Here is a 115,343-nt window from a genome sequence, read left to right as displayed (position 1 = left end):
AGTTGGTTTTTTGACGGATTGGCCGCCGCACGAACCGGTGTCAATTCGCAGGAATTCACCTTTAGTTTGAGCGGGTGTTATATATTTGAACAATTAAACAATACGCAGTTACAACTCGACTACTCATTTTCTCTGCCGTTTTATATTCAGAAGACGTTTGGTTCTCACAGGCTGTCTTTGACCGCCAGCTGGGAGAAGCTGGGCAGCGGCAAGGAAAAAGCCGATCGGGCTGAAAAGGAATTGCTCAAAGCCCTGGCCGATGAAGATGTGGAAAATCTGGCAAAAATGCGTGATGAGCAATTGAAACAATCTCGTGCCCAGGATGAAGCCAAGGTGCGGGAAATGGAAAGAAAATTACGGAGTGAAATTATTGCGGCGCGCGAGGCCTTGGCACGGATTGAGGATGATATTAAATCCAACGCTTTGCCGGCAATTAAATTTAAAGACAGGAAGAGTGTTTTAAAAGGAAATATAGCAAAGACGCTTGATCAAATCGGCGCTGTTATGAAGAAGCATTCGCTGGTAAAATTTCGGTTGTTCGGACATTCAGGATCTTTGGGTAAACCGGCAGAGGATATTCGGTTATCCCAGGCGCGTGTTAGGACTGTGCGGGAATACTTGGTGGCGAAGTTTGGTCTCAATCCCAAAAATATTATTATGGTAGGATATGGCAGTACACATCCACTGGTAGGCAATGATACCCCTGCGGGACGGGAAATAAATCAACGGATTGAAGTCCGGGCTTTAATACCGGCGGGAATGGTGTTTGCGCAACCTGATTTGGATATGCGGAAATTTGAGGGCGAGATAACTGAAAAAGAACCCATCAAACCTGAGGATATTGTTCAATATGAAGAATTGGATGAATTGAAGGAAAAACTGGAAGTCTATGAAATGCAGATGGATCAGGATGAGGTGGAGGAGCTGTTCAAACAACAACATCAAGAAAGAAGATGATCAACAATTTTTTCGATGTGACTTTTTACAGTGGTTGCTTCCTGGTTGCAGCATAAAGTTAGTGATAAAAAACATGCCTATTTAGACAATTTATGGTAAATAGGATGGGTTTAAAATGAATGTTTTAAAGAAATAAATCCATAGTATGGAAATAGGAGCGGTTAAAAGTAGTGATGTTGCGGAATGTTTGGAAAAAAATAATTAAAATTGTTGTGGGATTCTGTTGCGTGATGGGAATTTTCGGAAATGTATTTGCATCATCGGTTACCGAAATTTGGCAATCGGCTGTTCAGGCACATTTGTCCAAAAATTATGCCAAAAGTATCCGCGTTTTGGAAACTTATTTAATCCGGGTGGACGACCCGGCAAAAATAGAGGCTGCGCGGTTTTTTTTAGCTGAAAATTATCGTTTTCAGGGACAGGGTGCACAAGCATTGTTGCTTTATCAAAAGTTAGCAGATAAGGCGGCCAAGGGGCCGTTGAAAATCAGCGCCCAATATCGAATCGCCGAGTTGGCGTATAACCGCGGTCACTATAAAGAGGCGGTGGATATATTCAACCGTTTGGCCAATGATGCGCGGGCAGAGTTTCTTTTTCCTCAGATCCCGCTTGCACAGGTGAAAACCAATCTGAAATTGCAGCGTAGAAATCAGGCGCAAAAGGTTTTTGATGAATTGGTCGGAAAATTTCCGCGTTCCTTACTTGATCCCGAAATAAAGTTTCTTTATGGCATCATGAAAGAATACCAGAGGAAACATATTGATGCTTTGAAAATTTATGAAGAACTGGGTGAAAATCCTTTGGCACGTCTTTTTACCGGTTCGATTTATGAATCTCAGGGACGTTTTTTAGAGGCGGTGGAATCTTACAATAAGGTTTTAGATATTGCGGAAATTAAGTCGCATCGTGAAATGGCCAATTACTTTAAAATTCGTGCTTTTTATAAATCAGGTGATTTTTTGTCTGCAGAAAGTCTTTGCTCTAATTTTTTAACTATTTATCCGAAAAGCGAATTTCGTTCCAAAGCGGTTTTGCTGCATCTTTTGATTTCATTGGCGCAAGCCCAATTTGAAGATGTTATGAAAAATTACTCCCGTTATACAACCGCATTGGCGTCGCTTAATCCGAAAGATCAATCTTTGTTGAAATATGTTTTGGCGGAAGCGGCGTTGAATCTCGATCGTTTTTCCGAAGCGATTGACCGCTATTTGGAAGCGTTGCCGCAATCGGATGCGAATCGTGCGGAGATTTTGCTGAAAATTGCGTATGCTTATCTGGCGGTTTCAAATGGAGAAGATGCTTACAAACAGATCAACGCTTACTTCAGAACCGCAAAAAAAATTGAACCTTTTGCTTATTTGGTGCTAATGCGCGCCAATTTAGAAACCCGACGAGAGCAGGGAGCTTTTCGGGCGGTACAAACGTTGGCGCGTACCAAAAGTCCGCAGATTCAACTGGGTCTATACTATTTGGCTGAATATTATATGGTGAAAGGCAAATCGCGGAAATTGGTCACACAATGGCCCTTGCTGGAAAATATTTTACAAAAGGAAAACGTCCAGGTTGAGTACCGTGAAGTGGCAGCTTGGGCACGCCTGTTGGTGGCGGATGCTTATTATCAGGAAAAAAAATATTCGCTGTCGCGCGACTATTATCAACAAGCCTTGATAATTCATCCGCGAGGGCGTATCGAAATGTTTGTTTACGCCGGATTGACCTGGTGCAACTTTGAATTGCAAAATTATAAGGGCGTTCGGAAGAGAAGTGAAAAATTATTTGTAATGAAAAATTTACCGCAGGATTTGATTATGGAAATATCACTCTTGCAGGCTCACGCATATTTTAATCTGCAAGAGTATGACCGGTCCATTCAGGCATACCGGAAATGGATCGACACGGCGCCCAAACATCCCGATATTCCGCGTGTGCAATTTCAAATTGGCTGGGCGTATTATTTGAACAAGGCTTACCTGGATGCAGTCGAGACATGGATGGCTATGGCGGATGAATTTTCTGATGCGCCGGAAACACAAGAAGCGCTTTTTTGGGTGGCGGACACCTATTTTCAGGCCGGAGAGAATAGACGGGCACGGAAAATTTATCAGTCGCTTTTAAAAAAATATCCTGAATCACCCGAATGCAAGTCATTTGCTCTGCGTATTGCCCAGACGTATTACAATGAGCAAAAGGATAAGGAATCCATCCGCCGTTTTACTGCAGTGATGGTGGATTATCCGGATACGACCGAGGCGAAAGAGGCGGGAAACGGCATCGAGGCGGCTTCTTACCGTATCACGGATATGATGGACACCATTCCGGCATTTCGTGAGTTTATTTCTAAATTTTCGGAAAGCAATTTGGCGGAAGATATTCAATATCGTATTGGTGAGGCATACTATTTAAAAGAAAAATATAAATTGAGTTTGTCGGAATTTCTCCAGTTTGTCCTGATATACACCAAAAGCCCGCGAACACCCAATGCACAATATTATATTTCGGTTTGTCAGGAGCAATTAGGGAATGTCCGGGAAAGTGTGTTGCAGGCGGAAGCGTTTGTGAAAAATTACCCCCAACATGAACTGGCGCCTGAAATGATGTTTAGGTTGGCGTCCGGGGAATTCCAGTTGGAAAAATTTTCCGAGGCGGCACAACATTTTGTGGAATGCGCTGAAAATTATGCGTTGAAAGAATATCAACCGCGTGCTTGGTATAATGCCGCGGTTACGTATGAAAAAATTGAAATGCCGGATCAAGCACTGACGTATTACGAAAAGCTGGTCAAGCACTATCCGGATGATCCCAATGCAACGGTTGGTTTTTCCAGAATGGTCATGATGAATGCATTGCAGCGAAACTACGAGGGTGTCGAGGCAACGCTGGTGTTGATGGAAGCGAAGAAAGATAAAGCCTTGCTGCAAAAAACCTGGCTGGGACTGGCCGTGTTGTATAAGGAACAGGATGAGCCGGGACGGTATGAGGAAATTCTTCTGCGCATTATGCGGGAGGGACTGCCTAAGACCAGAGAATATTCCATGGCGCTGGTAGAACTGGCTTCGATGTACGAAGGTGAAAAAAAATGGCAAGCTGCACTTGAAGTCTATCAACGGTTGGCCAAAAACACCCTGGAACCTAAATGGCGGGATGCAGCCGGCAAGCGGATCAAACTATTGAGCCGGATTATCAAAAGTGAACAGAGGTAAGGTGTGAAAAAAAGTATTGTTTTTCTTTTTATGCTGGTAAGCATGCTGGGTGGGTTTCGCACACTTGTTTTTGCTCAAGTGACGTCTACGGCCAAAGAATTTTTGGCGGAAGGAAAAAATCGCGCCAAAGTCGAGGTTGAGCGGCGGGTCTATGCGGATAAACTTGAGGCAGCTTTTTTGATGAATACCCTGGCTAAAAAGGGGCGCGATTTAAAACTACCGACAGAACCAAACTATCTTTATCAAAAAATTGATCCTGTTCCATTGCAATCGTATAAAGTTTATACCCCCTGGCTCAATTATTTTAAGCACTCCATTGTATTTGTTATTGGTCATTTGGATCCCAAGCGCCTCAAGATCGCACGGTGGTCGGTTAGTTTGTTTGATCAGACAGGCAAAGAAGTAAAGACATTTGCCGGTGTGGGGCATCCGCCTTCTGCATTTAACTGGAACGGTCGCGGGAAAAATTTTGAGCCGGTTGCTGTGGGCAAGGGATATGTCCCGGAAATCACCCTGGTTGATTATTATGGTGCCCAAGTGAGTCTGCCCCAGAAAATTCTTTATCTTGATCAATTTATATGGGAAACATCCCGGCTGATGCGGGCGGGAGCCTTGCAGGCAAGTGTGTTTCAACCGCGTCGATCCAGGTTTTCAAAAAAAGGCGAGGTCATTATGCAGGAACTCTCAAATCTGGTAAACCAGCATGATACGGTTATTCTCGATATTGAATGCTGTGGGAGGGAAATTGATCTTGCCACGGAACGGGCCAATGCGCTGAAAAAATATTTTTCCAAGGAAAATTTGCGGCTTAAAAAAATTCGTATTAAAAGTGTATCGTTGTCCGGGGAAAATATTTTTTATATTTCGGCCATAAAACTTGGTGCGCAATAGAAATACTCTAGGATCTCGCTGAGCGTGTTTCTGTTGCGGAAAATTTATTCTGTTATGGGCAACAATGCGGAATGCCGCACTGGGGAGTTAGCGTTGGCCGTCTAAGTTCTTTGCCTTCAAACAGTGATGGAAGAAACCCATCACTGCAGCACTCGCGCGATAAAAGCTGTGAATGCCGGTGGAAAAATGACGGTTTCGATGGTAGGATAATTAAAAATAATCGGGAATATCATGGTATATACAGGATATAGCCTTTTTATATCTGAAAAATTTATCAAGGAGAAGAAATTATGAATGATGTACAATGGTTTGAATTATTAAAGTCCAGCCCGACGTTAATTGTGCTTTTAATTTGTTCGATTATTTCGGTTATTTTTATTCTCGAACGGGGGATTTATTACCTGCTTAATCTTCCCAATACGGATAAATTCAACAAGGCGCTTAAACCGATTATTGAGAAAAAGGATATTCCTGCTGCATTGGCATACTGTAAAAAGCATCGCGGCCCGATGCCCCGGGTATTATATGCGACCATTGAACATTCCAAGGAATCATTGGAAAGTTTGACCAGCCTTCTTTCCAGTTTGATTAAGAAAGAAGAAGTGCTATTGGAGCGTTTTTTGGGTATTTTGGGAACCTTGGGTAATACTGCGCCATTTATCGGTCTGCTGGGGACTGTTATTGGTATTATTAAAGCATTTCAATCTCTTTCCGCTGCGGGTTCCGGCGGTCCCAATGTGGTTGCGGCGGGGATTGCAGAGGCGTTGATTGCCACGGCTGCGGGCTTAATTGTGGCGATTCCGGCGGTCATTTTCTTTAACTACTATGTTTCCCGTGTACGGCAAACCATAACAGATATTGAAGCATCTGTAGAACAGGTTCTGTTTTATATAAAGAAATAGGCGGATACCCATTATGATGCAGAACACTAAAAAACCGATTGTTACCATCAATTTAACACCTTTGGTGGATGTTAGTTTGGTTTTGGTCGTTATTTTTATGGCGACAGCTCCGATGTTTTTACAGAGTGGTATTATTGTGACTTCAAGTGAAAAAAAAATGACAACGGAAATTAAGCAAAAGAAAAAGAGTGAAAAAAGTAAAAATATTGTTATTAAATTAGCCGCAGACAAACTCTGGTTGAATCAGCATCAAGTAACGGAAGAAGAATTGCCTGCGTTGCTGAAACGGATGTTGGTGGAATCGGAAAATAGACGCGTGGTTGTCAATCCCGACCGGGATGTCAAACATGGCATGGTAATCCGGATTATGGATTTGGCCAAACAATCCGGAGCAGGGAATTTAATTATTTTGGGGAAATCAAAAAAGAAAACCGGTGAGCGGAAGTAATCCGGAAAAGCACCTTGGAGGACGAGGCAGCATGCTTAAAAGCAAAATGCGCAGCGAAAATTCTCAAACAATTATAGCTGAAATTAATGTGGCGCCACTGGTGGACGTTTGTTTGGTTTTGGTCATTATTTTTATGGTGACCACAACGGCTTTTTTAGAACCTCCCTTTGATATCGCATTACCTGAAGCGCATACTGCCGAGCAGACAAAGGAAGAAAATATTTTTGTGGCAGTAAGCCCGGAAGGTTTTTTGGCGGTGAATGAGAGTCAGATTGAAAAAAAGGATTTTCCTGATTTTATTCGGAAAAAAATACAAAAAAGCAGGCATAAGTTGATAATTATCCGTGCGGATGAGAATGCGGATAGTGGTGCTGTTATTGATGTAATGACCGTTGTTAAAAAAGCCGGGGCCAGACGTATTACCTTTGGTACCGAAGAAATCGTGGAGTAGACGCATGTTTTTAGACCGTATTAGCCCCCGTATTCAGGTCACAGTGTTTGTCTCCTTCGGTGTTCATCTTGTCCTGTTTAGCATGTTTGGCTCCAAAAAATTCAGTGAAGCTCCCAAGCGCCTCAAGTTAACTGAAGTGGAATTTCAGGAAGAAATTGAAAAACCGACACAGATGCAAAAATTGATGAGTAAAATTGCCGCACCGCCGAAGCCGCCGGTGAAAGAGGAAGTATTTTCGATTGATGAAGCATTGGAAGAATTGGAAAAGTCATCTTTTCAAAAAGTTGTAGGAATAAAAGAACGCAGTCCGAAAGAAGATGTTTCTGAGATGGATTTAACCAGCTTGGCGGCGTTGCCGAAATTTGATTTGGCCGGTCAACCACCGGCACCCGCCATCAAGAGGATACAACCCAAGCATATTGCATTGGTGCGTTCGAGACCTTCGGCGATACAAGCATTGGAATCAAAGGTCGTGCCATTAGATGAATTGCCACCGGCGGATTTTGGTCCTGCGATCAGCAAACGGAATTTTCAGCAGCCGGAAATGATTATCAAGCAAGTTAAGGCGGAACGTCGCCGGAAAACAAAAATTGACAGAGGGAAACAATTAAGTATGGGACGTCGTACTTATATTACCGGCGCGGCTGCCAAACGCCAAATAATACACGAAGAACAACCGCGCGTACCGCGTTGGTTGGAAGAAAAGGGGATTGAGGCCAAAGTTGTCATTCGATTTGTCGTTAACCCGGATGGAGAGGTAGGAGATAAAATATTTGTGGAAAAGACTTCGGGTTACGCTGAATTGGATCGGTTGGCGATTAATGCGTTGAAGAAATATATATTCGTTCCTTTGCCGCTGACTGCCAAGCAGGCAGAACAGTCCGGGACGATTGTGATAAGGTTCACATTGCGTTGAGTATTGTTTTTTTGAGATAGAATGAAATATTTTCGGGGGTTTCGGTGTCCAATAATGTAGACAATCGGATCATCAAATTTGAGAAAAGAAAAGGGTTTTAATAGCATCAGGCAACGGAAAAGGAGGTATTTTTATTGACTTATCAGTTTGTATCAGCTAAAATTTAATTTTCCGGTTTTACTTATAGAAGAGGGTTTACCTCTTAAAAAAATAGAAAAGGAGTGATCAAAAGATGAAAGTACTCAAAATTTTACTTGTAGCGACATTTGCCATTAGTCTTTCGGCATTAGTCCAAGCCAAAGTTCTTTGGAGCAATGATTTTTCAGGCTGGCGTGATCAATCAACCAATCCGGGTTTCGATGCAAATATGAAAGTAGACACTGAAAAAAAAATTGGTACCATTACAACCCCTGAAGATACAAGTTATGGAAAAATTATGTCTGCTGAAGAAGGGATTGAAATTGAAGTCACTGAGGATACGATATTTGAAATAGACATCAAAGAGGATATCCCGGAAGGTGCACTTAAAATCAACCTTATGTCAAACACAGAACCTTATGACACACATGAGATTATACCTGCAACTGATAAAAAAGGTATTCAACGCGTGAAGATTGCCGAGAAAACGCCTTGGAGGGGAAAACATGGGTTTTGGATATCCATTTGGCTTGAAGGATTTGGAAGGACTGCCATGGTGTCGGATATCAAAATTACCGATGGCAAGCTGGCAGAAAAGAAAGTCGTGAAAAAGAAAAAGACCGCTAAAAAGAAAAGAGTATACCGTAAGAAAAAGAAAAAATAATTTTTTATAACCTGAATGTTGCAGGGAGCCTCTTCCGGGACCAGGAAGAGACTCCCTGTTTTTTCAAGAATATTTTTTAACCGTTTGGACATTTTTTGACATGGGCTTTTTAGTAAGGCCTTTTTCATTACGGTTTGTGAATTTACATATCAGAAAATTACTTTTTTTAGTGCGATTCCTCCCTGTCAATAGCAGTCATAAGCTTAAAAAAAGATGAAGTGTTTTAAAAAAGGGGAATGCTGTATGGCTTCAAAAAAAATAATTTATATTATTCTCCCGGTGATTATTATTGCTTTATTGATAATTTTTTCTTCTGCATTATTTCCGCTCACTTTTTTTTCAGGTAAGGTCACAAAAAAAATCGATATTCCAGGCAGTATTTATAGCGATTCTTTCGAAGGTTGGCGGGACAATACAACTGATCCGGGATTCAATACCTGGATTCAATTGAAACGTTGCCGCTTGAAAGTATCGACACGTCATCAGGATTACGGGAAAACCATGTCCAAATCAGAACCCATACCCCTTGATATTTCTCCTAAAACTGAGATGGTGGTTGATGTTGTAAGTATTGATCCCGGTGCGATTGCCACCATCCGAATTATGAATGCCTACGAACCTTATGATTCCTATCAGGTGGCGCGTGTGCTTAATAAAAACGGTAAATATAAAGTCAATCTACATAAACGGACAGGCTGGACAGGAGCGTATAATATTTGGCTGGAAGTCTGGCTCGAGGGCAAACGAAAAACAGTGACATTTAATGATATTTATTTTATGGACGAAAATGCTGTTGCCAAACAAAAAAAACAGGCAGCGTTAAAAAAATATGTGACCAAGAAATTCACGCCTGTTCCACAAAATTCTCTGTTTTTTGAAGATTTTCGGAAAGGTGTGCAAGGGTGGCGGACCGGGGAAACGGATCCCGGGTTTAATAGTGAGATTAGCTTTGAAAATGGTAAGCCGCGTCTTAAATTGAAAATGAGTACGAGTAGCGGGAAGATCATGTCAGCAGCGAAAGGAATTCGGGCGCAGATCACTCCTTCGACGGAATTTGAAATAGTCGTGGGTGATATGGGAACGGCCCGTATCAAAGTTGATTTGATGACAGCCAATGCACCTTTTGATAGTCATTCCATCATGCAGTGGATATCCCAACCAGGTCATTATCGATCCAATATTTTTGAGATGACCCAATGGCAGGGCAATAAAGTTTTTTGGATTCAAATTTGGATCGAAACAACCACCAATCCTCAGACTGAGCAGGGGATTGTTATAAAAAAGATTGTAATAAGAGATGGGAGTTTAGTATCTAATAATAAAGAGGATGTAAAAATTATTAATTAATTTTTGGGGGAATCATGAAACGTGCACTGGTGTTTTTAACATTCATCACGGTTTTATTAATTACAAGCACAACTTCTGCAGTCGCAATTCAGGATTTTTACCAATCCAATTTCAAAGGTTGGCGGGATGATTCGACGGACTCGGGGTTTAATTGCACGTTTAAGCGTTCCGGCAAAGCTGCTGTTATCACAGTGAAGTCAGGGGCACAGTTCGGGAAGGTATTGAGTCCTCAAACACCCATCATTATGAATGTAACCCCCGGCCTGATCCTTCAGGTTGTGGTGGATGAAATTGATGAGTCAAGTGCTTTGAGTGTTGAAGTTGTCAGCGCAGGTCCGCCCTACGATGGCCATAAAATACTAAGCGGTATTACCGAACCGGGAAGATACAATGCCAGTATTGGAACAGGTGCGAAGTGGAGTGGGGAAAAAAGTTTTTGGATAGCGTTTTGGGCGGAAGGCAGCGGGAAAAAAGTAGTGGTTGGGAAATTACGTATTGGTGAAAATATTGCCAAAGTCGGCAGTTCGAAGACAAAATCTGAGGGAAAGACCAAAACACTAAAAACCATATCTGCTTCTGTGAAACAAAGTGGGAAAACTGCTGCGACTGATACAGAAGTGGATGCCAGGAAATATCAGGTGGACTTCCGGAATATGGATAATTATAAATATTTTGAGGATTGGTCAAAAGGACGGAATGGATGGCGGGATGGAACGACGCATAAAGGAATGAATACAATTGCAACTGTGAAAAAAGGCGGGCGTGTTCATTTGTCATTGCAAAAGAAAACCAATTATGGGAAATTTTCATCTCCGGAAAAACCCATTATGGTTGATTTTCGAAAACATCCGTTTTTAGAAATTGAGCTGGAGCGGGAGCTGGAAGTCGGGCGCGTCAAGGTGCAATTGGTCCAAGCTAGAAATCAGGATAATTTCCGCGTGGTTATTCCCAAATTTACCCGCCGTGGTGTTTATATTGCCAATATTCCAGAGGTTGCCGGTTGGCGGAAAAAAGAGGCGTTTTTCATTGATATCTGGCTGGAAGGTGCCGGGACTGAAATTCATTTGAGGTCAATAGGGTTTTCTAAGAAAATGAGCGTTTTGCAGGGAATTATGACGCCGATTCAATCGGTGGATGCAGCGGAATTAGCGCCTTCGAAATCGAGCGATATTCTGAAAGTATCGGGTGTGGCGGATCAGATTTATCGTGGTCAGTGGTTGGAAGGTGTTGCGGCAAAGCCAAACTGGGGTGAACTTGACCGGTATGGAAAAAAGTTAATTGATATTGGGTTTTCTGAAATTACGCAAAAGCTTTATATTATGGCTGCCATTCATCCAGCGGAAGGTCTCGATATCTATAGTAATCTTGGATATGATTTTGTGAATGAATACGATGGTGTTGTCTGGGAGGATATTTATGGTGGGACAGTTAAAGCAAAAATGAGCTTTTTGTTGGTTAAATATTTTGATTTTTATGCAGGCGATGTTTCTCAGATCGGGTCTGTGTATGATCCTCTATTTACAGATCTGACCTTTAAAAAATCCTCGCCCTTCCGGGGTTTTCTGTGGAAACCTCAAGTGGGTGATTTTAATTTTAAATTATTTGGGACACGCATGTATACAGACACTTCGCAATTTAAAGAAAATGTCTTCATGACGGGAATTCGTGCAAGTAATTATTTTTCAATTGCACCTGGCAGTATTCGTGTTGGATTGAATGCGGTTAATCTTTCCCGGAGTAATGGCGAAATTGATAAAAATATTTTTCAAGGAAAAATTGATGCCAGCGAATATCAGACTTTTGCACCATCTATTTATATCAAAATTCAGAATAATAGTGAACATCATATGTTCTATAGTGGGATTCATACGAACACCTTGGCGATTTCTGCTGATGAAAATATTGCTGTGAATTTAGATCCGAACGCGGGCGGGACTAATTATATTTATGATAAGAATAAAACTTTTTTCAACGACAATGATCCTACAAATTTAGTCCAGGTTATTTACTCCGGGGGGTATATCATTTATAGGATTCCATTGACTCACAACGGGGAGTTGGTTGATCCTAATAGTCTGGGTTCGATTGTTGTTGATGTTGAAGGTGGTGCCTATGAAGCGGAAACGGGTGTTTATCGGGGAACGCTTGATATCAGTATTTCATCCAATACTTCTGATTGGATTTCGCTTACACAAGAGCCTTGGGTTGCTCGTCTGCCTGAAGATGACCATACTTATGCTGATTATTCCAGTTCGGTTGTTCTGGGAGATGGTTCGGAAGAATTGAGCGCGTTGCGAGATGGCGAATTTGATTCTACAGAAGAAACAATTGCTCGTTCTGTACTGAGTGTTGACCTCAGTGGTCAGTTATTTGGCGTGAATATTGATGCCGAATATGCGGCTTCTTTGGCACACAATCAGACGTTCCGCAGTGAACATACAACGCGCCAAGCGAATGCTTTTTTTGTCAAAATGTCCAAGGGGTTTTCGGGGGCATTGATAAAGGCTGCGTATTTTCAAGTTATGCCGGAGTATGACACATCATTACTCACCTACAATACTGTTGATGATAATGATAATCAGGCAGTCTTGAACGATAGTCATGCTGACAAATCGGGTGTGGTGTTTAATGATTATTCCAATCGCGGGTATCCGGATAAAGAATATGTCACAGGGCTTTATGTGCCGGAAGATTATCTTTTGCATGAAAAAGATGACCGTAATCATAATGGTATTTTAGATAGCAGGGAAAATGATCATGAACCGGATTATACCTACCGTCGCGATCAAAGGGGGTATGATCTTTCCGCAACATTACCACTAGGACTTTTTGATGGGTTTATTATATCGGATTTGGAATTGGAGCTGCGCGCTACAAATATTGAACGGATTTCCAATGGTGATGTCAATACGACCATTGACGGTGTTATCAATTATATCAACGATGATATTGAGAATTTGAGAATTAAATTTGGGATTTATGCAGGTGCGATTAAGGATCGGATTTCGGACCAGTATAAATTGTATACATCAGCAGATGAAGAAATTCCAATAGTTGTACAATATACGAATGATGTTATTGTGTCACCTGAATTGCTGGTGACCTATGACGCACCGTGGGGTCTGAAAGCGAGCGTACAAAACCGGTACCGGTACAACCAATCATACGGCACAGCGCTTACGGAACATAAAGGGCATGAAGCTTCGGTGGATTTACGCTATAAACACTATGTGATGGGTGGGTTTTCCATGACACCGATTTATAAAGGGCGTTTTAATGCGGTTCAGGCTAATCCGGATTCACCAATTCATAATACTTACTATGTTGCCAATGAAGTCGTGAGCTTTAACGAAATTCGGGATATTCCCATTTTTCATGGTTTTTATTTAAAAAACAGTTATCCGATTATGGATGAATACGTACTGGCAGTGGATATAGGGCGTGAATTGGATTTTCATGCAGAGCGGGGTATGCCGGATAAAATTTATGACCGTCTGGCAGTCGGGCTTTTACGCGATCTGCCGCGAGGATTTTTGCGTATCCATTGGGAATTGAATAAGGCATATTTTCCATATGCCAATGGTGAAAATTGGGGACAGAGTGCTTTCTGGGCCCAATTCACCATAACATTTTAGGGGGCGGCATCCATGATATTCAAGACCAGGGATGTCCGGGTAAAATATTTTGGTGTTGTTTTTATCGTTTTTGGCATGGTCGTCCTTTTTAGTGCAGGAAAAAGTTGGGCAGCTGACTTCTGGAATGAATCTTTTTCGGGAACACCGCTTACACAACCAGGGGGATGGAGCGATGAGACTCAAGACGGTGCCTTCAATGCGGACATCGCTTATTCATATACCAGCTCCTGGGCTGCTGTCACACGTACGGCGGAAGGTACCTACGGTAAGGTGCTCTCGCCAAATCAGACGGTAGATGTTGACACCTATCCATGGGTGGAAATTGTGGTAACCGGAATCTCGGCCAGTACCAGTTGGAAATTGGGTATCCAGGAGCAAGAGGGAAGCTATTTACATTGGGACCTGTCCGGCTCGCAGACCGGTACTGGGACGTTTCAGTATGACTATGCGTCCGGGACTGGTTGGACTGGCACCCACACGTTTGGTGTGGAGATGATTGTGGAAGGTAATGCGGGTACTTATATTGAGGCTGATTCGGTTAGGATTTACAACATTCCTACACCAACCCCTTCTCCGGTTTGTTCACCCACGGTAACATCAACTCCATCACCAGTTTATTCGCCAACGACAACATCAACCATCACGCCAACACCAACGGTGGAGATTTTTATATATCAAGAAGAATTTGTCGGCATGGCCGGTGAGCTACCAGCGGGCTGGGTGGTTGACAATGGAGCCAATAGTTTTAATGCTATTATCGCGTATTCTTATACCGATTCTTATGCAGCGGTTACAAGAACAGCGAATGATACTTGGGGGAAGGTTCTTTCTGAAATATTAAACATTGATGTTGGAAAATATCCAATTATAAATGTGGTAGTGCAAGATGTTTCGCAGGATGCACAGTGGCGCATAGGAATGCAGGAACAAAGCGGAAGTTATTTTCAGAAGTATTTAAATGATTATACAACTGAAACCGGATCGTTTTATTTTAATTTTGCAGAGATAATGGGTTGGGAAACAGGGACGTATGATTTTAGTGTTGAATTAGCAGTTGTGGGTAGTGGTGGAGAATATTTTGAAATTGATTCTATTCGCATTGGAGTATTGAGCAGTATGCCCCCGACACCCACGGTGACGATAACACCGGTTGTAGAAAATATATTTCGGCCTTCGCTGAATCTTTTCAGACCCAAGCAAGCTCCCTTGGAGCTGTATTATAAAATTAAGAGTGTCGAAAGCGTTACGATTAAAATTTATAATTTAGCGGGACGCAAGGTCCGGACATTGCTGGATACCTCCTATTCAGGCCAGATTGCATCTCAAATGGACTGGGATGGAAAAAATGATGCTGGAGACTGGGTGGGGAGCGGCGTTTACATCCTGAGAATTGAAGCGAAAAATACAAATAACGGCAGTCGGTTTTCAAAGAATATTCGCGTGGTGGTTGTGAAATGATGATAAAACCTTCTTTTTTTATAAAAATTAGCTCGATTTTTTTAGCTTTTGCGTGTATTTTATATGCACCTGAAAGTCAGGCAGCTTCGGCCGGAACCAGCAGCGGCATGTTACTACTCACTGCGGATACTGCCAGAATGAATGCAATGAACCAAGCCGGCGGCACCATGACCGGCGATCCGGGAGTCGTTTTTTACAATCCGGCCGGATTGCATGATTTAAAACAAATAAGCAGTTTGTTTACACATCAAACCGGATTGGCTTTGGACCATACCGAAATTTTAAATATTGTTTTTCCTGTTCAGGGGATAGGTGGTTTTGGCGCCTCTTTTGTCTACCACGGCATGGAAATGCTGGATGATGCCGGTGCGGGTGTTGCAGGTATTAATGTAAGCGGAAAATTAGCAATACTGTCATTTGGCCGGCTTGAACCGGAATTGCTGCCCGGTTTTGCTTATGGGATTAACTTAAAATTACTCAATTCAGTACTTGGCGAATATTCAGCCAATTCTTTTAGCGCTGATGTAGGATTTCAATATCAACCGCTTCCTGAAGTAATGACCGGCCTGAGTATAAAAAACATGGGCACAGGTTTGAAATATATAGATGAAGAAGATTCATTGCCCCTGCGGGCCATTTTGTCAGGGAAGTATCATTTACTTCAGCAGGATCAGAAAAATTTGTATATTGCGCTGGACATTGAACAGACACTGGAAATGGACACGTATATCCATGTGGGCAGTGAATTTTCATATGCGCAGACATTGTTTCTGCGGGCAGGATACACATTTGCGCCGGAAGGTACCAATGGTATTTCATTTGGCCTGGGTGTTCAGACGAAAGTTGCAGGGTACGTTTGGCATCTCGATTATGCTTACAGAATGAATGCCTGGAGCGATGAAAATTACGATGGGACGCAATTGGTGTCATTGGGGATTGATATTTAGAAGGGAGTTTGTGGATGTCTGATTTTAGTGCTTTGTGGCGGCAGACCAAGAAAAATTGGGGTGCCTATTTTTTTGTTTTACCGGCGTTGACGGTTTTTTTTATTTTTGGATTGTATCCTTTCATTGAAACGTTTAAAATCAGTTTTTTCGAATGGGACGGCATTGCGCCATCCATGAGTTTTGTAGGGCTTGACAATTATATCGATATTTTTTTTAAAAATAATGTCTGGTGGACCTCGGTCGGGCATGCCGTTTTTATTGCCGCCTTTGCAATGATCGTTCAGAATGCAATCGCTTTATTTTTGGCGGTTCTGGTTTATCGGGATATTCGCGCGAAACGGTTTTATCGTATGGTTTTCTATATTCCTCCGGTTTTATCCTTGATTGTTGTTGGTTTGATTTGGCGGTTTATTTATAATCATGAATATGGGATTTTAAATTATTGGCTCCGCATGGTGGGCTTGGGTAATCTGGCTCGTCCCTGGTTGGCTGATCCAAACACAGCCCTTATCAGTGTGGCGATTGTTCAGAGTTGGCAGGGTTTGGGGAATGCATTTCTGCTCTTTTTTGCCGGGCTGCAAGTGATACCTGAAGAACTTTTTGAGGCGGCGCATGTTGATGGTGCCAATGCCTGGAGGCGGTTTGTTCATATTACGATTCCTTCGCTGATACCGGTTGCCACCATGGTATCGATTTTAACACTTTTGGGAACCATGCAAACATTTCCTTTGGTGATCGCCATGACTAATGGAGGGCCGGGCTTTCATACTGAAGTTCCTGTAACACGAATTTATAAAATGGCATTTGAATCGTATCACTTTGGATATGCGACTGCCGAAGCAGTGGTGCTGGGGATTATGTTATTGATTCTTTCTCTGGTTCAATTGCGGGTTAGTAAGGCAATGGATTATCGGTAATTATTCCAAAGTAAGGGAATTCCACAGATAAGTGATTCCGTTTCATCTGATTTTGCAAAGCTGAAATGGATAAGGTATTAAATGACTAGAGAAGTCGGAAAGGTAAAGTCGTGCAAATGAAAATTCGTCGCAAAACCTTGGCCAATATTCCAGTTCATATGGTGTTGATATTTTGGACATTGGTCAGTATATTTCCTTTGGTGTGGATGTTCGCTTCTTCGCTGAAAGAACAAAACGAGGTTTTTTCCAATATTTCTATTATACCCCATGCCTGGAAATTTATAAATTATGTGACTGCCTGGAAAGTCGGGTCTTTTGGAATTTATTTTTTTAACAGCGTTTTTTATACAGCAGTTACATTGATATTTGCACTGTTTTTAGCGTCCATGGCGGCTTATGTTTTTGCCCGGTACAAATTTCTTGGCCGCAATGTGCTTTATTTTATGTTTATCGGATCCCTCATGATTCCCATTCCGGGAGCATTTATTCCATTGTATATTTTGCTTATTAAAATGGGTCTTGCAGATACGCGTCTGGGATTGATTTTGCCGTATACCAATGCAGCATTGGCTTTGGCTATTTTTATTTTAAAAACTTTTTTTGAAAATATTCCTAAAGAAATTGAGGAAGCGGCGGTTATTGACGGCTGCAACAAATTTGATTTATATTGGCGGATATTTTTGCCTCTGGCCAAACCGGCCATGGCAACTGTTTCGATTTTTACGGTTCTGGCTGTGTGGAATGAATTTTTGTTGGCTTTGATTGTCATTAATAACCGTGCACTGATGCCGATTCAGCGCGGTATTATGGTGTTTCAGGGCGAGCATCTGACGGATTATCCATTGCTCATGGCCGGACTTACCATCGCGACTATTCCACTATTAATTATCTACTTTTTCTTGTCCAAATACATTTTGAAAGGCATTACAGCCGGGGCGGTAAAAGGCTAGACCGGGGTTTGCGCGTTAGATCGGGAGGTTGGTTTAAATAATGAGGAAATCTTTACCCTTTGCGTTATTTTTTTTATTAATTTTGTTGGGCAACCTGACGTTTTTGCAGGAAGGTGAAGCACGTTCGTTAGCTATTTTTGATGTGCAACATACTTCGACTGAAAAATGGCGTGATACTTGGGACAATGGTGTACCGAGTGGGGCTAAATTTGAGATCAAAGACGGGATTGCCCATATCGTTGGTACTGAGCGGGAAAAAAATTACGGCGTTGTCTATCGTTATGTTGATTGGAATCTTGATAAATATCCCTTTTTAGAAATTAATGTCACAGGTTGTACACCGAATGCCGATTGGTTTTTATTGATTGAAAACCATGATTTGACAAATGGTTACCTTAAACTTCAGGAAGACAATCATCAAATTGGAAAATTTGCCTATAATGTACGTGAAGCCACCGGTTTGAAGGGTGTCCGGCGTGTTCGGATTGAGATCGGGATTACGACAGGAGAGCGTCCGGGGAATATTGATTTATCCATGAAAATGTCAGGTCTTAAATTTGTTTCTTCATCTCGCGGTAAAATTATTGAAATTGATTCACAAATAGAAATGGATAGTGATGTTACACTTCAGACTGAACTGTTGGGATGGGAAAATCGCTGGAAAAGCGGCCAGAGCTCCGGAGCATTTCTTTCAAAACAATCAGGTGGAAAACTGCGGATAACCGGAGAAAATAAAACTAAAGAATATGGTAGTGTGTTTAAAGAACTGGAAATTGATTTTTCGCAATACTCGAAATTGGAAGTGGTCGTTTTTGAATTAAATGCAAGTTTGTATATGGTTTTGGAAGGCAAACAATTTCGCGGGGGATATTATCGTATCAAGCCGGAGATCAATAAACCGGGAAGTTATATTTTTGATTTTTCGGAAGATTTGGGATATTTAAAAGGTGAGCAGAAATTTATTTTCACGCTGGGTGTTACTACCGGGAATCCCGCCATCCCCGTTAAAGATTACCGGGCTGATTTTTATTCGGTTAAATTCATAGGGAAAAAAAATATTAAACTGGTCGCAGGGATTATTCCTTCGCAATTGATTCAACCACCACCTCCTTTGGTGATGCCTCAGGCAATCAGTAAAACAAATCTTGCGGCCTGTTTTACCGGCAGCAAAGGTTATTTGGATCAAGGTGGAATTATTAAGCTTTTTGGACAAAAATATCGCGTATCCAAATTGCGAGAGGATAAGAGTTCCCCGGAAATCAAGGAAGATGATAAAATGATTACCATCGAGAACAACTGTTATCAGGTTGTTTTAGATCGGGCGACGGGCACATTTCAATCCATTCAAGACAAAACAAATAAATCTGAAGTTTCCATGGGCAGCGAGCATTCCTATCTTTGGCGTGTGATGTTCAAAAAAGGTGACTTTCAAAATGCCAAGGAATTTTTATCTTCCCGGAATTCAGGATTTTCCTATAAATGGCTTGATGAAAAAAACACCTTAAAAATGGTTTATCGTTCCGGAAAATCAATTATGACATTTTTTTTGGTTTTTAGTGATCATAATTATTTTGATCTCACGGCAACATTTCAGAATAATGGAAGAAAAATTGTGACGGCAGTGGATATTCCCCGTATTTGTCTGGATTATCGAAAATTGGAATATTTGTATCTTCCGTATGCCATGGGTGTAAGATTTAATCAGAAGTTTTTTAAAGGAAAACGGCAATGGAAAACCACCTATCCACTATTGTTTTCTGATTTTGTGAATTGGTCCTTGGATGATGGCGGTAAATTTTCTTCATATTTGTTATGGCGGGATCAACCCATTAAACCTACCAGGATTAACATTGGATATTCCCCGGCCAAAGGGGAGTGTGGTATTTATGAACACGGTTGGGCAACGTATATCAAACCGGGGGATGCTTGGGCGAGTCAGCCGCTGCGCATGGTTGTGGGTGAAAAAATTGAGCAGGCACTCAAACGGTATCGACATGAAAATGGTTTGGATCAAACATCGCGCTTGGTTGACAAATTAGGTAAAAGTCTTTTTGACAAAGTGCGTAAGGGTGTTTTATTGAAGATATCACTTGATATGAATCGTGATTTTGACCATGTTGCTTCCTATTTTAAGGAATTACCCTACGGCACTATCGTACATTATGTGACATGGTGGCTGGAGGGATTTGACAAGCATATGCCGGATTTTTGGCCGGTGAATCCCACCTTCGGGACTAATCAGGATTTTAAAAAAAACATTGCCTTGGCAAAAAAACATGACCTTGTTTTAATGCCATATACCAATAATACTTTTTGGAATGTCAGCCCCACCTTATCGCGTTCGGGAGGACCCAAAGCGGTTGCCAGTAAAAATTTTAAAAATGAAGCGGTTTTTGAGGTTTACGCTTCGGGTGGCAAAGGGTGGGCAACGTCACCGCGACATCCTGCTGTACGACGGGCCGGAGATCGCATTGCTGAAAAGTTTTTTAATGAGTATAAAATTGATATGCTGTTCTTAGATCAGATTGGCGCCCGTTTCATTGATTATGATATGAATTCGAGTTTGAGGCATCCCAACGATTATGCGCAGGGCTGGTACGAAAATTGTTTTGAAAATGTTAAGTCAGGACCCCTGCTGACGGAACAGGGCTATGACCGGATCGTCCCTTTGATGAGCGCATTTTGCGGCATGGCATCTTACACCTTTCCCAAAAGTCTGGATTACAATATTTGGTGGGGTGAGGGTTCGTGGGAGTATTTTCCCATAGCGCAATATCTTAGTCATGAAAACGTATTGTATTATCACCATAATCTTGCGCATGAAGTGTTCTGCGATAGTCATGAAAAAATCACGTTTTATTTGGCCCATGGATACAATATGTTTAATGGACGCTGGGTATCAGAATGGCATGATCAAAAAAAATGGTTTCAACTGGCGGATCAATTACAAAAACACGTGGTTTCGAAATATGTAGGAAAACCATTGCTGAATTACGAGCAGATTCGATCCCATCATTTGATATGGTCGGCATATCCTGATCTGGGGATTTTAGCCAATCTTTCTGAACTTGATGAATACCCGGTACTAAATCATACGGTCGCTAGAAATGGATTTATTGCGACTGACAGAAAAGGCACTTTTTTAGCAGGACGTTTCACCCGTCTGTACGGGTTTGATCTTGGAGAACCTCAATACATTGTGGTTCAACGAAAGCGGAATAAAGTGATTGTCACGCAATTGGAACATCACAATACGCTTATTACGATTCCTCGGCCTGCAAAATGGAAAATAGCCGAGGCGATTTCCGTGCGGCAAGGACGGCATGAAATTCCATTGGTTGCGCTCACACCACATGCGATTGCTTTTCATACGGATACCAACATGGCCAGTACGGGCGCGGTAAAGTATGTTGTTGAATACAATCCGAACCGGCATTTTGAGTATGCTTTGAAAATTCTTTCTAATGTTGATAAGGTTGCAGCCAATACGCAGGTGATGGTGGGGGTGGAGGGGAAAAATTTAAGGAAAATAAAAATGGATAATGTACAACTCGTTCTCTCGGCCTGGATGGTTAAAAGAAATTCTCCGGTGATAAAGCCCAAAGATGGTTTTATTACTTTGTCCCCTACGCAATATATGAAAACCGAATCAGTTGAGGTATTGAAGCGGGGAGAGACCATTTCAGGGGAGTTTCCTTTGCGGATTCCTTCGACAGCTGAAGCGGGTGATGTTGTGTGGTTGAAAGGTGAGTTGGTAAGTCAACAAGGAAAAAAAGTAACGACGCATGCAACACAGAGTGTTTTACAGGTTGATTCGCCTTTTGCAGTCGCGGTAAAAACCGAGAGTAAGAGCATTGACAGCGGTGAGTGGACAACTGTCTTGGTCAGCATCAAAAACAACTTTACTGAAAAAATCAAGGGACAGCTTCACTTAAACATACCTGATAATTGGAAGGGCAAAAAAAGAAAAGTGGTGAAATTAAAACCGCGTGAAGAGAAAAAAATTGCTTTGGAGGTTAAGCCGCCGCAGATTCAAGCAGTTGAAAAGCATAAAATCTCGGCATCGTTTCAAGTGCGGAAAAATGTTACCCGTACCAAGGTGGAAAAAATCGAAGTTTCGCCGGTCTGGCGTGTCATTTCATTTGAAGGACCTCGGGTTTTAGTGCGCGGGAAAAAGAATACCGGACAATTGCGGCTGATTACTTTCAGTAAAAAAAATGCATTTGGGACAATAGAGTTAAAACCCTCGGCAGGACTTTTGCTTAGTCAGACCAGGTTTCCTTTGAAAGTGGCTGACGGCGGCGAACAAATTATTCGATTTGATGTTACCGCCACCCAGAAGGGCGAGCAGGAGATTAAGGTTGTTTTTGAATATGGCAAGAAAAAGCATACGGAAATAATGAAATATCCAGTGATTGTACCCGGCGAAGCACTTGTTTTGCGTGGTGATTGGATGAATTGCGGCGATGACAATATTATTATGTCCAACGAAGAGGTGGAGGTGCAATTACAAAGTGATCTTGGCGGCAGGATCATGGCGTTTTATCACCGTGATTCCAACGCCAATATGCTTTATCAGAATTATCCGACAGTGAAAAAAATACCCGAATCAAAAGATTGGATAGAATATGGCGGAGTAAATGATTGGTTCCCCAGTGGATGGCCTGGTTTTGTATGGAATGATGACTGGGAAGTGGAGGTTGTGAAGGAAAAAGGTGAAAAAATTATTGTGGCGATGAAGACTCGGACGCAGAATGGACTGGAGTTGGAAAGGCGGATGATATTACCTTCCGCCGGGCGTCAATTACAACTGGATTATTCAGTTAGAAATTTAACGGATGTCAATCGGAAATATTTGTGGTTTAATCATCCGGATCTTGCGCCGGGACCCTACAATTTTGCCGGTGACGATCATCGGATTATTATTCCAGTAGCTGATCCTGAAAATGATGAGCGTACATTGATCCTTGAGGAGAAATTTAATGCTAAAATCGGTAAGGATGATTATGAACCGAATGAGGGTTGGGTCGTGGCGTTGGATACCCGGAGCAAGGGCTATTTTATGCAGAAATTTAACGTATCTCAGATGAACCGGATCGGTGTCTGGCAGGATGCGATATTCTATACGATGGAGCTTTTAAGCAAGGAAGAAAAAGTAAAGGCCGGCGAGAGTAAAACATTCACGATTTTCTATATTGTCGGCAATAAAAACTGGGAGGAAGATTTATGAAGAACATTTTAAAGTTTTTCGTAATTGGGTTGTTTATAACAAGTATTGCAGGTGGGTTCGTTGGGTGCGCGCCCAAGGAAGGCCAGGTAGAGCAAATGACTGTTACGGTCTGGCACTGGTGGGGAGACCAACAGCCCATGCTAAAAAAAATGGCTGCCGACTATGAAGAAGAAAGCGGCGTCAAAGTCAAAATGATGTTAATCGGGTCGGATTATTTCAAGAAACTGCAAGCTTCAGCAGCAGCCAAGACATTGCCGGATATTATTGGTTTGGCAGGCGGTGGCGATCTCTTGGCGCGTTACATCAACGCAGACCGTATTTATGAGCTTACCGAAGAGTTGAACAAGAACAATGGTGAATGGCGTAAGACTTTTTTTCCTCGGGCATTGGAAGCTTTTTTCTATGAGGCGGGAAATGCATACAAAGTCAAGGATGATTCTTTTTGGGGCATTCCGCTCACTGTAATGAATATTCAGATATACTATCACAAAGATATGTTTGTAAAAGCCGGCTTGGATCCTGAGAAGCCTCCCAAGACATGGGGTGAGTTTTTAGAAATCAGTGAGAAACTTAATGCAGCCGGTATTTCACCGTTTGTCGCCGGTTTGAGCGAACCCTGGATTGATTATACCTTTTTTAATGCGTATTGCTGGACCTATTTAGGGAAAGAGAACATGAAAAAATTATATACCGGTGAATTGCCGTATACCAATGACGGCTGCCTCAAGGCAATGCAGCGGGTGGTTGACATGCGTGTGCATAAAATTCTTTATCCGGGAACGATTAACATGAATAACAAGACTGCTGAAATTAATTTTGCCAACAAAAAAGCGGCCATGATGCTCAATGGGTCATGGGCGGTCAATGTATACCAGGGAATTGCATCGGATGAATTGGAGCTGGGTGTTTTTCCCTTTCCAAAACCCGTCGATGCCGAGTATCCCATGTATTTATTCGGCGGTGTCGGCAAAGGCGTTGCCGTTACTACAAGTTCTGAGTATCCGGAAGAAGCAATTGCATTCTTGAAATGGTTTGTGGACAAGGATCGCCAATCACAACTGGCGAAAGAATCCAAGCAGATTCCGGCCAATTCAGACTCGCTTAGTCAGATTGATCCTTTGCTCAAAGGGTTTGCCCAGGGGATGACACGTCTGAATCCGGATATCAAGCTTGAAGAGAAAAATGAAGTGCGGGAAATTTTATCCAAAGGGCTGCAAAGTATTATTTTGGGAGAAGTCATTCCTCAGAATGTTTTGCAAAAAGCCAGAGAAGAAAAAGAAAAAATAATGAAGAAAAAATAATTACCGGTATTATTGAGTGCAGGAGTGATGTAGTCTCGCTCCTGCACTTTTCTTTATTGGGAATAATAGTTGTGTAGTGGTTTTGCAAGGTTTGGACAGCCTGAAAGCGTAAAAATTGTATTCTTATTTTAGCGGAGGCATTGGAAATGGGTACAACTATTTTAAAAAAAATTGCTTGGTTTGGAACGATAGTAATTATTTTATCAGGTTTTGTTGGTGGTATGCTGCCACAGTCGACCTTTGCAAAAGAAAAACCGGCAAAAAAAATAACATTTTGGCACTATTGGTCTGATTATCAAAATTTTCTTGAAGAAATGGCCAGTCGCTATCAACTGGAGACCGGGGTTGAAGTTGAATTTCAACTTTTTTCATCGCGCGGCCGCGACTATTGGAACAAAGTTCAGGCAGCAGCGCAGGCCAATCGTTTGCCGGATTTGTTGGGGTTGGCGGATGATCCGGAGCTTTTAGCGCGTTATATTAAAGCGGGGAAAATACTCGATATTTCAAAAGCAATGCAGGGCAGTAACCACGAATGGGAATACTCCTTTTTCCCCCGCACAGTCAATGCACTTTATTTTCCTGAATATAATATTTACAACGTAAAAGGCGGACGACACTGGGGTGTGCCGTTATCAGCAATGAATATTCAAATATTTTATAATCGGACATTATTTGAGAAGGCGGGGTTGGATCCCGACAATCCACCAAAAACTTGGGATGAATTCATTCAGGCCGGGCATCAACTTCGGAAAATAGGGATTGCTCCCATGGTCTGTGGTTTTGGAGATCTTTGGGTAAACCAGACATTTTTTAGGATTTATGCATGGCCGATTTTGGGGAAGGATAAAATTCGCAGTTTGTATGTCGGCGAGGCACCTTATACAACACCGGAATGCCGTCAGATTTTAGATTATTTTGTCGAATTGCGCGATAAAGGATTTTTTTATCCAGGCGTGGCAGCTTTATCCAATAAGGATGCTGAAGTTATTTTCGCCCATGATCGTGCCGGGATGATGATGAACGGATCGTGGGCAGTGAATGTTTTCAAGCAAATGAACCCTAAATTGGATTTTGGTGTGATGAGTTTTCCTGTTCCCAAAACAGCCCAGTATCCTATGTATACAATCGGTGGATTAGGAAGGGCTGCCGCGATTACGACAAATTCAAACCGCTCTAAAGAGGCATTGGCATTTTTACAATGGTTGACCGCCCAACCGCAACAGGAACGTTGGGCGAGAGTTCCCAGCGGTTTTCCGGCACTCATCAAGGCGCAGGATTCAGTCAATCCTCTTTTGCAACCCTTTGTTGTTAAAATGAAGGATTTAGCACCGAATTTGTATCTTGAGGAACGGCGTGAAGTTCTGGAAGTTCTCAGCAAGGGGATGCAATTGATTTTGATTGCTGATAGCGATCCGGAAAGTGTGCTGCAAGCTGTGCAAAAGATGAAGAAAAAATTGAAATAATTTAAAAAACATGAAAAAATAGGAATTCAATAGTGAGTGGATGCATGCAGCAGTCAACTGCATTAAAAAGGCAGTCTACAAAATAGATGAAAATGGGATTTCTATGATCCGGATTGTTTTTTCAAACAATATACTTAAGATAACAGCAACGATGCTATTGTTGCTGGTGGCTGTCCTGCCCGGGACAGCAGCGGCGGAAGAATATTTCAGAGCGCATATCAGTAATCCATCACCCAATTTGGGTGATGCTCTTCAATATACAATTGAAGTCATGACAGCTGGAGAAAAACAATATTCGCCGGATATTACCCCGCCTGATTTAAAGCGGTATTTTCAAGTCGGGGAAATAATTGGACGTTCTTCCGTCAGCATTTTAAATGGAAAAACCCATATTGTGAATTTTAAGGAAGTCAATCTGGTCGCCAATCGCAAAGGGGAATTCAGCATTCCGCCTGCACAAATTGAATTGATTGATTCGGGCACCAATCAAAGGATTATTCGGAAAACAAATTCAATTACCATGCTTGTCAATGAAGCGACCGGTGAAACAGCGTTGCCGACGCCAACACCTGAAATTGATGTTCTCAAGCCTGTAAAAAAATCTGCACACATATCATTGAGTCAGTGGCTTCCGTTTGCGATTGGCATTGCGTTGATTATTCTTAATTTTATCATTATGTATTACCTTAAACATCGGCCCGAACCCAAACTCGCGGACCCGGAACCGGTTGATCCGCGCACACCTGAGCAACGTGCGTATGATGAGTTGGAAGATGCGTTGAAGCTCAAAGCAGCGGGGAAAATCGATGAGTTTTACACATCTTTATCCATGATTTTGCGCCGTTATATGGCAGGGACGTTTGGTTTTAAAGCGGAAGAGGCGACCACCCGGGAAATGATTTCTGAAATGGAAAAACTCGAGTTCAAACCGGATTTTCTTGAGCAGTATCGTGGCTATTTCATGGAATGTGATAAAGTGAAATTTGCCAATGTGGCACCCACGCCGGACAACGTTGAAGCAGCGGCCCCCAAAGTGAAGGAACTTATTAAACATCCTGAAAAACGGGCCGAACCTGAACCGGTCATTGATGAAGAAATTTCCGGCGAGGAGCAAACATTCGAAAATGAAAAAGAAACCGAGAAAGTTGAATGATGAACAATGATGCTGACCGGGGAATTTCGCTGGGCCTATCCTATTGCATTTTTTCTTTTGTTTCTTATTCCCGGCATATTTTTGCTGGTTCGATATTTTAACCGAAAAAAACGCGGGATTAAATTCCCGGCATTTTCGATTGTTCATCAACTTACCAAAGATCCCCACCAATATTATCGTCATATTCCGATTATTTTACGCATTCTGGTGGTTTTGTTGATGATTGTTGTTCTTGCCAGACCGCAGAGTGAAACGAGGTCTGTTAATCGGGAGATTAAGAGTCTGGATATTATGCTGGTGCTGGATCTTTCAGAAAGTATGCGCGCATACGATATCCGACCCAACCGTCTAAGTGTCGCCAAAAAAGTTTTAGAACAATTTATAAGTAAACGTCCTGATGATCGTTTCGGGCTGATTGTTTTTTCCGGAACACCGCTCACCCTTTCGCCGTTGACCATGGATCACGGCAGCATTTTAAGTCAGCTCAATGCGGTGCATACCAACACCATTGGAGTGGAGGGGACGGCCATGGGGGAAGCGTTGTTGATGGCGGTGAATCGACTGCTTGATTATCGTGCTAGCGCGAACACGATGGACAGCCTGCCCGGCGTATGCCGGGTAAGTCCATCGATGAAGCGAGTGAAAATATCGCCAGAGGCGATCATCTCCCGACAAAAATACCACGGGCAGCCTGCCCGGCGTATGCCGGGTGAGCCCGTGGATTTTTATCGGGGACCGGAAGTCAAGCGGGACCAAGAACGTACACCTGCTGAACCGCACCGGCAGGTTATTATTTTGGCAACGGATGGCGTGAATAATAGAGGTGTTCAACCTGCGCTTGCTGCAAAAATTATTTCCGAGAAAAAAATGAAATTATATACCATCGGGTTGGGAGGGGAAAAACTGGTTTTGCGATATGAACGGGATTTTGACGGAAAACGTGTTCCTCTTTATGACGTTTATGGCAGGGCGCAATATTGGGATAAACCGGATGAACTGATCTTGGAAAAATTGGCGGTTTTGGGAAGTGGTAAATATTTTCATGCACATAGCAAGGCAGCGTTTGAGCGCGTTATGAACGCCATTGACGGGCTGGAAAAAAATATTGTGTCGCTGAAACGGAACAGTGTTTTTTCCGAGATGTATTTTTGGGTGCTGTGTGCAGCTCTTTTGTTGTTGGTCACGGAGGCGGTTTTGAGAACAACTCGTTTTTATTCGGCGATGTTTTGATGAAAGTTGAGGACGGATAAATAATGCGATTTGCGAATCCTGAACTGTTGTTCTTGCTTGGATTGGTTCCGGTTTTTGTTGCGCTCGAGCATTGGCAGTATAAGCGCAACAAAAAAAAACTCAGACAATTTTCTGAGGCGATTTTTTGGCAATATTGGGTTCCGCAATGGTCGCCTTGGCGAAAGCAGTATAAAGTGGTGCTGGTATCGCTGGCAATGGCTCTCATGATTGTTGCTTTGGCCAGACCACAAGGTAAACCCATTCAAAAAGAAGTCCTTAGAAAAAAAACGGCAATTTATTTTGTTTTAGATTGTTCGGCCAGCATGCGCGCACAGGATGTTACTCCAAATCGTTTTCTGGCCGCCAAAACGGCAATTCGGGAAATAGTTTCGCAATTTCCCGGAAAACAAGTGGGTTTGGTTGCCTTTACCGGGCAAGCCAATGTGATGTGTCCGGCAACATATGATCATAAGTCTTTTCTTATTGCGCTTAAACAAATACGTATTAATGCGCTGCCGCAACCAGGCTCGAATCCGGCAGCAGGATTGGTATTGGCCCTTAAAAAATTAGGAGAAATTGATGGTACAGCCAAAGCAGTCGTGTTTTTTTCAGATGGGGAAGATAATCATGGAAAATACTTGGTGCCGTTGGCACAGTCCGAGAAAAATCAGGGCATAAAAATATTCTGTGTTGGTCTTGGCACATTGAAAGGTGCCCGGATACCTTTGGGAAAAGACTTTTGGGGAAAAACGCAATATAGAAAATATGCCGGTAGCTATGTTAAAACACGTCTTCAAGCACTCGAAATGCGAAAAATCGCGAAAATAAGCGGCGGCAGCTATAGTCGCTGGACTGAAGGAAAGTCTGATTTTCGTAAATTAATCGTTACAATCCGAAAGGATTCAAAAACAATTCCGGGAACTGGGAAAATATGGGCCTATTTTGAATATTTTCCATGGCTGGTATTCATGGCGTTTTTGCTGCTGCTGGTAGAGCCGACAATTTCTTTGACTGGGAGACGGCGCTATGAATGAATGGGTTGTGTTTTATTTAATTTGGAAAATAATTTTGGTGATTGTGGGGATTCCTCAGGAAAATTATTATAATTTCGGGAATCAGCTTTATAGTCTTGGGGACTATGCCCAGGCGGAAAAATTTTATAATCAATCTGCGTCTGAATTAAAGCTTGCCCACAGAGCTTATTATAATGCCGGTAATGCAGCGTTTTTGCAGGGGAATTATTTGGATGCCATAGAGTACTATGAAGCATCCTTGGATGTTGTTTCGGATGATGAAGATGCGTGGTTTAACTTGGAGCTGGCGCGGCGTAAGGCGTTGAAGAACAAAAAAAAACCAAATTTAGAATTAAAGAAGTCTACTCCCCGGCGACCACCGAATAAAAAGCAGCAATCCGGAGCAGCAGCATTGAAACCGAATAAAGGAAAGCAACCTGAAACAATAGCTGATCAAGTACTGGCCCGGGCCCGCCGCAGAGAAGAGGTTCTTTATCGGTTTCAAAATACAAATGTTTATCAAAGACATACACCAAAGCAGACAAAAGATATTTTCACACAAACACCGGAAGAAATACTAAAAACCATGAGGGAAATGACCAAGGCCGGATATCCTTTTCGGCCCGGGGCATCCTTGAGAAAGCCCAAATTAATAACGGATGAGATTGATTGGTAATTGCATAAAAAAGGATAAAATTTATTCATTTTTTTTTATGTTTTCCGATACTTAACGGTATAGTGTTTGATGCTGGGAGAAGTAGGGAATTATCATCACTATTTAATTATTGGAATTTATAAAAAGTTGTTAAACAGACGACTTTGTTATTAACGTAAAAATTGACAAATTTTGGCTGGTTTTTTATAATGCAATCGTCGTGGGAAAATTCAATTGAGAAAGGAATGGGACAATGGGACTAAAAATGGCAACGGCAATTGGAAGTGAAACAGATGCAGGTATATTAGGCAGCAAGCTGGCAAAAGAGGCGAAGGCCGGTTTGGAAGGTCAGGATGCCGGGTTTGTTATGGTTTTATCTTCAATTAAATATGATTATAAAACGCTTGTGCAAGCCATTCGCGCTGAATTAAAAGATGTCCCGCTGATTGGATGTACAACAGCCGGTGAGTTTACAGAAAAAGCGGTTGTGAAAGAATCAGTCACACTTGTGCTTTTCTCGAAATGTGAAGAGTACGCCTACCATGTCGGCATGGCAACCGGATTGCATGATGATACAGAAAGCTGTGTAAAAAAAGTAATTGATGCAGTGCCGGGAAAAAACAGTGATCTACCGAATCGTTCGGCAATTATGCTTATAGATGGGCTGGCAGGTCGCGGTGAAGAGGCGGTTATGGCAGCCATGTCAATTTTGGGTTCCAATGTAAGTTTGGCCGGCGGTGCAGCAGGGGACGATCTGGGATTTAAACAAACTTTTGTTTTCTGCAACGATGATATTACCAGCGACTCCGTGGTTATGTGTGTTATTGATTCCAAGAGTCCGGCGGGGATCGGATCAAAGCATGGACACTCACCGGTGACCGACCAATTGACCGTTACCAAAGCGACTGAAAATGTTCTTTTTGAAGTTGACGGCAAACCAGCTTGGGATGTCTGGAAAGACCGGATTCGCGAAGAAGCCAAGATAGAGGGGATTGATGTGGATAATTTGGAGAAAGCTTCGGAAATCGGGAGTGTTCTGATCCGGTATGAGATGGGTTTGGCGACTGCCGCTGAATATAAAGTCCGTGTACCGCTTTCTAAAAATGATGACGGATCGCTGAATTTTGCATGTACTATTCCCGAAGGCGCCAAATTTAAAATCATGAAAAGTCCCAAGCAGGATCAAATTGATTCTGCCAAGCAAGCAGCCAAGAATGCTTTTGAACAAATGCAGGGTAAGAAACTGGCCGGCGCCTTGATTTTTGACTGTGTTTGCCGTGGGATTATTTTAGGAGACGATTTCGAAAAAGGTATCAAGGAAATGGTAGGTATTCTTGGCGATATTCCATTAATCGGTTTTGAAACCTACGGTGAGATATGTCGCCGCAGCGGCCAGTTTAGTGGTTTTCACAATACTACCAGTGTTGTGATGTTATTACCCGAAGTTTAGTCGCAGAAAAAAAAGGAGTGGGGTGAGAAGGATGGGAGACACGCTGGCCAAAAGCGAGATTATTGATAAATTTTCTGAGACAGTGGGTATTGAAAAAGCCACTGATTTGATTGAAGAAACGATTCGGTCATTGGATTTGGGAACAAAGTCTGGATTTAATAAAATGGAAGCTTTGAAAATTTTGGAAATATTGCGTCAAAAAGGCGGTATGATCGGCATTATTGCCGGATTTATGGCTTCTGAGGTACATTTAATGAGTGGATAGAGAATAGTGATTTTAAATAAAAAAACAACAAGCTGCCTGCCCGGCGAATGCCGGGTAAGTCTGTGGGTTTTTATTTAAAAAATTATCGTGTTAGCGCGAACACGATGGGCAGCTTGCCCGGTGTACTGCGTCCGGCGTAACTTGTCCGGCGTATGCTGGATGCTGGATGCAGTACGTGGTATTTTTATAATTTTTTGAAAAATTGGGTTAGGTGAATCAGACGTTTTTTTAATTCATCACTGGCGGCACTGAGTTCTTCCGTGGTGGCTGAAAATTCTTCAGAGATGGAACTCATATCCTGCATTTTAACCTTGATGGTATCAACGCTACCCAGCTGGGTTTTAATTAATTTTCTGATTTCGTCAAACTGACCGGCAAATTCATGCATGGTGCTATCGAGGGAACCAAGTGCCTTTTGAGAGGCATCGGCCACGCTTTGTACATGCGCGATGGTATCTTCATTGGCGGTGGAAATTTCCATGGCCTTTTGCGTCTGTTGGACAACTGTTTTGATAATGATCGTAACATCTTTGGCTGAATTGGAACTCTGTTCCGCCAGTTTTCTTACTTCATCGGCAACCACGGCAAATCCCCGGCCATGTTCACCGGCGCGTGCAGCCTCAATGGCGGCATTGAGCGCCAATAAATTGGTTTGTGAAGCAATGCCTTTAATGATTTCTACGAATTTACCGATTTCATGACTGGAACCGCCCATGGCCTCAATCAGTGCGACGTAGGAATTAAGTGTGTATTTGATTTTAAGCATTAAATCCACTGATTTTGTAGCGGCCTTGCTGTTTTCCGTCGTTGTTTCCAGAGCGGCATTGTTTTTTTTCACTGCGGCAGAGAGGAATTCATCGATACTGGCAAACGATGCGTGGATGCTATCCGCCAATGAGGATGTTTCAATAATACCTTCGCTTTGATGAGCGGCCGCAGTTGTGATTTGTTCAATTGAGGTTACCAGTTGTGAAACCATGTCAAAAGCTTCGGTTACTTCATGACGATAGTCTTGGAGTTTTTCAGCACTGCCGGCAGACAATTCAAGCTGTTGTTGGAGGTTGATCAGGGTTCCGCGAATTTTTTCAGAAGCAAGTAATAATGCATCGTCTGTCTGCTCCAACAGGGGACCAGGATCTTCACCGACCCCCAATCTTTCAAGACGTAATTTTAAAAAATCTTGGTTGCCGTTTTTTGCTTGGTTGGTATCGGGCCGGCTGAAAAAAAATCCCAGTCCACTTCCACCCAAAAGGGATAAAAGTAAGCTTAAGCCCGCAAAACCCAAACTTAGCAGTCCAAGTAATAATCCGGTAAGGATAAAAAGTACCCAGATGATTATCGCGGCCGTTGCCATCCGGACGATACTTTGGGAAGTTATACCAGGGACGAGTAAGTGATTGCTATCTGATGACATGGTTTCTCCTAAGGCAATATTATGGTATGGTAAGACAACAAAAGTTTAAGGCTGCTTCAATAATAGCATAATCGTTGAAATAAACAATAGTTTTCAAAGTGAGTCTTTTTTCTATGCACTTATTTTCGTCACGAATATCACTGGACTTAATAGCGATGGTTCGCAAAGAAAAAACCTTGGAATTTAAGAAAAGATTCGATTTTATACGGAAATTTATATAAAATAGAATGCCGTGGTATGGATAATGTCCGGCATCGGTTTGCAGGTAACACTCACCGGTTGTTTGAATCCGGTTCCTGTTTACCATCCGGCAAAGTTTATTGTGGAATCGTGTGCTATAAATTGAATGATCTTTGGAGGAAGAATGATTTTTCGGAAAGTAGTGGAGATTGTTGTTTTTTTAGCGTTGGCCGTTTCTGTCGCGACAGCGGTCTTTGCCCTGGATGAAGTTAATTACCGGGCATTGATTGAAAAAGACAAAGTGAAATTTGGAGAAAAAGTCCAGTTTTTAATTATTATTAATTTCGGGACGGAAACCATGGCGCCGGCCTTGACCCCGCCATCTTTTGCCCAGTTCAGAGTCCTCAATGAAAATCAGCGCACACGTGAAAAAGGCGAAGGGCGGGAAAGGTATAAAGAAATGAAACGCGTCTGGCTTTTGGAACCGATTGAGACCGGCCGCCTTTCCATTGCTTCAGCGATTATTACTTACCAGGATCCGACATCCAATCTCCTGAAAAACGGCAAAACAGATGTGGTTTTTTTAGAGGTGGAACCAACGGAGGAATACGAAAGATTCAAAAGGGAAAATGTTGAAGCTGGTTCAAATACGATGGTTGCCAATGCCGGCGGACTCCCCCTGACAGTGATTGTTCCGCTGGCCGTCGGCGTACTGGTGGGTGTGATTGCTTTGGTGGTGATGCGTAAACCAACCAGCCCCCGGATAAATCATGAAGATACGGGGCTACAAGCGCTGCAAACCGCAATTACACATGCTGAGGCGGATAACCTGGAAGAATATTATGCCGCACTCAGCCGGTCTTTGCTGGATTATCTGCAAAATAAGTTTAGTTTAGATGTTCATGTTCTCAACACAACGATGCTGTTGGAAAAATTGACGGAATTTCATATCCCGCAAAAAAACATGCTGGCACTGCAAGAATTTTTTGAAGTTGCTGATAAGGCGAAATTTGCCGGGTATGTTCCGGATGAAGAAAAAATGATTGAATTGCACGGTACGGTAAATGATTTTATTGAGGCCGGCCGGAAAATAAAAATTAAGCAGCGCAAGGCAGAGAAAAAGAAACAAGCGGACGACGAGGATTGATTCTCCGGCGTGACCGGAGCGTGACGACCCATAGGAAATAATAAATCACGGGAGTGAAAGGGGATTGTACCATGCCGGAAGTTCATGAACTCGACAGCAAGGGAAAAGAGATGAGCATTGCGATGGAGAAAATTATCTCTGAAACGCAAAAAGTTATTGTTGGGCAGCCGATTATGATTCGTGGATTGTTGATGGGACTGCTGACGCAGGGACATATTTTACTGGAAGGGGTTCCCGGACTGGCAAAGACATTGGCGGTGATGACACTCGCAACATGTATTCAAGCCAACTTTTCCCGCATCCAGTTTACACCTGATTTATTACCCTCGGATATTATTGGAACCAATATTTATAATGCAAAAACGGCTGAATTTTCCATTAAAAAGGGACCGATATTTGCCAATATTGTTCTTGCTGACGAAATTAACCGTGCTGCTGCCAAGGTTCAAGCGGCGCTTTTAGAAGCCATGCAGGAGAAACAGGTGACCATTGGCGGTAAGACTTTCAAACTGGATAAACCGTTTCTGGTTTTAGCCACCCAAAATCCGATTGAGTCGGAAGGAACCTATGCCTTGCCTGATGCGCAGGTGGATCGTTTTATGTTCAAAGTTGTTATCGGGTATCCCACACCGGACGATGAATTTGAGATTATCAACCGTTTTACCAAAAGTATCCATCCCAAAGCCAGTCCGGTTTGCACACCGGAAGACATTGTTGCTACCAGAGATTCGATTAACGGTATTTTTATTGATGATAAAATTAAACGTTATATTGTGGATATTGTTTTTGCCTCCCGCTATCCCGAACGGTACGGATTGAAAATTAAAAATTTAATTCAGTACGGCGGGGGGCCGCGTGCCTCGATTTATTTGACCGTCGGCTGCAAGGGAAACGCATTTATGGAAAGGCGCGGCTATGTAACACCCGATGATGTCAAAGCAGTTGCGCATGATGTTCTTCGGCATAGAATTTCGGTCAGCTACGAAGCGGAAGCGGAAGAAATCAGTTCGGAAAATATTATTGATGAAATTTTAAAAACAGTGAAAGTTCCTTAAAGGTGCCCGGCAGGTTAGCGAAAGTATCGGACACGGAGGGGATACATGAAATTAGATATTAAAGATGTTTTAAAGCAAGTCCGGAAAATAGAGATCGTTAATCGAATTTTGGTGAATAGCACCTTGGCGGGCGCTTATCGCTCCAGCTTCAAGGGGCAGGGAATGGAATTCGCAGATGTTCGCGAGTATGTCGAAGGCGATGATGTGCGTAATATTGACTGGAATATTACTGCGCGGCTAAATGTTCCCCACGTTAAGCAGTTTGAAGAAGAACGGGAAATGACGGTGCTTTTATTGATTGATGTTTCCAATTCGACGGATTTTGGAACGATCAATCGAATTAAGCGGCAGATGGCAGTGGAATTTTGCGCCTCCATGGCATTTTCCGCCAGCAAAAATAGTGATCGCGTCGGTTTGGTGCTTTTCAGTGACCGGGTTGAACACTTCATTCCTGCCAACAAGGGAAGTTCGCATGTTATGCGCGTGATTCGGGATATGATTGCGTTTGAACCGCAGTCGAACAAAACCGATGTCAATTGTGCGCTGGAGTTTTTAACCCATCTGGTTAAAAAGAAAAGCACGGTTTTTTTAGTTTCGGATTTTTTTACAGAGATTGATTTTGAGGAAAATCTGCGGCGCGCCAATTTCCGGCATGACGTCAATGCGCTTTTTTTGACCGATAGACGGGAACGTGAAATCCCTAATATGGGTATTGTTGAGCTGGAAGATCCTGAAACCGGGAAGCGGGTTGTTTTTGATACCGGGAGTAAAAAAGCCCGTCGACGTTTCAAAGAATTGGCTCAGACCCATAAGGAATCATTGGAAGCGGTGATGAAACGGTGCATGGTTGATTTTACGGACCTTGATACCGGCCAGTCCTATGTAGATTCGATTGTAAACTTTTTTCAAAGACGACAGGGGAGAAAGTGGTGAAGTGGAATAATATTCATCTAATCTGGGTTGTTCTACCGGTGCTGTTAATTGTTTTCATGGCAATCCGTGACCGTATGAAAAGCAAGGGTATCTTTTTTAGCAAAGCATTTGCTTTAGCGGATTACCGTCCTTCGCTGTCTGTTTATTTAAGATATCTCCCGCTATTCTTAAGAATTTTAGCCATCACCGCATTGGTTGTCGCTGTGCTGCGTCCCCAGGCTCTGAAAGGGGAAAGCGAGGTCAAACTCAAGGGCATTAACATTATGCTGGTCGTTGACCTTTCCGGCTCCATGGTAGCCGAGGATTTAAAACCGGACCGGATTACCGCTGAGAAAAAAGTTTTATCGGATTTTGTGGACAAGATTAAAAATGATAAAGTTGGTGTGGTGGTTTTTGGGGCGAAGAGTTTTACCCAGTCTCCCCTCACCATGGATTATGAGATTTTGAAAACATCGATCAACGAAATTGACCTTAATACAGTCGATGCGGACGGTACTGCGATTGGCGATGGAATTCTCTCGGCAGTCAACCGGTTGTCCGAATTTGACGGCCAGACCAACGTGGTTATTCTGGCGACTGATGGAACCAATAATCGCGGCGAGGAACCTTTGAAAGCAGCGGAGATTGCAGAAGCTAAAAAGATCCGCATATTTACAGTAGGTATTGGTGCCGAAGGCGGCGCGCCGGTTTATACGACGGATCAATTTGGCGTCAAGAGCCAGTTCGTTGTGGATGGAAAACCCATGCGCTGGGATGAACCCAATGATGATGTTTTAGGACAGGTGGCGGAAAAAACCAATGGTGAATATTTTCGCGCTGTTGACGAAAAATCACTTAATGAAATTTATGCCAAAATTGACAAGTTAATCAAAGATGAAAAGAAACGCAAGGACCCGCATTATAAAGAGTTGTTTATGCTGTTTTTGATGATCGCTTTGGGGAGTCTGGTGTTGGAGGCGCTTTTGTCTGCTACCTGGTTGAGGTCGTTTTCATGAGTGAAATAATTTTTATTGAGCCAAAAATGTTGTACTTGCTGGGTGTTGTGCCGGTTTTCTTTTTACTGCGTTGGTGGGAGAGCAAACGTCAAAAGCATGCCATGATTCGTTTTAGCGATGCAGCTATTTTTAAAATGTTGAATCCAACATTGCAAGTTGTAGGTCGAAATGGATTTATTCGAGTTGGGTTGCTGCTCAGTGCAGTTTTTTTAGTAGCGCTTTCGATCGCCCGACCCGGCGGTAATCCTATTTTTATTGAACAAGAACTCACCAAAAAAGGCGTGGATATCATGCTTTTGGTGGACCTTTCTTCATCCATGCGGGCGACTGATCTTACACCTGATCGTATGGAAGCCACCAAGTTGGCCGTTAAATCATTTATTGAACAAATCACCGATGATCGGATCGGGCTGGTGGTTTTTGCCGGATCGGTTTCGCTGCAGTCGCCGCTCACCCAGGATTACCGTACTGCGAAAATGATGGTAGACATTGTCAGCACCAATTTTTTACCTGTGCAGGGAACCGCGATCGGTGATGCCATTAAATTCGCCCTCGATCGTATTGGCAAGGAAAGTCAGAGTAAAGCTGTGATGATTTTATTGACGGATGGCGAGAACACCAAAGGGATGTTGCCGGTGGATGCGATGAAAGCGGCGAAGAAGGCGGGAACCCGGATTTATACCATTGGTGTTGGAACTTCTGAAGGCGCCAAAATTCCTGATGGTGAGGATGAAAGCGGCGTACTTAAGTATAAAATGTACATGGGGCAACCGGTCATTACAAAGCTGGACGAAGCACTCTTGGAACAAATTGCCGAGGAAACCGGCGGAAAATTTTATGCAGCGGCAACCAATGAGAGCTTACTGAAAGCTTACGCTGAAATCGGACGTCTGACCAAGACTGAACATACCGAGAAAAAGAAGAAGGCTGTTTATCAGGAGTGGTATTTGTGGCCGGCACTGCTGGCATTGCTTCTGATTATGCTGGAGATATTTTTTGGTAGAAGAACGACTTGGTTCCCGACCGGGAAGAAGGCGAATTAGGATGATGGCCGGACGTGTACTTATTGTTATCGTATTGGTGGCACTCGCGGGTGGCGGTTCCGGTTGTGCGCAGCGGCAGTTTGTTGAAGGCAATAAGGCCATGAAAGATTATGATTATGAAGAGGCCATCAAGATGTACGATCGTGCATTGCAGGCGGACCCGGATATGTATGAAGCCCACTATAATATGGGAAATGCTTTAATGCGATTACAACGGTATAAACAGGCAGTTACAGCGTATGAAAGTGCGAAAGAAATCGCGCCTCGTGATGCTGATGTTGAACACAATCTCCAGATAGCCAAAAAACGTCAAAAAGACAGTGATTCTTCCGGTGGCGGCGGCGGTGGCGGCGGTGGCGGCGGCGGTGGCGGCGGTGGGGGTAGTAGTAGTAACTCATCAAATCAACAGCAACAGCAGCAGCAACAGCAACAGCAACAGCAACAGCAGCAACAACAGCAGCAGCAGCAGCAGCAACAACAACAGCAGCAGCAGCAGCAACAGCAACAGCAACAGCAACAGCCACCAGAGCAGAAGCCGCAGGACCAACCGCCGCCAGAACAGAAGCCGCAGGACCAACCGCCGCCGGAGCAGAAGCCGCAGGACCAACCGCCGCCAGAGCAGAAGCCGCAGGACCAACCGCCGCCGGAGCAGAAGCCGCAGGATCAACCGCCGCCGCAGCAGCCACCACCGCCGTTGCCGCAGGAAATGCAAGATAAGCTGGACAATGCTGAGCAGCAGGATCGTGACCAGCAACGCCAGAAACAGAAGCGCCAGGATAATAAAAAGCAAGAGTTTGGTGATAGCTGGGGACAGGAAGAAAAAGATTGGTGAGTCAAAAAATTAAAATACTGGGAGTAGATCCTGGATATGGACGCTGCGGCTGGGGTGTTATCACGTTGGCTGGGAATCATTTGGAAGCAAATGATTATGGTGTCATTGAAACATCCGCTAAAATGCGTTTTTCCGAACGCCTGTTGGCTGTTCATCAAGCACTTTGTGACATTTTAAAGAGTCATCAACCGCAGGAGGTTGCGGTTGAACAACTTTTTTTTGCGAAGAATGTTAAAACAGCGATCGATGTCGGGCAAGCGCGCGGTGTTATTGTGCTTACCTGTATTCAGGCGGGTTTGGAAGTGGAAGAATATAAACCCGCGGAAATAAAAATTGCCGTATCCGGATATGGTGCCGCACCCAAACTTCAAATTCAACGCATGGTGAAAATGCTGTTGGGTTTAACAAAGGTTCCCAAACCGGATGATGCGGCGGATGCTTTGGCAATTGCAATATGCCATGCCCATTCGCGTCGTTATTCTCATATTTTAAAGCGCTGATACGATAAAATGCTTTTCAAAAAAGAATAATCCCTGTAATATCCAAAAAGAAAACTGAAAGGTTGAAAGTGATGATCGCATTTGTAAAGGGGATATTAGAGTCCAAAAGCATGACGACCTGTAGTATTGATGTAAATGGTATTGGTTATGAAATAAGTATGCCGGCATCGGATATTTCCCGTTTGCCCAATAGCGGAGATCCTGTGGTGGTGCATACATGGCATGTTCAACGCGAGGACTCGCAGCAGCTTTTTGGTTTTTTACAACCCTCGGACCGCTGGTTGTTTAAAATACTTCTGGGTGTCGCCAAAGTCGGACCTAAATTAGCTTTGGCGGTATTATCCGGATTGACCCAGGCGCAATTGGAAGATATTGTGATGCGGCAGGATGCTGCCATGTTATCCAAAATACCAGGTGTCGGCCTCAAAACAGCAGAACGCCTTGTTTTGGAATTGAAAGATAAGCTGGAAATTTCTCAGGACACAGCTCGGGCAGCACGACCGGCGGACCGGGATGCTTTTGCCGAAGCGCTGGAAGCATTGCTGACACTGGGATATTCCGCTGCACAGGCACGTAACGCCCTGCAAAAGGTTGCAGGACAGGATTTGCCTGCCGTACAGGCAGGGCAGGATCGGGTTGCTGAGTTTGTGAAAAAAGCTTTAAAAACGTTGTAGGTATATGTTGGATTGTCCAGGGAGGCAATGATTTGGAGCCGGAAGCGCAGGAACATTTAAAAACACAGAAAATAACTGATCGGGATTTAATTCAATCCGAGCAGGAAGCAGAGCTTAGCTTAAGGCCTGGAAGTCTCGATCAATTTGTAGGTCAAAAAAAAATAATAAGGGCTTTGCAGATATTTATTCAAGCTGCGCGTGAACGCTTGGAGCCGCTTGATCATGTTTTGTTTTTAGGACCTCCCGGGTTGGGAAAGACAACACTGAGTATGATTATGGCCCATGAAATGGGTGTACATATCAAGGTGACTTCCGGTCCGGCCATTGAACGCCCTGGGGATCTGGCGGCTATTCTTACCAATTTGCAACCCAATGATATTTTGTTTATTGATGAAATTCATCGTCTGAACCGTTCGGTGGAGGAAATATTGTATCCGGCTTTGGAGGATTTTGCCCTGGATATTATTATTGGCAAAGGACCCAGTGCGCGTTCCATTCGTTTGGATTTACCCAAATTCACGCTCATTGGCGCGACCACCCGGGCCGGGCTGATCACCGGGCCGCTGCGGGACCGCTTTGGAGTTTCGCACCGGCTGGATTTTTACCAACCCGAGGAATTGCAGCAAATCATCGAGAGATCAGCATCGGTTTATTCACTCGTCTTGCATAAGGATGGCGCCCTGGAGATTGCGCGTCGTTCGCGAGGGACGCCGCGTATTGCCAACCGGTTGCTAAAAAGAGTCAGGGATTATGCGCAAGTAAAAAACGCCGGCAAGATGGATAAACAGATTGCATCTGAAGCATTGGGGATGATGGAAATTGATGCGAGGGGATTGGATATGATGGACCGCCGGCTGCTGAAGATCATTATTGAACATTATAACGGCGGACCGGTAGGGATTGAAACCATTGCGGTTGCCCTGGGGGAAGAAACCGGGACGCTGGAAGATGTTTATGAACCGTTTTTAATTCAAACCGGGTTTTTACAAAGAACCTCGATGGGGCGCAAGGTAACGTTGGCAGCCTATACACATCTGGGGATAAGCCTGCCGCCAAGAGAACAGGGGAGCTTATTGTGAGTACTGCCCAAGAGCGGTTACCCCGTATTCGTTTGGGCGGTGTGGTGGTACAAAAGGGTAAGTTGCTGGTGGTTAAACATCACCGTGCGGGCAAGGAATATTTTTTACTTCCCGGAGGCGGACTTGAGTGGGGTGAGACCTGTGAGGCTGGTTTGGCGCGTGAATTTATGGAGGAACTCTCTTTGGAAATAAAGGTGGGTTCCTTGCTTTTTATTAATGAATCCATTGCACCACGGGGAAAACGGCATATTTTAAATTTGACGTTTTATGCCCGCTTGCAAGGTGGCCGGCTTCATTTGAATCCCGACCGCAGACTGAAAGGTGTTTGCTGGGTTACACCGGCAGAGCTAAAGCAGTTGACGTTTTATCCCGAAATTCGAGAGCCGATTTTGAGTGCGTGGAAAAAGCGATTCAAACCGGTTATCAAGTTGGTGGACACACCCTGGTTTTAAGTGAGAGGCGGCTTGATGTCTGTTCAATTTTATAATCCGACGCGACTGTTTTTTGGCAATCATTGTGTGACAGCGCAAACCAAGGAATGGACGCGGTTTGGAAAAAAAGCACTGGTGGTAACCGGTAAAACTTCGGCAGCGAAAAACGGTTCCCTGGATGATTTGAAAAAAAGTCTGGCAAAGGCCGATTTAGGTTATGAATTGTTTTGCGGCGTTGAACCGGATCCTTCCTTTGAAACCGTGGAAAACGGTGCGGCCTGTGGACGCGCAGCAGCGGTAAGCGTGGTTGTCGGGGTAGGCGGTGGTTCTGCCATTGATGCGGCCAAGGCCATGGCCGTCCTGATGGCAAATCCCGGTATGGCACCGGAACAATTGTATACGATGGACTATTTGACACCGGCGTTGCCCATTGTGGCAATACCCACTACGGCGGGGACCGGAACCGAAGTAACACCGTATGGCGTGTTGACAGATCAAAGGAAAGGGTCCAAAAGGGCATTTGCCGGCTATTATACATTTCCCCAGCTGGCGTTGGTTGATGCGGTCTATACACTGGATCTCCCGTGGGCCATTACCCTGGATACCGCAATTGATGCGCTCTCGCATCTTTTGGAAGGGTACATTTCAAAAAAAGCCAATGTTTTAACCGATACCCTGGCTGAAAAAGGACTTCAAATTTTTCGCGAATGTATGCTCAATCTGGAGCACGAGGATATCAACCGAGGGGTACGGGAAAAGCTCATGCTGGCATCCACACTGGGGGGGATGGTGATCGCAACCGCCGGAACCGCAACCGTGCATGCCTTGGGATATCCCTTGACGTATCATAAAAAGATACCCCATGGACGGGCCAATGGGTATCTTTTAACCAGCCAGATGAAGCGATGCGCAAGCGTGAGCAGCAAGGCCAACCGGGTTTTGAGTCTTTTGCGCCTGGAACACTGGGGAGCATTTCAGGTTTTTTTGGGAAAAATTTTTCCAAAAAAAATAGTCCTGACCCAAGAAGAACAAAAATGCTATGCTGCCAAGGCAATTCATTCACACAATCATATGAATAATCCCTATACGGTGACAGAGGCGCTGCTTTTTGAAATGCTTTCTGAAAATTTTTCTAAGAAGAAATAAAAATCCACGGGCTTACCCGGCACCCGGCATTCGCCACCGCATACGCGGGGCAAGCTGGGCAAGTTCGCGGGGCAGGCTGTCCATCGTGTTCGCGCTGGCACGATAAATAGCACGGCGGGGTTCCTCACCTATGCTACAATGCCAAGCAATTGATCAACCTGGAGGAAGTGATGAAAGTTAATGGGAAAGCGACGAAGACCATCTGGCTCAATGACCGGAAAAAAGATACGGTATTTATTATTGATCAAACACGTCTACCGCATGCGTTTGTAATTGAGGAATTAAAACAGGTCGATGATTTTGTGCGTGCTATCGGGGAGATGCATGTTCGCGGTGCGATTTTGATTGGTGTGGCAGCGGCGTATGGGATGTATATTGCCACATTGGAAGCGCCGGCCGACCGGTTTGATGCTTTTGTGATGGAATCCGCTGAAAAACTGAAAGCATCACGTCCTACTGCAGTGAATTTGGCCTGGGCGGTTGATTTACAGTTTTCCAAAATAGCCAAAGGCAATGACCTGGGTGAGAAAAAATCGCTTGCGATGAGCAATGCCATTGCCATTGCACTTAAGGAAGAGGACGCATGCCGGAAGATTGGCGGGTATGGTATGGATATTATCAGGAAAATCAGCGAATCCAAGGACGGGAAGCCGGTCAACATTCTTACGCATTGCAATGCCGGTTGGTTGGCATGTGTTGATTATGGAACAGCAACCGCACCGATTTATGCTGCGTTCGATGCCGGCATCCCGGTGCATGTCTGGGTGGATGAGACACGCCCCTGGAACCAAGGTGCGCGTCTCACCGCTTGGGAAATGGGACAGCATCATGTTCCGCACACCGTGATTGTGGACAATGCCGGCGGTCACCTGATGCAGCACGGGATGGTTGACATGGTGATCGTGGGGAGTGACCGCACGACCCGGACAGGTGACGTGGCCAATAAAATCGGGACCTACCTAAAAGCACTGGCTGCCAAAGATAATACGGTTCCTTTTTATGTCGCGCTGCCGTCTTCCACATTTGACTGGACCATGCGCAATGGGTTGCAGGAAATTCCCATTGAAGAACGGGGCGGGGAAGAAGTCAGGAAGATTCAGGGCGTATGCGACGGGGAAATCAAACAGGTATTGTTGACCCCGAAGGGTAGTCCGGTCGCTAATTACGGATTTGATGTGACCCCGGCACATCTTGTGACCGGATTGATTACGGAGCGGGGAGTCTGTGAGGCGGAAGAAAGAAGTATCCTGAGTCTTTATCCCGACCACCGATGAGTTCGATGCCGGAACCCAGAGAAGGTGTTTTAAAATTTAATTGCCACTGGACCAAAACCAGGGCAGATACTGCCTGGCCGTGGAAAGCCATGGATGCCATCCGCAGCCGGTTGCTTGCCAAAGGTTTGGTGGGTGTGGATTCAGCCGGGATCGGGTACGGCAATGTCAGTCTGCGGATTGACAAAACAGATGACTTCATTGTTACCGGAACCCAGACGGGTCATCTGGTATCTATTGCATCCGAACATGTAACCCGGGTGGTTGGATTTGATCTGGAAGAAAACCGGCTTGACTGTCAGGGACCCATCCAGGCTTCCTCTGAGTCCATGACGCATGCATACATTTACCGTCAGTTTCAAAGTATTTCCAACGTGATTCACATACATCATCAAGGGATGTGGGAAAAATACCGGAATGTACTGCCCACCACGTCTTCCCAGGCAACCTATGGAACACCGGAAATGGCACGCGCGATTGCCGCCTTGATAAGTGATCGTAATGTTCTCAAAGGCGGGACGGTTATTATGGGCGGCCATGAAAAAGGACTGCTTTTTTTTGGGACAGGCCATGAAGACGCAATCCGAACAATACTGAAGCATTTTTCTTCCTGGAATTGACCGGAATGTCCCTGAAAAACATTTAAAATCAATTGTTTTTTTAAAAAAAAGTGTTCTATATAAGTCGTTGACAGCCTTGGTTAACTTTGCTAAACTTTTTTTCATTTTACAGAATTTTTTTTTCGTGTTTTGGGGGTTTATGTTCCTCGTGAATTCCTGAAAAGTGTTTGATTAAAAAGGTTTTATCGTGCCAGTGCGAACACGATGGGCTGCGATAGCATCCCAAAGAAATAGTATTTATCAGGTCGGGGCAGCCTGCCCGGTGTACTTGCCCAGCTTGCCCCGCGTATGCGGGGGCGAATGCCGGATGCCGGGTAAGACCGTGGATATTTATCGAAAAACACCCTTTTGGGAAAACAGATAGCGCAAGGATATTAAAGTGGGGTTTTTATGGGTTCTCAATTAGTAATGCAAATAATCATTTTCGCTCCCGGGTTGCTGCTGGCAATTGTCATCCATGAATATTCCCATGGCTGGATGGCCAATCGCCTCGGTGATGCTACTGCCAAAATGATGGGTAGATTGACATTGAATCCCATGCGGCATGTCGATCTTTGGGGAACAGTGTTGCTTCCCTTATTTCTCATTATGATGTCGCGCGGAACCATGGTTTTTGGATATGCCAAACCGGTACCAGTCTCACCGGACAATTTTAAAAATCCCAAACGTGATATGTTGTTGGTTTCTCTGGCCGGTCCGGCAGCAAATATCCTAATGGCAATCGCGATATTACTGGTTGGTTGGCTGGCAAGATACATGGGGTTGATGGAAAATAATGGAATACGCAATGTTTTATATGCAGCATTGAATATTAATATTATCCTGGCGGCTTTCAATTTGATCCCACTGCCGCCATTGGATGGCGCTGAAATTCTCACAACGATTCTGCCGGGTCCGTGGGCATATCAATTTCAGAAAATCGGGAGATATTCTTTTTTGATTTTAATGGCGCTTTTTGCCACGGGTTTATTAGGGGTTATTATGGTTCCGATTTCGTTTTTTATAAAATTGTTATTGGCGCCGTTTGGCAATCCTTTTATTTGAATGATGCGATCGAAGGTGCAGCACAGGCGGTTTAGGGAAAGGATGGACGATGGCTGAGCAGGAAAAAATTATCTTAAGCGGCATGCGGCCCACCGGCCGTCTTCATTTAGGTCATTTGGAAGGCGCCCTGAAAAATTATTTTAAAATGCAGGAGAGTGGCGCGCAGTGTTATTTTATGGTGGCGGATATTCATGCCTTGAGCACAGAATATAAAGGTCCCGGCAACATAGTGCAAAATTCCATGGAATTACTCCTGGATTGGCTGGCAGTGGGTCTTGATCCGGAAAAAACAACCATGTTTGTTCAATCGGAAGTCCGGGAACACTCAGAATTGTACGTTATTTTAGGAATGCTGACACCCTTGGCTTGGGCAGAGCGCTGTCCGACTTATAAAGAGCAGCAGCAGGAATTGCAGGATCGTGATCTTTCTACCCTGGGATTTTTGGGGTATCCGGTTTTACAGGCCGCTGATATTTTACTCTATCGGGCAACCCATGTTCCAGTGGGCCAGGATCAGCTGCCGCATCTGGAAATTACCCGGGAAATCGGTCGGCGATTCAATCATTTATACGGTGAGACCCTGCCGGAACCGCAATCCATGCTAACCGAGAGTCCTAAAGTTCCGGGAACAGACGGTAGAAAGATGAGTAAAAGCTATGGGAATTCAATCCATCTTTCAGACACGACAGAAGTCGTGGAGAAAAAAATTAAACAGATGTATACTGATCCTCAGAAAATCCACGTGAATACACCGGGTAATCCCAAGGGATGCGTTGTTCTGGCTTTATTTAAAATGTATGCGTCCAAAGATGCGGTTTTGATTGAGACGGAATGCCGGGAAGGCAAGCGTGGTTGTATGGTTTGTAAAAAAGCGTTGATGCCTATTTTAGACGGGATACTCTCTCCGATTCGTGAAAAGCGCGCGTTGTATGCTGATGATCGGGAACGGTTGAAAGCCATCCTGGCCCAGGGCGCGCAACGGGCGAGGCAAAGAGCGCAGGAAACCATGCAGGCTGTCCGGAAAGCCATGCAGTGGTCTTCATTGACATCGGGAAGGAGCTGAGCATGACCTACCGTCTGAATTTGGATGTGTTTGACGGGCCGTTTGATCTGCTGTTGTATTTAATTAAAAAAAACGAGATTGATATCTATGATATTCCGATCGCAAAAATTCTGGAAGAATTCATGGAGTACGTTTCTTTGATCAAAGAAATGGATCTTGAAGTGGCAGGTGATTTCATTCTTATGGCCTCAACACTGATGCATATCAAATCGCGCATGCTTTTGCCCAAAGAATCACTGGCATTGGAAGACGGCGAGGAGCTTGATCCGCGCGCCGACTTGATTCGTCGGCTTTTGGAATACAAACGGTACAAAGAGGTTGCCGGTGGTTTGGACCACAATGAGATCGAGCAGCGCCGGGTTTTTTGGCGGCGGGCCGCCCACCCCAGTGATGAGGACCTGGAAAAACACGTCAAGGATGAACCGGCGGTACAATTTAAGGAAGTGAACATGTTTGATCTGTTGACCGCGTTCAAACGCGTGGTTGCCTATGCCACGCCGGAAACATTCAAACAAATTCAGCGTGAGGAGATCAAGACCAGTCAGAAAATCAATGAGATTTTAGATGCGCTGGAAGAAACGGCACGGATTCAGTTTGTGGATTTTATGCGTCGCCAAGGGAGCAAGGTTGCCATGGTGGCCGCCTTTTTGGCATTGCTGGAATTAGCCCGCCTCAAGGCGGTCATTATTGTCCAGGGTGCTTTATTTGATGAAATAGAAATTCATCGTATGGATGAATTTACCAGTACAGCGCGTGAAATCGCGACAAGTGGTACGGAGGAAGACTAAATGGAACAAAAAGAGATTAAAGCGATTATTGAGTGTTTGTTGTTTGTGGGTGACAAACCCATGTCCTTGGGTGTTATGCAGGGACTGCTGGAAGATGTGGACCGCCGAACGGTTCTGGCGTGCCTGGATGAATTGAAGGCTGAATATGATATGCAGGGAAGAGCGTTTCACTTGGTGGAAATCGCGGAAGGCTATCAATTGGCGACCCGTGTACAGTATGCTCCCTGGATTCGAAAAATGTTCAAGACACGCACGAGTAATAAACTCTCGCGCGCGGCTTTGGAAACACTCGCGATTATTGCCTACCGTCAGCCCATCACCAAGGCTGAGATTGAGGATATCCGGGGTGTTTCAGCTGACGGAGTTGTCAATGCGCTGCTGGACAGAAAATTTATACGTATTGTCGGACGTAAGGAAGTTATAGGTCGGCCAATTCTTTATGGCACCACCAAAGAATTTTTGCACTATTTCGGGCTTAAGGACCTCACGGATATGCCCATGCTCAAAGATTTACAGGATATTTTAGAGTCGGATGATGCCGGCCAGGCCTGGGAAATGAATCAACAGGGAGAATTAATTGCCAAAGTCAAAGTTGGCGAAGAAGGCGAAGCGGACGAGGAGCAGACCATGGCTGCGGAGTCTGAACAGCAACCGGAAGTATCCCAGTCAGATGTGGGAGCATCTGCGGAAGAAAATGAAATCGTTGCCGATGACAGCGGTAATGGCAAGCCGGATATAGAGTTAGATCCATCTAAAGAGAATGACGAAGCTGATGAAGATGAAACGGATGAAGACGAAGCTGATGAAGATGAAACGGATGAAGATGAAACGGATGAAGATGAAACGGATGAAGATGAAGCTGATGAAGATGACAACGTCAATTTATCAGAGCTGGAAGAAGAACCACATCCGGAAGACGGCAATGGGCACAATGATGATCACGCGCATGCTGAGGAAATCGTGACTGCCGAGATACAGGCTGGGGAATTGGAACAAGAAAAAAAAACATCCGGTCAACAAAGTGAAATGGAAAAAGATGATCCTGCAGGAGAGTAATGATGGAAACCCATGAGACGTCCGATGCTCAGGTGCGCATTAACCGGTTTTTAGCAGATGCCGGCGTGTGTTCCAGACGTGATGCGGACGAAGTGATATCAGCAGGCCGGGTAACGGTCAATGGAGAAACAGTTAAGGATTCTTTTGTCAGAATTAACGTTGAAAAAGATGCCGTAAAAGTTTCCGGCAAGCGCATTTTCCCGCAGCGTCTGGTTTATATTTTGATGAATAAACCTGAAGGTGTTATTTCGACGGTGGAAGATCCGGAAAAGCGGACCACGGTGGTGGACTTGCTCAAAGGTGTTAAGTACCGGGTTTATCCGGTCGGGAGACTGGATTTTAATACATCAGGTGCTCTCATGTTGACCAATGACGGGGATCTGGCGCAAAAGCTTATGCATCCCCGCTATGGATTTTCCAAAACATATCATGCGACCGTAAAAGGTGTTCCCACCCCAACTGCAATTCAAAGGCTTGCCGCCGGTGTGCGTATCCCGGCCTGGTCGGGTCGTTATGAGAAAACCCTGCCTGCCAAAGCACGGCTGGTCAGGAAGGTAGGCAAGAATGCGGTGGTGGAATTAGTGCTGCGCGAGGGCCGGCAGCATCAGGTGAAGAAAATGTGCGCGGCCATCGGGCATCCGGTTGACCGGCTCGTAAGAATTAAATTTGGATTTTTAACCTCTGCCGGGCTGTTGGCCGGGCGATGGCGCTATTTATCAGATGCGGAGGTTGGCAGGATTCGTCAGTTTAGGCCGGAGAAAAGCAGTTCTTTGTCCCGGCCGGTTCGGAAGACAAGTGGGCGACCGGTCGGTCGCACAAAAAAACACACACGTAGCAAGAGGTAGACTATGGATTTTTCCGCAGGATTGGCGCTGGCCAAAGGGGACTACTTTATTTGGTTTTTAGTTTTGGTTATCATGACGATCGGCATCTGCTGGCAGCATTCCCAGCGAGTATTGCAGGATATTGTTTGTGAAGAACAGTCAAAGAAAACAGAAACAGACTCGGAGATCTAGGTATGGCGGGCTGGATTGAAACACCCTATCAAAAATTCCGAAAATTGTCTCCTGCGGTCCGCTTTTTTATTCAAGGTGGGGCGGTTCTTTTTTTTGTTTTATTTATTCCGCCGGGGGACCGGCTTTTAGCACCACTGGTCATGTTGTTTTTTTGGACGATGCTGAGTGCGGAGAACCGGACCGTGACCGTCTCGTCCATTGTTGTCGCGTTGGGAACCGGGATGATCTTCCTTATTCCCGCTGCCATGGTGATTGAGGTTCCTTTAATTTTAATTCTGGGTAAGGACTCGATTTTAGCATCAGCGTTGAGCGCGACGCTTGAAGCGGCCTTGATAACATCCCTGTTGGTCGGGCTCTGTTTGTGGCCTAAAAGCCGTTTGCGCTACACCGGGAGTATCATGGATTTTTCCATTCTCGGACTTGGTTTGGGTGTGGGGCTGGAAATTGGAATTAGCGTGATCCATCCCGGGGCGGGCAGCTTTCAAGGAATCAGCTTGGGGATTTTTCCCCAATTGCCGGGAATGATCGGCCATACACAGCTCGCGGTGGCATGTTCCAGTCCGGCTGTTTGGGGGTTGCTTTTTGGAACCATCATTGGCATTGTCCGTTTTCTTATTGGACCCGATTTGAACGGCTATTGGGCCCGGGGGATTGTCATCAGCCTGGGTATTTTCTTTTTAGGTTGGATATTTTTTGAACGGCTTGCTTATAATGACGGGACGCCTATCGGCTGGTTGGGTAAGTTTTTTTGGTTTGATCTTAAAGGACGCCTCTTAGCCTATTTGACCGGGTTGACGGCCATGGTAACGATTTTGGTGGAATGGCTGCTTTTGCAGGAGCGTCCGCAGGCGGCTGAATTGAAAAATGGTTTAAAAGCTTATGAAACCGCCTGGAGCGAAGGGAACAAAGAGACACTGTATAGCCGGATGATGCACGTTATCGTTCTGTATGAAAAACGCTGTCTTATTCGGGAAATTATTATGGCCGAAGAAATCAAACCGGTTTTGTGCCGCGAAGATCACGAGCACTTACAAAATAGGATACGGCAAGTTGAAGCAATGCTTACTATCAGGGGGGGCTAAGTCAAGTGAAACTTGAAAAAGTTCGGCGTGGAATAGATCATATAGATCAACAAATTGTTAAATTACTCAATGACCGTGCCGGACTGGCAGTGGAAATATCCCATCAAAAAAGGCGGACCAATAAACCCGTTTTTGCGCCTGATCGCGAAAGCCAGCTCTTGCAGCGATTAAAGGCATTGGCAAAAAATGGTCCGTTGCCGCCTCAGGCCATTCAGGCGATTTATCGTGAAATTATTTCAGCATCCATTGCATTGCAGGGCAGCCAAAAAATTGCGTTTTTTGGTCCGGCCGGAACGTTTACTCATGAAGCAGCTAAAAAACAATTCGGTTCTTCTGCAGATTATTTGGCAGTGAAAAGTATTGCAGATGTTTTTCGCGAGGTGGAACGCGGCCGGGCCGACTATGGTGTGGCGCCAATTGAAAATTCCACCGAGGGTGTTGTTAATCATACGCTGGATATGTTTGTCAACAGCACGGTTAAGATATGCGCGGAAGTTTCCTTGCGTGTGGTTCACAACCTGCTTTCGATGGAGACGGTACGCTCGGAAATTAAAAAAATCTTTATTCATCCTCAGACATTGGGACAATGCCGGCTATGGTTGGACGGTAATATGCCGGAGGTTGAAATTGTGGAAGTCTCTTCCAATGCCAAGGCTGCTCAGATGGCGGTCAAGACCAAGGCCTCGGCTGCCATTGCCTCGAAATTGGCGGCAAACCTCTATAATTTGCGGATATTGGAAAAAAGTATTGAGGACAATCCGGAAAACCAGACCCGTTTTTTGGTGCTGGGCCGCCAGATTACAGGTGCGACGCGCAAAGATAAAACTTCGCTTATGTTGGCGATCAAAGACAGTGTCGGTGCATTGCATCGTATCTTGAGGCCCTTTGCACACAATAAAATTAATTTAACCAATATCGAATCGCGTCCTGCCCGGACCGGTGTTTGGAGTTATCTTTTTTTTATTGATTGCCAGGGACATGTCAGCGATGCACCCATGAAAAAAACGCTGGCAGCCCTAAAACCGCTTACATCGGAATTACGCGTTTTGGGATCCTATCCCAGGAGTGCGGATTGATGGGGATCAACCGGCTCACGTCCCGTACGCAGATTGAAGGCATGCAGCCATATCAACCGGGAAAACCGATTGAAGAGGTGGAACGCGAGCTGGGAATTACAGCGGTCATCAAATTGGCGAGCAATGAAAATACCCTGGGGCCGTCAGTGCGCGTGAAAAATGCCGTGAAAAATGCGGTCGATAAAATGCAGCTTTATCCGGATGGCGCCTGTTTCTATTTACGTCAGGCGTTGGCCAAACAACTCAAATGCCGGCCGGATACTCTGATGATTGGCAACGGTTCGAATGAATTGTTGGTACTGCTTGGTCTGGCTTATTTAAATCCGGGGGATGAAGTGTTAACGTCCCAAATGAGTTTTGTGGTATACAAAACGGTAGCGCAAATCATGGGGGCGGAATTTATCGCGGTGCCGATGCGGGATTTTGCTTATGATTTGGAAGCCATGGCAAAAAAGTTTACTCCGAAAACCAAAATGATTTTTATTGCCAATCCCAATAATCCAACCGGAACCCTGGTGGATGCAAAAGTGCTGAGGAATTTTATCAATCGTATTCCCGGCAGTTGTTTGATTGTGTTGGATGAAGCTTATTTTGAATATGTTGACCCGCAGTGGGCAGTCAATACAATCGACTGGGTCCGGGAACGAAAAAACCTGGTGGTCTTGCGGACGTTTTCCAAGGCCTATGGATTGGCCGGGTTGCGTATTGGTTATGGCGTGGCGGCACCTGAGGTGACGCAAACAATTGAACGCGTTCGTGATCCGTTCAATGTCAATAGTCTGGCCCAAGTTGCGGCGATTGCAGCTTTGGGAGATCAGGCCTATATGAAAAAATGTGTTGCTTTGGCCAAAAGTGAACGGAAGCGGGTTGCCAAAGAGCTCCGTCAAATGGGGTTCAAGGTTGTTGCCGGTCAGACCAATTTTTTATTTACGAAGTTGAATCCAACAGACAGCAAGGATTTGGTGGATACGCTTATGCAGCGCGGTATTATTGTCCGGCCTTTTCCGGAAGGGTATGCCCGCATCACGCTGGGGAAAGTGGCGGAGAATAATAAAATGTTAAGGGCATTAAAAAAGAGTGTGGGATGATTGCAGTGGCTTGGTAAAGCACATAAGTAGTGTTATGCCCGCTTACAACATGCGGAGATGACACTAAACAACAACGCTTGTTTTAAATATACGGAGGATGAATTATGGTTATTGTAATGCGTAAAGATGCAACCGATGCACAGATTGAACATCTGGTCGAAAAACTCAAAGCAAAGGGACTCGCGGCACATGTTTCCAAGGGTACCGAGCGAACCATTGTAGGTGCGATTGGAGATGAGCGGGTTTTGCAGGCAGTGCCGTTGGAAGCCTTTCCCGGCGTCGAGCAATCAGTGCAAATTTTGCAACCCTTTAAACTGGTCTCGCGTGAATTCAAACAGGAAGCTACCGTGGTTCAAGTGGGTTCGGTTAAGATTGGAGGCGGGCATTTTGGGTTGATTGCCGGGCCCTGCTCTGTAGAAAATTGGGAGACCCTCATTGAGGCGGCACAAAAAGTGAAAGCTTCCGGAGCGAATATCCTGCGCGGAGGAGCATTTAAACCACGTACCAGTCCCTATGCCTTTCAGGGGATGGGAGAGGAAGGATTGAAACTCCTGGCCAAAGCGCGTGTGGAAACCGGCTTGCCAGTTGTGACCGAGGTCATGAATGTCAATCACGTTGAGCTGATCGCCCAGTATGCGGATATGCTCCAGATTGGTGCACGGAATATGCAGAACTTTGATCTGCTCAAAGCAGTGGGGGACATAAAAAAACCGGTCCTGCTCAAGCGCGGACTCTCCGCCACGATTAAAGAATGGCTTATGTCGGCGGAATATATTCTGTCACGCGGGAATTATGATGTTGTGCTGTGTGAGCGGGGTATCCGGACATTTGAGACCTACACGCGCAATACGCTTGATTTGGCAGCTGTCGCAGCAGCCAAGGAATTGTCCCATCTTCCGGTGGTGGTGGATCCTTCTCACGCAACCGGCCGCCGCAGCTTGATCGGTGTGATGGCCCGGGCAGGGATGGTTGCCGGTGCGGATGGGCTGACCATTGAGGTGCACCCGCATCCGGAGGATGCGCTTTCGGACGGCGATCAATCGTTACTGCCGGAAGACTTTGATGCAGTGGTGAAATCGATCAAAGAGCTGGCACCCCTGTGTAAGGTAAGCTGGTAAACCAGCTAAAATAAAGGATGGATAGAATGAAGCAAAAACCGCAGTTTAATAAAATGGTGATTGCCGGTGTTGGGCTTATGGGCGGCTCGCTCGGAAGGGCAGTTAAGCGGTCCGGGATTGCCCGGACCATTGTCGGATTGGCCCGTCGTCAACAGACATTGCGTCAGGCAAAGAAAATGGGCTGCATTGACGAAGGGACGCTCTTGATTTCCAAAGCAGTGGCAGGCGCGGATGTTGTTGTCCTGGCAGGTCCGGTCAGTTCGACGGCATCATTGCTGCGCAGCATGCTTCCGTATCTGGAACCCGGATGTCTGGTGACGGACGTTGGCAGCACCAAGACGGGGTTGTTGCGGCAAATAAATCATACCCTGGATTCCTATTTTAAAAATAAAACATCGGTCAAGCGCCCGGTGTTTATTGGGTCCCATCCCATGGCAGGGTCGGAAAAATCAGGTGTCGCGGCGGCGGATAAGGATTTGTACAAAGGTTCTTTGTGCATGCTCATGCCGGTGTCAACCAAGCATGCTCCGGCACTGAGACGGTTGAAACACATTTGGCGCACGGCCGGATGCTCGCGGATTATGGTGATCAAACCTCGTGAGCACGATGCTTTTGTCGCCATGGTGTCCCACTTGCCGCATATGGTGGCCGTAGGCTTGGTCAATCAATTACAGACACTTGCCGGAAAAGACCGGCGGATTTTGGAGTCAGCTGCGACCGGTTTTTGCGATACCACCCGTATTGCCGGAGGATTGCCGAAAATGTGGCTGGATATCCTCATGACCAACCATGATCAGGTTTCTTTGGCCATAGAACAGTTTATAAAAAAAATGCGCAGCATGCAAACCATGCTGAAAAAACAGCAAAAAGTCCAGCTCCTGCGCGAATTGGAACAGGCAAGTCATTTTAGAATGAAAATGGAGAAATGATCGAGTGTCTGAAAAAAATATCCAGCCGGTCTCGACGTTTAAAGGAACCCTTCACATTCCAGGCGATAAATCCATCTCGCATCGTGCCGCCATTTTAGGTCTTTTGGCTGAAGGCGAGACCGTGGTAACCGGTTTTTTACAAGCCGACGATTGCATGAATACGCTGCATGCTTGTGAATCACTTGGCGCCAAGGTAGTTTGGGAAGATGATGTATTGCATATCACTGGTGTGGGATTACACGGGCTTCAGAAACCCGCGCAAGTAATCGATTGCGGCAATTCCGGGACAGGTGTCCGTTTGCTTTCCGGTGTTTTGGCAGGTCAGGATTTTGAATCCGAGATTACCGGTGATGAACAGATTCAGCGTCGTCCCATGAATCGTATTATCAAACCCCTGGAAATGATGGGTGCCGGCATTGAGAGTCAACCCGGCGGGAAATGTCCTTTAAAAATTAAAGGTGGGAATTTAAAAGGAATTGAATATCAATCTCCGGTTGCAAGTGCGCAGGTGAAGTCTTGTATCTTGCTGGCGGGGTTGTTCGCTGCGGGAGAAACGTCGGTAACCTCACCCTCGGTCTCGCGGGACCATTCCGAGCGCATGCTCAAAGGATTTGGTGTGCAGCTCACGCGGTCCGTACTGGGAGAACAGTCCGAAATGGTCAGCTTGAGAGACGGGCAAAAATTGACGGGACAACCGGTCAACGTGCCGGTGGATATTTCTTCGGCAGCGTTTTTTATGATTGCGGCGCTATTGATTACCGGGTCTGAACTGGTAATTCCTTCAGTCGGTATCAATCCTACCCGGACCGGGGTACTCAGTGTGCTGGAACAAATGGGTGCGGAAATCGAGATAGAAAATGAGCGGATTTCAGGCGGGGAAGCCATGGGTGATATCATCATCCGCAACCGGCAGCTTCTGGTCGGTCAGCGTATTGAAACAGTGGGGACATTGGCCACTTTTATTGATGAAGTCCCGATTTTGACGGTGGCAGCGGCGATGGCCCAGGGGGATACGGAGGTCCGCAATGCAGAAGAGTTGCGGGTGAAAGAGACCGATCGGATTCATGTGTTGGTTGAAGAAATGAAAAAAATCGGGGTCGCGATTGAGGAACTTGAGGATGGTATGATTATTCACGGGACCGGCGGCAAACCGCTTTTGGGCGGGAAGGCTGATTCGCATGGCGACCATCGCTTGGCTATGAGTCTGGCCATTGCCGGGCTGGTCTCGGAAAAAGGCGTGACCATTGAAAATTCCGATTGTGTCAAGACATCCTTTCCTGGATTCTGGGAGTTGTTGGCGGGGGCATGTGTATGAAACTGCGCAGCAAACCGATTATAGCGATTGACGGCCCGGCCGGTGCCGGGAAAAGCACTGTGGCCAAAGCTGTGGCACAGAAGCTGAATTATCTTTATATTGATACCGGCGCGATGTACCGTGCGGTTACCTTGAAGTCCATGGAAAGCGGAATCGAGCTTGCCGATCAAAAGGCAGTGGAACAGATTGCGGAAATGATTTCACTGCAATTTATCCCCGGTAAGATTGGAACGATTCTAATGGATGGCCGGGATGTCTCAGAAGCGATTCGGACACCCGATGTGACGCGGAGTGTTTCTGCGTATGTGGCCAATTATGCCGGGGTGCGCCGGGTGATGGTTGCCCAACAGCAACAGATGGGGCAGGATGGTGGTGTGGTGATGGAAGGCCGGGATATTACCACCGTGGTTTTTCCGGATGCAGAGATGAGGATTTATCTGGATGCGGACCAGACCGAGCGCGCCCGTCGCCGGTTTGAGGAATTGAAGCACAAAGGAAAAGAACAGCCCTTTGAAGAATTACTGGCTGATCTGAAAAAACGGGACCAAGAGGATTTAAACCGGCCCGGCGGCGCCTTGCAGTGTGTCAAAGACGCCGTGGTCATTAATTCGACTGGTTTGACAATTGATCAGGTGATTGATTCGATTATTCAAGCGGTCAGAAAGAATGAGAAAAAAGTATTATGAATTTTCTTTATTGGTTTGGGCGTACAATGTCTTCGCTGTTACTCCACCTGTTTCACGGCATTAAGGTTTACGGGCGTGATCGGGTGCCCAAAAAAGGCGGGATTATTCTGGCGTGTAATCATGCCAGCCATATGGACCCGCCGACAGTCGGCGTGGCAGTGAAAAAACGCAACCTTCATTTTATGGCACGTTCCACGTTGTTTAAGCCGGCCTGGTTTGGGAAAGTTATTGAAGCGGTCAATTCCCATCCTATTATTCGCGGCAAAGGCCGCGAGCAAAACTGGGATGCGTTTGTTAATCTGGTAGAGCAGGGCGAAGCATTGCTGGTTTTTCCTGAAGGGACACGGACCAAAGACGGAGAATTACAGCGGGGAAAAACCGGTGTCGGACTTTTAGTACACATGTGTCAGGTGCCGGTTTATCCGGTTTATGTTAGAGGAACTTTTCAAGCCTGGCCCAAAGGCGGTAAGTGGAAGCCGGGCAAGGTGTCGGTTCGTTTTGGCAGTCAGGTTCAGTTGGAGGATCTTTTTCTGCAATCAGGCGAGAAACGTACGCTTCGACAAATATCGGACCGTGTGATGGACGCCATTTCCGGTTTGAAAAAGGAAACCGAGATCACCTTGGTTGAAAAGAAAAAGAGGTAGGCTTGTGAAAATCACACTTGCCAAACATGCAGGTCACTGTTTTGGAGTTAAGGCTGCGATGAAAAAAGCCTTTGAGACTGCCGAATCGGGACATGATGCCATTCATACATTGGGACCGATTATTCATAACCCGCAAGTGGTTGAAAAGCTTGAAAAGGAAGGTGTTTTTGCTGTTAAAAACTTGAGCGAGATATCAAAGGGTGTTATAATCATTCGTTCTCATGGCGTATCACCCGATGTATTGGAAGAAGCGGCCGCCCGAGGACTGTCTATTGTAGATGCAACCTGTACATTTGTGCAGCGGGCGCATAAACTGGCCAAGGAGCTGGTGGAACAAGGCTATGATCTTCTGATTTTAGGTGATGCAGCCCATCCCGAAGTGGAAGGCATCTTAGGAGCGGTGAAAGGTGCTGCTTTGGTGATCAGCAGTGCAGAAGAAGTTGTTGCGTTGCCGCGGAAAAGCAAGTATGGACTGATTGCGCAGACAACCCAGAGTCTTGAGAATCTTCAGGCAGTGACCAGTGCTTTACTGACGCGCACGACAACGCTCAAAGTGATGAATACGATTTGTAATGCCACCACTGATTTACAGGCTGAAACACAGATGCTTGCCAAAGAGGTGGATATAATGCTGGTGGTGGGTGGTCGTAACAGCGCCAACACCTCGCGTTTGGCGGAGATAAGCCGCACAGCAGGTGTGCAGACTTATCATATTGAAACAGCGGATGAGATTCAGGGTAGCTGGCTGGAAAAGATGAATCACGTCGGTGTGACGGCAGGGACGTCAACACCCGATTGGATAATCAATGACGTTATGGAACGCATCAAATTCCTTGAGAAGAGTTTTTTATAGATCAACCGCGAATTTCCCGGCACCCGGCATTCGCCGGGCAGGTTCGGTTTTTAACCGGGGCTGAAGCGGGACAGTCATAATGGTTTTTTACAGATTATATCCAAATCCCCGATTTTCAGAGCGGGGAAATTGAATGAACGGGTTGATACGATGGAGGCAATGAATGATGGTTGATGAAAAAAGAAGTTTTGAACCGGGTTTCGAGGGGACACCCGTAAAAGATCAGGATGAACAGATCAGCGGCGGGACACCGCTGCATGATACTGATGAATCCGAAACACCCCTTTATGTTTCAAAAGACAAACTTGATCCGGTCGTCGGCATTGGTCCGGGCACGCCTTTGAATGAGCCTGAACCCATGGAAGTAAGTGAACCACCGGTTGTTGAGGCACATCCTCCGGCAAAGGAACCGGTGGCACCGGTATCGGAACCCGGACCCGTGGTTGCGTCTGTACCGCAGCCGGAACCGGTTGCGCAAGCCGCAGTAACGCCGGAACCGGAACAGCCCGCAGTTGAACCGGAGGCTGTTTCCAGCGAACCTGAGGGTGACTTTGCAACGGAACTCGCCCAAGCCATGGAAAGCGAACCGGAACCCGGCGAGATCGTACGCGGCAAGGTTATTCGGATTGATGATGATGGCGTTGTAATTGACATTGGTTCCAAATCCGAGGGTATTATACCGAAACAGGAATTTTTAAATGCCAAGGGTGAATTTAATACCGTGGTTGGCGATGAAGTGGAAGTTTTGATGGAGCGCCGGGAAAACCGTGAGGGGTTGCTGGTATTATCCAAAGAAAAAGTGGACAAACGTAAAGGCTGGAATGTTGCTAAAGCGGCGTTGGCCAATAACACGTCTATGGAAGGATTGATTTTTCAAAAGTGCAAAGGCGGCTTTATGGTTGACTTGGGAGGCGTACAGGCGTTTCTGCCGGCGTCCCAGTTGGACCTTACCCAAGTGAGCAATCCTGATGATTTTCTTGATAAGTCTTTTCAGTTTAAAATTGAAAAACTCAATCGTGAGCGCGGAAATATTGTTGTTTCGCGGCGCAGCCATTTGTTGGATATTCGCAGCAAGCAACGGGATGATGTTATTTCAAAGCTCACCCCCGGGCGCATGGTACATGGTGTGGTAAAGAACATCACCAATTTTGGCGCATTTTTAGATATTGGCGGCGTGGACGGATTGCTTCATGTCAATGATATGTCCTGGTCCAAAGTGAACAACCCCCGGCACTATGTCACGTTGGGAGATGAACTGGAAGTCTTGATTTTAAGCATTGATGCTGAATCCGGGAAAGTCGCTTTGGGTCTTAAACAAAAAAGTGAAGATCCCTGGGTAAATATTGCGGAAAAATATCCTAAAGACAGTATGGTGGAAGGTGAGGTCGTCACGCTGGCGGATTTCGGCGCTTTTCTGCGTCTGGAAGAGGGTGTGGAAGGGCTTTTGCCGGTTTCGGAAATGTCCTGGACAAGGCGTGTGCGTCATCCCAAGGAAATGTTGAAAAAAGGCGATAGTGTTCGGGTCAAGGTATTGGTGATTGACGGCGGGGCCAAGAAAATAACCCTGGGTCTTCGCCAGACGGAACCGGAACCGTTTTCGCTTTTTTTAGAATCACATAAGCGCGGTGATATTGTTGCAGGAGAGGTTAAAACCCTTGCTAAATACGGTGTTTTTATCGAATTGGCGGAAGGTGTGACCGGATTGCTGCATATTTCCGATCTTGCCTGGAACGGGTCAATTAAGCAGCCGGGTGATTTACTCACGGTTGGGGAGCGCCTCAAGGTTAAGATTTTGGAGATCAGTCAGGAGAAAAAGAAAGTTTCTTTGGGGTTGAAACAGATGACCGATGATCCCTGGCTTGCCAGTGCTAAAAAATATCCGGTGGGAACCGTGGTTCAGGTAAAGGTGGTGCGCAATACCAAGTTCGGTGCCTTTGTGGAATTGGAACCGGGAGTGGAGGGCTTGATTCATATCTCGCAATTGGAAAAAGAAAAAACCAAAAATGATCCCGAGCCACTGACGGAAGGCGGGATGGTTGAGGCTAAAGTTATTCGGGTCAATTGGGAAGAACACAAGATCGGTCTTTCGATCCGCGAGGCGCTTATGGCGCAGGAAGCGGCGGAAATGAAAAAATATTTGAACCCGCAAAACAAACCCGGCATTTCGCTGGGCGAAGCTTCCGGGGTTGATCTGGAAGCATTGAAGAAACGTCTTCAAAATCAGGCTGACGCTCAATAGGAGACCAAGGGGGGACTTATGACAACGGCCCAAGAGATCTTTGAACGCTATGGCAAGACTTTTTCTGCCGGAAAGATTGTTTTTCGTGAGAATGATATTGGGGAAGAGATGTTTATCATCCAAAACGGTCAGATCAAAATTCACAAAAAAACCAGTGAAGGGGAGAAAACCCTGGTAGTCCTTTCCGATGGTGATTTTTTTGGTGAGATGGCGGTGATTGACCGGGAACCGCGTTCCGCATCGGCAACAGCAGTGACGGATACCAAATGTATTGTGCTTAATCAAGAAGTTTTTGAATCCACCATGCAGTCAAACATTCATATTGTTAAAAAAATTCTGCGTAATATGAGCTCCCGCCTGCGGGATGCCAATAAACAGATTGAAAATCTTTTGGTCAAGGACCACAAACGCCGTGTCGCCAATACCCTGGCATTGCTGGCACATAAGCATGGCACGAAGGGTGCCAAGGGCATGGTGCGGTTGAGCTGGCAGATGCAGCAGGTTTGACAAGTGATTTGTCCAAGGTAAGAGATATACTTGCTAAACTGGCCAAAGCCAAAGTCATTGCTTTTGAAGGTGAACAGATCGTTATTTTATCTTTGGAGAATCTTGAAAAATTCGTCAAGTATCTGGAGATGAAAGAAGAATTCGGAGAATAATTTATTTCCTGCGCAAAAGCGTGGGGATTTACGACCATCTTAATTAAAGGGTTCTGTCATGAAAATTACTGTATTAGGTGCATCGGGTGGAGAAGCGCCCGGACACAATTTGACCGGATTTTTAATTGATAACACCATGCTGGTGGATGCCGGTACGATTGGGAGTAAGCTCGGGCTGGAGCAGCAAAAAGATATTTCAGATGTATTGATTACCCATGCTCACCTGGACCATATTCATTCACTCCCGTTTTTGCTGGACAACCTCATCGGACGGATTTCCGGGCCGGTCAATGTGTATGGATTGTCCCAGGTTTTAGAGACCATTCAGAAAAATATTTTTAATAACAAAATTTGGCCTGATTTTACGGTACTGCCGACACCGGAAAATCCCATTCTTCGTTTCAACCCCTTGGTTGCAAATCAGTTGTTGAAGATCAATGGTTATACGGTTGAACCCATTGCGGTGGACCATTCCTTTGCGGCACTGGGATATATCATCAGTGATGAAAACGGCAGCGTGGCCTTTACCGGTGATACCGGCCCTACCTTGGATTTATGGAAAAAACTGTCGCAAAAAAGAAAAATTCATGCGATTTTTATGGAGTGTTCTTTTTCCGATGAACAAAAGGATTTGGCGAGGATGACCAAGCACCTTGCAACCGGAGATATTCCGACAGAGGTTGCCAAGACCGGGCGCAGCGGAGAGATGCCTGTCTATCTCTATCATTTGAAACCGCAGTTCGCCCAAATTATTTCAGAAGAAGTGACGCAGATGGAGCAACTGAAAATTCATATTGCCAAATCCGGTGATGAATTTCATTTTTTAGCGTGAATGCCGGACGGAAAAAAATTCCGCGTTTTTGCAGGGGAAGCAACAAAAATCATCAGGAGGAAAAACATGAAAGCAAAAGGATACGGATTGATTGTTGTGATCATAATGGCGATGATGGCAGGCTGTGCGGGTCAAGATCCTGATGTGCGGCGCGGCAACACTTTTTTCGAGAATAAGAAATATGATGCATCCTTCAAAGCGTTTGAACGGGCTTATCAGAGGGATCCGGTTATTTTTGATGAAGATAAAGAATTACGCGAACGTTTCAAAAATGCCTATTACTATCATGGCGGTCAGCTGGAATTGGCGGGCAGTTTGGAAGCTGCACTCAAATATTATGAAAAAGGATTTGAACTGATCCCCACAGATGCCGGCATGGCCAATAAACTTGCCCAGTTTTTTTGGGAAGATGAGGATTTTGACGGTGCTGCCAAGTATTATGAATACCTGGTGGAGATTGATGCGCAGGCACCGGATACGGATAACAAATGGGCTATTTTGAGTGAAGATTATTATGCGCTGGGGTATGCACTGCATCAGATCGAGGAATATGAAGAAGCGATTGAGGCGTTTCAGCAGTCCATCAAAGCCTCTCCCAAAGGTAAATTCGCCGGAAAATGCAAAAGCGCCATTGGAGGCTCGAAATACGAGATGAAGAAAAAGAAGAAGTGAGCATAGATTCAACCGACCAGCAGCGTAAAGTCTATTCGGTTTCCGAACTGGTCGAGAGTGCCCGCGGGTTATTAGAGGGGGCATTTTCCCGTGTTTGGGTGGAAGGTGAAATTTCTAATTTTAAGCACCACTCTTCCGGGCACTTTTATCTCACACTCAAAGACAGCGGCAGCCAGTTGCGCGCTGCGATGTTTCGTGGTGCCAACCGCACCATGCGTTTTAAGACCGAAGACGGTCTCAAGGTAATTGCCTTGGGCCGTCTTTCGCTTTATACGGCGCGGGGTGATTTCCAGATGGTCATCGAGAGCATGGAGCCGGCCGGGTTGGGTGCATTGCAGCTTGCCTATGAGCAACTCAAGAAAAAACTTGCCGCAGAAGGTCTGTTTGATCCGGGACGAAAAAAAATATTACCTGAATTCCCGCGCCGTATTGTGGTGATCACGTCGCCGACCGGTGCTGCGATCCGCGATATTTTAAATGTCACCGGACGGCGTTCGCCCCTGGCGGATATTTCGATCTATCCGGTCCGGGTCCAAGGCGATGGGTCGGCCAAAGAAATTGCGCATGCCGTAAACCGGCTCAATGAAATAGGCGGCTGGGATGTGATTATCTGCGGTCGCGGCGGCGGTTCTTTGGAAGATCTCTGGGCTTTTAATGAGGAGATCGTGGCCCGGGCCATTGCCGCATCTGAAATTCCGGTTATTTCTGCAGTAGGGCATGAGGTGGATTATACCATTGCCGATTTCACAGCGGATGTGCGGGCTGAGACCCCGACTGCGGCAGCTGAAATGGTCGTACGCGATCGTCGTGAGATGAGCGGACAGGTTAAATCCTTGCAGCGTCATTTATCCAACCGGATGTATGAGCAGCTCAACAGTATGCGGCAACGTCTCGACCGTGCGACCGCATCCCGTTTTTTGCAAAAACCCCTGGCGGTTTTTGAGCCCATGGCCCAGCGGCTGGATGATTTAACCGCTGATTTGCGTCAATCCCTGACCAACCGTCTCAGATTTTCCCGCCAGGAACTTAAAGGCCGGATCGCCCAGCTTGAAGCCCTCTCGCCTTTGAAAGTCATGTCGCGCGGGTACTCACTGGTGTATAAACAGCCGGATAACCAACTCATCAAATCATCCAAATCCCTCAAGCAAGGGGATCAAATTCGCATCAAGCTGTCTGAAGGACAGGTTGAGTGTGATGTGAATAAAACGAAAGAAATCATTGGAAATGAAGTCTAATGACTAAGAATGAATAAAGTGTCTTGAAGATGACACCATTGAAAAGTATTAATAGGAGTTACTAATGAAATATTCTCGAATAGCAATTGTCTTTTTTTTATTAACGATAGTTAGTTCAAGTGTGTCCGTTTCAGCAGCAAAGCCAAATGAACGACTTTTAGTAACAACAAGATATTCTATGTCAGTACAGATGTTTGGTGTGGATGATTATTATGAAATTTTGGAATCAAAGCTCAATCATACATTGGCACATATTATTGTTGCGAATGGGGATAGGCTTTATTTCATTAATCCTCTTTTTGTGAATATTCATGACCGCCATTCCTTAAAAGAACTTGGGGATATAGAGTATGATGGGGTTATAACCCCGGGGTTGTCAAAAGCAGTAATAGCTCCGGATGTTCAAAAGCTTTATGTTGGTGTTATTTCCTGGGATGATGTTAATCCATCCGGGATATTTGTGCTTGATCTGAAAAAAAACAAACAAATAAAAATACTGTTGAAAAATAGTTTGGAAACCGGATTTTTAGATATTACAAAAGATGGTAAGTATGTTTATGCAGCGGAATACAATTGTTTGAAAAAGATATCAACTCAAACCGACCAGATTGAGAAAACGTTTTATATCACCGCAGGAGAGCGTATTCACGATATTGTCGTTATAGATGAGGAAACGATTTATTTGGTTATCTATAAATATGACCCATACGATAATAAAACAACCAGAAGTCAATATAGATTGGTGGTTTTTAATGCGAAAAACGGAAGCATGGATCATATTCAATTGGAAACCATTAAAAAAATTCGAAAAATAGCAATTCTGAAAGATGGTTATTTATATGTTGCGGGTGATGGTCAATTGGCGAAGATTAATATTGGTAACCATACTGTTGTAAAAACATATTCGATGGGTTTTAAAGGATACAATGCTGGACTATCTAATGGTGGGAAGAAAATATTTGTTAGTTCCTCAACATCCGGTGAGGTTGTTGTGTTAGATGTTGAAACTGGAAATATTTTAAAAAGAATAAGTATTGATGGAGACCCGTATGACATATTCGTCGACTAATATAAAAGTAATTACATTGATCTTAATGACTTTTAGCTCGTTGTTTATAAACAATGCTAGTGGTTTTGATATAAGAATTACAACACCGGTTGATGAACAAGTTATTTCTGAATCAATAAACATCATTGCTGAAATGTTTCGGAATAAAAGCAACAAAAATATGAGTTATTCCGAAATTGATCAATTGTTTGAGAAAACCAAATCCTGCTTACCAAGCGAAATGCTGAAAGTGATTGCATACCATGAAAGCGGTGGTTGGCAGCAATTTGATGAAAACGGCAATGTGTATAAAGGAATAAACTATAAAATAGATAAGACCGGAAAAGTGATTGTTGATCCAAAAACAAGAAGAAAAGAAGTCGAATCAACTGATTATGGGATTATGCAAATTAATAATAAGTATAGTGGCTTAGAAGAAGATAAGTGGGATTTTACGAAAATTATGCAAAATACAGAATATAATATCACGGCAGGAGTCGCGGTGATAGAAAGTAAGAAAAAATGGATAGAGGACACAAAAAACAAACCCAAAAAATGGAAAAGATGGACCATGAAGTATGATCTCGCCGGACATAGTGACACTGAAATATTATTGAAAGCTTATAATGGTTTCCGGAAAAGTTGGGAATATGTTGATATGGTAAAAGCGGAGACCAAGAAGAAAGCTTGGGAGAAAGAGGTTGATGTCCAGCTTGCAATCGATAAAAAAGTGGTGAAGGCAATAAAACTCAAAAGAAACGAAATATTAAAACATTATTGGGATATTGAACAAGAAGATGATGGGAAACACAAGATTGCTATAAAAGCTACAACGAAAATCAATAAAAAAAACAGGAAATATAGGGATACTAAAAATGTCCGCGTCAAAAAAGATGAAGCGGAGGAAGAAAATAGGGAGGAAATTAGAAGTGATCAAATCAATATCAAGGAATTAAAAGCAGGTGAGGGCATCATAAATGGTTGGACCAAAAATACAGATTGGAGATATTATTCAGATGGCAGAACAGCCACACTTGAGGTTGGATTTATTTTGAATTTTACAATAAAAATAAAAAATGCAGAATTTGATAGGCTAATTAAAGAATTCGACAAAAAAGTTAAAAGAAAAAGTAAAAAAACATCATATACAACTGCAACGTTTTTAAGTGCGGATGCTGAATATAGTTTAAGCGGGGGAGGGGATTTTATTCCCAAAACATATCAAGAGGTTTTTTATGGTGTTCTGACAGATGGCGATGAAGTTCAAGCTGATGGGAAAACGATACTTCAGAGGGATGTCAGTGAGTATGATTTTGGAGACTGTAAAACAAGAATATTGTATGGCGGGTCACCTCAAAAAGTAAAATATGCTGCTGATCCTGATTATGGGGATGAGACGGTAGGTGATTTAATGTGGGGATCTGGATCGAATGCATTATGGGGAACGCGAATGGATGAAAGTGGGAAGATAATGTATTTAAAGACGCATAGGCTGAATAAAAGAAATGATGGAAGTTCCAGTGAAGTGGTTATTGGCGGAGTTATTAAATTTAAATAGTTTTAAATGTACGCAGTTATTTTAAAAAAATCGCAGAAAAACAGTTTAATTGGAGTTTGCATTTAGTATAGAAATCGGTGGAGTAGGATGCGGACACCTGTTCTATAATTTAAAAATATTTATCAAACCGGGTTAAGTTCAGCCTTTTTGGTAGCGAGGCTAAGACATATCTAAAAGTAGTTAGGAGTGAACCATGGCTTTAAGTAAATGCTCGGATGTCGTAAATTTGAGAAAAATATTCAGCGAAGCCAACCCGGAGCTGGAAAAGAAATTTACGGCAAGTTTATCCGGTGACTTAGAAAAAATATACAATAAAGTCGTCAGTACCAGTTGGGCGCCGGAAGAAGAAGTCGCCCAGATTTATTTTTTCGCTGCGCAGATTTTATATCCAACCAATCCGGACCGGCTTATTCTGCTGGGAAAAGCAATGTCGTATAAAAGTTATACGGGGATATATAAAGTGTTTTTGCGTATTCCGAATATACAATTTATTGTTAAGCGCGCAGCCGGTATTTGGAAAACGTATCATGATAAAGGTGAGGCCAGTGTCGAGAATATAACGAAAAACAGTGCGGATTTTGTTGTGAGGAAATTCCCGGATTATCCGGAGTATTCCCGGGAAATTGTGAAAGGCCATCTCTTGATTCTATTTGAATTGACCGGGCACAAAAATGCAGTCGTTATTTTTAAGGAAATAGATTCACAAGAATTGCGCTGGCAAATGCAATGGTAAGTTGTCCGGAATAGGTATTCACCTGATGCCGGATTTTGGCAAGGGGGAATATCCGGTTGTCTGTTTTTATCGACGTGCTTCTTTTTTTGATAGACCTTTTTTGCGGTCATTTAGCTCTTTTGTAATACCTTTTCCAGTAAATTTAATCGGATTTAAGTATTTATTATTCTATGAAATATAGTATATTGGTGGGGAGTTTGGGGATGTTTGAGTTACCTAAATAAAGGAAAAGCCTGTCACATGACTAAGAAAATCCAAAAAAGTACGAAAAACAAGGTGGAAACCAATAAGGCGCCATCTTTTGAAAAGGCGTTGGAACGGCTGGAAGAGATCGTGAACCAATTGGAAGGTGCCGAGGCGCCGCTGGAAAAAGCATTGTCCCTGTATGAAGAAGGGGTCGGTCTGGCGCGAACCTGCTCAACACAGCTCAAGGCTGCCGAGCGCAAGGTGGAACTACTCGAGGATAAAGGCACTAAGCTGCGGAGTCGTCCTTTTGAAGATGAATTAAATGGCGCAAGCGCTTCAAAAATCGTAGAAGACGAGGATGAAGACGATGACGAAAACGAAAGCGACAAAGAAGATGAAGAAGGCGACGAAGACGAAGATGAAGATGAAGATCAGGAAAGCCTCTTCTAAGTCAAACAGAGCATCTCGCAAAACCGTCACGAAAGCGGCGGTTAAAAAGAAGTCCTTGGTGAAAGATGACAGCCACTTTAACCTAAAAACCTATTTGGCTTCCCGGGGGAAGCTGGTTGACGAGGCCTTAAATCGTTATTTGCCGCGTAAGGATTATTTTCCGGCGAAATTGCATGCTGCGGTTCGGCACAGTATGTTTTCTGGGGGTAAGCGTTTGCGTCCGATTTTAGTGATCGCCGCAGCGGAGGCTTGCGGGAGCACGGCCCAAGCGGTGATGCCGGCGGCATGTGCATTGGAATGCATCCATACCTATTCACTCATGCATGATGATTTACCTGCGATGGATGATGATGCGCTGCGTCGGGGGCAGCCGACCTGTCACAAAATTTTCGGCGAAGCAGCCGCGATTTTAGCAGGGGATGCACTTTTGACCTTTGCGTTTGAGCTGATGGGGAAATTGGAATTTTCTCCCAAAAAAGCGGATGAGGCGGAACAAGTCATAGCAGCGTCGCGTATTCTTGCCAAGGCAGCAGGCATGGCAGGTATGGTCGGCGGCCAGATGGCGGATATTGATGCAGAAGGCCAGGATATTAATCTGCCCATGCTGCAGTATATTCATACGCATAAGACCGGGCAGCTGATTCAGGCGGCACTTAAAATCGGGGGATGTCTGGCCAAGGCGTCATCTGAAAAAATGAAAGCACTTTCAGTCTATGGCGAGACCATTGGCTTGGCTTTTCAGATATCGGATGATGTTTTAAATGTAATCGGAGAAATGCGCGATCTTGGCAAAAGTGTGGGAACAGATGAAGCCAGAGGCAAGGCGACTTATCCGGCACTGTTCGGGCTGGAGGAATCTAAAAAACATGCGGAGACACTTATTGCCAAGGGATTGTCAGCGCTTAAAGTTTTTGGGAAAAAGGCGGCGCCATTAACGGCGATTGCAAACTACGTAACAGAACGCGAGGTGTAGCATATTGGAAAAAGGTATTTGGATGTTGCAGGAAACATGGATTGCTTTAAGTACGGTAGTCACCAGTCATTTTTTTATAACGGTATTCACTGCCTGGCTTTTCGCCTCCTTTGTTAAAGTGGTACTCCATTTAATTAAAGCGAGGAAATTTGATTTTAGACTTCTGGTGGATACCGGACGCATGCCCAGTTCGCATTCGGCATTTGTCATGTGTTTATCCACCGTGGTGGGGTTGGAAACCGGTTGGGACAGCCCGTTGTATCTGTTTGCCCTGGGATTTGCCATTCTGGTCATGAATGATGCCTCCGGTGTACGCCGGGCAGCCGGCCATCAGGCACGGATACTCAATGTGATATTAGACGACATGTCCCAGCATAAGCATATCAGCCAGGGAAGGCTCAAGGAATTTCTGGGCCATACCCGGCTGGAGGTCATGGCCGGTGCGACGATTGGTGTTATGTGGGGTCTGTTTTTTTATTAATTTAAGGAAGGGTTTTGCCCTTAAAGCAGGTGTTGCTCGATTATGTCTCTTTTGGAAAAAATCAATTCTCCGCAAGCTGTCAAAAAGCTCACGGTCGCTCAACTCAAACAATTGTCGGAAGAAATCCGGGTATTTATGGTTGATGCGGTTTCCAAGACCGGTGGGCATCTGGCGTCCTCGCTGGGCGCAGTTGAGCTGACGTTGGCGCTGCACCATGTTTATCAGACACCTCAGGATAAAATTGTCTGGGATGTTGGGCACCAAACATATGCGCATAAAATAATAAGCGGACGCCGCGATCGTTTCGCAACCTTGCGCCAGTACAAAGGGCTTTCCGGATTTCCCAAACGCGAGGAGAGTCCTTATGATACGTTTAATACGGGCCATTCCTCCACGTCGATTTCCGCTGCGCTGGGGATGGCACGGGCACGTGATCTTACCAAATCCCCACAAAAAATTATTGCAGTCATTGGTGACGGGTCGCTTTCAAACGGCACGGCTCTGGAAGCACTCAATGATGCCGGGCATAAAAAAACCGATCTGCTGGTTATCTTAAATGATAACCGGATGTCGATCTCCCGTCCGGTGGGGGGACTCTCCAATTATTTGAATCAGATTATTACCGGACGGATGTACAACCGGCTCAAGTCGCAAGTCGAGGGGATGTTGGCTGCTATTCCGGCAGTGGGTAAGACTGCCCTGGGTTTGACGCATTATCTGGAGGAAGCCACCAAGGGGTTGATTGTTCCGGGTGTTCTTTTTGAAGAACTGGGATTTCGTTATCTGGGTCCGGTGGATGGCAATGATGTCGAACAAATGATTTCAACCTTGAAACGCGTCAAGGATTTTTCCGGCCCGATTCTATTGCATGTTCTGACGCAAAAAGGAAAGGGGTTCTCTCCGGCGGAACAAAATCCAGTGGCTTTTCACGGCACACCCAAGTTTGACGCCCGGACCGGACAGTGTCGCCTAAGTCCTCAGCTTACATTTTCTCAGGCCTTTTCACAAAGCCTGTTGCGGCTTGCCAAGCAAGATAAAAAAGTTGTCGCCATTGTGGCGGCGATGACCTCAGGGACGGCATTGGATGAATTTGCAGAACAACTGCCGGAACGTTTTTTTGATGTGGGCATTGCCGAGGGACACGCGGTCACCCTGGCGGCCGGTATGGCCAGTCAGGGATATAAGCCGGTTGTTACGATTTATTCGACATTTTTGCAGCGTGCCTATGACCAGATTGTACATGATGTCTGTCTACAGAATCTTCCGGTGGTTTTTGCACTGGATCGTGCCGGGCTGGTCGGCGAGGACGGTCCGACACATCATGGTGTTTTTGATATTGCCTATCTCAGGCATATTCCGAATCTCGTTATCTTTTCTCCCGGTAATGAAAGTGATCTGGCCGGAATGTTGAAAACCGCACTGGCCAGGCGGGGGCCGACAGTCTTGCGGTATCCGCGCGGTGCCGGTGTGATTGGTAAAGTGGGTAAGACCATTACCGCTGTTCCGGTAGGCAAGGCCAAAGTACCGGCTAAGGGCAGTGCGATAACGCTATTGGCAGTGGGGAATATGGTGGAACCTGCGCTGGCTGCAGCACGGGTATTGGAAACCAAAAAAATTGCAACAACGGTGGTTGATGTGCGGTGTATCAAACCGCTGGATACGCAGACTTTGCTGCGGGAGATCAGGAAAACCGGCAAGGTGGTTACCATCGAAGATCATGTTTTGTCGGGTGGTTTTGGCAGTGCTGTTTTGGAGATGCTGGCATCTCAGGAGATGACGGCCATCAGCATTGCCCGGCTGGGTCTGCCGGATGCATTTGTGGAGCAAGGATCGATTTGTGAGCTTTTTGAGCAATACGGGTTGACTTCGGAGGGAATTGTGCGTGTTGCACTTTCTGTTTTGGATAAGAAGCGCTTAAAAATGAAAAAGACCGGGAAATCCGGCACGAAGAAATGAATAAAGTCAAAAAATGTCGGGTTGATCAATTGGCGGTTGAACGCGGTCTGTTCCAGAGCCGCAATCAGGCACAGGCCGGAATCATGGCGGGCGAGCTTTATTCGGATGATAGTATGTTGAGCAAGCCGGGTCATCTGGTCAAAGCGGATATACCGCTGTCCCGCAAAAGCCGGCGGCAGCGGTATGTCGGTCGCGGTGGATTCAAACTGGAGGGCGCGCTCAAGGATTTTCAGTTTGAGGTGCGCGACATGGTTTGTGTGGATATTGGGTCTTCGACCGGCGGGTTTACGGATTGCCTGTTGCAGCATCATGCCGTCCGTGTGCATTGTATTGATGTGGGCAAGGGTCAGCTGGATTTTAAAATTCGGAAGCACCCTCAGGTGACTGTCTCGGAAGGTGTGAATGCACGGTATCTCAAACCGGAAGATTTTGCAGAAACGTTTGATCTGGCAGTGATTGATGTCTCGTTTATTTCATTGACCAAAATTTTACCGGCAGTTTCAGAATTACTGGAACCCCAAGGCGGAAAAATAATTGCCCTGATTAAACCGCAATTTGAGGTTGGGCCGGCCGCGATCGGCAAAGGCGGCATCGTACGCGACAAACAGGCCAGAGATGGTGCGGTGCAGCATGTTTTGCAGTGTCTGCCGGACTGTCATTTGAAGAAAATTAATGTGCGGCCCAGTTGCATCAAAGGGACCGACGGTAATCAGGAATTTTTTCTTTTCGCGGAGCGTAGGACATGATACTTGAAATTTCCGTAAAAAATATTTCGCTTATTCCTGCATTGACACTGGCGCCGGATGAGGGTTTGAGTATTTTGACCGGTGAAACCGGTGCGGGGAAATCCATTTTACTCGGAGCATTGTCGCTGCTTTTAGGCGAGCGCGCTTCTGTGGATTTGATCCGGGCGGATTGCGATACCGCTACGGTGGAAGGCCTTTTTCGCCTGGAGATGCAATCACCGGTACATGCGTTGTTGGAGGAATCCGGTCTTGAACCCTGTGAAGATAATCAACTTGTAATCAAAAGGACGCTGGCACGCAATGGCCGGAGCAAATGTTTTATCAATGGCGGCTATACAACCCTGGCAATTTTGGAGCGCATTGGCGAGGAATTGGTTGATCTGCACGGTCAACACCAGCATCAATCGTTGCTCCAGCGTCATCAGCAACGTGATTTACTTGATGCCTGGGCAGGCCTGGAGACGCTGCGTAAACAGGTGGCGGATGTCTATGGGGAATTGCGTGCTTCGCGGGCAGCGCGGGAGCAATTGGCCATGGATGAGGCGGAACGCGTACGCCAGCTTGATCTTTTGGTCTATCAGATTGAGGAAATTGAAAAAGCCCGGATTCAACCCGGCGAGTATGAACAGTTGCAGGAAGAAAAAAATAAATTGGCCAATGCCGAGCGGATGCTCGCCAATGTCATAACCGCCCTGGATAGTCTTCATCGCAAAGAAGAAGGCTCAGCGCGTGAGAGCCTTACGCAAGCGGTGAATGCAATTAGTGATCTGGCGCGTTTTGACAGTCAGATGGGCTCCCTGGCAGATGATTTGCGGTCTGCCGAGGTCTTGATCACGGACGTGGTTGACCGGTTGGCGGATTTTTCTGAAGGATTTGAGGCGGATCCGGCGCAACTGGAAACAGTGGAAGAACGTCTGGATGTTTTATATAAATTGAAGAAAAAATACGGCGAGTCGGAAGAGGCCATTCTCGGGTTTTATGAATCAAAGCTGGTGGAAAAAGAGAGTTTGACCCACAAAGATGAAGAATTGGAGCGGCTTGCCCAAGAAGAAGCGGCCTTGAGCGCGGATTTGTCGCAAAAAGCAAGAGAACTCTCGGGAAAAAGGCGTGCAGCGGGTAAGGAATTGGCAAAGGCCCTGGAACTTGAATTAAAATCACTGGGATTTAATCAGGCGATGTTTGAGATTCAAGTTGAACCGCGTGAAGATACCGGCGGATGGATCAGCTGGGATGGAAAACACTATAAATGCGGACCGCATGGCGCAGATGATATTCAGTTTTTGATTGCCCCCAACCCCGGCGAGGAGGCCAAGCCGGTATCCAAAATAGCCTCAGGCGGGGAGCTCTCCCGTATTATGCTGGCAATTAAGGTAATTGCGGCATCTGCCGCGCGTGTACCCACCATGATATTCGATGAGGTGGATGCCGGTGTTGGCGGCGCAACCGCAGAGGCGGTTGGACGGAAACTAAAGGAATTGTCGAAACACCGGCAGGTTATGGTGATTACCCATCTTCCCCAGATAGCGCGTTTTGCCCGGAGTCATTTTTTAATCAGTAAGTATGTGGAACAAGGTAGAACCATTTCTCAGGTGAGTCCGCTGGATCGAGACGCGCAAGTCAAGGAACTTGCCCGGCTTATGGCAGGTGACCAGATCACAGATACTGCACTTAATCATGCCCGGGAACTTATAGAAAAATCCTAGCATTTCATCGCCGAGACGCTGAAGACGCAGAGAAAACCACAATATTTGAAGGTTTAAATTATACTTTTGTCCAAATTAAGTAATACAGACGATGCTATGACCGGTCAGAATACTTATTTTTAAAGAAAAAACACACATCATCAATAGAGGTATAGCCTTCGTGGGCCATATCGTCAAAACTTGCTTGGTTATGTGGTGACAGTGCCGGTTTTTCTTTTAAAAATAAGCATTTTGACCGGCTTTGTAACAGGGTGTTAGTGTTTGAATTATATTTAATATTTTTTAACAAGCGATTTTCATAATAAATATTTTCATCTGTGTTCTCAGCGTCTCAGCGGTGAACACAGAGAAAATCAAAATAGTTATAGTTATTATTCAGTAAAATATTTGTTTTTAAATGATTTTCTCTGCGTCCTCAGCGCCTCGGCGGTGAATGCTTTTCAAGTGATTTTCGTTACTCGTGCTCTTGACAGTCCACAGGCCCAATGCTAGAGTAAATCCTTTCAAAATCAGCTTGAACCCACGAAAGGAAGGTATAAACGTCTTTTCGTGACGAATTGATTGTATGAATCAGGAGATGGTTTTATGACTTTTCGATTGAAAATTGATCCGGATCGATGCAAGGCCTGTGAAATGTGCATTGCAGTCTGTCCGAAAAAAATAATCCGGTTTTCGGAGAAGATTAATAAAACCGGGTTTCGTGTCGTCGCGTGTGTGGATGAAGATAGCTGTACCGGCTGCCAAGCCTGCGCCTTAGTATGTCCTGAGGTGGCAATTGAGATATTCAAGGAGACCGAAGCATGAGCGAAGCGGTTTTTATGAAAGGTAATGATGCCATGGCGGAAGCTGCCATTCGGGCAGGGTGTCGTTTTTATTTTGGTTACCCGATCACACCTCAAAATGAGGTTCCGGCATATATGTCGCGCCGCATGCCGGAGGTGGGCGGTACTTTTCTACAGGCAGAATCAGAACTGGCAGCCATCAATATGGTTTTTGGGGCAGCAGTTGTGGGTGCGCGGGCGATGACATCATCCTCTTCACCCGGGATTTCTCTGAAACAGGAAGGGATTTCCTATATGGCCGGCTGTGAATTGCCGGGCGTGATTGCCAATGTTATGCGGGGTGGTCCCGGTCTGGGTAACATTTCTCCGTCCCAGAGTGATTACTGGCAATCCACTCGCGGCGGCGGACATGGTGATTACCGGACCATTGTGCTGGTACCGCATACAGTGACTGAATTGGTTGAATTGACCATGGATGCTTTTGATCTGGCTGATTTGTATCGCAATCCGGTTCTGGTTTTGGCGGATGGTTTGCTGGGGCAGATGATGGAAAAAGTCGTGTTTCCTGATCCTGAGACCCAGCGTCTGCGTGGATTGCTTCGGGGCAGGGAATTGCCGCCCAAGGACTGGGCTTTGACAGGTGCCAAAGGCCGGAAACCACGGCTCATTCGCTCGCTGTTGATGGAGCCGGGTGCTTTGGAAGCGCATAATTATAAACTTGGGAAAAAATATGCAGAAATTGAAGCTAATGAAACCCGGGTGGAAATGACCGGATGTGAGGATGCGGAAATTGTTTTAACCGGTTATGGCAGTAGTGCGCGGATTGCCAAACAGTCCCAGGAGTTGCTCCGGAAAAAAGGCATTAAGGCAGGTTTGTTCAGGCCTATAACAGTGTGGCCTTTCCCGACCCGGGAATTGACCGACTTGGCAAAACGGCTTTCTAAGTTTATCGTGGTTGAGATGAGCATGGGTCAATATATTGAGGATGTACAACTTGCCATTGCCCGGGAAAAGAGTCTTAAAGATGTTGATATCCGTCTGATTCAGAATCCGGGCGGCGCGATCCCGATTGCGGAAGATATTGTGGATCAGGCGATGGAGGTGCTGCGATGAAACAGGAACCGGTTTTTGTCCGCACCCAGGGGCTCAAGGATGCGGTCACTTTATATTGTGCCGGATGCGGGCATGGCGTGGCCCACCGGTTGGTGGCGGAAGTGCTGGAAGAAATGAATGCGCTGGAGCGGACCGTGGCGGTTGCCCCGGTCGGTTGTGCGGTCTATGGGTATGATTATTGGAATTTTGATACCACTGAGGCGGCCCATGGCCGGACACCCGCAGTGGCTTCTGCGATTAAACGTGTTTTACCGGATAAACTGGTCATGAGCTATCAAGGTGATGGTGATCTGGCTTCCATCGGTATGGCCGAGATTATTCACGCAGCCAACCGGGGGGAGAAGATTACGGTTATTTTTATTAATAATACCAATTACGGCATGACCGGTGGGCAGATGGCGCCGACAACGCTGGCAGGCCAGATTACGACGACCACACCCCGCGGCCGGGATGTTGACTCTGCCGGTGCGCCGATGCTGATGGCGGAGATGCTGGCAGCACTACCGGGTGTCGCTTATTCTGTTCGGGGTGCTTTGCATAAACCGGGTTTGGTACGCAAAGCTAAATCCTACATTCGACGCGCGTTTGAAGTGCAGGATGCCAACCAGGGTTTCTCCATCGTGGAGTTGCTCTCACTGTGTCCCACCAACTGGGGAATGAACACGCTAAAAGCGGTTGACTATATGGAAACCGAAATTATGCAGGTGTTTCCCGTGGGTGTTTTCAAGGATGAACAATTCCGGGAGGCGGCGTCGAGTCATGTTTAACCGGATCATTATTGCCGGCTCAGGCGGGCAGGGCATTCAATTTGACGGGCAGCTGCTGGCCCGGGCGGCAGTGCAGCAAAACCTGGTGGCAACGTATGTGCCTACCTATGGCGCCGAACGGCGGGGCGGTCCCTCATTTTGTTACGTGGTGGTCGCAAATAAAGAAGTCTACACACCTATTTTTAAGCATCCGGATATTTTGATTGCATTTGATCAGCGGGCGCGCAACACCTATGGTGCACTTATCAGGGAAAACGGAAAAATATTGGTTAACTCAGATCTGGCCTCGCAACCGGCAGAAAATGAAAGTTCGGAAGTAATCTCGATTCCTGCATCAAGTATTGCCAATAAGATTTATCCGGAGAACGGGCCCTTGAATTTGGTTATGCTGGGCGCTTTTCTTGCCATCGTCCCCGGTGTACATATGGAACCGATCCGGGAAATACTTCAGCACCGGTTTGCCAACAAACAGGAACGCCTGCAGGTTAATTTGGTTGCTTTGCAAAAGGGCACGGAAAGTGTGGCAGGGAAATGATGATCCGCAAAGCAACCTTGGAAGATGCCATTGCCATCCATCAGCTGATAAACAGCCGGGCGAAAAAAGGTGAAATGCTGGGAAGGTCCTTGTCGGAGATTTATGAAAACATCCGGGACTATTTTGTTGTGATTGCCCGCAATACGCTGGTCGGAGTCTGCGGGTTACATATCAGCTGGGACGACCTGGCGGAGATTAAATCACTGGCAGTCAAACCTGCGTATCAGGGAAAAGGGCTGGGACGGAAATTGGTGGAGGCCTGTTTGGCAGAGGGACGGGAATTGAAGATACAGCAGTTTTTTGCTCTGACCTATGTTCCGGTTTTTTTTAAAAAGCTTAAATTTAAGCGGATCAAACGGGAAATATTGCCGCACAAGGTTTGGAGCGACTGCATCAAGTGCCCGCATTTCCCCAATTGTAATGAAATTGCAGTTTTGCTGGACCTGCGAAAAGTAAAAAAACCTTTGAAAAAAAAGAAAAAAGGGTAAAAAGTCTCTGGATAACAGGGCAGTGACTTTTAAGAAAAAAATCTTGACTTGTTAAGAAATTTTAGTATTATTGTTTTTCCTTAGTTGTTGGGCAGGATAATATTACATGAAAATTGAGCAGTTGAACAATAGACCGCAATTGAACCTTTGGTTGCTCAATTGCTCTAAATTTTGTGAAGCAAAATTTTGGGCGAATAGCTCAGTTGGTTAGAGCACCTGCCTTACAAGCAGGGGGTCACAGGTTCGAGTCCTGTTTCGCCCACCAGTTTTTTCGTCCTGGGGATGAAAAAGCAGAGCAATTGAGAGTAAAAATTTGAAAGTAGGGAAAACTCGAATCTGGAGAAGTTAAACATTGAACAGCGGATCAGCAGAACAGCAGAGCTGCTCACTGTGTTCGCGGGGTTGTAGCTCAGTTGGTTAGAGCGCCTGCCTGTCACGCAGGAGGTCGCGAGTTCGAGCCTCGTCAACCCCGCCAGAAATAAAAACCCCCGCACCTTTCGGTGTGGGGTTTTTTATTTCTGAAGCCCTAAACCCTACGTGGTTTAGGGCGGTCTACTGCTCAACTGCTCTATTGTTCGTGTTTTTGAGCTTTTTAAGGCATTGTGGGCGTGAGGAACTCCACACCTCCCCGGTTTTCTTTGATTGACTTGAAGCCGTTGCGGGATGCCCCGGATTTGCGTTCGTAAGCAGCGCAGCCCAGGGCGGCATCCCGCTCAGCAACCAATTGGGCATTGAGAGCATCTCCGATAATGGAATTGATTTCTTGGGCAAAGACAGCCTGGATCGTTCCGGGTTGGATACTTTCACGGGTGCGGTTTCTGAGCTGTTGGTGAGTTTGTTTTTGGATTATTTGTGATACACTTTTCATGGCGTACACGTCGTTTGGGTTATGAGTTTGTAGCTCCATAACCAGTGTGCGCTCTAAGATGAATTCACACCCAAAAATTTAACACAACCGGATTGATCAATCGGTTGAAGATGTACTCAGTACGAACAAAGTTTCGCAAGATGCTGTGAAAAAAGCATTGATGTAAAAGGAATAGAATTATGCTTGAACTTCAACATTATTTACACGAGGCATTTGGTACACCAAAAGCAATCAATAGCAAAAAGACGATTTCAATGTCTATTCGGTTTGGACAAAAAGATTTTGAGTCTGTTTTTGATCCCCGTAATGAGCGTGTGAAGTTATATGGTGTGACGATTGCTGATATACAAGCTCAATGTTCTCCGCCTGTATCTTCTGCAAATGCTGATCTGGTATTTTCAAAGATTATTGTGTACACCACGCAGGGGGATGATCAAGCTTGGCAAGAAATAGGTTTTGTCAAAGAAGGGAAGATTAATGGTTTTTTTAAGAGTCATCTTGACTCGGTAATTTGGTCTTTTTTTTTGTCTGACCATCGGGGGCAAGATGATCGTGCAGGTGAACAAAATAAGATCGTCACATCTGTTCAATCAAAACCGGTGATTGATCCGGCTCGGATACAAAATGATTTTGATGTGCAAATAGCCAAAACAGAAGATGCCGCCGGATTGAGCGGCTTACTCAAAAAAATATTTTCTGATTATCCATCTTCTTTGGAACCGGCAACGATTGCTCAAAATATTCAAAATAAGGATTCGTTATTTTTGTTTGTTGAAAACGAAAAAAATGAAATGATCGCTTGTGCTTCAGCTGAAATCGATCATGGACGAAAAACAGCTGAATTAACAGATTGTGCAACCGATCCGGACTATCGTGGACATGGTTTGATGCTGGTTTTGCTTGGAGAACTTGAACGGGTTTTGAAGGACGTATTTGGAATTGTTGATTACTATACACTTTGTCGTGCGCCTATTGTTGGCATCAATGCTGCTTTTGCAAAATTGGGTTATGGCTATGGCGGGCGCTTGGTGAATAATTGCCGCATGCCAACCGGTTGGGAATCAATGAATATCTGGAATAAAACTATAGTATGAAGGATGAAATATGACGAATAAAGATTTATCAAATCATCAGGAAACGATTGCCAATAAGATTGATCAAACGAATACCACTGATCAGTGGAATGATTGGCGTTGGCAATTAAAGCATCGCATTACTTCGGTTGCTTTGTTTGAAAAGCTACTGGATGTTCGATTTACCACTGAAAAAAGAAAAGATTTGGAAGAAACACTGGAAAAATTTCCGCTTTCGATTACACCTTATTATTTATCGCTGATTGATAAAGCAGATCTTGAGAATGATCCTGTTTTTTTGCAATCTTTTCCTTCTATTCACGAACTGGAAAAGGTTCAGTATGACATGAATGATCCTTTGGCTGAAGACAAAGATTCACCTGCGCCGGGTATCACGCATCGTTACCCTGATCGTGTTCTTTTTCTGATCAGCAATATGTGTTCGATGTATTGCCGACATTGCACCAGAAAGAGAAAGGTCGGGGATGTTGATTTTATCCCTGATCGTAAAACCATTCAAGCAGGATTGGATTATATTCGCCGAACACCACAAGTGCGTGATGTATTGCTTTCCGGTGGTGATCCGTTGATGTTAAGTGATGATTACCTCGATTGGATTTTGACAGAATTGCGTTCTATTGACCATGTAGAAGTTATTCGGATAGGGACACGTATGCCGGTCGTTTTGCCTTATCGTATTACCGATGAATTAGTAAATATATTGAAAAAACATCATCCGCTTTGGATAAACACGCACTTTAATCATCCAAGAGAAATCACCAATTCTTCTAAAGAAGTATTGGCCAAATTGGCTGATAGCGGAATACCACTAGGTAATCAATCAGTACTTTTAGCTGGTGTTAATGATTGTCCAAGGATAATGAAGCGGTTAGTGCATAAACTCGTACAGAATCGTGTGCGTCCTTATTATCTATATCAGTGTGATTTGGCCGAAGGATTAAATCATTTCCGTACACCGGTTGGCAAGGGTATGGAAATAATGGAAAATCTTATTGGTCATACCAGCGGTTTTGCAGTGCCTACTTACGTTATCGATGCTCCTGGAGGTGGAGGGAAAATACCTGTTATGCCTCAATATCTGATCAGTTGGTCTACGAACAAAGTTATTCTTCGTAATTTTGAAGGTGTTATTACAACCTATAAAGAGCCGGATTCTTATGAACCGGTATTTTGTGATCGCAAATGTGATAACTGTCAGCTTCAATTAAATCTTGATGGTGCTGCCAATGAAGAAATCCAAGCTATTGGTATTTCGAAGTTATTATCGGATTATGATAAAACCATTACGCTTACTCCGCAAGATAACGAACGTCATGAGAGGCGATAATGCAGTCTTAGAGAGAAAATCGGTTTTTTAGGTTTGTGTAGGTTTTATTTCAATGAAATAAAATAAAAATAATTAATTCAGTCTATAATAATGGACGATCACTATATGTAAAAGCTAATTTGAGCAGCCGGTTTTTCTTGGCACCAGTTGTGAAACTCGTCTACTCGGCCCCGCCAGAAATAAAAACCCCAGTCCAATAAGGACTGGGGTTTTTATTTCTGAAGCCCTAAACCCTACGTGGTTTAGGGCGGTCTGCTGCTCAACTGCTCTATTGTTCGATTTTCGTGAATTATCGAGTCAATTTAAATTGAGCTGGCTGGAGATTTTATGTTCTGGTTACCCAAGCAAGAAACAGAAAATTGGAGATCGCAAATTGCGACCTCCAATCGGGAAGCGTTGCTTGGTGCTGGTATTTGAGCATCCGAAGATTGAACGGATTTTATTATCTGGAAATTAGCGTTTTGAAATGGTAGGAATAGTGGAGTGTTATTTGAACATTTGAACTCCGGCAGTGTGCCACGAAGTTTCGTAAGAGATGAAGGGGTCGGTCCTTCGGCATCGGCTTGCACGAGCAGGTGCCAAACCGCCTTGAGCTGCTGTGTTCAAAAGACATGGTGGTGAGCGTCAAGGTGAGGTATGAACAGAGAAGATGAACGAAAGTGAACCACTGATAAAGTGTCGAAAGTCAAAATGATGATGTCAAAACCAAGGTGTTGCTGGAATCTTGGGACAAGCATAGCGGAAACGTGTTTACTGGCTGTGCGGCATCCGGCATAGAGGTGGCATGAGCTCTGTTCGGGCTTTTACGGAGAACGTGGGAACCTATATCATGATGTAAAGGGAGCCATCCAAGCATCGTAGCACGGTGTTAGGTTGTGAGTACCAAGGCATGATATAGGGGCGATCGGTTCGTAGTAGTGAAGAAGCTTCTGTAATGGAAGTTTCGCTGCGGGACCGAACTGTTCAGCTTGGTGACTATTGTCAACTGTTGAAAAACCGGAGGAACTTTAGTCATGAAGCAAGTCATTATGTTAATCATAATGGCCGAACAGTAAGAGCCGTATGAATTGAGAGATTTAAGTACGGTTCTGTGAGAGCCTGGAAGTGAGATGCCTCTGGGCTACTCGACCCTAGCACGAGCTGGCCGACCTTTTAGCCCTTCCATAACTGCTGCCATTTTTTCTTCCGATGTCCATTTTTTGCCTTTGCTCACTGTTTTGTCTCCTGATTTTGAGGCTCTTAGCATAGCAGATTTCTACTATTTAGTTTTGTCCGATTATAACAGGGGTCGAAATGTTTTTAATCGTAATTTAATTTAAATGGTGTTAACCTATGGATATTAATTAGCAAAATTAAGGAGTGAATAAATGAAAAAAGTATTTCGATTTGTAGTATCAATTTTTGTATTGATTTTAATTGTCTCTGAAGTTTCTGCTCTCACTTACACAGTTACTAGTACAGCAAATGATGGAACAGGTTCCTTGCGCGAAGCTATAGGTTTTTCGGATCTCAGCACAAGTGTAACTGATACAATTGATTTTAATGTATCTGGTCCAATCACATTGACTGCTGATTTATCTATATCTGATCAAGTGATTATAGAAGGTTACGGAACCACAATTCAGTCAACCGGAACTTCTTCAGGAGTAACATTATTATATTTTGATACTGGTAGTAGTAATTCAATTATTAATGATTTAGTGCTGATTAATAGTGAGAATGCAATTCAGACAAATTTTACTGGAATATCTGGAATAACTATTACGGGTTGTTTGATCGGCACGGATTATAATAGCGCAACAGATCAAAGTAATTCAAACGGTATATATTTTCGTTCCAGTCCAAATAATATTATTGGCGGATTGATTGCAGCGCAACGAAATGTAATTTCTTGTAATATTAATGCTGGGATTTATTTATGGGGACAGTCTGATTCGAATTCTATTTGCGGGAATTATATTGGAACCAACATTGATGGGAGCGCTGGTTTAGGAGTACAAGCAACGGGCATACATATTAATGCAACGGTTAGTGATTTATTGGTTGGTGGGTTAGTAGCTGGTGCTGGAAATATAATAGCAGGTAATTCTAGTAATGGTATTTACATTGCTACTACAAATGTTGGAGATAACAATCGGTTTGTAGGCAATTATTTTTCAATCAATGCTACTGGAGATGCAGTGATTTCCAATGGAAATTGGTCAATTTTTGTAGGTGGTAGTGATGGAATCTGGATCGAAGGTAATAGTTTTGGTAAGGGGATACTTATGCGCCAAAGCGCTATCAATGCTTCCAATTTAGCTCAATACAATACCTTGGTTAACAATCGTTTTGGTATTTTGCCGGATGGTAGTACCACAGCGCTGGCTTATGCAATTGATATATATGGTGGAGCGAATAATTATATTGGATTAACTAATGGTAATGGCAATTTGTTTTCGAGTGCTACTGGCAGTGCTATTTGGTTTAGAGATGGGTCAGTAGTAATTTCTACGAATAATGAGAGTAATGGAAATACCATGGTAGCTTGCACGAATATGATTGTAGATAGCAGTAGTGCACCCGGTACTGCACCTGTGATCAATTATGCTGCAGAAAACATTGTGGTCAGCGGCATCTCAGGTGCTAATGATTATATTGAAGTATTTGTAACTACAGATGGTAGTGATACTCTGCGTTTTGTGGGTTCTACGACTGCTGATGGTTCAGGTTTCTGGAATTTTAATCCAGGTACTAGTTGTTTAGATGGTGAAACTGTAATCGCAACTGCAAAAGGCGGAACGAATAATACATCAGTTTTTTCAAATACCCAGATAGTTACCAATGTTGCACCCACAGTTACTAATACTAATACTAATACTGCAACTCAAACATATACGCCTACTTTGACAGCTACACCTACAGCAACCATTACAAATACACCAACCGCAAGTCCTACAGTTACTATAATTGAGGCCTCAATGACTATAACTTTAACCACAACTCCTATCAATGCTTTGGCTGGGTTGGATTTGAACGGGAAAAAAGTATTAGCTTATCCCAATCCTGCTAGCGATGAAGTTAAATTTTTGATGCATCTGGATAATGCTGCTAGTATAGAGATTGTGATTTACAATATGTCCGGAGAAAAAACTATTACTGTAACTGAGGAGTTATTAGCAGGGCACGGACAGGTAATTATCTTGGATAGTCAAGAGTTGGCCCCGGGCTTTTATATCGCGAAAATAAATAAAAATGGGAAAAAATTCGAAGTACTTAAGCTTGCAATTGTACATTAAATGTACAGAGACAGTATTTACCTGACACATTAGATTTGGCAGGGACAACACTAAGCCGCCAATTTCATGCGGCATTCGCCGGACAGGTCCGGCCCCAGGTGCGAAACTCGTCTACTCGGCCTCGCCAGAAATAAAAAACCCTGCACCGAAAGGTGCGGGGTTTTTTATTTCTAAAAAATATTAAAGAGACGCGTACGATCTCCCAAGTTCCTTTATCTGACGATGCTGATTTTAAGCTTCTCCCATATCCGGCCATCTAGCTTAATCACAGCCATATAAACTCCCGGTGCGATATTCTCACAATTCCAGGGAAGTATCCGGGTTTGATCCAAACGCTGTCTTAATATCGCTATCCGCTCACCGGTAAAATTATAGAAATTAATTTCAATTTCAGAGCCGGCCGAAGTTTGAAGTTGAAAATAAATATGCTTGTTGCCCGGATTGGGAAATGCCAATACGTTGCGATCACTAAGCGGGGCGGGAGACGTGGGCGAAGGCGTGTGATAGGGGGCGTGATAGGGGACGTATTTGAAATAAGGAATTAAGCAGTGATTCGCTACCTGAGTTAGAATATTCAGATAACACACTTATTTGATATGGGGACGGGTCTGTAGGGAACGGTTTGAAACCGTTCCCTACATTACAAAAACACCCGGGCGTGACGAGAAATGTGGGACGGTGTTAGGTAGTAAGGTATTCAGCATATATTTGAGAATCATGCACCTGATAACCTAACACCGCCCTGCATTTTTTTTTGCGAACTTTGCGTGAAGAATGATTTGAGGTTTTAGCGGCATCCTTGACAGGATGCTTCGACTATCATTTTGTAAATAAAGTTTGTTGAAGTGATTAGGTGAAATTGGAATTAGGAATTGGATATCGAAATCATTGTTTTGAAATAGTGCGGAATAAAGAAATTGACGCTTTTTGGCAGGAATGATATGGTTGCTCTTTGTGCGGAGGCGCGTGATTTTTCATGCGCCTCTTGGTATATTAAAGCATCTGATCGTGAGATTTTATTATTACGCATAATGGGGGGCGGGAGTGAACATGGAAAATACTGACTATAAAGTCCATTTCTTTAAACCGAGAACTGACCATGCCAAAGCAAATATGAAAATCATAAGCACGATGGTCGTGATCTGGGCGGTTGCGGTATTTGGTTTTCAAATTTTATTAAAAGTGATTGAAAAACCGACGAAAGAAAAAAGTCTTATTGCTTTTGAACAAGTTTGGGAGACTGTTGCCGCAGGGTCGGCGACACCTTCAGAAACACAAGCTTTTTCAAGATCATTGTTAGCTGTTTTAGGGAAAACAGTAAAAAAAGCAGACCGGGCGGTTTTGGTAAACGCTTTGAATTGGAGTGTTTATAGTCTTTCGCCGGATGTAACCAAAGCGCAAGCATCGGAGCACCTTGGTGTGACTGCGGAAAGCCTTGAAGCGAAACTGCTTATGGTAGAACTTTCTGAAACCAGAGTTGATGCCATGGGTCAAGATGTGAAAGACCGGCTGCCTGGAATTATGGGCCTTTATTTAACCCATAATCAATCTGTTCTTACGGATGCCAGGTTCTTAGGATTTCCTTTTCATTATTGGTATACTGCCGAATTTTTATTAATTCTGTTTGTATTAATGTGTCTGTCCTACTGCATTTTAATTGATCGCGTTCACAAAAAATATCAAATCATAGAAGACGTGTGATGGGGAGAATGATAATGAAAAGTTTGCTTACGCTATTGTTTTTGAGTATACCTGCTTTTTCCAATGCGGCGAGTGTGACGGCATTGGAAGGGAGTTTTAAAATCGGACCTGCAATTATTTTGATTTCAATGTTGGCTTTATTTATTGGTGTCGGCTTGTTTCACAAAGCAAAAGACACCAATGATTACTGGGCGGCAGGACGGAAAATATCCCGCGTTGGTTCCGGAATGGCCATAGCAAGCAACTGGATGAGTGCCGCGTCATTTCTTGGGATGGCCGCCATTATGTATGGTTCTGGATATCACGGATTATCCTATGTTGTCGGTTGGACCGGCGGGTATGTTTTGTTACTCATCTTAATGGCAGGTCAAATCAGGAAATACGGAAGATTCACAGCGCCTGATTTTATTGGTGACCGATACTACTCAAAAGGGCTTAGAGCTTTTTCCGCAGTCGTTGCCATCTTAATATCTTTTTCATACTGTGTCGGACAATTTGGCGGCATCGGACTTATGTTCAAGTGGGTCCTTGGTGTGGATTATGCGTGGGCGGTACTTATCGGTGCTTCGGTTGTGCTTGCCTACACGCTTATTTCGGGTATGTTGGGTGTGACCAAAAACATGCAGATTCAATATGTTATTATTATTATTTCATTTATGATTCCGTTATTCCTGCTGACATTTAAATTTGATTATTTTTGGCTGCTGCCCCAAATTGGTTATGGTTCTGTTGTGTCTGATATTGTTCAAGGCATTCCCATTCCCAAGACCGTCGACCAGGTGTCTTTGCTGAATGTGTATGGCCATGGTTTTGCCATCATGCCAAGTCCGGAATATGCCATGCCCTGGGATTCTGCAACCGGTAAAACATTTTTTCAATGGATTGCCACCTGTTTTTCACTCATGATCGGTACTGCCGGTCTTCCGCATGTTATTCAGAGGTTTTATGTTGTGCCAAAAGCTTCGGATGCAAGATGGTCGGTTGTTTGGGGATTGTTCTTTATCTGCTTGTTGTACTGGAGTGCGCCGGTTTATTCCGCTTTTGGAAAGATTTTGTCTTCAAATCCGGAAGTTGGAAAATTGGCCAAAGATGCGATTGTTGTTTATACCGCCCAATTGGGGGATATCAATCCGCTTATTGTGGGGCTTTTAGCTGCCGGGGCTATTTCAGCTGCTTTTTCCACTGTCTCAGGTTTGTTGGTTGCCGGTGCTTCGGCCTTTTCACATGATCTCTATTTTAAAGTATTAAATCCAAACGCATCTCCGGCAAAACAATTACTCATGGCCAGACTAGGAACCGTCATCATGGCGGTGGCGGTTGCCGTGGTCGCATTGATGAAACTGGCACTCATTGCACAATTGGTTGCATTGGCATTCTCTTTGGCGGGTTCTACGATATTCCCGTTATTCTTGCTGGGGATTTGGTGGTGTCGATCCAATAGAGCCGGAGCGATTGCCGGTCTGAGTGCCGGTATGGCGGTCGCTTTAATTTCATTAACCTACTTTGTGGCCGGGAAATTCGGTGTAACCTTGCCTGCGCATGCATTTATTTCTTACTGGCTGAATGCTTGGTATTTTGCGTGGATTGGTGCACCGGTTGCGATTATAGTTAATATTGTTGTTTCGACATTTACGGCACCCACTCCGGTTGAGATTAAAAAATTCTTAGTTGAAAAAGTACATGATTAGAGGGACGAAAAGACTGTTGATCGTTTTAGTAACGATTTCAGTCATTGTTGGTACGGGTGCTTATTTTTATTACCGAAGCGTTAACCAGGCGGAAGATTCCCGGGTTGCAGAAGCCCGGCATTTGTTTGCCAAATACAGCCGGCTCATTGAGGAAAAAAAATACCCCTTGGCGTTTATTGTGCTTGATGAACTTGAGGGGCTTTATAAAAATACTTTTGGATATGCTGATTCTTATGAACCGGGCATTGTTTATAACAATCGAACTGCAACATACTTGTTAATGGCTTTATATGATAAAAATGTAGGGGCGGCCGAGCGGTCGCCCCTGCTTATAAAAGCGGAACAAACGGCTTTGACCAGCAATGCACTTTATGAAAGATGGCTCAACACCTATGGCGAACTCAATGCCGAAGAGATCAAAACAAAAATCGAACCCTATTTTCAGACGAATAAAAGGGTGTTGCATAAAAGAATAAGTGAAATTGAGTTGGCCCAATTAGAAGTAAAGCGGAGATTGTCTGTCAGCTATACTAATTTAGGGATCGTCCATAGGCACCAAGGTCAGCTCGAAAAAGCAGTCGCGAGTCAAAAAAGAGCCTTGGAACTATGGCCGGACAATCACACGGCCAAGAATAATTTAAATGTTTTATTTGGTAAAAAACCTAAAAAGCGTTCTGTGATTGATCAATTGTTTCCCAAACAAAGAAAAAAAGCGCCTGAAGAAATAAGTCCGGAAGAATAAAATTTATAGTTGTTCCTTTTTTGTAAGGGGCCGGAATTAATTAGTTGACGTATCACTTCATTTCTCGATTCTATATTCAAATTATTTTTTTTATCCTGTATAATGCCAATCAAATGAAAAATATGATACTTTTTTTTTATGGCAGGAAGGATAAGCGCTGCGCCAAATAGGGTCACGGCTGGATTTTCGGGAAGGGCCGGTACGCTAAGTTGACAAGCTGACGCTGGTTTCCAAGCGGTCCTAAGATAAAAACTTTTTTAGGGAGCGTCATGGACAAGATAATGGTTTTTAATGAAAATGCTGAAAAATATGATGCCTGGTTTGATGAAAATAAAACAGCGTATGAGGATGAACTCGCAGCCTTAAGTGAATTGATTCCTCGTCAGGGGACTGGGCTGGGAGATTTGCGTCCCGGCTGGGGATTGCGGTCGGGGTAGAACCTGCTGCGCGGATGGCGGCTTTGGCCCGGCAGCGGGGAATTGAGATCCGGGAAGCGGCGGCCGAGGCACTGCCGTTTGGTGATGCGGAGTTTGATTTTGCGCTTATGATGACCTCGGTTTGTTTTCTTGATGATATTAATAAAGCGTTTGGAGAAGCCGGCCGTGTACTTAAACCGGCAGGAAGCCTGATTATCGGATTTATTGACCGGGAGAGCGAACTGGGAAAGAAATATAACGAAAAAAAATCCCAGAGCAAATTTTATTCCCGAGCTACCTTTTATTCAGTCAGGGAAATGGAAACTCATTTGAGCCAAGCCGGATTCTCATGTTTTGTCTACCGGCAGGCCTTATTTTCCGGCAAGAGCGAGGACAAAAGAGTGGAACCGGGATTTGGTTCAGGCAGTTTTATCGCTGTTCGGGCGATGAAAAAGTAAAAGTGAATATAATGAAAGCCAGGGAGTTAAATGCCGCACGCTTGTCTGGGGAACGCCATAATTTGGGACGAAAAAGGCTGGTCGTCAGCTTCCCCAGTTATTGTTTTGATGTTATAAAGGAAGCGGTTGAGACGCGGCCGGTGCCGCAGAATACACTATTAGATTGGACTTGTTGACCCATGACCTATAAAGAGTTGCAGGCTGCATTGGCAGTGTTTGGCCTTCGGGAAACTGCTACGCGCGCGGAAATTCAGGACCGGCACCGGGAATTGGTAAAGCAGCATCATCCGGATGCAGGGGCGCAGGAGCCGGAGAAAATGCAGAAAATAAATACCGCTTACCGGATATTGCAGGAATACACGGGGGCATACCGGTTTGCATTCTCTCAAGAAGAATTTTACCGGCAAAATCCCGAGGAAATGGTCCGCCGGCAATTCGGGAACGATCCTTTGTGGGGTACGGGAAAATCGCCCAAGCCGAAGTGAACAGTAGAGAGCGCACGTACCCTGGTTATCGTGCTAGCGCGAACACGATGGACAGCTTGCCCGGCGAATGCCGGGTAAGTCCATCGATGAAGCGAGTAAAAATATCGTCGATTGAAGGTGGAGCACCGAATTGATATTTCGGCAGATCGGTGCGACATCCTGCCGTATTTGGGGCAGGGCGAACATCTCCCGACAAAAATACCACGGGCAGCCTGCCCGGCGTACTTGTCCGGCGCATGCCGGATGCCGGGTAAGCCCGTGGATTTTTATCAAAAGGATAATACATGACTACTTTTCTCGCGATTATCATCCTCGGCATCATGGTTGCCAAAATTCTGGCGATTGTGATTGAGCAAAAGGGCCTCTATTTTCCTAAAAAGGAGATTGAGGAAACACCGAAGGATATTAAGGTGCGGTATGAAGATGTTTTTCTGAAAACATCGGATAAACAAATTCTGCATGCCTGGTATATTAAATCCCCCAAATCAAAACAAGCTGTGCTTTTTTGTCACGGCAATGCCGGAAATATGTCGGGCAGGCTGCATCGGGTCGCGTTTTTCAAGGAGCTGCGTGTTAATTTACTTATGTTTGATTATCGCGGGTATGGAAAGAGCACAGGCCGCCCGAGTGAAAAAGGACTGTATCGCGACGTGCAGACAGCTTACGATTATCTGATTCACGAAAGGAACATTGATCCGCAACAGATTGTTGTCTACGGCAAGTCGCTGGGGTGCGCTGTCATCGTGGATCTGGCACTGCATAATCCGGTAGGCTACCTGGTTCTGGAAAGTCCATTTGCCTCGGTTGAACAGGTGTCCAAGGAAATGTATCCTTTTCTCCCAATGTCCTGGTTGACGCAGCAAAAGTATGACAGTGTCAGGAAAATCCGGCATATTAAAACACCCAAGTTGATTATACATGGGCGTTATGATGATATGATTGCTTTCCGGCACGCCTCGTTATTGCATCAAAATGCGCTTCCGCCTAAAATGCTGTTGCCGTATGATGGCGGGCACAATGACATGGATTATGTCACTTCAGACGAATATCAGGACAAAATACAGGGAATTTTGAAATCCCTGGAAAAGTAATTTTTCCGAAGAAAGAAATCTGTTATGATATTTAAAAATTATTTTGTCAAAATTAAGAAAGACAGTACGCGATAAAGCCGGTCAGAATATTTTATGAATTAGGCCGGCAGTGATTAAAAATATACTTCGGTATGGGGGATGGGATGACGACACGTTCGGAGAAACCGGTTAAGTTTAATCTTTTTGCCTCGCCGGGCAATATCAGCACGCTGTGCCTGGTTTTTATTGCGGTGGTTCTCTTGCTGGCGGTATTCAAAGTCGGGTATGCGGTTATTATGCCGCCGCTGGTTGCCTGGTTTTTATCCTTGATGCTTGAACCGCCCATTGGCTGGTTTGTCAGTAAAAAAATTCCCCGCAGTCTTTCCATTGCGGTGGTACTGGTTTTGTTGATGGTTGCGATGTACTGGTTTGCGGTATTGCTTTCCGTCAATGCAGCCGGATTCATCAATCAGATGCCCGCCTTGCAGGGAAAGTTTTCCGCCATTCTTCAGGATATTCTCCGGCATGTTCCAGTACAGCTTAATGATAATATTGACGCCCAGATGAGCAAATGGCTGACCCAGGCGTTTGAATCTCTCATGGCGATGCTGGGTAAATTATTGGGCAGTCTGACCACCTTTCTTTCCAATTTGATATTCGTCATTATTATTTTGGCATTTATTTTGGTGGCCCGGCCCTATACCCAGCACAATCTGAAGCGTGCGTTTACCCGGGATGTGGCGGAACAGGTTAGTCGGATTACAGCGTCTGTTACGAATAAAATATCCAAGTATATCCTGATGCAGACCTTGTTGAGCATGATAACCGGTTTTTTGGTTTGGCTCTTGTGTGCGCTTTTGGGGTTGAAGTTTGCTTTTACCTGGGGCATGCTCGCATTTTTCCTTAATTTTATTCCCACCATTGGTTCGATTATTGCGGCCTTGCCACCGGTTTTGCTGGCATTGATCCAATTTTATCCCAATGTTTGGCCGGCGATTATTATCGTGCTGGTTATTTTGGTCATTAATCAAGTGATCGGGAATGTGATCAGTCCGAAGGTTATGGGGGACCAGCTGGATTTAAGTCCGATTGTAATTTTGATTTTTTTACTTTTGTGCGGCTGGTTGTGGGGTATCCTGGGAGCATTTTTATCTGTAATTTTTGCGGTGGCTTTGAAAATCATCTGTGAACATATTCCGGTGCTGCGGCCATTGGGTATTATGATGGCGAGCGGGAAGACACCTCGGGGGAAAAACTAAGACTTATTGCAAGTAGGATAAGCGTATTTAAAAATCAGGTTATCCCAAGGACGGTTCGATGCTTCTATGGCTGAAAATTGTGCGCAGCTCTTTGAGCACACTTTTTAAAAAACGATTATTCATTGATGCTGCCGGGCTGGCTTTTTTTTCATTGATGGCACTGGCGCCATTCGCCTTTTTTATGCAATGGCTGGCAGATGTTGCGGGGCGGGGACCGCGGGATGTGATTCTTCACCAGGCAAATTCGATGATGACTGTTCAGGCCCGGGATATCTTTAATTCGCTGACCACGCGCACCACCCTGGGGATTTTTCAGGGTCCGGTTTCCACTTTTTTTGGATTGCTGATTGCTTTTTTTGCGGCAATCATCGTGTTTGCCCATATTCATGATGTGCTCAATAAGATTTGGCAGGTTGCGCCGCGCAAACAGCGGAAGTGGCCGGCATTTTTAAAAAAACAGACAGTGCCATTGGGCATGATGCTGGTCGTTTCAACCGTTCTGGTCACTTCATTTTTTGTGAGCACACTCTTTGCATTGCTGACCCAGTCCATTATGATTAAGTGGAAATTGATTGAGGCTGCGACTACGTTTTTTGTTGCCGTGCTCATGTTTGTTTTGCTGTACAAATGGGCGCCGGATACCGAGGTGCGGTGGCAGGATGCGGTTATGGGTGCCCTGGGGGCAGCCTGTTTATTTGAGATTGGAAAATATGGTTTGGAAAAATATTGGGTCTTCAATCCCATGGTCGTTTTTTATGGGTCCTCGCGGTCATTGGTGGCGCTTTTGCTGTGGGTTTATTATTCTTCCTTGACTATTTTTTGGGGTGCTGCCATTGCCCGGGCTTGTCAGACCGTGCGGGAAGAGGAGCAGCGAAAAAACGGAATAATAAATAAATGATTATCCGGGAGGAACTGTATGAAAATGAAGCTGTTGTTGGTGGTTAATCCATTGTTGCTGGTTGCCATGCTTTTGCAGATTGTGACCGGGATTGCCATGAAAAAGTTTGATGCGGGATGGGCGCATTCGGTGCATATGAACAATGCCATAATTTTGGATTTGTTGTTTTTGTTCCACATTATTTTAAACTGGGGCTGGATCAAAACCAACTTACTCAGGCTTAAAAAATAAAGGGTGTTTTTTTGGGCTGTTTCCCTTTGCTCACGGTTGCCCGGAGCATGTCCGGGGAGGGTTGAAAATTAATGAAATAACTGAAGATAGTGCTCGCTATTTTGGCCGCGATAGTGTATACTTTCCAGACATAAATGATTTGCTTTGTTCTTCCCGCCTTTTTCCCTTTGGAAACAGTCTTAGGAAAACCCTCGCAATCATCAACGAATCCGCTTTCATCTTGTTTTCAAGATCCATGTTTACCAGGATCCTGCCGACTGAAAATTAATCGAAATGGATATCAATTCTATCGTTGGTCGGCAGACAAAAAAGGAAACAAAATGAATTTTGAAAGTATGCAATTGCACGAAACACTGTGGAAAGGGCTGAAATCCGCAGGGTATAAAACCCCTACGCCCATCCAATCTCTGGCGATTCCACCGCTGATGGAAGGGCGCGATGTGATCGCGACCGCCCAGACCGGCACTGGAAAGACCGCAGCCTTTGTACTCCCAATTCTGCAAAAACTATTACAAAGCGAGAGTAAAAAGCAGGCACGCGCCCTGGTGATTACACCCACCCGCGAGCTGGCGGAACAGATTCATGAAGTCATTCGTGTTTTGGGAAAACACACCGGGATCCGGTCGATAACGATCTATGGCGGGATGAGCATGCAAAATCAGCTCGATGGCTTGAGAAAAGGTGTGGATATTCTCGTCGCATGTCCGGGGCGTTTGCTGGATCATGTGGAGCGAAAAACAGTGGATTTGAAACATATTGAATGGGTGGTACTCGACGAGGCGGACCGCATGCTGGACATGGGGTTTTTGCCCCCGATTCGCAAGCTGCTGCGCTGCGTTCCCAATAAACGTCAAACCGCACTTTTCTCGGCAACATTTACCAGAGTGCTGGAAAATTTAATTGCCAACAATATGCGCAACCCCAAACGCTTGGCAGTGAGTATTGAGGCGCCGGCGGAAACAGTTACCCATACGCTGTATCCCATCTCCCGAATGATGAAGTCTGATTTGTTGGTGCGTGTTCTGAAAAACATGAAGACACAATCAGTACTTATTTTTACCCGGACCAAACACCGGGCCGACGGGGTGGCGCGCAAACTCAAACGGGCCGGTTTTACATCGGATGCCCTGCATGCCAACCGTACTCAGGGGCAGCGCATGCAAATCTTAAAGAACTTCCGGAAAGGTCATATTCCTATTTTGGTGGCCACGGATATTGCGGCCCGGGGATTGGATATCGAGAGCATTTCGCATGTCATTAATTACGATATGCCGGATACTGCCACATCCTATATTCATCGCATCGGCCGCACCGGCCGGGCGGCACGCAATGGCGATGCACTCACCATGGTCACATGGGAGGACAATGATATTATCCGGGATGTGGAAAAATTGTTGGGCAGACCGCTGGAAAGAAAGGTTTTGTCTGGTTTTCCCTATGATGAACCCCTGCCCAAAGAATGTCAGCCGCCGGAGACATTCAAACCCAAAACACTGGGGAGTCGCCGTACGGTGACTGTTCGCCGCCGCCTGTAAACCGGCTATTTAACATTACATACTAAAAAGTCCCGGGTCATTTGCCCGGGACTTTTTTATTGGTATGTTTTATTGACGGCAAACGTAATTTGTCCTATGAGATTATTCTTTGGCAGGTTTCATGTATTCAATATAAGCAGCGCCGATTGTCAGCTCTGCTGATGGATGGTTAATTCCATAGCTAAGAAAATAATAATGTTCTTCATCATTATAAATTGGAATATTGACCCGCATAGGTTCTTTTTCGCTCGCAGAACTGGGAATGCTCCGAGTTGCCTCGTGAACGACCTTGCCGTCCAGCGTGACTGAGGAGAGGAACTCGAAGATGATCGGGTCGGGCTTCTCTGTGGCTTTGTGCCCTTTGATGGTTAATTCGATAATGACCTGATGTGATTTTTTCTCACTTGACTTGGTATAGGTGATGTATTGAAAACGCTTGGTCGCTGTGACTGTATTCGTATAGTCATTATCGGCATTTAAATCCAGACGCCGGGAAAGATCAGGCAGCCGGGTCTCACTGAATTTCGGGTCAATGTAATTTTTTCCCTTGGCAATATCGATTTCAGCGTAATATTTGACCTGGTAGTGAATATCGTAATGCAGGATATGCCTGCCCGGAGTGATGGGACGCAGGCATTTTCGGGCGGTATTTTGCAAAGTGCCGTCCAGAATAATTTGGTCTTTTTGGTCAATAAATATTTTGGTGTCCGGCATATGGACAAACCAAACAGCGGTTTTGTTGGCTACCCAGAAAAAACCGCCTGCCAGCATTGCCAGCAGCAGCAGTCCGATGCCTGCGGCCATCCAGGGAAAGGTTTTTAGTTTCTTACCTTTGTTCGGGGGTGTTATTTTGCAAATTTCTTTGTCAGCCACTTCATAAATTTCCATCAACAAGGTGTGGTCCGAGGTGTGATATTTCCCATGACTTTTCCAGGCAAATTGCTTGTTTTGCTGTGCGAAAAACCAATCTTCCGGTGAAAAACCAAGAAAAATTTGTTTGCCGTCAGCCAGGTTTTGGAGTGCATAGGACCGTTTAAGGTGGTAGTTGAAAATTTCGACATTGATTTCATCACCAACCGTGACTTGCCCGGTCTCCAGACCAATCATGATCTCGATATTTTCAAGCTCCGGATGCGCGTCATTGATTTTTTTGAGACTTGCCTGAATTTGCATGGCCCGATCAATCGCAATCGCCGGAGAAGCAAAGACACCGACATAGGAGTCATCAATGCGTTTGGCCACCATACCGGCGCCATCTTTTTCAATTGAATCTTCCAGGAGAGTATCATGGAGAGCGAGGATGGTCTTGATATACTCAATTCCTTGAAGTTTTCGGATTTGACTGAAATTTTTAATGGATGTGAACATGATGGTTAAAAAAGCACTTGCACTGGAACGCCGGTATTTGTTGATGCTTTGCAGTTCTTCGGGCGTGATCGGTTGAATCATGTTGAGTCTCCTTGATGAAATAAAAAAAAGTATAGAGGTTCCCTGTGGAAAAGGCAAGGGAATCATTCGGGATGCTTTTAATGTGAAGGATATCCGCAGATGACAGTGTTTTGTAATGAATTTTGGGTGGTTTGAAGCGTGATATGCCAGGGCGGAAATCCCATGCTGAAGAATTTCCGCCCTGGGGAAATTTATTTTAATACAGCGATTTTAAATGATCGTATTTTTTTATTATCAATCGTGATAAGACCAATGTAAATACCAACACCGGCTTCGCGGCAATCCCACGAAAGGATTTCAGTGGGGCTGGTGCTGGACAATTCGAAAACCCGCTCGCTGTTAACATTATAAACAATAATTTTTAATTGCCCGGACGTGAACTCAGGCACACTAAAAAACACGGTGTCTTTTGCAGGGTTGGGGAAAGCCGGGATTGTTTTATTTGTTTGTGGCGGGTTGATAACCGGTGAGGTGGTAAATGTATTGGTCACAACGGCGGTCAGGGTAATGGACGCAGTGGGGGTGGCGGTCACAAAAGGTGATGCCGTAGACGTCGGTGTGATCGTAGGCGTGGGGGAACCGGTTCGGGTAATGGATGCGGTGGCAGTTGGCGTGACGGTCACTGTTATGCTCGGGGTGGCAGTATAGGTACTGGTGTCACCCGGAGTTGCTGTAAGGGTTATGGTCAGGGTTGGTGTTGCTGTTGTGCTTGGTGTGGCGCTTGGCGTGATTGTTGGTGTGGCAGTGAACGTCGGAGTGTCACCCGGCGTGTTGGTGATTGTGATGGTACTGGTTGGTGTGACGGTGGCGGTTGGCGTTGTTGTAGATGTTATGGTCGCAGTCGGTGTCATGCTGGCGGTGCTGGTTATTGTAGTCGTCGGTGTTGCGCTTGGGGTGCTTGTATACGTTATGGTGGTGGAAGGTGTGGCAGTCCGGGTGATGGTGGATGTGATGGTAGGTGTTGGTGTCATACTGGGAGTGGTGGTTACGGTAAAGGTTGGTGTTGATGGATAGGGGATCATATAGTTTGCGGCAAAGGCGGAACTGTTCATACCATTGGTTGCAATGGCGGTAAACATATCGCCACTGGTGCTAAAGCGACCGGGGGCATTAAGTCCCCATGAGGTTTCGATGATGGCAGTGGTTCGTCCGACAAAAGTTAAACTGCCGCCGGAACTGCCTTCGCCCCGGCCGGCGACAAATACTTCAATCACATCATCACCACTGACACAGGTGCCGTAGAGCCAATCGTCATCGTGAGAAGTGATGGCAGGAACCGACTGGTTGTTATTGGCGCCGGCGGCCAAGGTAATACCCGCTGTGCTGAAGGCACAAATTGTATTGGTGCTGAGCATAACACTATCAGCATTGTCATGGGCAATTTGAATACCATTATCCGGTCCGGCAACCATATTGCCCAAATTGGATGCTTTCAGGCCGATCCAGTTGGTATGACTCCAATCAGTCAGATAAATACCATTGGTCAGATTTGGAGTGGTAACAGTTGTGTTTGCCAAGGTGCCGATATAATTGGCAATAATTGTATTTTCAAAACTATCGGATAAATAAATGCCGTTGGTGCTGGAACCGCAAATAATATTTCCTTCGCCGGCAGAGGTGCCGCCGATACGGTTACGGTAACTGTGCGTCCAGTAAAGGGCGTCATTGCTATTGGGAAGAAAAGCAGTTCCATTAATGTCGGTTCCGATATAGTTGCCATAAACCTTATTATTAAAACCATAGTGCGAGCGAAAGCCGTACCAGCCATTACCGGAGATAACATTGCGGTAATCACTATTCGAGGTACCGATATAATTATCACCGGCATTAATATAAAAATTGATACCACTTTGCGAATTGGGAATCGTAGCGGTGCCGGTTAGATTTAAGCCAATCCAGTTGCCGTAAATTTTATTCTCCCGCTGTTGCTCACCGACAATTTCCCGTTCAAAAGAAATACCATGTTGATAATTACCGGAGATGAGATTGCCATAACGGAAAGCTCCTCCGATATTCTGACCGCCGATTAAATTACCATGGCCGGCAGCAATACGAATGCCGCAACCGGAATTATGAGCTTCAGCAGCGCCTGATAAATTAGTGCCAATAAAATTACCGCAAATAGTATTGCCCATGCCTTGCAGCATATAAATACCGTGATAGGTATTACCGGAAATCACATTGCCTTCACCGGCGGCATAATCACCACCAATTAAATTGCTGTCGGCATAATTTAGAAAGATACCATTAACATTAGGATAGACATTACCGGTATCAGGGCAGATACCAATATAGTTGTTCTGGATACGATTCCAAGCTGGATGCGGATCTGTAGAAGTGCTGCCGACCCAAAGCCAGAGGCCATAGGAATTGCTTCCGGCAATAATGTTTTCATAGCCTGAGGTTGGAAGACCAATGTGATTTCCTGATGATTTGTATAGCATCATACCTACCTGATTAGGAATCTCGGCATCCTGAGTTAATTGAACACCAATGGTATTTCCAACAAGAGTATTCCCAAATACTTCAGTATTATTAAAATAAACTCCATAACTGCTGTTGCCGGCAATCAAATTACCTTCACCGGAAGAACGGTTGCCGCCAACCATAGTCATCATCGTGTTGCCGTATAACTGGAGTCCGGTTGGATTGGCCAGAGCGGCTGTTCCGGCGCTGTTCGTTCCAATATGGTTACCGCGGATACGAGTACCAATAGCATTATTTACACCTAAGCCGGTATTGTTATTACCGGACATGACGTTTTTTTCACCACCTGTTGTTCCGCCAATATCATTGTAATGACTGCCACTAACAGATAGACCAAAGTTATTACCTAAGCCGGGAGTATCGCTCCAGTCTGTTCCAAACCGGCAGTTGTAGACTTTATTACAACTAGAATAAATCCCGAGACCGTAACCCAAAGATTGAATAAACGCCATCCCGGTAATCGTACTGCCGTCACTACCCGCTGCAAAATAAACCAAATTGGTTGTTGTGCCGCCGGAAACAACCTGGGTACCATTGCCGTTCATTAATACCGTATCATTGACAGGAATATAGGAAGAAACCGTAATGGTTCCCAAGCCGCCGGTAAAGGTAATAACATCCGGGCCTCCATTAGCGTTGGCATCCAGCACAGCCTGTCTGAATGAACCGCCGCCGCTATCATTGGTGTTAGTGACAGTATAGGTGGCGGCGTGACCAAGGGTGACAGAAAGTAAAAAGAAGCTGAAAAGACAAATTGGGATGCGATATACAAAATGGATTTTTTTCACATTGTCCTCCGATAATAAATGATAGGACAAGCATCGGCAGAAAAAATAAAGACTTTATACCGAATTGACGAGAAAAAATGGTTGCTGAGATGAGCAATTCCTTGTATTTTAGCTTACTAAAAAACAGTGATTTTTTTGGAAATCAAGGGAGTCCTGTTATTGTCGCGGAAGGGTGCTGAAGTTTATTTCTAAGGGAGTGAAAATATGTCGGAAACTTATATTCAAGGATTGATCGCGGAAAGACTCGGTGGGAATCAGTTTGGGAAATCGACGGTTATCTATAAATTCGAAAAAATCAAACGTGCTAAAAAAGCTGTCATGGAAGCGAATCCGGGTGTGGCATTGATTGATATGGGTGTGGGTGAGCCGGATTGGATGGCTGAACCGGAAGTGGTTGACGCGTTGTTTGAAAATGCTAAGAAACCCGGGAATCGCGGTTATGCTGATAATGGTTGTCAGGATTTTAAAGATGCTGCTGCTAAATATATGAAGACTGTTTTTGGCGTGGAGGATTTGGACCCGGTAAACGAAGTGGTTCATGCCATTGGCTCCAAACCGGCGTTGGCCTTGATGCCGTCCGCTTTTATCAATCCAGGTGACATTACCATCATGACCGTGCCGGGATACCCGGTGCTTGGGTCGCAGGCAAAAGGTTTGGGCGGTGAAGTGGTGAATTTGCCATTAACCAAAGAAAATGATTTTTTGCCTGATTTGGATTCGCTGACAAAAGAGCAGAAACAAAAAGCCAAGCTGTTTTATATCAATTATCCCAATAATCCAACCGGTGGGGCGGCAACTGTTGCGTTTTATGAAAAAGTGATCAAGTTTGCCAAAGAAAACAGTGTGGTCGTTATCTCGGATGAAGCGTATGCTGCACTCGTTTATGATGATGTCAAGCCATTATCTTTTTTGTCAGTTTCCGGTGCCAAAGAAGTTGGTGTGGCCATTCAGTCGCTATCCAAAGCCTACAATATGACCGGTTGGCGGTTGGCGTTTGTATGCGGCAACGAAAAAATTGTGAAAGCTTTTGCAACTGTCAAAGACAACAATGATTCCGGGCAATTTTTGGCGATTCAATATGCTGGTATTCACTGTCTGGAACATCCGGAGATTACAGAGAAAACAAAAGAGAAGTATTCCCGCCGTTTAGGACTGTTGGCAGAAGCCTTGCAATCAGTCGGCTTCAAGGCAGAAAAGCCGAAAGGAACCTTCTACTTATATATGCCGATTCCCAAGGGAATTAAAGGCGGCGAGTCATTTGCGAGTGCAGAGGCGTTTTCTCAATTTATGATACGTGAAAAACTGATCTCAACCGTGCCCTGGGATGATGCCGGTGCATTTGTCCGGTTTTCAGCCACCTTTGATGCATCCACACCGGAGGATGAGAAAAAAGTCATTGATGAAATTAAAAAACGGTTGTCAGAAGTAGAGTTTGAATTTTAAATTTGTCTTAAGTTGACTTGTGAGATTAATTATAGGGGCGACCATTCGGTCGCCCCTATTGAATATTCTGCGTAAACACATACACCAATTAGTATAAATAATTACATCTTCCACCCTACTCTCTGATATTAAAATATTTGATTCGTAGGACCGGCAGATAAAAAATATTAGGGTAAAATTAAAATCATCCTCGCGCCAAGGCGCGGAGAGCGCAAGGAAAAGCAAAATAACAGGATGAAACCAAACGCTGTTTCTTTGATTCCCTGATTGTACGAAACCATGCCTGGAATTACTCTTTTTCCACTTGTATGAAAATAAAAAAAAAATAATATGCAAGAAAACATAAAAAAATCAGTCTCACCTTGTATGCCGGGCATTGACAAAGTGTTAACTACGGGCTACACTTAAGGGGTGGCGGATTGAGTATTCGGGTTATTCTCCAATTTGAAACAAGTGAAGGGAAGTGTCCGTTTCGTAAATGGTTGCTCTCGTTGCATGATGAAAAAGTACGCGCACAAGTCCGGGCACGATTGGACCGTTTACGATTGGGAAATTCAGGCGATCACCGTTTTCTTGGAGAGGGTATTCAGGAACTGCGGATTCATTATGGACCTGGATATCGGATATACTATGGAGAACAAGGGCGCAAAATAGTTCTTTTGTTATACGGTGGTATAAAAAATACCCAAAAACAGGATATCCGAAAAGCAAAGCAATATTGGCAGGATTATTTAAGGAGAATAAAATTATGAAAGCGTCCAGAAGCTACCAGAAAGACCTTATTCATGACCTGAAAGATACACGTGAGGCAATCGCTTACCTTAATGCCGCGATGGAAGCTGGAGAAAAAAATGCTTTTCTTATGGCTATACGCAATGTAGCCGAAGCCCAAGGCGGCATGTCAAAAATTGCTAAAAAGACAGACATCAACCGGGTTAGTTTGTACAAAATGACATCCGGTAAAGGCAATCCCGGACTCATGAACATCATCACCATCCTGCATTCCCTGGGGTTCAGACTGAAAGTATCACGGTAGGGTTAAATAATTTTGCTCTATCCGCGAATCAGACGAGACAATGAACTACAGTAGGGAACGGTCGCGACCGTTCCCTACGACTATATAAGGGACGTATAAGGGGACGTATTTGAAATAGGGAAATAGGGTGGATGGTTCTTAATTCCTTAATTCAAATACGTCCCGTAGTAAATACGTCCCGTAGTATTTTTGATTTTTGCTATACCCCATTTGATTTGGATTCGTGACTATTCGTGTAAATTCGTGGATGGATTTTTATTCTTATTTTTATTTGAACAATAACGGTTTTCTTGCATAATGGTGGCATGATCCGGAATAAAAAGCATACATTCAGCGTCAAAGTTGTGGGCTGTAAGGTCAATCAGGTTGAGGCCGCGATGCTGGCAGCCCAGCTGGAGGCCCGCGGTTGGCAGCCCGGTAAAGACGGGCAACCACCTGATTTGGTATTGGTCCATACCTGCACGGTGACGCAGCGGGCGGACCGTGATTCCCGCCGATTTATCCTGCAGGCGCAAAAAGAAAATCCTCAGACGCTGGTGGCGGTCAGTGGTTGTTTGGCGGAAATGGAAAAGGAGACACTACGCGCTTTGCCGGGCGTGATTGCAGTCATTGACCAGGCCAAGCGCGATCAAGCCGGTGAGCTGATTGAGGCGGCGCTTCATCAGTCGGCAGTTGTTTGCGAGTCCAAGGGTGCTGATAAGGGTTTTTTCATGCAAGCATCTGATGAAATTCATCAGAATAAGTCCCGGGCCATGATTAAAATAGAAGATGGCTGTGATGGGATTTGTACTTTTTGCCGTGTCCGGCTGGCGCGGGGCAAACCCATTTCCCGGCCGCTGGCGGATATTCTGACGGAGATGCGCCGGTTGGTAGAGAAAGGATTTCAGGAAATCGTCATTACAGGCGTGAATATCGGTTGCTGGCAGCCTGGACTGGCACACTTGATTCCTGAATTATTGGCAGTGCCGGGTGATTTCAGAATCCGGCTCTCTTCGATTGAACCCCAGCACCTTAATGACGACTTGATCCACGTTCTAATCAATGCAGATGAAAAACTCTGCCCGCATCTCCACCTGCCATTGCAAAGCGGGGACAATGTTATTTTGCAAGCCATGGGAAGAACGTATACGGCGGAATATTTTCATCATTGTATAGAAACTCTGCGTTGTTCCCGGCCTGACTATGTTTTCACCGGGGATGTGATTGTGGGTTTTCCCGGTGAGAGCCGGGAAGCGTTTGAGAATACTTGTGAGTTGATAAAACAATGTAACATGGTAAGATTACATGTTTTTCCGTTTTCCGCCCGCCCGGGGACCAGCGCTGCGGCTTTGCCGGATAAAATTTTGCAGCGTGAGATTACCGACCGGGCCGGGGAACTGCGCGAAATCGGGAAACAACTACATGCGGACTATTGCACCGGCCGTATCGGATCTGCGGTCAAGGTTTTGCTGGAACAGGAAAAAGAACCCGGAGTTTGGGTGGGCACGACCGAGACCTATGACCGCGCCCAGATGAAGCTGCCGGGACAGGCTGGCCTTTTGGCCGCAGGCTGTATTACAGGATTTGACGGGCAGGAATATCACGTTTCCAGGGGGGAAGCATGCTGAATATTCGAGAGTATCTGGCAAAGGTCAGCAAGACCAAGATGGCTGTTTTTATTGCGCTTTTGGTGGCAACATTATTTTCCGTATTGGATTATTTGGATTTTGCGGAAGTCTATGAAAACAAGATGCTCGATTTTAGATACAAGATGATGGATACGGTTGCTCCGGGGCCGGAAGATAAAATTGTGATTGTGGCGATTGATGATCAGACGCTGAGCTCCTTGAAAGTGCGTTGGCCCTGGCCGCGTTCTATTTACGCCAAAGCGATTGATAATTTATCCAAAGCCGGTGCGAGGGTGGTGGCCTTTGACTTAATTTTTTCCGAACCCAGTGATGAAGAAAAACGCAAGCAGGATAAAATTCTTGGGGATGCGATTGTCCGTTCCCGTGCCTGGATTGTGCTGGGAAGTAAATTTTATGCAAAAAAAACCACTGCAGGTCTGGAAACGTCGTATGTTGCGCCGATCCCGAATATTGATCCGGGCAAGACCCATGTCGGGTATGTCAATTACTGGGCGGATAAAGATGGGATTGTCCGGCATGCGGCGCTGGTCAGGAAACATCAGGGGAAATTATACCAGTCATTCACGCTTAAAATATTATCCCGATACTATAAAATAAAAAAGCCGATGGTGACGTTGACGAAAAGGATTCTTAATTACGGTCCCATGAAAATTAACGTGGAGCGCAATGCCAATATGCGGATCAATTTCAGGGGCGCGCGCGGACACTTCCGTACCATCTCGTTTGATAATATTGTTGATGATGATATTTTTCAGGGTCTTATGGATGCCGGGGTTTTTAAGGATAAAATCATTTTGATTGGTCCTTTGTTTACAGAAGCTCAGGATGATCATGCCACTCCGTTTTTTCATTATGTGGAAGAAAATCAAAAGGGTGTAATCTCATCTACGCCGGGTGTGGAAATTCATGCCAATGCACTCAATACCATTATGGAAGAGGACTATTTTTCTGTGATTCCCGGTTGGGCGGCAACTATTCTGTATTATTTAATGGCATTGGTGTTGTCCCTGATTTGCGTCCGCATGAAACCGATCAAGGGCTTCGTTGTATTGCTGGGGGCGGTTTTTATGTACGGAATGGCTGCTTCCTGGGTGTTCACTCAGTTCCGTTTCATTGTTCCCATGCTGATTCCGATGTTTATGGTCAATGTGGGTACCTATTTTGGTGCTTTGGTTTACCTGCTGGTTGTCGAAGAGCGGCAGAGCCGGTTTATCAAGGGCATGTTTTCCCGCTATGTTTCTCCCAAGGTTGTGGACCAATTGGTTCGCGACCCCAATGCTGAGTTGAAACTGGGCGGTACGCGCCAACTGGTGACGGTTTTATTTGCTGATGTGCGCGGATTCACCACCATGTCAGAGCAACTTTCAGCTGAAGAGGTGGTGGAGTTGCTCAATGAATATTTCCAGACCTGGACGGATATCATTTTCAAGCATGACGGAACAGTGGACAAGTTTATTGGAGATGCAGTCATGGCCATTTTTGGGGCACCTGTGGCACATGCGGATGATGCCAGGCGGGCGCTGAGGGCAGCGCTGGATATGCGTGAAGCATTGGCTGGATTACAGGAAAAGTGGAAGTCAGAAGGAAAACGGAGCTTTAATATCGGTGTGGGTCTCAATACCGGGGAAGCCATTGTAGGTAATATAGGGTCGCAGCAAGCCATGGGGTATACGGTGATTGGCGATACTGTCAATGTGGCGGCCCGATTGGAGAGTAAGACCAAGGATTTTGGGGCTTTTTTACTGATTTCTGAATCAACCTATGCGGCGGTGAAAGATATTGCGGAAGTTAAAGAGCACCAAGGGGTGACAGTGAAGGGTAAGGCTGCGGCATTCTCGGTGTACGAGGTCCTGGGATTGAAAGCATAAAATCACATGTAGAAGTTGTAGGGAACGGTCGCGACCATTCCCTACAGAATAATTGACAAAATTTAAGGGCTATACTAGACTTGAATTATCACAAACCTTGGCAAGGGGGTTGGGAGTTTTTTAGACACAGCGTTATATCCTTTTTTTTCTCAAATAATCCTATTCGTCTCTGAAAATAACGCTAAATTTATAGAAACATTTTCAGCAGTATGCTTTTTTCTTGAGGAAAAAGCTAATTTGATGAGGAGGGCGGCAATGAAACACTTTATTCGAAGCAGTATTGTTTTTGGTCTATTTTTGCTGGTGGCGGTCTCTGGTGCAAAGGCGGCGACCACGATTACCAATGTCTCAGTCTCGACCAGTATCTTGATGGAAATTTACAATGCTCATCAGGCAGGGAGCAATACGATTCCCATGATTAATTCCAGGATTTTTCAAATGATGGTAAACTCCGACCAGGCAGCTGATAGTTTTGAATTTCGGTTTGAGGTTCGGGATGGCGGCACCCGGATTGCCAGTGTGGATTTTCGTACGACCACGCCGTTGGTGGTGGGCGGCAATCGTTTCAATGCCACTCAGATTCAGACCAGTTCATCTGCGATAACATTTAATACCGGCTATTTAACCTCCAATACGGTGGTCAGTGCGCTTCAGGGAAACAGCGGCGTGATGAGCAATAATTTCAGGCTCGTGCTGATTCCATTGAATCCGGCCGGGCCGCCTTATTCCATTCAGTATGCTTTGTTCACACCGCCTTCGGCATTGAATATGCCGCCCATACCGATTGTACCGAAGAATGTGGAAATCAATACCATGCTTCCGCTTTTTGTCTGGACACCGGTGAAAAACGCGGTGGACTATGAAATCTTGGTCGGTCCCAATAAGGACCCGAGAGTCAACACCTATTGGCGGAGCGGTAAGCTCAAAAGCAACCAGGTGCTCTATTCTTCAGCCGGACGCTCATTGAAAAACGGCAAAAAATATTACTGGCTGGTTATCGGCTATGATGCCTTTGGCAAACAGATCGGCGGGATTGCCGGCCGTTCGAGTATTGCCTGGTTCAAAGTCAACAGTACAGCCAGAGCAAACACCTCGGTCTCACCGGTGGAGGCGGATGCAGCGATGCGCATCGGACTTCCCAATAAAGCGGTTTTTAACAATCTCACAGACTATCGACCGGTAGCTTTGGAAAGCACCAGCAAGGATTTGGCGGATCTTCTGCGCCAGGTTCGTGATGGCAGTGCCAAAGTAACCGCGTTTGAATTGGAATAGGGGAGGGATAAACTGATGCGAAAATTACTCAAAGCAATAATCGGAACCACAATGATCATGATGCTTTTCACCCTGCCGGTGCTTTCTGCAACCACGCAGGTACAAATCAAGACCGATGGCAAGGAAACCGTGGCCACCCTGGTGGTCAAAATTGGTTTGGTGAAAGTAACCCGTTTTGCGGATGGCAAAAATGAGAAAGCCTACAAACAGATGCACCTTTATGAGGGGGATAAAATAGAGACCGGCGAGCTGGCTCGGGCGGCCCTGCTGCTGCATGACGGCAGTATGATCAAACTCAATGAGAACAGTACCATGCAACTGGAAATTTCAGTGAAAAAGAGCAAGAAAAACCGGATAAAACTGCTATTCGGACATCTTTGGGCCAAGGTGAAAAAACAGGAGAGCAATCTTGAGATCGAGACACCCTCGGCAGTTGCTGCCATCAAGGGAACCATGCTGGAAATCTTGGTAAAACAAATTATTACAGAGTTGATTGTCTGGGATGGGAGTGTGGGATTGCGCAATCCTCAGGGGAATGTCCTGGTTGGGGTTGGTCAGCGCAGCTCGGCAAAAAAAGGTAAGGCACCTTCGAAACCGACGAAGGTTGATCTGGAAAAGCTGGATAACTGGTTTGACTCAGTGGTGAATATTCCCAGAACCAAGACACTCAAGACCACGATTCGCGACAAAGACGGCAAAGAACAGAAACTAAACATTAAATACGATAAAAAATAATAGGATGTGAAATGAAAACCATAAAACAGTTGCGAGGCTTTATCGCAGGAGTTGTGATTTTATTGAGTGCGCAGGCGGTTGTAGCGGCACCTGTGCTGGTCCATCAACCGGTAATGCAGGGGGACGAAAATAAATCGGTTGTGTTGCAGGTTACACTCACTGATTCGGCATCGAAAATAACCGAGGTCCAGCTTTTTTACCGGACTGCCGGGACCTTGGGATACCGCTCGGATAGGATGGTTTCAGCCGGGGTTACATTTACGGGGACAATTCCCGCGCGTATGATGCTGGCGCCGGGTGTGGAGTATTATATCCAGGCAAAGAACCAGGTCAATGAGACAACCACCTCGCCGCCTCTGAATGCTGCTGCGGCACCCCATCGGATTGTGGTGCGTGACGCGACCTTGGCGCCGAAATTGAGACTGCTGATGCCGGAAGACGGCAGTACGATCCCGCCCAGTGAAAATATGATTGTTATCCGGATTGATTCCGGCAAGAGCCGGACTGATCTGGCGTCGCTAAAAGTTATCTTAGATGAGAAAGATATTACTGTCCAGGTAAAACAATCCGATACGATGCTTACCTATGTATCGGACACGCCGCTTGCATCCGGGCTGCACGGCCTCAAAGTCACGGTGCGTAATGCCGAGGGCATGGAGAGCGTCTCGCCGACCTGGTCTTTTACCATTGATCCTAAAAAAGAGGGGGCAGCCTGGAAGGCGGATATTGAGAAGCTGAAAGAAGGGGAGTTTGTATTCAAAGGAAATATTGATCTTGAGAGCCAGCATGCTTCCTTGAGTACGGAACCGACGGATAAAAATTATTTGGCGCAACCGGAAGGGTGGCTTAACCGGTTGCGGGTTAATTTTTCCGGGCAGAGCGAGAATTATGGCGTGATCGGCTCAGCCTATGTTACATCTGAGGAAACACCGGGGCGTCAACCGGTCAACCGTTTTCGGACCGATTTTTTCAGCCCGATACTCGACCTGACACTTGGTGATTTTTATCCTGTTTTTACGGATTATACCATCAGCAATCCCTTTGTTCGCGGCGCTTATATGCGGCTGATCTTGGGAAATAAGTTTCAGGGGCATTCGGAATTAATCCTGTTGGGTGGATGGAATCAAATGGCCATTGAAGGCTTGACCGGCACCGGCGGGATTGATAGCAAGCCGGGGACCTTTGAGCGTTATCTGGCCGGCTTTCGTTGGATTACGGATTTTATGCCGGACAATGGTTTTTCAATCAATGTGGGGGGGGTGTATGATAACCCCGAATCCTTAGATGAGGAAACTACCGCCGGCGGAACACTGGATGAGGCCAATGCAACTGTGACTGCGGATCTTCATTTGAAAATTGATTATACTTCGGAGCTTTATTCAACCTTTTACGGTGAATATGCGGTCAGTTTTCATGGGTATGGGGTTGATTATTTTTCGTATTCCGGTGCGATCGACACATACCGTGCAGGGTCGCTCTGGAAATGGAACAATCTGAGTTTTGTTTCTTTGGAATACAAACATACCGGGGCGAATTATGTCACACTTGCCAACCCCTGGTTGGTCAGTGATTGGCAGGGGATTTCAGCTGATGCACAGATTCATCTGGTTGATAACACGCTCATGCTGATGGGGGATGTGGATATCTGGCAGGACAATTTAAACGGACAGAAGGATACTTGGGAGGATAGTATCGGTAACTCACTGACCGCGACAACAGATACGATGTATGTTTCCGGGATGATCAGTTATCGTCTGCCACCCTATTTATCAACCATTAATATCGGATATTCCATCAATCGGCAGAAGGACCGGAGCGAGATCACCTCGCTGGATAACCAGACCAATGTGTTGAATTTAGGTTTGGGGAGTCAGATTCCGATATCAACCGGGGATCAAATTCTTGCAAATATTTCGTATACCATGAGCCAGTTTCAGGATGAAACGGGATTTTTAAGTGATAACAGTTCATCGTCTTTGCTGACGTCTGTGATGTATTTACGCGGGGTGCTGTTTTCCTTTTCCGGTAGTCTGGGATTCAACACAATTTCCAATGATGAAACTGATCTGGGCACTTTATCGACATTATACAGCAGTTATGGCAACTATAAACAGGTCCTGGAGTATTTATACATTACATTGCGGGGGAACTGGAAGGCGATTCCGAGCCGGTTGGATATTAATTTTAGCTGGGACAATATGGCTGGGATTGATGATATTGAGACCGTCGAAAATAATCTATCAACAATTGCACTAGGGAGTGTTTATTATTTTTCTTCATCCCACTCACTGGGATTGACGCTTAGCACAATCGGCTATGCGGATCAATTGGTGGATGCCAACAGTTATGATGAATTTGTTGTGAATTTGCAGTATGGGATTCAATTTTGACGGTTCAATATACGAAGGAATCCCCGTGCTCTTGCCCGGCGTAACTTGTCCGGCGTATGCCGGATACCGGGTGAGTGCGGGGATGATTTATCGAATGCACTGAGAATAGATAGTCGGTTGTGGAGGAATAGGTGAGTCAGGATTGCTTGTTTTGTAAAATTATTGCCAATGAAATCCCAAGTAAAATAGTATATGCGGATGATACTGTTTTGGCGTTTGAGGATATCAATCCTCAGGCGCCGGTGCATATCCTTATTATTCCTAAAAAACACATTCCAACAGTTTCCGCCATCCGGGAGGACCAGATGTCAATCATCGCACAATTGATTGCTGCGGCCAATTTGATTGCTAAAGAAAAAAATCTGGAAAAAGGTTTTCGGCTGGTGATGAATTGTGGCGAGGACGGTGGTCAGGAAGTCTATCATCTTCATCTGCATTTACTGGGCGGTCGGAAAATGGCCTGGCCGCCGGGATAAAAATTCACGGGCTTACCCGGCATCCGGCATGCGCCGGACAAGTACGCCGGGCAGGCTGCCCGTGGTATTTTTGCCGGGAGATGTTCGCCTCTGGCGATGTTTTTACTCGCTTCATCGATGGACTTACCCGGCATTCGCCGGGCGGGCTGTCCATCGTGTTCGCGCTAGCACGATAATGATATTTTGTAAGGAACTGGCACCCGGCACACCCGGCACACCCGGCACACCCGGCACACCCGGCACACCCGGCACATTCGCCCCCGCATACGCGGGGCAAGCTGGGCAAGTTGCCTGTTCCCTACGGAAAAATTTATGGAATAAGAATTGACAAAAAAAAGTGAAATGGGTACAATATCACGTTTTACAATGATTATCCTTGGGGTGTCATGGTTGTTTTTTAGGAAAAACCCTGAAAAATAAAGAAAAAATACTTTTTCATAGAAAGGAGGGATGAAAAGAAATGATCGAGATTCGTGTAAAAGACAGCGAAAATTTTGAGGCAGCCCTCCGTAGGTTTAAAAAAGAGGTCCAACAGTCAGGTGTTTTATCTGAGATGCGGCGTCGTGAGCATTATGAAAAACCGAGTGTGAAGAAAAAATTAAAAATTTTGGCAGCCAAGAAAAAAGCCCGCAAGCGCGGTGCATAAAAGGATCCGTCAATATTGCGTGGTGATTATTTGCGATGGAGACATACGAGGTTACAAAACAGCCCGGGAGGTTTTATTCCGGGCTGTTTTTCTTTTTCTCTTTTTTATCCACCATTTTTTTAGGAAATTTGTAAAAAGCCATAATGTGCGAGGCATAAGTGAGTTCACAAGCAGATAAAGAGCGCGTTCGTGATGCCAATGATATTGTAGACGTGGTTTCTGGGTTTGTGAATCTCAAGCAGACCGGGAAAAGCTTTAAAGGACTTTGTCCCTTTCACAAGGAAAAAACCGCCAGTTTTCATGTCTTTCCGGACCGGCAGAATTTTAAATGTTTTGGGTGTGGTGCCGGGGGCGATGTCTATGAATTTCTCATGAAAGCAGAAGGGAAAACATTTCCGGAAACACTCCAGATGCTGGCGCAACGCGCTCATATTGAACTGGAACGCGGCGTACGGCCGGTGAATGATGAAGAGGATAAGTTAAAAAGAAAAATTGCCTCAGTCTGCCAATGGGCCATGGAGCGATTTCAGCAAGCTTTGTATCAGTCGGAACCCGGGAAAAAAGCCGTGGTGTACGTTCAGGAAAGGAAAATATCGGAAGCGCTGCAAAAACAGTTCGAGCTGGGGTTTGCTCCGCCCGGGTGGGATAATTTGCTTCGGGCGGGAAATCGCGACCATTTTTCAGAAGAAATTTTAGAAAAAGCCGGATTGATTCTTGTCAGAGAAGATGAGAAAAAACGTTATGATCGTTTCCGAAACCGGGTGATGTTTCCGATTTTTGATTTGCAGGGGAAACCGGTTGCGTTTGGAGGTCGGATGATTGGGCCGGGGGAACCCAAGTATTTGAATTCTCCCGAAACCCTGATTTTTCATAAGGGTGAAATGCTCTATGCATTGAATTGGGCTAGGGATGCGGCGCGGCATACAAAACGGTTTGTGTTGGTGGAAGGGTACATGGATGTCATTGCCTGCCATGGTGCGGGTGTGACCGAGTGCGTGGCATCACTGGGAACGGCATTGAGCCCTGCTCAGGCACGGTTGCTCAAACGGTATGCGCCCAAAGTTATTCTGCTTTATGATATGGACGCGGCCGGGGTTACCGCCACGATACGGGCTTTTGAGATACTGCATCAAGCGGGGTTACAAGTGGAAGTGGTTACCCTGCCGGATGCCAAAGATCCTGATGAATTTATTCAAAAACAGGGGGTTGCAGCTTTTTCAAAAAGACTGGAAGCGGGTCTTTCCATGCCGGCATTTGTACTGGATGTCGCGTGCCGCCGGAATAACACAGATACAGTGGATGGGAAAATCGCGGTCATCAAAGAAACCGGACAGATTATTGTCCAATATCCCCATGATGGGATTGAGCGCAGCGATTACATCCATCTGGTTGCCGAGCGGCTCCACCTGCTGGATACCCAGGTTCAGGCGGAGATGGCGCGGGTAGTGAAAGGGTTGGTGAGAAGAAGAGTTTTCGAATCAGAAGAGGAACCCGGAATTTCGGGGGGCGTTCTTCATGCCCGAAAGGCAATCGAAGAGGAGCAGATTTTAGTAACCCTGCTTCAATTTCCGCTTATGGTGGAAGCCTTTCGGGAAAAAATCGATCCCGAATTGTTTAGGGTTCCTGAATTCAAGCGCCTGCTCCAAAAAATCATGCAGGCACCTGTGGCTGATCCGGATGACTCCGAAGCATGGTTCCTTGAATTTCACAAGCGCCTTCCGGAAGAAATGGCGGCATTGGCGGCCCGTTTGGTCGCAATTGACAAGGGAACGGAAGAACCGCAGAAGGTTTTGCAGGATTGTCTGGGACGATTACGAATCGCCGTGCTCCAGGACCGTCTGACCGGGATCCAAATTAAGATCAAGGAAGTCGAAAAGCAGGGGGACATGGAAACCTTCAAGCTGTTGGCGCAGGAAAAGAAGGAGACTGCGGCTGAATTGAAAATATACGGCGTCATTTGGAAAGGTGAACGATAAAAATCAACTTGACTCAATCAATGAATTGGTTAGAATAATGACCATTCTTTCCTAAGAAAGGATTTAAATAATGCCAAAAGATACAGACCGGAAAATAGTGAAGCTCACAGAGGTTGAGAAACTTCTTGAAAAAGGCAGGAAAAAAGGCTATTTGACCTACAATGACGTCAACAGCATTTTGCCGGCTGATATTGTTTCTTCGGAGCAGATTGATGATGTGCTTATCATGCTCGGTGAGAATGATATTGAAATTGTTGATACTGAAAAAGAGAGCAAACCGGAAGACCAGGTCTCGATTGTCAGTGAATTGGAAGAAGCGGAATTTGAAGATACGGCAGTTGATCAGTCAGCCGATGAGACCCGTTCTGATGATCCGGTAAGAATGTATTTGCACGAAATGGGGCGGGTACCATTGTTGACCCGCGAACAGGAAGTCCGTCTGGCCAAGCGGATTGAAGAACAGGAATTGCGTGTGGAAAAAGCGGTGTTGGAAGCGCCGCTATCTTTGAAGGAACTTAAACTCCTTCAGGAGAAAATCACACGCGGAAAAATTTTGGCTTCGAATGTGATCAAACATCATATTGAAGGGGAAATCGCGCCTTCGGTTGAGCGCGCCATGGGATCGGCTGCTAAGAAAAATATTAAAGGTGCACTGGACTGGGACCAGAAAATGAGCAAATTTCAGGCCCGGTTGGATAAACCGAAATTGTCTGAAACGCAGCGCAAGCAGCTGGAGAAACAATTTACCCAGGCCCATGCCAAGCGGCTGAAGTGCCTCAAGAGTCTCAACTTAAACCAAGTTGAGATGGCGGAAATGATTGATCGTATCAAGGATATTGCCAGTCAGGTAAAATCCGCAAAACGGAAGAGTGAGAGCCAGCTTCGCCGCCACCGGATTAAAGCCGATGCGGTCAAGGGGATTGCCAAAGCACTCAAAGGCACATCGCGGGAAATTAAGAAATTGGAACGGGACACAAAATGCAAAGCAGATGAGTGGCAGCTATTCCTCAGGGTTTATCAAGATGAGGTTCGCAAGCTGCAAAAGGCGGGCCAGGACGCTGAGATGACAACCGAGGATTTAATTCTGTTGTCAAAGGAGATTGAGGAAGGTGAAGCGGCTGCGTACCGGGCACGTATGGAATTGGTGGAAGCCAACTTGCGGCTGGTTGTTTCGATTGCCAAGAAATATACCAACCGGGGATTGCAGTTTTTGGATCTTATTCAGGAAGGCAATATCGGTCTGATGCGTGCTGTGGAGCGTTTTGAATACCGTCGCGGCTATAAATTTTCCACCTATGCAACTTGGTGGATTCGTCAGGCCATTACCCGGGCGATCGCGGACCAGGCGCGTACCATTCGTATTCCGGTCCATATGATTGAAACGATTAATAAATTGATCAAAGTTTCACGGGATTTGGTGCAGATGCAAGGCCGTGAACCGCTGCCGGAAGAAATTGCGAAAAGAATGGTGATGCCGGTGGAAAAAGTCCGCGGTATCTTGAAGATTGCTCAGCAGCCCATCTCGCTGGAAACACCGATCGGTGAAGAGAAGGATTCACATCTGGGAGATTTTCTGGAAGATAAGGAAGTGGTCTCGCCTGCCAATGCCGCGGCATTTCTTTTGCTGCAGGAGCAGATAGGTAAAGTCCTGCACACCCTAAAAGACAGAGAGGCGGAGGTATTGCGTTTGCGTTTCGGGATTGGTGATGGTTATCCCCATACCCTGGAGGAAGTCGGTAATATTTTTAATGTGACTCGTGAGCGCGTACGTCAGATTGAGGCCAAGGCCTTGCGTAAGCTCCGTCATCCTTCACGCAGCCGGAAATTGAAAGGTTATTTGGATTAAATTTATTGTAGGGGCTGTTATTCTGCAATTTCGCGGAGTAAACAGCAAGAACAAGATGAGAAAATTGAGAATTGAAAGTTGACCGCAATCGAATTTATTTTTTGTTTTCCATTTTCGATTGCTCGAAAAATTTGTGGAACAAATTTTTGGGGCCCTTAGCTCAACGGTTAGAGCAGCGGACTCATAATCCGTTGGTTGCCGGTTCGAATCCAGCAGGGCCCACCAAAATTTTCGCAAAGCGAAAATTTTAGAGCAGCAGAAAGCAGACCAGCAGATCAGCAATATCTGCTGCGGTCTACTGCTCTGCTGTTCAGTTGTTCTGCTGTTCAGTTTTTAAAAGTGTATTCGCAAAGCGAAAATTTTAGAGCAGCAGAAAGCAGACCAGCAGATCAGCAATATCTGCTGCGGTCTACTGCTCTGCTGTTCAGTTGTTCTGCT

100 protein-coding genes, 3 tRNA genes and 2 pseudogenes (1 of these 105 running past the window's edge) are annotated in these 115,343 nt (G+C 45.2%); 100 read left to right on the top strand and 5 right to left on the bottom strand.

The features are described 5' to 3' along the window. The 23 genes from K8S19_12455 to K8S19_12345 all read left to right on the top strand — a co-directional run. Positions 1-957, top strand: the 3' portion of a protein-coding gene (locus K8S19_12455; protein ID MCD4814487.1) for an OmpA family protein. Its footprint begins 765 nt before the window's first position; 957 of the gene's 1,722 nt are visible here — the last part of the coding sequence; the start codon falls outside the window, past its left edge; the stop codon is at positions 955-957. 170 nt (positions 958-1,127) lie between these two features. After that, positions 1,128-4,157: a tetratricopeptide repeat protein gene (locus K8S19_12450; protein ID MCD4814486.1), complete on the top strand. Its 3,030-nt coding sequence runs from the start codon at positions 1,128-1,130 to the stop codon at positions 4,155-4,157. 3 nt (positions 4,158-4,160) lie between these two features. Then, positions 4,161-5,048, top strand: a complete 888-nt coding sequence (locus K8S19_12445) for a hypothetical protein (GenBank protein MCD4814485.1) — start codon at positions 4,161-4,163, stop codon at positions 5,046-5,048. A 290-nt stretch (positions 5,049-5,338) separates the two neighbouring features. Continuing rightward, positions 5,339-5,950 carry a MotA/TolQ/ExbB proton channel family protein gene (locus tag K8S19_12440; GenBank protein MCD4814484.1) on the top strand — a complete coding sequence of 204 codons (612 nt, stop codon included), beginning with the start codon at positions 5,339-5,341 and terminating at the stop codon, positions 5,948-5,950. A gap of 13 nt (positions 5,951-5,963) precedes the next feature. Next, positions 5,964-6,398: a biopolymer transporter ExbD gene (locus K8S19_12435; protein MCD4814483.1), complete on the top strand. Its 435-nt coding sequence runs from the start codon at positions 5,964-5,966 to the stop codon at positions 6,396-6,398. Positions 6,399-6,429: 31 nt separating this feature from the next. Continuing rightward, entirely contained in the window at positions 6,430-6,849 is a 420-nt protein-coding gene (locus tag K8S19_12430) for a biopolymer transporter ExbD (GenBank protein MCD4814482.1), read from the top strand. Between the two features lie 4 nt (positions 6,850-6,853). After that, entirely contained in the window at positions 6,854-7,765 is a 912-nt protein-coding gene (locus K8S19_12425) for an energy transducer TonB (GenBank protein ID MCD4814481.1), read from the top strand. A 232-nt stretch (positions 7,766-7,997) separates the two neighbouring features. Further along, positions 7,998-8,567 carry a hypothetical protein gene (locus K8S19_12420; GenBank protein ID MCD4814480.1) on the top strand — a complete coding sequence of 190 codons (570 nt, stop codon included), beginning with the start codon at positions 7,998-8,000 and terminating at the stop codon, positions 8,565-8,567. A 243-nt stretch (positions 8,568-8,810) separates the two neighbouring features. After that, a complete protein-coding gene (locus K8S19_12415) occupies positions 8,811-9,914 on the top strand; it encodes a hypothetical protein (GenBank protein MCD4814479.1) in 1,104 nt (367 codons plus the stop codon). 14 nt (positions 9,915-9,928) lie between these two features. Continuing rightward, positions 9,929-13,549, top strand: coding sequence for a hypothetical protein (locus K8S19_12410; GenBank protein MCD4814478.1), 3,621 nt, complete (start codon positions 9,929-9,931; stop codon positions 13,547-13,549). Between the two features lie 12 nt (positions 13,550-13,561). After that, entirely contained in the window at positions 13,562-15,007 is a 1,446-nt protein-coding gene (locus K8S19_12405; protein ID MCD4814477.1) for a T9SS type A sorting domain-containing protein, read from the top strand. Continuing rightward, positions 15,004-15,954, top strand: a complete 951-nt coding sequence (locus tag K8S19_12400; GenBank protein ID MCD4814476.1) for a PorV/PorQ family protein — start codon at positions 15,004-15,006, stop codon at positions 15,952-15,954. Before K8S19_12405 ends, K8S19_12400 begins: the two co-directional genes overlap by 4 nt. A gap of 14 nt (positions 15,955-15,968) precedes the next feature. Then, positions 15,969-16,871, top strand: coding sequence for a sugar ABC transporter permease (locus K8S19_12395; protein MCD4814475.1), 903 nt, complete (start codon positions 15,969-15,971; stop codon positions 16,869-16,871). Positions 16,872-16,987: 116 nt separating this feature from the next. After that, positions 16,988-17,821 (top strand): carbohydrate ABC transporter permease, encoded by an 834-nt coding sequence (locus K8S19_12390; GenBank protein ID MCD4814474.1) that lies wholly within the window; start codon positions 16,988-16,990, stop codon positions 17,819-17,821. Between the two features lie 40 nt (positions 17,822-17,861). Next, entirely contained in the window at positions 17,862-23,051 is a 5,190-nt protein-coding gene (locus K8S19_12385) for a DUF6259 domain-containing protein (GenBank protein MCD4814473.1), read from the top strand. After that, positions 23,048-24,352: an extracellular solute-binding protein gene (locus tag K8S19_12380; protein MCD4814472.1), complete on the top strand. Its 1,305-nt coding sequence runs from the start codon at positions 23,048-23,050 to the stop codon at positions 24,350-24,352. Before K8S19_12385 ends, K8S19_12380 begins: the two co-directional genes overlap by 4 nt. A gap of 146 nt (positions 24,353-24,498) precedes the next feature. Then, positions 24,499-25,815: an extracellular solute-binding protein gene (locus K8S19_12375; protein ID MCD4814471.1), complete on the top strand. Its 1,317-nt coding sequence runs from the start codon at positions 24,499-24,501 to the stop codon at positions 25,813-25,815. 103 nt (positions 25,816-25,918) lie between these two features. Continuing rightward, positions 25,919-26,968 (top strand): BatD family protein, encoded by a 1,050-nt coding sequence (locus K8S19_12370; protein MCD4814470.1) that lies wholly within the window; start codon positions 25,919-25,921, stop codon positions 26,966-26,968. Positions 26,969-26,974: 6 nt separating this feature from the next. After that, entirely contained in the window at positions 26,975-28,198 is a 1,224-nt protein-coding gene (locus tag K8S19_12365) for a VWA domain-containing protein (protein ID MCD4814469.1), read from the top strand. Positions 28,199-28,221: 23 nt separating this feature from the next. Beyond that, the gene (locus K8S19_12360; GenBank protein ID MCD4814468.1) at positions 28,222-29,232 is read left to right on the top strand and encodes a VWA domain-containing protein; all 1,011 of its coding nucleotides are present in this window, start codon (positions 28,222-28,224) and stop codon (positions 29,230-29,232) included. Continuing rightward, positions 29,225-29,887 (top strand): tetratricopeptide repeat protein, encoded by a 663-nt coding sequence (locus tag K8S19_12355; GenBank protein MCD4814467.1) that lies wholly within the window; start codon positions 29,225-29,227, stop codon positions 29,885-29,887. Before K8S19_12360 ends, K8S19_12355 begins: the two co-directional genes overlap by 8 nt. A 232-nt stretch (positions 29,888-30,119) precedes the next feature. Next, entirely contained in the window at positions 30,120-31,316 is a 1,197-nt protein-coding gene (locus tag K8S19_12350; GenBank protein ID MCD4814466.1) for an FIST C-terminal domain-containing protein, read from the top strand. Positions 31,317-31,338: 22 nt separating this feature from the next. Then, positions 31,339-31,581 (top strand): hypothetical protein, encoded by a 243-nt coding sequence (locus K8S19_12345; GenBank protein ID MCD4814465.1) that lies wholly within the window; start codon positions 31,339-31,341, stop codon positions 31,579-31,581. A 184-nt stretch (positions 31,582-31,765) separates the two neighbouring features. Here the strand turns inward: K8S19_12345 and K8S19_12340 are convergent, their stop codons facing one another. Beyond that, the gene (locus K8S19_12340) at positions 31,766-32,995 is read right to left on the bottom strand and encodes a hypothetical protein (GenBank protein ID MCD4814464.1); all 1,230 of its coding nucleotides are present in this window, start codon (positions 32,993-32,995) and stop codon (positions 31,766-31,768) included. A 364-nt stretch (positions 32,996-33,359) separates the two neighbouring features. On the opposite strand from K8S19_12340, the gene K8S19_12335 reads away from it, so the two are divergent. From K8S19_12335 to K8S19_12090, 50 genes and pseudogenes are all read left to right on the top strand, one after another. Then, on the top strand, positions 33,360-34,322 hold the full coding sequence (locus tag K8S19_12335; protein ID MCD4814463.1) for a hypothetical protein: 963 nt from the start codon (positions 33,360-33,362) through the stop codon (positions 34,320-34,322). Positions 34,323-34,393: 71 nt separating this feature from the next. Continuing rightward, on the top strand, positions 34,394-35,377 hold the full coding sequence (locus tag K8S19_12330; GenBank protein ID MCD4814462.1) for an AAA family ATPase: 984 nt from the start codon (positions 34,394-34,396) through the stop codon (positions 35,375-35,377). 45 nt (positions 35,378-35,422) lie between these two features. Then, positions 35,423-36,310, top strand: coding sequence for a DUF58 domain-containing protein (locus K8S19_12325; protein ID MCD4814461.1), 888 nt, complete (start codon positions 35,423-35,425; stop codon positions 36,308-36,310). Next, on the top strand, positions 36,307-37,305 hold the full coding sequence (locus tag K8S19_12320; protein MCD4814460.1) for a VWA domain-containing protein: 999 nt from the start codon (positions 36,307-36,309) through the stop codon (positions 37,303-37,305). The genes K8S19_12325 and K8S19_12320 overlap by 4 nt, the downstream gene beginning before the upstream one ends. Beyond that, the gene (locus K8S19_12315) at positions 37,302-38,348 is read left to right on the top strand and encodes a VWA domain-containing protein (protein ID MCD4814459.1); all 1,047 of its coding nucleotides are present in this window, start codon (positions 37,302-37,304) and stop codon (positions 38,346-38,348) included. Before K8S19_12320 ends, K8S19_12315 begins: the two co-directional genes overlap by 4 nt. Before the next feature lies 1 nt (position 38,349). Further along, positions 38,350-39,180, top strand: coding sequence for a tetratricopeptide repeat protein (locus K8S19_12310; protein MCD4814458.1), 831 nt, complete (start codon positions 38,350-38,352; stop codon positions 39,178-39,180). Between the two features lie 8 nt (positions 39,181-39,188). Beyond that, positions 39,189-39,680, top strand: coding sequence for a crossover junction endodeoxyribonuclease RuvC (ruvC, locus tag K8S19_12305; protein ID MCD4814457.1), 492 nt, complete (start codon positions 39,189-39,191; stop codon positions 39,678-39,680). Between the two features lie 71 nt (positions 39,681-39,751). After that, positions 39,752-40,354, top strand: a complete 603-nt coding sequence (gene ruvA / locus K8S19_12300; GenBank protein ID MCD4814456.1) for a Holliday junction branch migration protein RuvA — start codon at positions 39,752-39,754, stop codon at positions 40,352-40,354. Between the two features lie 32 nt (positions 40,355-40,386). Beyond that, positions 40,387-41,433 carry a Holliday junction branch migration DNA helicase RuvB gene (ruvB, locus tag K8S19_12295; GenBank protein MCD4814455.1) on the top strand — a complete coding sequence of 349 codons (1,047 nt, stop codon included), beginning with the start codon at positions 40,387-40,389 and terminating at the stop codon, positions 41,431-41,433. Then, positions 41,430-41,885, top strand: a complete 456-nt coding sequence (locus K8S19_12290) for an NUDIX domain-containing protein (protein ID MCD4814454.1) — start codon at positions 41,430-41,432, stop codon at positions 41,883-41,885. Before ruvB ends, K8S19_12290 begins: the two co-directional genes overlap by 4 nt. 15 nt (positions 41,886-41,900) lie before the next feature. Further along, positions 41,901-43,010, top strand: coding sequence for an iron-containing alcohol dehydrogenase (locus tag K8S19_12285; protein MCD4814453.1), 1,110 nt, complete (start codon positions 41,901-41,903; stop codon positions 43,008-43,010). A 170-nt stretch (positions 43,011-43,180) separates the two neighbouring features. Beyond that, a complete protein-coding gene (gene mtnA, locus K8S19_12280; protein ID MCD4814452.1) occupies positions 43,181-44,284 on the top strand; it encodes an S-methyl-5-thioribose-1-phosphate isomerase in 1,104 nt (367 codons plus the stop codon). 5 nt (positions 44,285-44,289) lie between these two features. Continuing rightward, positions 44,290-44,901, top strand: a complete 612-nt coding sequence (locus K8S19_12275; protein ID MCD4814451.1) for a class II aldolase/adducin family protein — start codon at positions 44,290-44,292, stop codon at positions 44,899-44,901. 390 nt (positions 44,902-45,291) lie between these two features. Then, positions 45,292-45,945: a site-2 protease family protein gene (locus K8S19_12270; GenBank protein ID MCD4814450.1), complete on the top strand. Its 654-nt coding sequence runs from the start codon at positions 45,292-45,294 to the stop codon at positions 45,943-45,945. A gap of 49 nt (positions 45,946-45,994) precedes the next feature. After that, on the top strand, positions 45,995-47,008 hold the full coding sequence (gene trpS / locus K8S19_12265; GenBank protein MCD4814449.1) for a tryptophan--tRNA ligase: 1,014 nt from the start codon (positions 45,995-45,997) through the stop codon (positions 47,006-47,008). 2 nt (positions 47,009-47,010) lie between these two features. Continuing rightward, on the top strand, positions 47,011-47,796 hold the full coding sequence (locus K8S19_12260) for a segregation/condensation protein A (protein MCD4814448.1): 786 nt from the start codon (positions 47,011-47,013) through the stop codon (positions 47,794-47,796). Beyond that, positions 47,797-48,852, top strand: a complete 1,056-nt coding sequence (gene scpB, locus K8S19_12255) for an SMC-Scp complex subunit ScpB (GenBank protein ID MCD4814447.1) — start codon at positions 47,797-47,799, stop codon at positions 48,850-48,852. Positions 48,853-48,854: 2 nt separating this feature from the next. Then, positions 48,855-49,697 carry an rRNA pseudouridine synthase gene (locus K8S19_12250; protein MCD4814446.1) on the top strand — a complete coding sequence of 281 codons (843 nt, stop codon included), beginning with the start codon at positions 48,855-48,857 and terminating at the stop codon, positions 49,695-49,697. Between the two features lie 3 nt (positions 49,698-49,700). Beyond that, on the top strand, positions 49,701-49,868 hold the full coding sequence (locus K8S19_12245) for a hypothetical protein (GenBank protein ID MCD4814445.1): 168 nt from the start codon (positions 49,701-49,703) through the stop codon (positions 49,866-49,868). A 2-nt stretch (positions 49,869-49,870) separates the two neighbouring features. Further along, the gene (locus tag K8S19_12240; protein ID MCD4814444.1) at positions 49,871-50,950 is read left to right on the top strand and encodes a hypothetical protein; all 1,080 of its coding nucleotides are present in this window, start codon (positions 49,871-49,873) and stop codon (positions 50,948-50,950) included. 5 nt (positions 50,951-50,955) lie between these two features. Next, the gene (gene pheA / locus K8S19_12235; GenBank protein ID MCD4814443.1) at positions 50,956-52,026 is read left to right on the top strand and encodes a prephenate dehydratase; all 1,071 of its coding nucleotides are present in this window, start codon (positions 50,956-50,958) and stop codon (positions 52,024-52,026) included. After that, complete coding sequence (gene hisC, locus K8S19_12230; GenBank protein MCD4814442.1) at positions 52,026-53,114, top strand: histidinol-phosphate transaminase; 1,089 nt, start codon at positions 52,026-52,028, stop codon at positions 53,112-53,114. The genes pheA and hisC overlap by 1 nt, the downstream gene beginning before the upstream one ends. 104 nt (positions 53,115-53,218) lie before the next feature. After that, a complete protein-coding gene (aroF, locus tag K8S19_12225; GenBank protein MCD4814441.1) occupies positions 53,219-54,232 on the top strand; it encodes a 3-deoxy-7-phosphoheptulonate synthase in 1,014 nt (337 codons plus the stop codon). A 26-nt stretch (positions 54,233-54,258) separates the two neighbouring features. Further along, the gene (locus K8S19_12220) at positions 54,259-55,161 is read left to right on the top strand and encodes a prephenate dehydrogenase (protein MCD4814440.1); all 903 of its coding nucleotides are present in this window, start codon (positions 54,259-54,261) and stop codon (positions 55,159-55,161) included. Positions 55,162-55,165: 4 nt separating this feature from the next. Next, a complete protein-coding gene (aroA, locus tag K8S19_12215; protein ID MCD4814439.1) occupies positions 55,166-56,476 on the top strand; it encodes a 3-phosphoshikimate 1-carboxyvinyltransferase in 1,311 nt (436 codons plus the stop codon). Then, positions 56,473-57,162 carry a (d)CMP kinase gene (gene cmk / locus K8S19_12210; protein ID MCD4814438.1) on the top strand — a complete coding sequence of 230 codons (690 nt, stop codon included), beginning with the start codon at positions 56,473-56,475 and terminating at the stop codon, positions 57,160-57,162. The genes aroA and cmk overlap by 4 nt, the downstream gene beginning before the upstream one ends. After that, positions 57,159-57,806, top strand: a complete 648-nt coding sequence (locus tag K8S19_12205; protein ID MCD4814437.1) for a 1-acyl-sn-glycerol-3-phosphate acyltransferase — start codon at positions 57,159-57,161, stop codon at positions 57,804-57,806. The genes cmk and K8S19_12205 overlap by 4 nt, the downstream gene beginning before the upstream one ends. 4 nt (positions 57,807-57,810) lie before the next feature. Continuing rightward, the gene (ispH, locus tag K8S19_12200) at positions 57,811-58,659 is read left to right on the top strand and encodes a 4-hydroxy-3-methylbut-2-enyl diphosphate reductase (GenBank protein MCD4814436.1); all 849 of its coding nucleotides are present in this window, start codon (positions 57,811-57,813) and stop codon (positions 58,657-58,659) included. A 163-nt stretch (positions 58,660-58,822) separates the two neighbouring features. Then, positions 58,823-60,898 carry a S1 RNA-binding domain-containing protein gene (locus K8S19_12195; protein MCD4814435.1) on the top strand — a complete coding sequence of 692 codons (2,076 nt, stop codon included), beginning with the start codon at positions 58,823-58,825 and terminating at the stop codon, positions 60,896-60,898. 18 nt (positions 60,899-60,916) lie between these two features. Then, complete coding sequence (locus K8S19_12190) at positions 60,917-61,405, top strand: Crp/Fnr family transcriptional regulator (GenBank protein MCD4814434.1); 489 nt, start codon at positions 60,917-60,919, stop codon at positions 61,403-61,405. Then, positions 61,402-61,557, top strand: a complete 156-nt coding sequence (locus K8S19_12185) for a hypothetical protein (GenBank protein MCD4814433.1) — start codon at positions 61,402-61,404, stop codon at positions 61,555-61,557. The genes K8S19_12190 and K8S19_12185 overlap by 4 nt, the downstream gene beginning before the upstream one ends. Positions 61,558-61,615: 58 nt before the next feature. Further along, positions 61,616-62,389 (top strand): 3',5'-cyclic-nucleotide phosphodiesterase, encoded by a 774-nt coding sequence (locus tag K8S19_12180; GenBank protein MCD4814432.1) that lies wholly within the window; start codon positions 61,616-61,618, stop codon positions 62,387-62,389. A gap of 66 nt (positions 62,390-62,455) precedes the next feature. Beyond that, positions 62,456-63,061, top strand: coding sequence for a tetratricopeptide repeat protein (locus tag K8S19_12175; GenBank protein MCD4814431.1), 606 nt, complete (start codon positions 62,456-62,458; stop codon positions 63,059-63,061). Next, positions 63,007-64,296, top strand: a complete 1,290-nt coding sequence (gene xseA / locus K8S19_12170; GenBank protein ID MCD4814430.1) for an exodeoxyribonuclease VII large subunit — start codon at positions 63,007-63,009, stop codon at positions 64,294-64,296. The genes K8S19_12175 and xseA overlap by 55 nt, the downstream gene beginning before the upstream one ends. Positions 64,297-64,360: 64 nt before the next feature. Then, on the top strand, positions 64,361-65,365 hold the full coding sequence (locus tag K8S19_12165) for a hypothetical protein (protein ID MCD4814429.1): 1,005 nt from the start codon (positions 64,361-64,363) through the stop codon (positions 65,363-65,365). After that, positions 65,346-66,902 (top strand): hypothetical protein, encoded by a 1,557-nt coding sequence (locus K8S19_12160; protein MCD4814428.1) that lies wholly within the window; start codon positions 65,346-65,348, stop codon positions 66,900-66,902. Before K8S19_12165 ends, K8S19_12160 begins: the two co-directional genes overlap by 20 nt. A gap of 193 nt (positions 66,903-67,095) precedes the next feature. Continuing rightward, positions 67,096-67,635 carry a hypothetical protein gene (locus K8S19_12155; GenBank protein ID MCD4814427.1) on the top strand — a complete coding sequence of 180 codons (540 nt, stop codon included), beginning with the start codon at positions 67,096-67,098 and terminating at the stop codon, positions 67,633-67,635. A 240-nt stretch (positions 67,636-67,875) separates the two neighbouring features. Then, positions 67,876-68,133 (top strand): annotated as a pseudogene (locus K8S19_12150) (exodeoxyribonuclease VII small subunit). A 112-nt stretch (positions 68,134-68,245) separates the two neighbouring features. Then, on the top strand, positions 68,246-69,244 hold the full coding sequence (locus K8S19_12145; protein ID MCD4814426.1) for a polyprenyl synthetase family protein: 999 nt from the start codon (positions 68,246-68,248) through the stop codon (positions 69,242-69,244). 22 nt (positions 69,245-69,266) lie between these two features. Further along, positions 69,267-69,725 (top strand): divergent PAP2 family protein, encoded by a 459-nt coding sequence (locus K8S19_12140; protein MCD4814425.1) that lies wholly within the window; start codon positions 69,267-69,269, stop codon positions 69,723-69,725. Between the two features lie 42 nt (positions 69,726-69,767). After that, complete coding sequence (gene dxs, locus K8S19_12135; protein MCD4814424.1) at positions 69,768-71,681, top strand: 1-deoxy-D-xylulose-5-phosphate synthase; 1,914 nt, start codon at positions 69,768-69,770, stop codon at positions 71,679-71,681. After that, positions 71,678-72,427, top strand: a complete 750-nt coding sequence (locus K8S19_12130) for a TlyA family RNA methyltransferase (protein ID MCD4814423.1) — start codon at positions 71,678-71,680, stop codon at positions 72,425-72,427. The genes dxs and K8S19_12130 overlap by 4 nt, the downstream gene beginning before the upstream one ends. Beyond that, the gene (recN, locus tag K8S19_12125; GenBank protein ID MCD4814422.1) at positions 72,424-74,130 is read left to right on the top strand and encodes a DNA repair protein RecN; all 1,707 of its coding nucleotides are present in this window, start codon (positions 72,424-72,426) and stop codon (positions 74,128-74,130) included. Before K8S19_12130 ends, recN begins: the two co-directional genes overlap by 4 nt. A 585-nt stretch (positions 74,131-74,715) precedes the next feature. Further along, complete coding sequence (locus K8S19_12120) at positions 74,716-74,934, top strand: 4Fe-4S dicluster domain-containing protein (protein ID MCD4814421.1); 219 nt, start codon at positions 74,716-74,718, stop codon at positions 74,932-74,934. Further along, positions 74,931-76,025 carry a 3-methyl-2-oxobutanoate dehydrogenase subunit VorB gene (locus tag K8S19_12115; GenBank protein ID MCD4814420.1) on the top strand — a complete coding sequence of 365 codons (1,095 nt, stop codon included), beginning with the start codon at positions 74,931-74,933 and terminating at the stop codon, positions 76,023-76,025. The genes K8S19_12120 and K8S19_12115 overlap by 4 nt, the downstream gene beginning before the upstream one ends. Continuing rightward, a complete protein-coding gene (locus K8S19_12110) occupies positions 76,022-76,792 on the top strand; it encodes a 2-oxoglutarate oxidoreductase (protein ID MCD4814419.1) in 771 nt (256 codons plus the stop codon). Before K8S19_12115 ends, K8S19_12110 begins: the two co-directional genes overlap by 4 nt. Next, complete coding sequence (locus K8S19_12105; protein MCD4814418.1) at positions 76,785-77,327, top strand: 2-oxoacid:acceptor oxidoreductase family protein; 543 nt, start codon at positions 76,785-76,787, stop codon at positions 77,325-77,327. The genes K8S19_12110 and K8S19_12105 overlap by 8 nt, the downstream gene beginning before the upstream one ends. Then, the gene (locus tag K8S19_12100; GenBank protein MCD4814417.1) at positions 77,324-77,815 is read left to right on the top strand and encodes an N-acetyltransferase; all 492 of its coding nucleotides are present in this window, start codon (positions 77,324-77,326) and stop codon (positions 77,813-77,815) included. Before K8S19_12105 ends, K8S19_12100 begins: the two co-directional genes overlap by 4 nt. 188 nt (positions 77,816-78,003) lie before the next feature. Next, a tRNA-Val gene (locus tag K8S19_12095) sits at positions 78,004-78,080 on the top strand. A gap of 133 nt (positions 78,081-78,213) precedes the next feature. After that, positions 78,214-78,290: transfer RNA gene (locus K8S19_12090), tRNA-Asp, on the top strand. 117 nt (positions 78,291-78,407) lie between these two features. On the opposite strand, the gene K8S19_12085 is transcribed toward K8S19_12090, so the two are convergent. Further along, positions 78,408-78,683, bottom strand: a complete 276-nt coding sequence (locus K8S19_12085) for a hypothetical protein (protein ID MCD4814416.1) — start codon at positions 78,681-78,683, stop codon at positions 78,408-78,410. A 179-nt stretch (positions 78,684-78,862) separates the two neighbouring features. On the opposite strand from K8S19_12085, the gene ablB reads away from it, so the two are divergent. From ablB to K8S19_12070, 3 genes are all read left to right on the top strand, one after another. After that, positions 78,863-79,777 (top strand): putative beta-lysine N-acetyltransferase, encoded by a 915-nt coding sequence (gene ablB, locus K8S19_12080; GenBank protein ID MCD4814415.1) that lies wholly within the window; start codon positions 78,863-78,865, stop codon positions 79,775-79,777. A gap of 10 nt (positions 79,778-79,787) precedes the next feature. Next, positions 79,788-81,104 (top strand): lysine 2,3-aminomutase, encoded by a 1,317-nt coding sequence (gene ablA / locus K8S19_12075; protein MCD4814414.1) that lies wholly within the window; start codon positions 79,788-79,790, stop codon positions 81,102-81,104. 1,367 nt (positions 81,105-82,471) lie between these two features. Further along, the gene (locus K8S19_12070; protein ID MCD4814413.1) at positions 82,472-84,382 is read left to right on the top strand and encodes a T9SS type A sorting domain-containing protein; all 1,911 of its coding nucleotides are present in this window, start codon (positions 82,472-82,474) and stop codon (positions 84,380-84,382) included. Positions 84,383-84,594: 212 nt separating this feature from the next. On the opposite strand, the gene K8S19_12065 is transcribed toward K8S19_12070, so the two are convergent. After that, complete coding sequence (locus tag K8S19_12065) at positions 84,595-84,837, bottom strand: T9SS type A sorting domain-containing protein (GenBank protein MCD4814412.1); 243 nt, start codon at positions 84,835-84,837, stop codon at positions 84,595-84,597. Positions 84,838-85,432: 595 nt separating this feature from the next. On the opposite strand from K8S19_12065, the gene K8S19_12060 reads away from it, so the two are divergent. From K8S19_12060 to K8S19_12015, 10 genes and pseudogenes are all read left to right on the top strand, one after another. Further along, positions 85,433-86,083 (top strand): DUF4212 domain-containing protein, encoded by a 651-nt coding sequence (locus K8S19_12060; protein MCD4814411.1) that lies wholly within the window; start codon positions 85,433-85,435, stop codon positions 86,081-86,083. 14 nt (positions 86,084-86,097) lie between these two features. After that, positions 86,098-87,771 carry a VC_2705 family sodium/solute symporter gene (locus K8S19_12055; GenBank protein MCD4814410.1) on the top strand — a complete coding sequence of 558 codons (1,674 nt, stop codon included), beginning with the start codon at positions 86,098-86,100 and terminating at the stop codon, positions 87,769-87,771. Positions 87,772-87,787: 16 nt separating this feature from the next. Continuing rightward, entirely contained in the window at positions 87,788-88,513 is a 726-nt protein-coding gene (locus K8S19_12050; protein MCD4814409.1) for a hypothetical protein, read from the top strand. 269 nt (positions 88,514-88,782) lie between these two features. Continuing rightward, positions 88,783-89,387 (top strand): annotated as a pseudogene (locus tag K8S19_12045) (class I SAM-dependent methyltransferase). A 179-nt stretch (positions 89,388-89,566) separates the two neighbouring features. Next, positions 89,567-89,872, top strand: coding sequence for a J domain-containing protein (locus K8S19_12040; protein ID MCD4814408.1), 306 nt, complete (start codon positions 89,567-89,569; stop codon positions 89,870-89,872). Between the two features lie 284 nt (positions 89,873-90,156). Continuing rightward, on the top strand, positions 90,157-90,963 hold the full coding sequence (locus K8S19_12035; GenBank protein MCD4814407.1) for an alpha/beta hydrolase: 807 nt from the start codon (positions 90,157-90,159) through the stop codon (positions 90,961-90,963). A 143-nt stretch (positions 90,964-91,106) separates the two neighbouring features. Continuing rightward, entirely contained in the window at positions 91,107-92,201 is a 1,095-nt protein-coding gene (locus K8S19_12030; protein MCD4814406.1) for an AI-2E family transporter, read from the top strand. Between the two features lie 58 nt (positions 92,202-92,259). Further along, on the top strand, positions 92,260-93,099 hold the full coding sequence (locus K8S19_12025) for a YihY/virulence factor BrkB family protein (protein ID MCD4814405.1): 840 nt from the start codon (positions 92,260-92,262) through the stop codon (positions 93,097-93,099). Positions 93,100-93,117: 18 nt separating this feature from the next. Then, positions 93,118-93,330 carry a DUF4405 domain-containing protein gene (locus K8S19_12020; GenBank protein MCD4814404.1) on the top strand — a complete coding sequence of 71 codons (213 nt, stop codon included), beginning with the start codon at positions 93,118-93,120 and terminating at the stop codon, positions 93,328-93,330. 320 nt (positions 93,331-93,650) lie between these two features. Next, positions 93,651-94,865, top strand: coding sequence for a DEAD/DEAH box helicase (locus K8S19_12015; protein MCD4814403.1), 1,215 nt, complete (start codon positions 93,651-93,653; stop codon positions 94,863-94,865). Positions 94,866-94,967: 102 nt separating this feature from the next. On the opposite strand, the gene K8S19_12010 is transcribed toward K8S19_12015, so the two are convergent. Continuing rightward, complete coding sequence (locus tag K8S19_12010) at positions 94,968-96,314, bottom strand: hypothetical protein (GenBank protein ID MCD4814402.1); 1,347 nt, start codon at positions 96,312-96,314, stop codon at positions 94,968-94,970. A 191-nt stretch (positions 96,315-96,505) separates the two neighbouring features. After that, positions 96,506-99,589 carry a hypothetical protein gene (locus K8S19_12005; GenBank protein ID MCD4814401.1) on the bottom strand — a complete coding sequence of 1,028 codons (3,084 nt, stop codon included), beginning with the start codon at positions 99,587-99,589 and terminating at the stop codon, positions 96,506-96,508. Positions 99,590-99,793: 204 nt separating this feature from the next. On the opposite strand from K8S19_12005, the gene K8S19_12000 reads away from it, so the two are divergent. The 14 genes from K8S19_12000 to K8S19_11935 all read left to right on the top strand — a co-directional run. Then, positions 99,794-101,032 (top strand): LL-diaminopimelate aminotransferase, encoded by a 1,239-nt coding sequence (locus K8S19_12000; protein MCD4814400.1) that lies wholly within the window; start codon positions 99,794-99,796, stop codon positions 101,030-101,032. A 419-nt stretch (positions 101,033-101,451) separates the two neighbouring features. Next, positions 101,452-101,784: a type II toxin-antitoxin system RelE/ParE family toxin gene (locus K8S19_11995; protein ID MCD4814399.1), complete on the top strand. Its 333-nt coding sequence runs from the start codon at positions 101,452-101,454 to the stop codon at positions 101,782-101,784. After that, positions 101,781-102,068, top strand: a complete 288-nt coding sequence (locus K8S19_11990) for a putative addiction module antidote protein (GenBank protein ID MCD4814398.1) — start codon at positions 101,781-101,783, stop codon at positions 102,066-102,068. The genes K8S19_11995 and K8S19_11990 overlap by 4 nt, the downstream gene beginning before the upstream one ends. 305 nt (positions 102,069-102,373) lie before the next feature. Continuing rightward, the gene (mtaB, locus tag K8S19_11985) at positions 102,374-103,675 is read left to right on the top strand and encodes a tRNA (N(6)-L-threonylcarbamoyladenosine(37)-C(2))-methylthiotransferase MtaB (GenBank protein ID MCD4814397.1); all 1,302 of its coding nucleotides are present in this window, start codon (positions 102,374-102,376) and stop codon (positions 103,673-103,675) included. After that, positions 103,669-105,564 carry an adenylate/guanylate cyclase domain-containing protein gene (locus tag K8S19_11980; GenBank protein MCD4814396.1) on the top strand — a complete coding sequence of 632 codons (1,896 nt, stop codon included), beginning with the start codon at positions 103,669-103,671 and terminating at the stop codon, positions 105,562-105,564. Before mtaB ends, K8S19_11980 begins: the two co-directional genes overlap by 7 nt. Before the next feature lie 255 nt (positions 105,565-105,819). Further along, positions 105,820-106,836 (top strand): hypothetical protein, encoded by a 1,017-nt coding sequence (locus K8S19_11975; GenBank protein MCD4814395.1) that lies wholly within the window; start codon positions 105,820-105,822, stop codon positions 106,834-106,836. A 15-nt stretch (positions 106,837-106,851) separates the two neighbouring features. After that, positions 106,852-107,571, top strand: coding sequence for a FecR family protein (locus K8S19_11970; protein MCD4814394.1), 720 nt, complete (start codon positions 106,852-106,854; stop codon positions 107,569-107,571). Positions 107,572-107,582: 11 nt separating this feature from the next. Beyond that, positions 107,583-109,961 (top strand): hypothetical protein, encoded by a 2,379-nt coding sequence (locus K8S19_11965; GenBank protein ID MCD4814393.1) that lies wholly within the window; start codon positions 107,583-107,585, stop codon positions 109,959-109,961. Positions 109,962-110,092: 131 nt separating this feature from the next. Further along, complete coding sequence (locus K8S19_11960; protein ID MCD4814392.1) at positions 110,093-110,437, top strand: histidine triad nucleotide-binding protein; 345 nt, start codon at positions 110,093-110,095, stop codon at positions 110,435-110,437. A gap of 460 nt (positions 110,438-110,897) precedes the next feature. Beyond that, positions 110,898-111,083 (top strand): 30S ribosomal protein S21, encoded by a 186-nt coding sequence (gene rpsU, locus K8S19_11955; GenBank protein ID MCD4814391.1) that lies wholly within the window; start codon positions 110,898-110,900, stop codon positions 111,081-111,083. A 158-nt stretch (positions 111,084-111,241) separates the two neighbouring features. Next, complete coding sequence (gene dnaG / locus K8S19_11950; protein MCD4814390.1) at positions 111,242-113,059, top strand: DNA primase; 1,818 nt, start codon at positions 111,242-111,244, stop codon at positions 113,057-113,059. Positions 113,060-113,129: 70 nt separating this feature from the next. Next, positions 113,130-114,905, top strand: a complete 1,776-nt coding sequence (gene rpoD, locus K8S19_11945) for an RNA polymerase sigma factor RpoD (protein ID MCD4814389.1) — start codon at positions 113,130-113,132, stop codon at positions 114,903-114,905. A 149-nt stretch (positions 114,906-115,054) separates the two neighbouring features. Next, positions 115,055-115,130: transfer RNA gene (locus K8S19_11940), tRNA-Ile, on the top strand. Beyond that, positions 115,101-115,343, top strand: a 243-nt coding sequence (locus K8S19_11935; GenBank protein MCD4814388.1) for a hypothetical protein, incomplete at its 3' end; no start/stop codon positions are given. The genes K8S19_11940 and K8S19_11935, both read left to right, overlap by 30 nt.

It is taken from the genome of bacterium, assembly GCA_021108215.1.
Taxonomy (GTDB): Bacteria; Oederibacteriota; JAAXVQ01; order JAAXVQ01; family JAUVAV01; genus JAIORK01.
Note: the sequence above shows the minus strand (reverse complement) of the source record. Positions and strands in the feature narration are given on the sequence as shown.

Bases quoted from the DNA above. Each gene is read 5' to 3' on its own strand.
- K8S19_12105 (MCD4814418.1), top strand. From the start codon at position 76,785: ATGTTTAACCGGATCATTATTGCCGGCTCAGGCGGGCAGGGCATTCAA.
- K8S19_12405 (MCD4814477.1), top strand. From the start codon at position 13,562: ATGATATTCAAGACCAGGGATGTCCGGGTAAAATATTTTGGTGTTGTT.
- K8S19_12195 (MCD4814435.1), top strand. From the start codon at position 58,823: ATGATGGTTGATGAAAAAAGAAGTTTTGAACCGGGTTTCGAGGGGACA.
- K8S19_12380 (MCD4814472.1), top strand. From the start codon at position 23,048: ATGAAGAACATTTTAAAGTTTTTCGTAATTGGGTTGTTTATAACAAGT.
- K8S19_12245 (MCD4814445.1), top strand. From the start codon at position 49,701: ATGGATTTTTCCGCAGGATTGGCGCTGGCCAAAGGGGACTACTTTATT.
- K8S19_12060 (MCD4814411.1), top strand. From the start codon at position 85,433: ATGGAAAATACTGACTATAAAGTCCATTTCTTTAAACCGAGAACTGAC.
- mtaB (MCD4814397.1), top strand. From the start codon at position 102,374: ATGATCCGGAATAAAAAGCATACATTCAGCGTCAAAGTTGTGGGCTGT.
- K8S19_12350 (MCD4814466.1), top strand. From the start codon at position 30,120: ATGGGACTAAAAATGGCAACGGCAATTGGAAGTGAAACAGATGCAGGT.
- K8S19_12425 (MCD4814481.1), top strand. From the start codon at position 6,854: ATGTTTTTAGACCGTATTAGCCCCCGTATTCAGGTCACAGTGTTTGTC.
- hisC (MCD4814442.1), top strand. From the start codon at position 52,026: ATGGGGATCAACCGGCTCACGTCCCGTACGCAGATTGAAGGCATGCAG.
- K8S19_11965 (MCD4814393.1), top strand. From the start codon at position 107,583: ATGAAAACCATAAAACAGTTGCGAGGCTTTATCGCAGGAGTTGTGATT.
- K8S19_12420 (MCD4814480.1), top strand. From the start codon at position 7,998: ATGAAAGTACTCAAAATTTTACTTGTAGCGACATTTGCCATTAGTCTT.
- K8S19_12025 (MCD4814405.1), top strand. From the start codon at position 92,260: ATGCTTCTATGGCTGAAAATTGTGCGCAGCTCTTTGAGCACACTTTTT.
- K8S19_12205 (MCD4814437.1), top strand. From the start codon at position 57,159: ATGAATTTTCTTTATTGGTTTGGGCGTACAATGTCTTCGCTGTTACTC.
- K8S19_12040 (MCD4814408.1), top strand. From the start codon at position 89,567: ATGACCTATAAAGAGTTGCAGGCTGCATTGGCAGTGTTTGGCCTTCGG.
- K8S19_12165 (MCD4814429.1), top strand. From the start codon at position 64,361: ATGAAATATTCTCGAATAGCAATTGTCTTTTTTTTATTAACGATAGTT.
- K8S19_11990 (MCD4814398.1), top strand. From the start codon at position 101,781: ATGAAAGCGTCCAGAAGCTACCAGAAAGACCTTATTCATGACCTGAAA.
- K8S19_11980 (MCD4814396.1), top strand. From the start codon at position 103,669: ATGCTGAATATTCGAGAGTATCTGGCAAAGGTCAGCAAGACCAAGATG.
- K8S19_12325 (MCD4814461.1), top strand. From the start codon at position 35,423: ATGAAATTAGATATTAAAGATGTTTTAAAGCAAGTCCGGAAAATAGAG.
- recN (MCD4814422.1), top strand. From the start codon at position 72,424: ATGATACTTGAAATTTCCGTAAAAAATATTTCGCTTATTCCTGCATTG.
- K8S19_12015 (MCD4814403.1), top strand. From the start codon at position 93,651: ATGAATTTTGAAAGTATGCAATTGCACGAAACACTGTGGAAAGGGCTG.
- K8S19_12055 (MCD4814410.1), top strand. From the start codon at position 86,098: ATGAAAAGTTTGCTTACGCTATTGTTTTTGAGTATACCTGCTTTTTCC.
- K8S19_12355 (MCD4814467.1), top strand. From the start codon at position 29,225: ATGAATGAATGGGTTGTGTTTTATTTAATTTGGAAAATAATTTTGGTG.
- K8S19_12275 (MCD4814451.1), top strand. From the start codon at position 44,290: ATGCCGGAACCCAGAGAAGGTGTTTTAAAATTTAATTGCCACTGGACC.
- ablA (MCD4814414.1), top strand. From the start codon at position 79,788: ATGACGAATAAAGATTTATCAAATCATCAGGAAACGATTGCCAATAAG.
- K8S19_12220 (MCD4814440.1), top strand. From the start codon at position 54,259: ATGAAGCAAAAACCGCAGTTTAATAAAATGGTGATTGCCGGTGTTGGG.
- K8S19_12110 (MCD4814419.1), top strand. From the start codon at position 76,022: ATGAAACAGGAACCGGTTTTTGTCCGCACCCAGGGGCTCAAGGATGCG.
- K8S19_12160 (MCD4814428.1), top strand. From the start codon at position 65,346: ATGACATATTCGTCGACTAATATAAAAGTAATTACATTGATCTTAATG.
- K8S19_12270 (MCD4814450.1), top strand. From the start codon at position 45,292: ATGGGTTCTCAATTAGTAATGCAAATAATCATTTTCGCTCCCGGGTTG.
- K8S19_12430 (MCD4814482.1), top strand. From the start codon at position 6,430: ATGCTTAAAAGCAAAATGCGCAGCGAAAATTCTCAAACAATTATAGCT.
- K8S19_12415 (MCD4814479.1), top strand. From the start codon at position 8,811: ATGGCTTCAAAAAAAATAATTTATATTATTCTCCCGGTGATTATTATT.
- K8S19_12435 (MCD4814483.1), top strand. From the start codon at position 5,964: ATGATGCAGAACACTAAAAAACCGATTGTTACCATCAATTTAACACCT.
- K8S19_12370 (MCD4814470.1), top strand. From the start codon at position 25,919: ATGATCCGGATTGTTTTTTCAAACAATATACTTAAGATAACAGCAACG.
- K8S19_12175 (MCD4814431.1), top strand. From the start codon at position 62,456: ATGAAAGCAAAAGGATACGGATTGATTGTTGTGATCATAATGGCGATG.
- K8S19_12285 (MCD4814453.1), top strand. From the start codon at position 41,901: ATGTCTGTTCAATTTTATAATCCGACGCGACTGTTTTTTGGCAATCAT.
- K8S19_12155 (MCD4814427.1), top strand. From the start codon at position 67,096: ATGGCTTTAAGTAAATGCTCGGATGTCGTAAATTTGAGAAAAATATTC.
- K8S19_12340 (MCD4814464.1), bottom strand. From the start codon at position 32,995: ATGTCATCAGATAGCAATCACTTACTCGTCCCTGGTATAACTTCCCAA.
- K8S19_12310 (MCD4814458.1), top strand. From the start codon at position 38,350: ATGATGGCCGGACGTGTACTTATTGTTATCGTATTGGTGGCACTCGCG.
- K8S19_12070 (MCD4814413.1), top strand. From the start codon at position 82,472: ATGAAAAAAGTATTTCGATTTGTAGTATCAATTTTTGTATTGATTTTA.
- ablB (MCD4814415.1), top strand. From the start codon at position 78,863: ATGCTTGAACTTCAACATTATTTACACGAGGCATTTGGTACACCAAAA.
- K8S19_12250 (MCD4814446.1), top strand. From the start codon at position 48,855: ATGGAAACCCATGAGACGTCCGATGCTCAGGTGCGCATTAACCGGTTT.
- K8S19_12390 (MCD4814474.1), top strand. From the start codon at position 16,988: ATGAAAATTCGTCGCAAAACCTTGGCCAATATTCCAGTTCATATGGTG.
- K8S19_12020 (MCD4814404.1), top strand. From the start codon at position 93,118: ATGAAAATGAAGCTGTTGTTGGTGGTTAATCCATTGTTGCTGGTTGCC.
- K8S19_12335 (MCD4814463.1), top strand. From the start codon at position 33,360: ATGATTTTTCGGAAAGTAGTGGAGATTGTTGTTTTTTTAGCGTTGGCC.
- K8S19_12410 (MCD4814478.1), top strand. From the start codon at position 9,929: ATGAAACGTGCACTGGTGTTTTTAACATTCATCACGGTTTTATTAATT.
- mtnA (MCD4814452.1), top strand. From the start codon at position 43,181: ATGAAAGTTAATGGGAAAGCGACGAAGACCATCTGGCTCAATGACCGG.
- scpB (MCD4814447.1), top strand. From the start codon at position 47,797: ATGGAACAAAAAGAGATTAAAGCGATTATTGAGTGTTTGTTGTTTGTG.
- K8S19_12035 (MCD4814407.1), top strand. From the start codon at position 90,157: ATGACTACTTTTCTCGCGATTATCATCCTCGGCATCATGGTTGCCAAA.
- K8S19_11970 (MCD4814394.1), top strand. From the start codon at position 106,852: ATGCGAAAATTACTCAAAGCAATAATCGGAACCACAATGATCATGATG.
- K8S19_12240 (MCD4814444.1), top strand. From the start codon at position 49,871: ATGGCGGGCTGGATTGAAACACCCTATCAAAAATTCCGAAAATTGTCT.
- K8S19_12330 (MCD4814462.1), top strand. From the start codon at position 34,394: ATGCCGGAAGTTCATGAACTCGACAGCAAGGGAAAAGAGATGAGCATT.
- K8S19_12010 (MCD4814402.1), bottom strand. From the start codon at position 96,314: ATGATTCAACCGATCACGCCCGAAGAACTGCAAAGCATCAACAAATAC.
- K8S19_12385 (MCD4814473.1), top strand. From the start codon at position 17,862: ATGAGGAAATCTTTACCCTTTGCGTTATTTTTTTTATTAATTTTGTTG.
- K8S19_12180 (MCD4814432.1), top strand. From the start codon at position 61,616: ATGAAAATTACTGTATTAGGTGCATCGGGTGGAGAAGCGCCCGGACAC.
- K8S19_12315 (MCD4814459.1), top strand. From the start codon at position 37,302: ATGAGTGAAATAATTTTTATTGAGCCAAAAATGTTGTACTTGCTGGGT.
- dxs (MCD4814424.1), top strand. From the start codon at position 69,768: ATGTCTCTTTTGGAAAAAATCAATTCTCCGCAAGCTGTCAAAAAGCTC.
- K8S19_12190 (MCD4814434.1), top strand. From the start codon at position 60,917: ATGACAACGGCCCAAGAGATCTTTGAACGCTATGGCAAGACTTTTTCT.
- K8S19_12360 (MCD4814468.1), top strand. From the start codon at position 28,222: ATGCGATTTGCGAATCCTGAACTGTTGTTCTTGCTTGGATTGGTTCCG.
- K8S19_12100 (MCD4814417.1), top strand. From the start codon at position 77,324: ATGATGATCCGCAAAGCAACCTTGGAAGATGCCATTGCCATCCATCAG.
- K8S19_12120 (MCD4814421.1), top strand. From the start codon at position 74,716: ATGACTTTTCGATTGAAAATTGATCCGGATCGATGCAAGGCCTGTGAA.
- K8S19_12260 (MCD4814448.1), top strand. From the start codon at position 47,011: ATGACCTACCGTCTGAATTTGGATGTGTTTGACGGGCCGTTTGATCTG.
- xseA (MCD4814430.1), top strand. From the start codon at position 63,007: ATGCAAAAGCGCCATTGGAGGCTCGAAATACGAGATGAAGAAAAAGAA.
- K8S19_12140 (MCD4814425.1), top strand. From the start codon at position 69,267: ATGTTGCAGGAAACATGGATTGCTTTAAGTACGGTAGTCACCAGTCAT.
- aroF (MCD4814441.1), top strand. From the start codon at position 53,219: ATGGTTATTGTAATGCGTAAAGATGCAACCGATGCACAGATTGAACAT.
- ruvA (MCD4814456.1), top strand. From the start codon at position 39,752: ATGATCGCATTTGTAAAGGGGATATTAGAGTCCAAAAGCATGACGACC.
- K8S19_12395 (MCD4814475.1), top strand. From the start codon at position 15,969: ATGTCTGATTTTAGTGCTTTGTGGCGGCAGACCAAGAAAAATTGGGGT.
- K8S19_12115 (MCD4814420.1), top strand. From the start codon at position 74,931: ATGAGCGAAGCGGTTTTTATGAAAGGTAATGATGCCATGGCGGAAGCT.
- K8S19_12085 (MCD4814416.1), bottom strand. From the start codon at position 78,683: ATGAAAAGTGTATCACAAATAATCCAAAAACAAACTCACCAACAGCTC.
- K8S19_12375 (MCD4814471.1), top strand. From the start codon at position 24,499: ATGGGTACAACTATTTTAAAAAAAATTGCTTGGTTTGGAACGATAGTA.
- K8S19_12400 (MCD4814476.1), top strand. From the start codon at position 15,004: ATGATGATAAAACCTTCTTTTTTTATAAAAATTAGCTCGATTTTTTTA.
- K8S19_11975 (MCD4814395.1), top strand. From the start codon at position 105,820: ATGAAACACTTTATTCGAAGCAGTATTGTTTTTGGTCTATTTTTGCTG.
- K8S19_12145 (MCD4814426.1), top strand. From the start codon at position 68,246: ATGAAGATCAGGAAAGCCTCTTCTAAGTCAAACAGAGCATCTCGCAAA.
- cmk (MCD4814438.1), top strand. From the start codon at position 56,473: ATGAAACTGCGCAGCAAACCGATTATAGCGATTGACGGCCCGGCCGGT.
- K8S19_12030 (MCD4814406.1), top strand. From the start codon at position 91,107: ATGACGACACGTTCGGAGAAACCGGTTAAGTTTAATCTTTTTGCCTCG.
- rpsU (MCD4814391.1), top strand. From the start codon at position 110,898: ATGATCGAGATTCGTGTAAAAGACAGCGAAAATTTTGAGGCAGCCCTC.
- K8S19_12000 (MCD4814400.1), top strand. From the start codon at position 99,794: ATGTCGGAAACTTATATTCAAGGATTGATCGCGGAAAGACTCGGTGGG.
- K8S19_12365 (MCD4814469.1), top strand. From the start codon at position 26,975: ATGATGCTGACCGGGGAATTTCGCTGGGCCTATCCTATTGCATTTTTT.
- K8S19_12440 (MCD4814484.1), top strand. From the start codon at position 5,339: ATGAATGATGTACAATGGTTTGAATTATTAAAGTCCAGCCCGACGTTA.
- trpS (MCD4814449.1), top strand. From the start codon at position 45,995: ATGGCTGAGCAGGAAAAAATTATCTTAAGCGGCATGCGGCCCACCGGC.
- rpoD (MCD4814389.1), top strand. From the start codon at position 113,130: ATGCCAAAAGATACAGACCGGAAAATAGTGAAGCTCACAGAGGTTGAG.
- K8S19_12130 (MCD4814423.1), top strand. From the start codon at position 71,678: ATGAATAAAGTCAAAAAATGTCGGGTTGATCAATTGGCGGTTGAACGC.